Here is a 109,043-nt window from a genome sequence, read left to right as displayed (position 1 = left end):
GCGTCGCGGGCGTCGGCGTGCCGTCCTACTTTGTCGGCCTGCTGCTGATCATGGGCTTCTGCCTGCGGCTGAAGATCTTCCCCGTATCCGGTTACGGGCCGACCTTTTTCAACAATCTGTGGCATCTCTTCCTGCCGGCCCTGACGATCGGCATCGGGGTGACGCCGATCCTCGCGCGCAATCTGCGCGCGACCTTCATTCAGCAGATGGACAAGGATTACGCGATCGCCTGCCGCTCCAGGGGCCTGCCGGAAAGCTACATCTTTTCCCGGCATGTGTTCTGGAATTCCCTGTTGCCGACAGTCAATCTGCTGGGCGTCGTGGTCGCCTTCCTGATCGGCGGAACGGTCGTTGTCGAAAATGTCTTCAACATTCCAGGGCTCGGCAACCTGCTCATCCGCGGCGTTCTCACGCACGACCAGTTCGTCGTCCAGGCAGTGGCCCTGCTGCTTGCCGTAGGTGTCGTCATTTCGAATTTTGCCGTCGATGTCTTGACCGCCATTCTCGACCCAAGGGTGGAATTATGAGCGATGTGATGCAGGGCGGCGGCTCCTTGGCCATGGCGCGTATCCGGACGATGCCGGCAACCTTGATCATTGGCGGCGCCATCACCTTGGCCTGGATTGTCATGGCCATTTTGGCGCCGGTGCTGACCAGTTTCGACCCGATCAAGGTCGATGTGATGCAGGCGTTGAAACCACCTGGCGCCGAGCATTGGTTTGGCACCGACGCCATCGGCCGCGATGTCCTGGCGCGAACACTGTTTGCCGCACGCTACGATCTCGCCATGGCCTTCTTTGGCGTCGTTGGTCCGATCATCCTGGGGACCATCATCGGCCTTATCGCCGGCTATCTGGGTGGCCGGATCGATGCGGCGCTGATGCGCATCCTCGAGGTCACCGTATCATTTCCCTATTTCGTCCTCGTGATCGCCATCGTGGCCGTGCTTGGGCCCGGCCTCAAGAGCTACTTCATCTCGCTCACCTTGGTGAACTGGGTCAGCTATGCGCGACTTGTGCGGAGCCAGGCGCTGGTGCTGCGCGGCGTCGATTTCGTGCTGGCGGCACGTGGCATGGGTTTTGGGCATTTGCGCATCATGCTGTTCCACATCCTGCCGAATGCCATCGTCCCATCGATCGTCTTCGTCATGACCGATGCCGTGCTGGCCATCGTGCTCGGATCATCATTGGGTTTTCTCGGCCTCGGCGTACAACCGCCGACGCCCGAATGGGGCGCCATGATCGCGGACGGGCAGACGTATCTGACGACCGCATGGTGGATTGCGATCTTCCCAGGCATCGCCATCTGCCTTCTGGCGCTGGGCCTCTCGTTGACCGCTGATGGTCTCGCCCGCCTCCTGAACACGGAATCCTGAGATGAGCGACCTCGTCAGCGTCGAGAACCTCACCATCGACTTCGCCACCAATTTTGGCGACGTCCACGCCCTGCGCGGCGTCAGCTTTTCACTAAAAGCAGGAGAGGTCCTTGGGATCGTCGGTGAATCCGGATCGGGCAAGACGGTGGCCTGCAGAGCCATCCTCAAGCTGATTGCCGGCAACGCACTGGTAAAGTCGGGCCGGATCATGTTCGAGGGCAGCGATGTCCTCGCCATGAAGGATGCCGAACTGGGCCAGCTGCGTGGCGGGCAAGCGGCGATGATCTTCCAGAACCCGTCGACGCATCTTGATCCGATCATGACGGTCGGGCGTCAGGTGGGCGAAGCGATGGTGGTCCATCAGGGCATATCCTGGCGGCAGGCCAATGCGCGGGCGGTCGGACTGCTCGAAGACATGCACATCAAGGACGCGCCAAGGCGCGCGGGCGCCTATCCTCACGAGCTATCCGGTGGCATGCGTCAGCGGGTGATGATTGCGGCGGCCCTTGCCTGCGAACCGAAACTGCTGATTGCCGACGAACCCACGACGGCACTTGATGTGACGGTGCAAGCTCAGATACTCGACCTGCTCCGCGGCATCCGGCGTGAACGCAAGCTGTCGGTCATTCTGGTCTCTCACGACCTTGGCGTGATCGCGGAAATGTGCGACCGCGTCGTCGTCATGAAGGACGGCGCGGTGCTGGAAATCGGCTCGGTCGATCAGATCCTGCGTGACCCCGCCCATGAATACACGAAGCGCCTGATCGCTTCCCAACCCTCGCTGATGAAGCCGACCACGCATGCATGCCCCGTGGCGACGGAACCGCATCTCCTGGTGAAGAACCTGTGCGTGAACTTCTACCCAGGGCAGAGCCTTGCAGCCTGGGCGACACGCAAGCCGCCGCAGATCGTGCGCGCGGTCGACAATGTTTCGCTGGCATTGCGGCGCGGTGGGGCACTGGGGATCGTCGGCGAGTCCGGTTCCGGCAAGAGCACCATAGCCCGGGCCATTGCAGGCCTGGTGCAGCCGGAACAAGGAGAGATCGAGGTGGACGGCCAATCGCTCGATCGCGCGCTAAGGCAGCGCCGACCGGAGCAGGTTCGCAAACTGCAGATGGTGTTCCAGGACCCGTTCATGTCCCTCAACCCGGCGTTTACGGTTGCGCGAACTCTGGCCGAACCGCTGCGGCAACAGAACATCTGCCCGGAAAGAGACATCCCGGAGCGGATCCGCGAGCTGATGGAAAAAGTGGAATTGCCACGCCAGTTGCTGGACCGACGCACCACGCAGCTTTCCGGCGGCCAGCGGCAGCGCGTCGGCATCGCCAGAGCCCTGGCGCTGGAACCTGAGATATTGATCGCCGATGAAGTCACCTCCGCTCTGGACGTCACCATCCAGGCCCAGGTGCTCGGCCTCTTTGCGCGGCTGCGCCGCGAATTGTCGCTGACGCTGATCCTGATTTCCCATGATCTGGGCGTGGTGCGTTATCTCTGCGAGCACGTTGCGGTCATGCAGCACGGCAAGCTGGTTGAGTATGGCAATACGGAAGATGTCCTGGATCGTCCGCAGCAGGCCTATACTCAAGAGTTGATCGCCGCTATCCCGAAACTCTCGCGTCGAACGAGCAGCGGAATCCAACCAGGAGACACCCCGCTACTGGCCGCCGGAAGCAAATGCTGAGCCTTCGGGGCCGGGCTACTGTGCCGTCCAGCCGCCGTCCATCTGCAAGGTCGTGCCGGTGATCTGCCTGGCCGCGTCCGAACACAGGAACAGCGTCAACGCAGCAAGCTCATCGACGGTGACGAATTCCTTGGTCGGCTGGGCAGCGAGCAGCACATCGTGCTTGACCTGTTCCTCGGTCATGCCGCGCGCCTTCATGGTGTCGGGAATCTGCCTTTCGACCAGCGGGGTCCAGACATAGGGTGGGCGACGCCTATTTGGCGATCTCGAGCAGGGACGATACCAGAAGCTCTCGCTCGTCTTTCGACAGAACATCCGAATCGAAGAGGTTCATGCTGCGCAATCCCTCGATGGCGAGATAGCAGATCAACAGCGATTTGAGATCCGGCGTCTCACCTTTCAGCCGCTCGAAAAGCTGCCTCTTGAAGGTCTTTATCGGCATCATGAAATCGGGATCCTCGGCGATGGCCGAGAAAATCCAGGACGCCGACGGCTGCTTTTCCTCGCAATCATTGGCTGACAGCCTGATGTAGACAGCCAGGGGATTTTCGTCCTTGGCATTTGTGCGGGCGGCTTCCAGTGCGTGCTCGAACTCACGCAGATAGCCTTCGACCAAACCTTGCATCAATTTTGCCTTGGTCGGGAAATTGTAGAGGAGCCCTCCCTTCGACACGCCGGCACGGCTGGCTACGGCATCCAGCGACAGGCTGCCTGGTCCGGATTCCCGGGCAACATCAGCCGCCGCGGCGAGAATCTTCTCGCGCGAATTCGGTCTTTGGGCTCTCATGGGGCCTCCCATCGCAAGCTTAGGCCCAATTGACAAGACCGTCCAGACGGTACAGGAAGACCGCCATTATTTGAAATCGGGACCCGCAGTCGATATGTGTCCCGATATCCGCGTTTCGCGCCGGATTTCGACTGAGGGGACTTCCTTGTTCAAGCGCATACTCCGTATCTTTATCATTGTTCTGGTTCTGGCTCTGCTCGTCGTTGTGGTCGGCGGCATCGTCGGCTTCAACTTCCTGCGCGACAACGGCATAAAGCAGTACTTCGCATCGATGAAGCCGCCGGCGGCAACCGTTTCGACGACCATCGCCAAGCCTTCGGCCTGGACGCCAGGCGTCGAGGCGATCGGTACGGTCAGGGCTGTGCGTGGTGTCGACCTGACGGTCGAGACCACCGGGATCGTCAAGGACATCCTTTTCCATGCCAACCAGAAGGTGGCCGACAATGCGGTTCTGCTGCAGCTCGATGACGCCGTCGAGCGCGCCGATCTCGACGCACAGAAAGCGCAGGCCGCGCTCGACCAGACCTCGCTGGCCCGCGCCATTGAACTGACCAGGCGTGGCGTCGGCTCCGACTCGACGCTGGACACGGCGCGTGCGGCGGCCTCGGCCTCGGCATCTCAGGTCACCAAGCTGCAGGCCGTACTCGAACAGAAGCAGCTGACGGCGCCTTTCGGCGGCACGGTGGGCATTCCCAAAATCGATATCGGCCAGTATCTGGCGCCCGGCACCGCCGTGGTGACATTGCAGGACCTCGACACGATGCGGGTCGATTTCTCGGTTCCCGAACAGCAACTCGCCTTGCTCAAGATCGGCCAGACGATTCGATTGGGCCTTGGCGGTGAGGACAGGCCATTCGCAGGCGCCATTCGCGGCATCGACCCGAAGATCGACTCGTCCAGCCGGCTGGTGAACATCCGGGCGGAAGTCGCCAATCCCGATGGCAAGCTGACCCCCGGCCAGTTCGTGCAGGTGCGTGTCGAGCTGCCCGAAGAGCAGAACGTGCTGACCCTGCCGCAGACGGCGCTGACGACAAGCCTCTATGGCGACTACATCTTCGTGGTGCAGCCGGCCAAGCCTGCCGAGGCGGCCCCAGCCAAGCCAGAGGAAAAACCCGCCGCGCCGTCAGCCGACAAATCGGCGGAAGCCAAGCCTGCGGACACCAAGCCGGCCGATGCCATGAAGCCGGCGGCTGATGCAGCCAAGCCTGCCGCCGATGCGGCAAAACCAACCGACAAGGCTGCCGATCCGGCCAAGCCGGCGGCGGAAGGTGACAAGCCCGCGCTCGTGCTGTCGCAGGTGTTCGTCAAGCCCGGCCGCCGCAATCAAGGCATGGTCGAGATCGTCGAGGGGCTGAAGGCCGGCGACGAGGTCGTCACCGCCGGCCAGAACCGCCTCTTCAACGGCATGTCCGTCGTTGTGGACAACACCATCGACCCGACCAAATCGGCGAACAAGCAGGCCGAACAGCAATGAGCTTTTCAGATCTCTTCATTCGCCGGCCTGTTCTTTCGACGGTCCTTGCCTGCATGATCCTGCTCCTGGGTTTCCAGGGCATCTTCAACCTGTCGATCCGGCAGTATCCGAAGGTCGATGAAACCGCGATCACCATCACGACGGCCTATCCAGGCGCCAGCGCCGATCTGATCCAGGGCTTCATTTCCGCCCCGATTGCCCGCGCCGTCGCCTCGACCGAAAACATCGACTACGTCACCTCGTCCAGCCGCCCGTCCTCCAGCACCGTGACCGTGCAGATGAAGCTCGGCTCGAACCCCGACGTCGCGCTGACCGAAGTCCTGTCCAAGGTCCAGGGCGTGCGCGGCACCTTGCCGGACGCATCGAAGGACCCTGTCATCGTCAAGGGCACCGGCCAGCAGTTCGCGATGATGTACATCTCGATGCAGAACCCGAACATGACGAAGGAGCAGCTGACCGAGTATATCGAGCGCGTCATCAGGCCGCGCATGTCGACGGTCGAAGGCGTCGCCGACGTGCAGATCTTCGGCGCCCAGGAATACTCGATGCGCGTCTGGATCGATCCGGTCAAGCTTGCCGCGCGCGGCGTGACGGCCTCCGAACTGCTAACGGCGATCAACAATTCCAACTTCCTGTCGGCGCCCGGCAACACCCAGAACGAGTATGTCGTTTCCTCGATCACCGTGCGCTCGACATTGCAGACGCCGGAGGCATTCGCCGAGCTGCCGCTGCGCTCGACTGACGGCAATGTGGTGCGGTTGCGCGACGTGGCTCGCGTCGAACTCGCCGCCGAGAACACCGACACCCGGGTCTCGTTCAACGGCAAGCCCGGCACCTTCCTCGCCATCTTCCCGACGCCGGCGGCCAATCCGCTGACCACGGCGGCTGCGCTCACCAAGCTGGTGCCGCAGATTCAGGAGACGCTGCCGAAAGGCATGACGATCGAGGTCGTCTACGACGCGACCGGGCAGATCAGCGCTTCGATCGAAGAGGTGTTCAAGACCATCGCCGAGGCGGTTGCCATCGTCATCGTCGTCATCCTTCTGTTCCTTGGCTCCTTCCGGTCGGTGATGATGCCGATCATCACCATCCCGTTGTCGCTGATCGGCGTCTGTTTCCTTTTGTTTGCGGTGGGCTATTCGATCAACCTGCTGTCGCTGCTGGCCATGGTGCTGGCGATCGGCCTGGTCGTCGACGACGCCATCGTGGTGGTGGAGAACATCCATCGCCATATGGAAGAAGACCACATGTCGCCGATGCAGGCCGCGTTCAGCGGTATGCGCGAAATATCGTCGGCCATCATTGCCATGACCATGACACTGGCCGCCGTGTTCGCGCCGCTGGCCTTCACCGGGGGCCTGACCGGCGCATTGTTCCGTGAATTCGCAGTCACGCTCGCCGGCTCAGTGGTGCTGTCGGGCGTCATCGCCATCACCATCACCCCGATGATGTCGGCACGCCTCCTGAAGTCCGGCACGCCGGGCCGTTTCCAGCGCATTGTCGACGGCGCCTTCGCGCGCGTCGAGCATGTCTATGAACGCGCCGTCACCGGGTCGCTCAATTATCGCCCATTGACGCTGATCATCGTGCTTGCGCTTGTCGGCGTCACCGGCTTCATGTTCACCAAGACCTCGAGCGAACTGGCGCCGGAAGAGGACCAGGGCTTTCTGCTCTCGATTGTGACAGGGCCGCGTTATGCGACCTCCGATTACACCGAGACATATGTCAACCAGATCCTCGGCCTGGTGAAGGATATTCCCGAAACACGGGCGCAGTTCTCGGCCGTCGCCTTCGGCGGCACGACAAACAGCGCCTTCGTCGGCTATGCCTTCAAGGATTGGGCGGAACGCAAGCGCAATTCGAAGGAACTGCAGGCCGACATCACGGCCCGTATCGCCAAAGTGGCTGGCGTCGAGGCCTTCGTCTTCGCGCCGCCGACGCTGCCCGGCTCTGGTGGCGGCCTGCCCATTTCCATGGTGGTGCGATCGACCGGCGCTTCCTCGGAAGTGTACGAGGTGGCCGAGCAGATCAAGAACAAGGCGCAAGCCTCCGGCCGCTTCATCGTCGTGCAGAATTCGATGGCCTATGACGCACCAGAGGTGACGGTGACCATCGACCGTGATCGCGCCGCGGCGTTGAACCTGCCGATCGCAGATATCGGCCGCACGCTGACCTTGCTGGTCGGCGGCGCCGAAGTGGCGCAGTTCGACCGTGACTCCAACAGCTACGACATCATCCCGCAGGTGCCGCAGGAGTTTCGCGACAACCCCGATAAGCTCGGCGAATACTTCGTGCGCAGCGTGACGGGCGAGATGGTGCCGCTCTCGGCGGTGGTCAAGATTTCGAACAATGCGGCGCCGGCGGCAATCGAGCAGTTCAACCAACTGAATTCGTCGACGATTTCGGCGCTTCCGTTGCCCGGCGTCACGACTGGCGACGGGCTGAAGGCGCTGGAGGACATCGCCCAGGAGAGCCTGCCCGACACCTTCTTCATCGACTATTCCGGTCAATCGCGACAGGAAAAGGAACAGGGCAACACCATCCTGATCGCTTTCGCGGCCGCCGTTGTCGTCATCTATCTGGTGCTGGCGGCGCAGTTTGAAAGCTTCCGCGACCCGCTGATCATCATGATGGCGGTGCCGCTGTCGATCTTCGGCGCGATCGTGCCGCTCAATCTCGGCCTCGGCACGCTCAACATCTACACGCAGGTCGGCCTGATCACACTGATCGGTCTGATCACCAAGCACGGCATCCTGCTGGTCGAGTTCGCCAACCAGCAGCGTGAAAAGCATGGCATGCGGCGGCGCGACGCGATCATCGCCTCGGCCAAGGTGCGCCTGCGGCCGATCCTGATGACGACAGCGGCGATGGCCCTCGGGGTGGTGCCGCTGATTACGTCCAGCGGCGCTGGTGCCGCGGCCCGCTATTCGATGGGCCTGGTCATCTTCACCGGCATCCTGGTCGGAACCCTGTTCACGCTCTTCGTTGTGCCCATGTTCTACACCTTCATCGCCAGCAAGGACCTGCCTCATTTGGCGGAGAAGCCGGATCCCAAGCTGATGCCGGCACTGCCGAGCTAAGGCGGTCGAGGAATTCCCGCTCGGAAATGGGCAGGACAAATAGATGGAAGCAAAAGAAAAGAGGCCGGGAATTTCCGGCCTCTTTTCTTTTTGGCTGGGCTCGATACCCCGGTTCGAGCTTTGCTCGATACCGCCGGTTTGCGCTGTACTCAATACCCTGGTTCGAGCTGTGCTCGATACCGCAGCGTTTTCCGGCGGGAGCCTTGAACACGGCGCGGCAGCATGCTGACGCGCCGGTCACAGCCTGCTACTTGACGATGACGATGCTGGTGTTGGTCGCCCCGAAGCTTTCGACGAGCTGGTAGAAATCGGCGGCGTTGTCGGGGTGCAGCCGCACGCAGCCATGCGAAGCCGGCTGGCCGAGGCGCTTGATCGCATAGGTCGCGTGCACCGCATAGCCGCCGCTGAAGAAGACTGAGTGCGGCATCGGGGCGTTGTCGTATTTCTTCGAATACCACATCTCATGCATGCGGGTCGGCTTGAACGAGCCGGTCGGCGTCACATGGGCCCGGTCGCCGGTGGAGACTTTCCAGGCGAAGGTCGGCCGGCCGTCGACGGAGACTTCCATGATCTGCTGCGAAAGCGAAACGCGTGCCACGATCTTGTTGGCGGCGTGCGCCGCACCCGAGCCGGCGCCGAGCAGCAGTGCTGCACCAGTCAAGGCAGCGGCGGTGATGTTGATAAGCTTGGCGGAAATGGCGGTATGCATGATGAAGTCCCCTCTCTCTGCCGGTTGGCCGGCTCCAGTTCGATGGCCGCTTATCCCAACGTCATGTTTCGAGAAGATTTCGCAAAATGCTCGCTTCTGTTTCGAATCTGTTTCCACTGGTTAACAAATCTCCCTCTTATAGATGGGGGTGGACACGCTCGGCAGGCCCCGCCAGCAAAGACCAGCGGCGGGAACATGAGTATCCGCCTCCAAACGAAAGTGCGAATTGGCATCATTTGAAAGAACAGTCGTCGACATCGAAACCAACCTGCAACAAAGCGCGGCTCCAAGCGGCATGATCCGGATACGGGGTGCGAGCAAAGTTGACGCAACGAAAACAGCCGGAAACGAACATGGGAACGAAATCGAACGCGCTGTCCTGGCTTCTCAGGATCAGCATCGCGGCAACGGTCATCGGCGGCGTTGGCACGGTTGCCGGCACCCCGCTGACAAGCCTCGGCGCGATGACATCAGGCGAGATTTCGACGCTGCATGCCGCACTGTTTTTCGCCACGGTCTGGATTGTTTCCAGCCTGCGCATCGCCCGGCTAAAGGCCCTCTGGCGGGTCGGCCTTAGGCTGACGGGTTTGCGCGGCGCCTCCGGCAACTTGCTGCCGAGAGGACCGAAGGCCCGCGCCGCGACGGGGGGCTCCGTGGGCGGCGCGGGCACTTCGGGGGTATCCTGAAGAGACCCGCAACAGGTTCATTTTCGAAGAATTGGCATTTGGGGAACTGCGACGATGAAAACGAAATTCGCTGCTTCGGTGCTGTCCGCACTGCTTTACGCCCAGGGCCTGCTCGGCTTTGCCGGTCTTGCTACCGTGCTCCTCAGGGACCGCGCCCATGCAAGCGAACTCACCATGGGCAGTGACATGCCGGTGGGGCCATCGCTTCTGCTGGTACGCTGAGCGTCAAGAGCATCGGGCCCAGAGATGGAAAATCCGATGCCTGACAAAAGGGATTGCGCCAGTACCCGGCGATCAGTCGGCGAATTGCCGCGGCGGATCGAACCGGTAGCCGGCGCCACGTATTGTGGTGATGGTGTCGGTGTCGAGCTTGCGGCGCAGCCGCACGATGCGCGAATCGATCGAGCGATCGAAGGCGTCGGCGTTTTCGGCCGGTGCCGCGGCGATGATGTCGTCGCGCGTGAGCACCTTGCGCGGACTGGCCAGGAACAACCTGAGCAGCGCCACCTGGCCGGGCGAAAGCTGTTCCTCGGAGCCGGAACGATGCATGACCATGGCCGATCTCAGATCGACGGTCGCGTTCTCCAGCACGATCAGTTCCTGGGTGCCCCTGCCGCGGCGCGAAAGCAGGCCGCCTACACGAGCGGCCAGTTCACGGACATTGAGCGGACTCTCGACGACGTCGGCCGCACCAAGCTCCAGCGCCAGCACCTTGTCGACGAGATCCGCCGGCCGGCAGATCAAGATGAAATCCGGCCCGCCCTCGCCGCCTCCTGCTTGGTCGCCATAACGTCTGAGCAGATCCCGCCCCTCCGCCTGGCTGAGGCTGTCGCCGACGACGACGACGTCGATGCCCTTTCCCGACAGCAGCGATTCGGCCTCCCAGGGCTGACGTGCCTGATGCACGTCGTGGCCGCGCCGCTCGAGATGGTCGGCGAGTTCGGTCGCCACCACTTCGGCTACCGAAACGAGCGCAATAACGGATCGTGCGGCCATCTTTTCCAACCGTTCCCTGGCAACCCGGATATGAGTGCTGGACATGATGTTTATACCCAATCTACTTTCCACTGAAAGTGGGAGCGAAAGCATCGTGCGGGCAAGAATTGTCATAGTCGAGGATGAGCCCGACCTCAGGGACGCGGTCGCCGAATATCTTGGCGCATCCGGCTATGACGTGGCCACCGCTGAAAGTGCTGCCGCGGCGCGCAGCCTCGTTGAAACGCAATCGTTTCATCTCGCCATTCTCGACATTGCCATGCCCGGCGAGGACGGCCTCTCGCTCGGCCGCTGGCTGCGTTCGAAACTGCCGATCGGCATCATCTATGCCACCGCGGCCGGCACCGCGCTCGACCGTATCGTCGGGCTGGAACTCGGTGCCGACGACTACATCGTCAAGCCCTACGAATTGCGCGAAGTGCTGGCCAGGGTCCGCAGCGTGTTGCGCCGCGTTCCCCAGCCGAAGGAACTCCAGGACAAGAAAGCCGGGACGGATCGCCGTTCCGTTGCCTTCGGCCCCTTTCAGGCCGACCTTGACGGCAGGCTGGTCACCGGCGCCAATGGCGCGGTGATCGACATGGCCAAGAGTGAGTTCGACGTGCTGGAGATTTTCCTCACCCGCGCCAACCGGCTGCTGACCCGCGCCGCTATCTCCGAGGCGATCGGTTTCACCGAAGATCCGGAATCGTCGCGCGCCGTCGACATCCGCATCATGCGGCTGCGCAAAAAGATCGAGGCCGATCCCGCCAATCCGAAATTCCTGCGCACGGTACGCGGCGAGGGCTATATCTTCTCGCTGCCGACCGGCGACGGCAACTGAGCACCGGGCCAGAAGGATTCGGTTGCTCGCCAGCCGGAATTGGCACGACTCCGAATTGGCGCGACTCCGGAATGACAGCACAAGATGATCGCTGAAGCAGCAAGCACCGATATGCAAGGGTTCAGGCAGGGCGCGGCGATGGCGGCCGTGCGCGTCGTTCGCCGGCTGCGCGAGGCCGGCGACTGGCAGCGCGAGATGGACGGCATACTGGAAACGCTCTGCCGGGCCATGGATTGCCAGCGCGGCATCCTGTTTCGCTTGCGCGAACTGCCAGGCCAGGGCTTCGCCCAATCCGTCGCCGCCTATTGGATCGACCCTCTTTTCGGCGGCGAACTGGCGTCGCCAACCGTCATCATGCAATCGATCGTCAATTCCGACCCCCTGCTGGAGCGGCTTGCCGAGGACGAGAGGCAAGGCAAGATCTTCGCCGGCCATACGCGCGACCTCGAAGGTTTCCTGAGGACCGATTTCGAGAAGCAGAACATCAAGTCGTTCCTCTCGGTCTCGGTCTTCGCGCATGGCCATCTCTGGGGCACGCTGGCGGTCAATGACTGCGTCAGCGAGCGTGCATGGACCGACGAGGAAGAGGCGACGCTGCACATCATCGCGCTCGCTATCGGCGACGCTATCGAGCGCTCGCCCTCCGACGCCCATGCCAGCGAGGTCATTCGCCGGACTATGCTGCAGGCCTCGCTTGATGCCATCGTCGTCATCGACGAGACCGGCTCGATCATCGAATTCAATCCGGCCGCCGAGAAGATGTTCGGCTTCCAGCGCAGCGACATTCTCGGCAAGGATCTGCTCGATACGATCGTGCCGATCTACTACCGCAAGGGCTATGCTTCGGGGGCCGAATACATGTCCGGCCGCGGCGCGCCGATGGTCGGCCAAAGGCTCGAGACGGTGACCCAGAATGCTGCCGGCGAAGTGTTCCCGATCGAGCTGACGGCGACCGAGATGCGGGTCGCCGACCGCCGCCTGATCTTCGGCTCCATCCGCGACCTGCGCGACAAATTGCGTGCGGAGGAAGAAATCGGCCGGCAGCGCGAGAAGCTGCACCAGAACGAGAAGATGGCGGCGATGGGTTCGTTGCTGGCCGGCGTATCGCACGAGCTCAACAATCCCCTGGCAGTGGTTGTGGCGCAATCGACGCTGCTGCACGAATTCGCTTCCGATCCGCAGACCAAGGTGCGCGCCGAGAAGGTGCGCGCCGCGGCCGAGCGCTGCGGCCGCATCGTCAAGAGCTTCCTGTCGATGGTCCGCCTCCATCCCGCGGCACAGGCCGAGACCGACCTCAACCAGGTGATCCGGTCGGCACTCGAAGTGACCGCTTATGGCGCGCGCTCAAGCGGCATCGTCATCGACACCGATTTCGCCGCCGGCCCGCTGCTGGCCATGGCAGACGCCGACCATGTGACGCAGGTAGCGGCCAACTTCCTCATCAACAGCCAGCACGCCTTGGCTGGCATTGCCGGTGACCGGCTGATCAAGGTGCGGACGTTCCGCAGCGACCGCGGTCACCCCTGCTTCTCGGTCGAGGACAATGGGCCCGGCGTGCCGGAAGCGATCCGCGGCCGCATCTTCGAATCCTATTTCACCACCAAGCCGGTCGGCGTCGGCACCGGCATCGGCCTGTCGATCTCGAAATCGATCATCGAGCGGCACAATGGCAATGTCTGGTTCGAGGAAGTGCTCCCGAGAGGCGCGCGTTTCGTCGTCCAGCTGCCGGCCATCGTGGCCGGCCTCGCCACCGCCGGCGATAACCAGCCGCGATCAAGCGGCCTGCGCCATGCCTTGATCATCGATGACGAGCCGGATGTCGCCGGCTCGCTTTCCGACATTCTCGAACTGATGGGCATCAAGTCGCGGATCGTTCCTGTCTGGGAATCGGCCGCCGCCACGTTGAGCGGCCACATGCCGCCGGACATCGTCTTTTCGGACCTGCGCATGCCCGGCGTCAGCGGCATATCGATCTATCGCGAGCTGCTCGCCGAAAAGCCTGACCTGGCGCGGCGTTTCGTGCTGGTTACAGGCGACCTGATCGGTGCGAAAGCCGAAATCGAGGCCCTGCCGGCACAGCAGCGGCCGCAGATCCTGGAAAAGCCGTTCAGCACGCTGGATGTGCGCAGTGTTCTGTCCGCCATTGCCGAACAGGCGGCCTTTAAAGGATAAAAAAGAGGCCCCCGGGGGCGGGGGCCGAAGAAGAGCGCGCTGGAGGGAGCGCTCGGGGAGTCCAGAGCATGATCCCAAAACGGGAACGGTTTCGGATCAGGCTTCGACAAAATCAGAAAATATTCGGCGTGTCGGCCAACGGTGCGGCAGTGGCGATCATGCGGATGGCGCGGCTCTTGTGTGTTCCGGACTGTTCGGCGATTGCGCGCAGGCAGTCGATACTCTCGGCACCCCAGGTCTGGCCCTTGCAGGCGAAGTCGGTCACCGGTACCGGCAGACGCGCGGTCCTGGTCGTCGTCTGCGCGCCGTCGATGAGATTGGACGGCGGATTCAACGAAGCGAAGGCCGGCCCGATTGTCGGCGTGAACGCCATGCCGACGAAGGCGCAAGCAGCCAGCACCATGAACATCGCCATGGGGTGGTCGCTGGCCCGCTGGCGCAGCGCCAGTTTCGGACGGCGGTCATTGCGCTCTGGAGCCTGAAGGCGGCTCTCGCCGCGGATCGTCTGGATTTTCGCATGCATTGCCTTCCCCTTCGCTGAGTTTCTTTTGGCGGTGAAATGAACTTATCCGCACTTTGTAACGGCGATGAGGTGGCGAAGGACTGGCACTGTAACGAATTCGAAACAGCCTTTCGGGCGAAGTCGGGCAAAATCGGGCATGGCTTCGACGGCGCTCGGGCTTGAGGCGCAACCTGACCCGATCTTGCAAACAGTTTTTCGAAAAGACCAGGCTCAGCCCGGAGCTTGAAGCTCGGCAATGATCTTGTGCGCGGCGATACGCCCGGCAATGATGGCGCCCTCGACATACCCCGGAAACGACGGCGAGAGTTCTGAACAGGCGAAATACACCGGGGGTGCGCCGGCAAGGATCGTTCGCTCGGCATCTCTTGCTGTCACGTCGACAACAAGATCGCTGTACGCGCCGCCGCTCCAGCGATCTCCTACCCAGTCACGCAAACTGAAATCGATGACATCACCGGCATCCGGACCAAGGGCTGCCTCCAACCGGCCGGTCACCTCCGCACGCAGTTCCACCTCGCCGAGGTCACGCCAGCGCAGCGCGAGCGACCCGCCGACGAACACGACGAGCGCGGCATGCTCCGCATCCTTGCCGGCGTCGCAGGCAAACAGCCCCGGCGGATCGAGCCACATCACCATGCCGTTCAAATCCCGCCCGCGCCAAAACGGTTTGGCATAGCGCACCAAGATCTTGATAGCCGCGCCGCTTTTCCAGGCGCCGAGCGCCCGCCCCAGTCCAGCTGGCAAGGCGGGAGCAAAGGCGAGCTCCGTCACCGTCGCCGGGGGGACGGCAACCAGAACCGTGCGCGCCTCGATGGCACCCCCGGCCGAAACGACAAGAACACCTTGCGAACTATGCTCGATGCGCGTGACTGGCTCGCTGAGCCGCAACCTATCGCCAAGGTCGCGGGCCAGATCGTCGGCCAGTGAATGCATGGTTTCGCGCACAAAATATTGCAGCTCCGGCACCTCGTTGGTGACGCGTCGGTCATTGTCGATCAGATACCAGAGAGGAATCTGATCCAGCGCCATGCACCAGAGACCTTCGATCATCGAACGGAAGACGGCCCTGGCATCGGCCGAATCGCGCTGGCGGGCAAGCCAGTCGGCAACGGTCAGTCCGGCAATCGAGACGTCGTCCGGATCGACCCCGTTCATGCGCTCGCGGATTGCCATTGCCGCGTCATAGATCCGCTCTGCTCGTTGTACGGACATCGTCGGCTGGGTGATGAAATCGCCATCGACATAGGTTTCAACCAGCGTCCTGCCGCGCGCCTCGATCAGCGCCATCAATTCCGGCATGTCCTCGCACAGGAACTGGCCGCCACTATCGATCCGTTCGCCAAGTCCGTTCAGTCGGGACTCGACGCGTCCGCCGACCCGGTCGCGTGCTTCGAGCAGAATGAAATCGATGCCGGCCTTCTTCATCTCGAGCGCCGCCGACAGGCCTGTGAAACCCGCACCGACGATGACGACATCGGTTCGCTCGAATTCGCCGCCCTCATCCGTGGAGGTCTTCAGCATTGCCGGCTATCCACCCAATCGCATCCGGCTTCCACCGACGAAGTATGTCCTTGTCGACATATGCCGGCGGGCCGCACGCGCCATGCCGCAGGCTGTCTCTAACCTATCGTTTTCTCGAGCATATTGAGCCAGTTGCGATAGGCGATTTTTTCGATCAGTGCGCGGCCGAAACCGCGTGCCGCCAATGCATCGATCAGCTTCGGCAGGCCGGCGACATCCCCGATGACGGCCGGGATCATGGCGCCGTCGAAATCGGAGCCAAGACCAACGCCGTCCTCACCCAGCGCCTGCAGCAGCGAATCGATATGCCGCACCATGATGTCGAGGCTTGTGTCGGCATTCATGCGACCATCCTCGCGCAGGAAGCCGGTTGCGAAGTTCAGCCCGACCATGCCGCCGGTTTCGCGGATCGCGCCGAGCTGCCAGTCGGTCAAGTTGCGCGAATGGCCGCAGATCGCGTGCACGTTGGAATGGGTCGCGACCAGCGGCGCATCGCTGAGCGCCGCGACATCGCGAAAGCCCTTCTCGTTGAGATGCGAGAGGTCGATCATGATCTTCATCTGGTTGCAGGCCTTGACCAACGCCTTGCCGGCATCGGTCAGGCCGGGGCCGGTGTCGGGCGAGGACGGGAAGCGGAACGGCACGCCGTGGCCGAAGGCGTTCGGCCGGCTCCAGACGATGCCGAGCGAGCGCAAGCCGGCTTCATGCAGCACGTCGAGCATGGTGAGCTCGGGATCGATCGCCTCGACCCCTTCGATGTGGAACACCGCGGCGATCGAGCCTTGCGCCATGGCACCGCGCACATCGCCGGCGCTGCGGCAGACGGTGAGCGCTCCGGCCCGTTCCAGCCTGAACAGGATCGAGGCCATCGCGATGGTCGAGGTCAGCGCCTCATTGCGCGGAACCTCGGGCGGCAGCGGCTCGGCGGCACTCGGCGCCAGGGGCACGGCGCCGCGCCTGGATTTCTCGACAGGCGGCGGAAAGATGGCAAACATGCCGCCGGCGAAGCCGCCGGCTTTGGCACGCGGCAGGTCGATATGGCCGCCCGATTTCCCCTCTATGAACAGCTTTTCGACATCCGTGTCTTTCGACTGGTAGAGTCTGAGCAACGTATCGTTGTGGCCGTCGAAGACGGGAACGAGATCGGTTTCGGTCATAGGGGGATCATTCGGTTCGTTTGTCGGCAAGGGGCTGAGATATATCATATCGACTTAGGCAGGATGCGCTACCCGCACAAATGCCAAAGTCATCCCCGTGGGGATCGCAGCCGCTTTCCGCACCGTTTCCAAGCGACGAAACCCCTATTGCTTCAGCACGTCGGCCCATTCCTGATGGCGGCGAAACTGGGCGTTGGCGAACGGGCAGAGCGGGATGATCTTCTTACCCGCCGCACGCGCATCCTCGACGGCGCGGGTGACGAGGCGAAGCCCGGCACCCTGGCCGCGAAAGACGTCCGGCACCTCGGTGTGGTCGATGATGATCTGGTGCTCACCGATCTTGGTGAAGGTCATCTCGGCCTCGGCGCCATCGGGTCCACGCAGGACATAGCGGCCCTTGGAACCGCGATCCTCAAGTTCGATCTCAGGCAGTTGGTCAGGCATCGCTATGCTCCTTGGGCAGCATCGGCAAAGAACCGCCGTGCCGCCTCGATCTCGTTTGGCCGCACCTCGTGCCCGCCATCGTGCCATTCCACTGTGACATCGGCGCCGTCGGCACGCAAATATGCCTCGAGTCGCGTGGTCAGGTTCGGCGGGCAGATCGGGTCGCGCTTGCCGGCGGTCATCAGAATATGACGGCCGGCGAGACTGCCCTTCACCTGCGGCTCGAACGGGATCAGCGGATGCATCAACACCGACGCGCCGAACAGCGCTGGAACCGCGAACACCACCGAGGCCAGGACATTCGCGCCGTTGGAATAGCCGAGACCCAGCACGGCCGATGGCTTCGCTGCTTCGACATGGGCTTTGACGAAGCCCGCCATCCTGATCGTCGCCCGTGCCAGATCCTCCATGTCGTAGACGCCCTCGCCGGTGCGGCGAAAGAAGCGCGCGGCACCTTGTTCGGACACATCGCCGCGCGGCGAGATGATGGTTGCCTGGGGCGCGAGATCGCGCCCCAGCGACAGAAGCTGGTTCTCATCGCCTCCAGTGCCATGGAAGACGAACAGCAATGGACCACCCGGCGAACCGGGCATCAGCTTGTGGATGTAAGCGTCCTTGCTCATGACCTCAGCCTTCCAGTCTCTGCAGATGCTGTTCCAGATACGGCCGCAGGTGCTGGTGCTGCGACGGCAGCTTCAGCGCCTCGCCCAGATGAGCGGTGTCCTCATCCCTGTCGAAACCCGGCTCGTTGGTGGCGACTTCGAACAGCACGCCACCCGGTGTGCGGAAATAGATCGCCCAGAAGTAGTCGCGATCGATCACCGGCGTCACCCCATAACCGGTGTCCATCAACGCCTTGCGTACCTCGAGCTGCCTGGCGCGGTTCTCGACCGCGAAGGCGACGTGATGGACAGAGCCGGCACCGAGATCGGCGAAGGCCGTGCTCGGCAGCGATTCGATGTCGATGACTTCGGCGCCATTGCCGTTCTTCACCGCCAGCCGCCTGAGATTGCCGGACTTGTCGACTTCCTCATAGCCCATGAACTTCAGCAGCTCCTCGGTGGCGCCGCCATCCTTCAGCCTGAGCGATACCGAATGTAAACCGCGGATCGCCTGGTCGACCGGAACACCGCCTTTCGCCCAGGGCGCTCTGCCGTCACCCTTGCCCTCGACCAGCGCGAAGCCGTCACCATCCGGTCCGGCAAAAGCCAGGCGCTTCTCGCCGAAGGTCTCTTCGCGCGAGAGGCCGGTGACGCCCTCATCGGCAAAACGGCTTTCCCAATAGCCAAGCGTGCCTTCCGGCACCGAGTAGACGGTGGTTCCGACTTCCCCGACCCCATGCCGGCCCTTGCCTATATCGGGGAAAGGGAAATAGGTCATCACCGAACCCGGCGTGCCGGTCTCGTCACCGTAATAGAGGTGGTAGACGTCGGGCGCGTCGAAATTGACGGTCTTCTTGACCCGGCGCTGGCCGAGTTTCCTGGTGAAGAATTCGTTGTTCTGGCGGGCATCCCTGGCCATCGATGTGATGTGATGCAGGCCCTTGATCTGGTCGAGCATTGTCTTGCTCCTTCCTTGGTGCATGTGCGGCCCTCGCCGCTGTCCACGCCAATATGAGGACCAGAGCAGTTTAGGCAAAGGCGGCAAACACAGAATGGACTGTGTCGTAAAAGTGAACGATGGAACAAGGTTCGTTCACCAATTGGCCCGCAGAGTCGGGCTTGCGCCGTGGCCGGAATTCGGTTCCATGAACGGCGTTCGACATCCCGCGAAAAAGGTATCGTGAGTGACTGGAAAAGCCAGGCGGCCCAACATTCTCCTGATCACATGCGATCAGTGGCGTGGCGATTGTCTGTCCGCAGCCGGCCATCCGGTCGTGCAGACGCCCAATACCGACGCTTTGGCCGCGGAGGGTGTGCTGTTCAAGCGGCACTATGGCGGCGCGGCACCCTGTTCGCCCGCTCGCGCCTGCCTCTACACCGGCCTCTACCAGATGAACAACCGCGTCTGCCGCAACGGCACGCCGCTCGACGCGCGCCACGGCAACATCGCGCTCTCGGCTCGCGCCCTGGGCTATGATCCGACGCTGTTCGGCTACACCGACGTGTCGCTCGATCCGCGCCTGCTGGCGCCGGGCGATCCGCGGCTGCAAAGCTATGAAGGCGTGCTGCCGGGCTTTACGGTGCGCCAGTTGCTGCCCGAGCACCAGAAGCAATGGCTATCCTGGCTGGAGCTGCAAGGTGTCGATGCCAGCGCCGGGTCCCCCGACATCCACCGTCCGCTGGCCGACGGCGTGGCCGGGACCATCAGCAACGCGCCGCCCGTCTACTCCGGGCAACAAACGCCGGCGGCTTTCCTGACCGGCGAATTCACGCGTTGGCTTGGCGAACAGGAGGACGCCACGCCGTGGTTCGCGCATCTTTCCTTCATCAGCCCGCACCCGCCTTTCATTGTGCCGGAGCCCTACAACACGATGTACGATCCGGCTGACGGCCCGGCCTTCCGGCGCGCGGCAAGCTGGCACGAAGAGGCGGAAAACCATCCCTACCTTGCCTATGACCTCGGCCGGCAGAGACAGATAAAATTCCGCCCGGACGCCAGAGGCAAGGTGCACGACTGGAGCGAAGACGATTTTCGCCGCATCCGCGCGATCTATTACGGCATGATTTCCGAGGTCGATGCGCAACTCGGCCGCGTCTGGAAAGCGGTTAAGGCCGCAGGCGCGTGGGACGACACCATCATCGTTCTGACCTCGGACCATGCCGAGATGATGGGCGACCATTTCATGCTGGGCAAGGGCGGCTATTTCGACGGCAGCTACCACATTCCGCTGATCATTCGCGATCCGCGCCAAGGCAAGGCGACCGGCGGCAGTGTCGACAGCTTCACCGAAGCGGTCGACATTTTGCCGACGCTTCTCGACCTGCTCGGCGAAAAGCCCGCGCCGCATCTCGACGGCGCCTCGCTGAAGCCGTTCCTGGGCGGAGAAACCCCTGCGGCCTGGCGCGATGCCGCGCATTGGGAGTTTGACTTCCGCTCGATTGCCGCGGGCGAGGCCGAAAACCATCTCGGCATCGCCTCACGCCAATGCAACCTCACCGTTATCCGCACGGAACATTTCAAATATGTGCATTTCGGCGGCAATCTGCCGCCGCTGCTCTTTGATCTTAAAAGCGATCCGGGCGAGCTGGACAATCTCGCGGCCGACCCCGGCCATCTCACCGTGCGCCTGGAATTCGCCGAACGGCTGCTCGCCTGGCGGGCCGAACATCTCGACCAGTCATTGGCACTGGCCGAATTGACCCAGAACGGCCTCGTCGGCCATGCCGCTGGCCTGCAACCTGGCCACACATAAATAAAGCCCGCGCCGTTGCCAGCGCGGGCTCATTTGGCTGAACAGAATTACCTTACGATCATGCGCTGCTGATCGCGCTGCTCAGCATAGCTGCCCTTGTCATAGGCGGTTTGAGCCTCGAGCTGTTCCTTGGTGAAGGTCGTGTAGAGGTACTTGTTGCCGTCCTTGTCGGTCATGAATTTGAGATTATCCATACCAACCGCGACCTCCTTTTCACCGACGCCTAAGAAGCCGCCAACGTCGACGATCACCGCGTCCGTCTTGTTGTCAGGCGCAAGCACGACATCGCCGATTTCGCCAACCCTGGCGTCGTTTGCGCCGTAGACAGTCGTGCCCTTCAGGTCATCGGCACGAATCTCGCCGACCGGCATCTCGGTCAACGTCGACTTGTCGATGGCGGCAGTCTGTGTCTGGTCGGGAGCCGAGGCGTCAGGGGTGGTCGCTGCCGGAGCTTCGGCGGTCTTATCTGCCGGAGCGACAGCAGGAGCCGTCGTGTCGGACGGCACAGCAGCCGGAGCGGTGGCCGCAGGCTCGTTGGAAGCCGTCGTGGCCGGCGCCGGATCATAGGCCTTGCGGTCGAAATCGGGCTGCGCCTGCAGCTCTTCCTTGGTGGTCTGGGCCACCAGCCAGCGGTCGCCATTCTTCTCGGCCCACTGCGCCTTAGAGAAATCATAGGTGACATTCTTGGCGCCGAGGCCAAGGAAACCGCCCACGCCGATGACCAGGGACTCGGCCTTGCCTTCCTTGGTCAGCACGATGTCGTTGACGTCGCCGATATTCTGCGCGTCATCACCGGTTCCGTTATATACGTCTTCACCGATGATGTTGGTGGCAAGGTTACCGTCCGCGCGCTTTACCGGTTCCGCCGGAGCGGCGTTCATGTCGGCCGGCTTTTGTGCCGTATCCGTCGTAGCAGGTGCCGTAGGTGCGGTCGCGTCGGTCGATGCCGCAGGTGCGGGGGCCGGACTGTAGGGCTGGCTGTCGAATTCCGCCTGAGCGGTCAACTCGTCCTTGGTCGTCTGGGCTACCAGCCAGCGGTCACCATTCTTTTCGGCCCACTGCAGCTTGCCGTACTCGAAGGCGACGCTCTTGGCACCGACACCCAGAAAACCGCCAACGTCGATGACGACGGATTTCGCCTGCCCATCCTTGTCGAAGACGACGTCGCTGACATCGCCGATGTTCTCGGCATCATCGCCGGTGCCGTTGTAGACGGATTCACCGATGATGTTGGTGACGATGCTGCCCTCTGCGCGGACCGTCGCGGCGCCTGACTCCTGAACGGCTGGGCTCTGTGCCGGCGCCGCAGTCGTCGCGCTCTGCGCATATGCGCCCGTCGCGATCAGTGTTGCGAGTGCGGTCGTGGCTAAAAGATTGCGGATCATGATAGTCTCTCCTCGTGCCTGATCTCGTGCGCCGCGTCTTCGCCGGAAAGTCGGACGCGGCATCTACAGGTTCACAACGTTGTGACCAGTCTGTTGTTCCGACAAAACCGCGCCGTCCGGAAATCGAAATCACAGAAATGATCGAGCGGCTTAGAAGCCCCTTCGTGTCAAGGGAACCTTTCCGTCGCCGCCGCGTTTCCGCCATCGGCTGGGCGTGTCCCGGCCGCTTTTTGGCTGACATGATGGAGCGGGGTATGAAATTCGCAGCGGTGCTGAACCGGGATGGCGGCACTTTGCGCACCACCGACCTCGTCGCCTTCTCCGACAGGATGCATCAGACGCTGGAGACGGCAGGGCACTCGCTCAGCATCGAAATTGTCGCCGGCAAGGACGTGGTGGAAACGCTCGACAGCGCGGCTTCGCGTCGCTCTGTCGACGTCGTGCTGGCGGGTGGCGGCGATGGGACCATTTCCGCCGCGGCCGCGCGGCTGATGGGCACGAAGAAGGCGCTTGCCATATTGCCGGCCGGCACCATGAACCTGTTCGCGCGGGGGTTGGGCATTCCGCAGTCACTCGATGGAGCGCTGAAATCCTTCGCCGACGGCGAAATCATCGCGGTCGACGTGGCGACCGCCAATGGCCAACCTTTCATACATCAGTTCTCGATCGGCATGCATGCGAAGATGGTGCAACTGCGCCAGAAGATGGAGTTCGGTTCGCGGTTGGGAAAGATCCGCGCCTCGGCCAAAGCGGCTTGGGCGACGATCAACAATCCACCTGCGATGAATGTGACGCTCGGCATCGGCGAAGCCGAAATGGCGGCACGCATCACCGGCATCGGCATCACCAACAATTTGTTCGGCGAAGGCCATTTGCCTTACGCCGACAATCCGGCGGGCGGCGTGCTCGGTGTCTATGTCACGGTGGCGAAGCAGCGCGCCGAATTGGTCAAGTTTTTCTTCAACGTGGCGCGCGGCAAATGGCGCGACAACGAACATGTCGAAATCCACCAGACGAACAGAACGGTGCTGAAAATCCATTCGAGCAGCCGCAAGTTTCGCGCTGTGATGGACGGCGAATTGGTCAGGCTTGACCGTGAAACGGTAATCGAAATCCAGCCTGGCGCGCTGAATGTGCTGGTGCCGGCGAGCGCGGCCCAATCGAGAGCCGCCTGATGCGATGCGTTGCAACGAACAAACCGGCTTTAGCCAGCAGGAGCCTGCTCGGTGGTGCTGGGCGTGGGGACATGCTGTTCATCGCTGGTTGGCGCCTTGATCAACACACCATAAATCTCGGCAATGCCCCACGCAGCAAACACCAGAAGCAATGCGGCGATCAGGATTCGAAATCCATGCCAGCCCCATCGCCCCTGCCGCGCCTTGTTTTCTGGAATGATCTTGGCCATGCTCGATCCCTGTCTCATTCTGCACCAGCTGGCGCGCTCGGCAAATCATGGTCGGGTAACGGTTCCTCGCTAGGATGGTTCCGGAAAAGCGCGCTGGCCTTGCACCAGCGCAAGCAGGCGGCGGCGAAGACCGGGACGAGGCAAGTGGGGTGACTGGCAAGACGCAAACAGTGCCCGAGCTGCCGGCCGAAGTTGCGCGCGCAGTCAAGGATGTTGACCGGCTCGCCGTGCTGCACGGGTTGGAGATGCTGGATACGGCGGCCGATCCCGATTTCGACCGCGTCAGCAGCCTTGCCGCGGCGGTGATGCAGGTGCCGATGGCCCTGGTCACGCTCGTCGACCTCGAACGGCAGTGGTTCACATCCTGCTTCGGCCTGGACGAGGCCGAAACCGCGACCGACGTCTCCTTCTGCGCCCATGCGATTGCCGCCGGCGACGAACCGATGGTGGTGGTGGATGCAACGACGGATCCCCGTTTCAAGACCAACCCGCTGGTCACCGGAAAGCACCATGTCCGCTTCTATGCCGGCGCGCCGATGGTTGTGGCAGGTGCCCGCATCGGCACGCTGTGCGTGCTCGACCGCTCGCCGCATGGTTTTCCATCCCACGCCGAGCTCGACCAGCTGAAGTCGCTCGCCGGCCTCGCTGCCAGCCTGTTCACCCTCAAGGACGCAACCCGCAGCGGCGCGATCGCCGAGGCCGCACTGGTTCGCGAGGAAAAACGACGCGCCATCGCACTCGATGCGGCGTCGCTCGCCAGTTGGGCATGGGATATCCGCACCGATATCATCGAATGCGACACATTGATGTCGGAGCTGTTCAGCCTGCCGCGCTCCAACCGGCTGCGCGCACGTGACATCCTCACCGCCATCGATCCGCGTGACGTCTACCAGACCGAAACCCGCTTTCGCGACGCCCTGACCGGCAGCGACGACTATTTCGGCGAATACCGGGTGAAGGGCTTTCATCCGCCGCGCTGGCTCGCCACGCGCGGCCGTGTCATCGAGCGTGACGGCGACGGCAAGCCGACCTTGATCTTCGGCGTCAACTACGACATCTCCGAGCGCAAGCTCGGCGACGAACGGCAACGGCTGCTGCTGCGTGAGCTCAACCATCGCGTCAAGAACACTTTGGCAACCGTCCAGGCGCTGGCAACGCAGACCGTACGCCATGCCCGCCAGCCAAGCCAGTTCCTTGAGGCCTTCGGCGCCAGGCTTCAGGCCTTGGGCATCGCCCACAATCTGTTGTCGGACCGCGAGTGGCGTGGCATCGGCATCAGTGAACTCGTCCAGATCGAGGTCAAACCTTTCGAAACGGCCGAGCAGCCGCGCATGACGATCTCCGGCGACGACCTGCTGCTGTCGCCCGACCAGGCCGTCGGGCTTGGCCTGATCCTGCATGAACTCGCCAGCAACGCGCTGAAATATGGGTCGCTGTCGGTGCCGTCAGGCAGGGTCGACCTCGGCTGGAGGACGCAAGGCAGGAGGGATGCCCGGCGTCTTGTGCTGACCTGGCGCGAAAGCGGCGGCCCGCAAGTCGCTCCGCCGGATCGGCACGGCTTCGGCTCGATCCTCATTCGCCGCAGCCTGGCCAAGGTCATTTCCAGCGAAGTGACCCATGAATTCCGGCCGGAGGGCGTGTTTGCCGAAATCTCGATGCCGCTGGAAGAGTTGTCAAAGTGACCTCTCCCAACAGCTCTATCTCCGCTCGCTCTCATCCAGATCGTCGGATTTCACATTCTCGCGGTAGATGGCGTAGGCCGCGAGCGCCACGGCCGGCCCAAGAATGACGCCGAGACCGCCTTTTCCCTTGAGCAGGCTCGGCAGCACGGCGAGTGCGGCGGTGATGCCGATCGCCTTCATGTCGGCATTGCGGCGCTGCGCCCGGCGCCGGGCGCGTGAGCCTGCGGAGATCCGGTAGATCAGCAGGATAAGTCCGGCAAGCACCAGGAAACCGACGCCAAACCCCAGTGCCGCGGCAAGCGGCCCATAGCGCAGCGCCGTCCAGATATAGGCGGCCCCGACAAGAAAGCCGAGACCGCAAAGTGCGGCGGCCAGGGCGATCACATAGACGATTGCCGCCGTGCGCGCCCGGTGTATGGCGGCCACGGTTTCCCCCGAGGCGAGGCCCGAGATCAGGGTTGCCAACATTCCCATCCGGAGCGCGACTAGCGACGCGCGATGAGCGCGAAAAGGAAGCCTACGCCGGCGGCGATCGCCAGTGACGTCACCGGCTTTTCACGCACGCTTGCCATCATCTGCGCTTCGATGTCCTTGGCATTGCTGCGCAGGCTGTCAAAGGCTGCTTCGCCCTGCGCACGCAACTGCTCGACCCCTTCCGTGGCTGCGCGGCGCGCGGTGCCATAGCCATGCTCGCCGGTCTTGGCCAGTTGTTTGGTGAGCTTGTCGATGTCGGCCTTCAACTGCCTGATGTCGGCTTCCAGGTCCGCATTTGCACGGGCGTCGTTTGCGGTCTTTCCTGCGGCAGTGGCCATGGCTTAACTCCTTGTGATTGCTTGGTTTCAAACGCGCTGCGCGTCTCAAGGTTCCGGCATCGGGGACAAAGTAGCCGAAAACGCATCGGCGCGCACCCGGTCCGCCGGCTCCGGCAAAACACGCTTCCTCAGATTAATGGCCGGCGCGCTTCACCCAGCCCTTCCCAGCCGGCGAGCCGCTTGAGCCCTTCATTGTCGGAAACCACGCAGCCGCCGTCGCGCCAGACGATCAGCTTGCGATCCATCAGCTTGCGGATCGTCTTGTTGGTGTGAACCAGCGACAGGCCAAGCGTATCGGCGATGTGCTGTTGCGTGATCGGTATCTGGACGGATTGGTTGCCATTCAGTCCGACAACCTTGGCGCGGCTGCCGATGAAGGCGATGAGATAGGCAGCGCGCTCGATCGCACTGCGGCGCCCGAGGCTGAGCAGATTCTCGTCCAGCATCCGCTCTTCACGCGATGCGATCCAGGTGATGTCATAGGCCAGCCCGGGATGATTGCGGTACAGCTCATGCAGATATTCGCGCTCGAAAACACACAGCAGCATCGGCGACAGTGCCTCCACGGAATGCTGCATCTCGCCCATCACACTGCCTTGCAAGCCAATCAGATCACCGGGCATGAGATAGTTGAGGATCTGGCGGCGGCCGTCCAGCAACAGCTTGTAGCGAAACGCCCAGCCGGAGAGCACGGTGTAGAGATGGGCGCTATGGCTTCCCTCCACCAGCACCGTGCCACCCTTTTCGACTGCGAGTTCGCCCTTCTTGAATTTGCTGATGAAGGCCAGTTCCTGTTTTTCGAAATCGCGAAAAATCGGCAACGGCCGCAATGGGCAGTTCTCGCAAGGATATTGGCGGCTGGAGAAAGCGCTATTGTTCTGAACCGACATTTCGACCCCCCTTCGAAAGCCGCTCTTGGAGAGCGCGTTTCAACGCGTTGCAAGGATTGAGGTTCCGCCTGCTGGGCCACATGTCTTTTTTAAATGACAGCAAGCGAATTAGCGATCATGACTCCGGCGTTTCAAGGAGTCTTTGCCTGTGCCCACATTGCTTGACGGATTGCGGATTCTGGTCCTGGAGGACGAATTTCTGATCGCCATGGACGTCGAGCAGCTTTGCCGCGACCATGGCGCCGATGAGGTGGTGATCGCCCGTGACCTGACCGAGGTCGATGGCCGCGAGGTCGCCACGCGATTCGATGCAGCCATTGTCGACTTGATGCTGGGCGGCGCCTCAACCATCGATTTCGCCTCCGGGCTGCGCGCGGCAGGCATACCTTTCGTGTTTGCGTCGGGCTATTCGGATGTCGATGAAATCAAGGCATCGTTTCCGGGCGTCAGGCTGGTTGGCAAACCCTATTCGGGTGAAGACCTCGTGCAAGCAGTCGCCGCGGCCTGCGGACGCGCTTGAGACACGATCGCGGTCAGCTCGCCGGCGAGCTCGTTACCTGGGCCGAAATTGCGTCCGGACCATACTCGTCCTCGCCTGATATTTTCAGGATCTCCTGCAAGCGCGTACGGGCTCGGCTGACGCGGCTCTTGATCGTTCCCACCGCGCAACCGCAGATCTCGGCGGCCTCCTCGTAGGAGAAACCAGATGCGCCGATGAGGATGATGGCTTCGCGTTGGTCCTCCGGCAATTGCTCCAGGGCGCCGCGAAAATCCTTCAGGTCGAGTTGGCCGTGCTGGGCCGGATGAACGGCAAGCCTGGCCGTCATGATACCGTCGCTGTCCTGCACTTCGCGCCCGCGCTTGCGCATCTGCGAATAGAACTCGTTGCGCAGGATGGTGAAAAGCCAGGCCTTGAGATTGGTGCCGGGCTGGAAGCTCTCATGCTTGTCCCAGGCCTTGACGAGCGTTTCCTGGACGAGGTCGTCGGCTTTGTCGGCATTTTGCGTCAGCGACACGGCGAACGCGCGCAGACTTGGGATTGCCCCAAGCAGATCGGTCTTGAAGCCTTGTGAGACCGCGGCCATGCCTCAGTCCTTCTTCTGTGCGGGTTCAGCCCGTTCCAGCTGGCTAAGCAACTGGGAAAAGCGATCCGGCACATCGTCGGAGACCAGCGCGTCGTAATATTGTTTGAGTTTGCGTCCGATTTCGGAGTTCGGCCCAAGAGCATCACCAGAACCATTCCGGCGCCTGCTCTCGGCGCCAGCCAGAATATCTTTCGTCATATCCTTCATTTTGCCCTTGTATTCCCAGCGCTCAAACCGCTCTTATCATACTCAACACAACGCAAGCGGCGCCCTCGTCTGGTTGCCCATCCCGACCCCAAACGCCCCTCCCCGGTATTTGTTCCGTCGAGGCGGAACTTTTTCTAAAAATCCGCGTTATCGTCAGGGCTTGCAGTCAGCTACGCATTCACGTCATTCTGAGGGAGACGTCTTACCATGAGCTTATCCGCCACCATCGCACCACATCTGCCCTTCCTACGCCGCTTCTCGCGGGCTGTTTCCGGGTCGCAAGAGAGTGGTGATGCGCTGGTAGCCGCGATGCTCGAGGCCATCATCGCCGATATCGAGATATTTCCCGAAGCATCGAGCGACCGCATCGCGCTGTACAAGGTTTTCGCCAAGCTATTCACATCGGTCGCCATTCGCGTTCCACAGGAGCAGGCGCAATCGGCGTGGGAACAGCGCACCGCCGCCAATCTGAATGCGATCGCGCCGCGGCCCCGTCAGGCCTTCCTCCTCGTGGCTGTCGAAGGCTTCAGCGAGGACGAAGCGGCTGAGATCCTCGACGTCGGCGACCAGGAGTTTTCAGAGCTGCTTGCCCAGGCGAGCAACGAGATATCCCGTCAGGTGGCAACCGACGTTCTGATCATCGAGGATGAACCGCTGATCGCCATGGATATCGAAGAAATGGTAGAGAGCCTCGGGCACCGCGTCGTTGGAACGGCGCGCACCCATGCCGAGGCCGTGATGATGTTCGGCAAGACACGGCCGAAGATGGTTCTGGCCGACATCCAGCTTGCCGACGGCAGTTCCGGCATCGAGGCCGTGAACGAGATCCTGTCATCGACGTCGGTGCCGGTCATCTTCATCACCGCCTTCCCCGAGCGCCTGTTGACTGGCGAGCGGCCGGAACCAGCCTTCCTGGTCACCAAGCCGTTCAATCCCGACATGGTCAAGGCGCTGATCAGCCAGGCACTGTTTTTTGACCGGCAGGCGAAAGCAGCAGCATAGTCGCGAATTGAGGAGTGGAGGAATTGAGGAATTGAGGAATTGAAGGCGATAGCCTCGCTCGCCGATTTCTCCAGATCATCAAAATCGTCAATTCATCAATTCCTCAATTCTTCAATTCTTCACTTCGGGCCGCCTGATCCACGCATCGGGCGGTGAGGGCGAATTTCCTGCGCGTCCGGCTGCCGAACGAATTGCAAGCTCGGTCTTTTTCGGCAAAGGGTGGGAACAAACCGCAACCACCCACGTTTTTATCGCATCATTCGAAGGAGATGCATCATGCTTTACTGGGCGCTCGTATTTCTCGTCGTTGCGATCATCGCCGGCGCGCTTGGTTTCGGTGGCATCGCCGGTACATCTGCCGGCATAGCGCAGATATTGTTTTTCATCTTCCTCGCTTTCCTGGTCATTTCGCTTCTTGCGGGCCTGTTCAAACGGGCTTCGTAAGGACGGACGGCCGAACACTGGAAGCCGCACCCCTCAAACGGTTTCCAGCCACCGCCGGGCGGTGTCCTTCAAAGGACGCCGTCCGGCGGACCGTTTTTTGGCGGCGGGTTCGGGAAACCTCTTTGGAACCCATTCACCGGTGAGCCGTTCAGCCTGAATTGGGTGGACAGTTTGGCCGATGAGTTCCAGGACCGGAAACAGGAAGGACGACGTGCAAAGCGATGAAGTCATCGCCCTCCATCCTGCCGAAAGCGGCATGCAGCTCGGCCGCGCCCTTCTGCATGCGTTGCACAATGCCGGCATTTCCGTTCTCTACCAGGATCGCGAGATGAAAACCGTATGGGCGCGCAACATGCGTGCGCCCTGGGTTTCGGACACCGCCGACAGCATCGGTATTCTGCCGGAGGCGCAGGCCGACCGCATCGGCGCGGCCAAGCGCGACGTCATTGCATCCGGCAACCCCCAACGTCTCGAGATCAGCGTTCCCGTCGAGGATGGCAGCCGCTGGTTTGAGGTCTGGATCGATGCCGATCACGGCGACGGCGGCACGGTGCAAGGGGTCGTCACCACGATGGTCGAGACGACCGAGCAGAAGCGCCGTGAGCAGACCCTGACGACTCTGTTGCGGGAGGTGAGCCATCGCTCGAAAAACCTGCTGGCGATCATCCAGAGCATAGCCACCCAGACCGGTCGCTACTCCGACAGCATCGGCGATTTCCTGACACGTTTTCGCGGCCGGCTGCAATCGCTGGCTTCGTCCCAGGATCTCGTGACCTCTTCCAACTGGCGGGGCGCCGCACTTCGCGAACTCGTATCGGGCCAGGTGGGCCGCTACGGCGGTGATCCGGTTCGCAGCCTGCGGTTTCAGGGGGCAAACCCCTATCTCAATCCCAACGCTGCCCTGCATATCGGCCTTGCGATGCATGAACTCGCCGTCAATTCGGTGAGCTATGGCGCCCTGTCGCGGCCCGATGGATTCGTCAATGTTACAGCCAACCTGACCGCCGCCGACACGGGAACCTCCCTGTCGCTGATATGGGCCGAGGCAATCGGAGCCAGTGATGTCAGGCGTAGCGAGAAGCGCTTCGGCAGTGTCGCACTCGAACGGGTCGTGCCGGCGTCACTGAACGGAACGGCGACGCTCGAAATCGCGGCTGGCCGTCTCGAGTACCGCCTTGTCGTTCCGCACGGCAATTTCGAGACGGATTGAGCGACCCGAGCTTTCTTAACCAGCTGTTCACCATAAATGCAGATGCTGTTTTTCCCAGATACCGCTGGAACCTGTTGCATCACCGAACATTTCCGCAGCAGGATTTGCAGCATGGTGCGGGAGGAATGCCTTGACGGTTGTCGACATGAACAGACTGGAGCAGGCCGCCCGGATTTCCATGGGCGAGTTTGAGGACTCCGAGTCATCCGCGCCACCGCTGGCCCCTGTCCCCAACGGAGCCTTGCGCCTTGTTGCGTTGGCCTTGGTGGCGGTGATCATGGTGGTCGCCCTGTACCAGCTGGTCTATTGAGGCCAGCTCGTTTCGGCCGGCGACAGAATCAATTGTCGCCGTCTTAGTTACTGCCGGCCCAGCGAGCCAGGAACTTTGGCTGATGTAGACCGTTACTATGGCGAGAGGACTTTCCCGCCATGGAACATATCGCTGCATTGCTGCTGGTCATCGGTTGCTCGAACACGATGGCCGACTGCCGTGAACTCCAGGTGCCCGTCAGCATTTTCGCGACCGCCGAGCAATGTGTGGCCGAGCGCCCATTCGTCTTGGGCGACGTGCAAGGGCAGGCTGATCACATCGTCGCCAAATGTCTTGCCGTCGATCCGGTGCTTGAAGACGACTATGATCAGATCGTCTGGAACGTGCGCGCCGATGGTACGCTTGACGCTTCTTTGGCAATTTCCAGCCTGGTAATGGCGTCGAACGCGGCAGGCCCAGAAAAAGACTATCTTCACCAACAATAGATTGCAGCAGCAAAGGCCGTCATTTCATGCTAAATGGCAGCTGGAGCTTTACCAAGTGAGGACAAAAAGTGAGGAGTGACTCTATGCGGAAGATGATTATTGCCCTGGTTGCGGTGGTTGCCGTCAGCGGCTGCACCTCGACCGAACAGGACGTGGTTGGCGGCGGCTTGATCGGCGCCGGTGTCGGCGGCTTGGTCGGCGGCGGCAAGGGCGCGCTGATCGGCGCGGCCGTTGGCGCCGGTTCCGGCCTGCTGGTGCGCAATCTGCGCAACGGCTATTGCCAATATCGCGATCATCGCGGCCGGATCTACACGGCTCGCTGCAACTAATTCGGCGATAATCGAAACGTCGATCCGGAGGCTGGTCCGCTGGCCTTCGGATTTTTCATGTCCGGCGCTTGATCCTTTTCGGGAGAAGGTCGCGCTCAATTGGCGAGTGGAATTTTGATTTCCACGTTCAGCCCATTGGCCTGGTAGTCGCGCTTGATCGTACCGCGTAATTCGCGCGTCACGTTGAGATCGATCAGCTTGGTGCCGAAGCCGGTTTCGGCGGGAGCTTCGAGTTTCTTCTGCCCGTTTTCGCGCCAGTTGAGGGCCAGCGTCCTGTCGCGCCCACGCCCTTCCAGAGACCAATCCACTTTCAGTGCCCCCACGGAATTGCCGGCTTCGCCGTATTTCAGCGCATTCGTCGCCAGTTCGTGGAAGGTCAGGCCGAGCGCTTGCGTCGTGGTTTCGTCAAGCAGCACCTGCGGCCCTGACAGCAGCCCCTCGGGCAACTCCTTGCCGAACACCTGGCCGAGTTCGATGCGCAAGAGATCGCCAAGATCGGCCTTCTGCCAGCGAGAGCGCGTCAGCATGTCCTGGGACGCTGCCATCGCCTGCAGCCTGGCCGAGAAAGATGCGGAAAACTCGTTGACGTCGGTAGCCCGCGATGCCGTCTGGCGCGCGATCGCCAGCACCCTGGTGATCGAATTCTTGATGCGATGCTTCATCTCCTGCAGCATCAGGTCTTTTTCGATCAGGCTCTTTTCCGTGGTTTCGTGCAACCGCGACGCCGCCTCATAGGCCCGCTCCTGATATCGCGCCACCAGCGCGATGGCGCCCGCCAACAGCAGGCCGAATAGCCCCAGCATCACCGGAATGGCGCGCGACGACGGCTGCGAGAAGGCGCTTGTCGGCCGGAACAGGACAGTCCATGGCCGTCCGGCGACGATGATCTTTCGGGTGACCAGCAGCCTGTCGCCGAAAGTCGAAGCTGGCGGCGTCTCCGACCGGAACAGCAGATTGTCGCCGCTCACGGCACCATCGCCGTCATAGATTTCGGTGTTGACCGGCAGTAGCGGCGACCGGCTGAGCGCGGTCTGGAACAGATCGCGAGCCCGGAAGGCCGCATAGAGAAAACCTGATGTCGAGGATATCGAAGCATTGATGACGTCGGGAGCGGTTTCGACATTGAGCCGCACGAAAACGAAGAAGCCGGTGAACGTCTGCGAGGCGCCCGTGTCCTGGCCCAGCTGCACCAACCCGCTGGCGTGCTGCTGGTCGTCGGACATCGCCTTTTCGATCGCCACACGCCGCATCGGTTCGCTGAACATGTCGTAGCCGATGGCGGCTTGGTTGGATGGATCCAGCGGTTCGAACAGCACGATAGGGGTACGCCAGGGTTGCGTGGTATCCGGGTAGATTGGATGACTGACGCCATAATCGTGCAGCATATCGCGTTCGACCGTCGCCTCGTCGCCCGTCTTTGCCAGCCTGAGGAAACCGATGCCGCGCAAGCCGGCGAAATTCTTGTCGACATCGAGCGCGTTGAAGAACGCCTTGAACTCATTGCGAGAAATATCGCCATTGCGGGCGTCGAACAGGGCCTGCGTCGAGCGCAGCAGCGACAGATGCAGGTCGATGCGGCTCTCGATCCGGTTGAGCGCGTCGTCGGCAGTCGCCTCGAACTTGATGCGCGCGGCTTCCTGTGTGGCGAAATAGGCGAAACCTGCCATCACCATGCTGATTAGTGCGACGGCGATAAAGGCGATGATCGGGAAAAGCTTCTTCAACGGATCGTGCGGTCCCTGAGCGATATCGGACCTTTATGGGCAAGTCGCCGTGCCAACACAATGCCAAGGCCAAGCCATCCTTACGGCTGGCATATCACGTGTCCGGCAACCGCGAGCTGGCTTGATCTCAGGCCGCGATCTTCAGCGCGCCCGGTCCTGGAATGGCGCCCGGCGGGCATTTGCCAAGAATGATCATCCCCAGCACCTCGTCCTGGGTGACATCGGTGGTGCGGGCGGTGCCAACGACCTGGCCGTTCTTCATGACGCAGACCCGGTCGGCAAGCTCGAACACATCGTGGATGTCGTGGCTGATCAGGAAGATGCCGATGCCATCGGACTTGAGCTGCTTGACCAGTTCGCCGACCTGCGCCGTTTCCTGCGGACCAAGCGCCGCAGTCGGCTCGTCCATGATCAGGATGCGGGCGTTGAACAGGATCGCACGCGCGATCGCCACCGATTGCCGCTGGCCGCCCGACAGCTTGATCACCGGCTCCTTGAAGCGCTGGAAGCGGGGATTTAGCCGACCCATCACCTTGCGCGCCTCGGCCTCCATGGCAACGTCGTCGAGCGTACCCCAGGCGGTCATCAGCTCGCGGCCGAGGAACAGATTGGCGGCGGCGTCGACATTGTCGGCCAACGCCAGCGTCTGGTAGATCGTCTCGATGCCGTATTTCTTGGCGTCGCGTGGATTGGAGATCGATGCCTCCTCGCCGTTGACGAAGATCTGGCCCGAATCGCGCTTGTAGGCGCCGGACAGGATCTTGATCAATGTCGACTTGCCGGCGCCATTGTGGCCGAGCAGCGCCACGACCTCGCCGGGGAAAAGATCGATCGAGGCGTCGTCGACGGCGCGGATGCCGCCAAACGCGATCGAGATGTTCCTCATGTCGATCAGCGCGGTGGCTGCAGGAGCAGTCTTGTCATTCATGGCATGCCCTCCTAGACGCGCTTGCGATAGACGGTGTCGAGCCACACGGCGATGACCAGTACGGCCCCGACGACGATGCTCTGCAGCGGCGAGTCGACGCCGAGCAGCACCATGCCGGACTGCAGCGACTGCATCAGCAGCGCGCCCAGCATGGCGCCGATGATCGTTCCCGATCCGCCGGCAAGCGACGTGCCGCCGATCACGGCGGCTGCAATGACGAGCAGTTCGTCGAGCGTTCCAAGCACGTTGGTGGCCGAATTCTGCCGGGCCGAGGAGATCGCCGCGGCAATCGTGGCCAGCACGCCCATGATCATGAACACCTTCATGGTGATCCATCGCGTGTTGATGCCGGCGAGATTAGCCGCCTCGGGATTGCCGCCGATGGCGAACACATAGCGGCCGAAACGGGTGCGGTTGGTGATGAAGGTCATCACCAGCCCGACGGCGACAGCCATCAGCACCGGTATGGCGATACCGTGGGCGATGAACAGGCCGCCTTCGGGAACGGTGATGTTGTTGGCGGCCGCATATCTGTTCACGATGCCGATCGGCCAGGGGTAGGAGTTGGCGAGCCAGACCGCACCCATGATGGCGCCGCAGGTGACGACTCCAAGCAGCGCCTCGGCCCAGATCGGACGTAGCGGAAACCGGAAACGCTTGCGCTGCACCCGCCCGTTGAACAGCCCAAACACCACGGCGAGGCAGGCGACGATCCCAACGATCCAGCTCCAGGTCGCGCCGATCGATCCCGCCGGCCCACCGCCCATCAGCTGAAAAGTGGCGTTAAGCGGCGCCACGGTCTGGCCTGAAGTGACCCACCAGGCGGCACCGCGCCAGACCAGCAGGCCGCCCAGCGTCACGATAAAGGCGGGCACTTCGAGATAGGCGATGACGAAGCCTTGAAAAGCGCCGATCAACAGGCCGAGCGCCAGGCCGATGACCAGTGCCAGGACCCAGATCCACGGGTTGCCGAGTTCGAGCCCGACAAAGCGCACCAGGAAATGCACCTGGGCAAATCCCATCACCATGCCGATCAGGCCCTCGGCGGAACCGACCGACAGGTCGATGTTGCGCATGACGATGACCAGCACCATGCCGCAGGCCATGATGGCAACCGCGGACGTCTGCACCGACAGGTTCCACAGATTGCGCGGCGTGAGAAAGGTGCGGCTGTCGAAATCGAGCGGATTGACGCCAAGGCGCAGGCTGGAAATGACATGCAGCCCAATCCAGATGACCAGCAGCGCGCCGATCATGCCGAGCATGCGGGTGTCGATCTCGGTCGCCTTCAGGAACCGGGCGACGGCGCCGAGTTCCGACGCGCGCGCCGTATCGGTCTGCGGGTTTGACGTCGTATCGGTCATGGTTTCCTCCCACCGGCTGGCCGTCTGACGCGCATGCCGGAGCCCAGCCTAGAAGCTATCCGCATGATGCGGAAACAGAATTCTTTGAGAAAACGCCGCGGCTTTTGGGCCGCGGCGTTCAGATATTTCAAAGTGGTACGGATCAGTTGCAGGCCGCCACGGTGCCGGCGGCGACACCCGCGCAGACTTCGTCCTTCTTGATCCAGCCGGCGTCGATGACGACGTTGAGATTGTCCTTGGTGATGGCAACCGGGGTCAGGAACAGCGACTTGACGGTGTTGCCGCCCGGCGTCGTGAAGTCCTTGGCGCCGGCGATGTCGCTCGTCTTCTTGCCGTCGGCCAGTTGCGAGGCGATCTCGGCGGCATTCTTGCCGAGCTCCCGCGCGTCCTTCCACACCGACACGGTTTGCGTGCCGAGGGCGATGCGGTTCAGCGCGGCGTGGTCGCCGTCCTGACCCGAGACCGGCACGGTGCCGGCCAAGCCTTGAGCCGTCAGCGCCGCGACGACGCCACCGGCAGTGCCGTCATTGGCCGCGACCACCGCGTCGACCTTGTTGTCGTTGGCGGTCAGGAACTGCTCCATGTTCTTCTGGGCGTTGGCGGGCAGCCAGCCATCCGTGTAGGCTTCGCCGACATTCTTGATCTTGCCGCTGTCGATGGCTTCCTTGAGCACTTCCATCGAGCCCGAGAACAGGAAGTCGGCATTGGGATCGGCACCGGAGCCCTTGATGAAGACGTAGTTGCCTTCCGGCTTGACCTTGAACACTTCGCGGGCCTGCATGCGGCCGACTTCCTTGTTGTCGAAGGTCAGATAGAAGACGTCCTTGTTCTCGATCAGCCGGTCATAGCCGACGACCGGAATGCCTTCGTCCAGCGCCTTCTGCACGGCCGGGCCGATGGCCGAAGCGTCCTGCGCCAGGATGATCAGGGAATTAGCGCCCTGCGAGATCAGGCTTTCGACATCGGTAAGCTGCTTGCCGGGATTGGACTGCGCATCGGCGGAGATGTACTTGTCGCCAGCGGCCTCGATCGCCGTCTTCATGGCGGCTTCGTCGGTCTTCCAGCGTTCTTCCTGGAAGTTGGACCACGAAACGCCGACGACCTTGTCCTTCGCCTGCGCGACAGACGCGAGCGTCAGCGACATGGCGGCACCCGCCAGGATGGCGGCCGTGAATCTTTTCATATTATCCTCCCTGCGCCGCGTATGGCGCGACCAAACTGACCCGAGGGCCGGCACAGAGGCTCTATTTTTTCGAGCCTCGAAAAAATACTGGGCCAACGCCCGAACGCTGTCAACATCGATTCTGATGGATTTTGATGTCATTTCGAGTTTTTTTCGAGTCTCGGAATAAATAAATGACACGGCCTGCAGCTTCTGCCAGTATTTACCGGCGTCACCGACAGCGTTCCAGGGGCAGGAGGAACCGCGGCGACCGGGAGGATATGAAAGAACATGTCGGTCGGAATCCGCCACGACGATCTGCGCCGCCGCAACCGCGCCATGGTGATCGCGGCAGTGCGCCGCGCCGGACAGCCGTCGCGAACCGAGATCGCCGCGACCACAAGCCTCAGCCATTCGACCATCTCGGCGATTTCAGCGGACCTGATCGTCGAAGGCATCCTGACCGAAAGCAAGCCGAGCGAGGCCGGCTCACTCAAACGCGGCCGGCCGCAGGTCGGCCTCAGTCTCAATCCGGAAGCGGCCGCGGTAATGACCGTGGTGCTGTCGCTGAACTTCCTCTCCGTCGCCGTCATCGACTATGCCGGCCAGGTAATATCCGAGGAACAGCGCCGGCTGGACACGCTGACGATGTCGCGCGAGTCGCTGATCGGGGAATGCACGGCCATCGTGCGGCGCCGCCTGGCAGATCCCGACCTGGACGTGCGCAGCATCGCCCGCATCGCGCTGGCCATCCAGGGCATCACCGACACCCGTGCCCGCGCCATGCTGTGGTCGCCGATCACGCCGCACACCGACATCGCCTTCGCTGACATATTCGAAGACCAGTTCGGCATCCCTGCCATAATGGAGAACGACTGCAACATGATGGCGGTGGCGCTGCGCTGGCGCGACCCCGATCGTTACCGCGACGATTTCATCGCTATCCTTTTGTCGCACGGCATCGGCATGGGACTGGTGCTGAAGGGCGAATTGTTCACCGGCACCCATTCTTCGGGCGGCGAATTCGGCCACATGATCCATCGGCCGAACGGCGCGCTATGTCGCTGCGGACGGCGCGGCTGCGTCGAAGCCTATGCGGGCAATTACGCCATCTGGCGCAACGCCAGGCAGATGGGCGAGGATGCAGAACCCGTTGCCGATGTCAGCGACGCCGACATGCGCGCCCTGGCTGCCGCGGCCCGCGAAGGTGACGGACCCGAACGGGAAGCCTATCGCAAGGCCGGCGAAGCGCTCGGCTACGGCCTCGGCAGCCTGTTCGCGCTGATCGATCCGGCGCCGGTCGCCATGGTCGGTGTCAGCGCCGCCGCCTTCGACCTGATCGAGCCGGCATTGCGGCAAGCGATTGCCCAGACCGCCGGCGGCCAGCATTCCAAATCGATTTCCTTCGACACCGAGCCGAACGAACTGCCGCTGATCCGCGAGGGCTGCGCCATGCGGGCGCTGATCTTCGTCGATCAGGAGATTTTTGCGCCGGGCGTGCAGGCGAGATCCGGTTTCGGCGGCAAGAACGTGGCGTGAGTTCAAACGAGGGAGTTCAGTCCTCTCGGATGGCGTATCCGGCCCCACGGATCGTGCGGATGACATCAGGCATACGGCCATTGTTGACCGCCTTGCGCAGCCGGCCGACATGCACGTCGACCGTGCGCTCGTCGATGTAGATCGTCTCGCCCCAGACATTGTCGAGCAGCTGGCTGCGCGAGAACACGCGGCCTGGATGGCGCATCATGAATTCGAGCAGGCGGAATTCCGTCGGCCCAAGCCGGATCTCGCTCTTCTTGCGATAGACACGGTGCGACTCGCGATCGAGCACGATATCGCCGACCTTTAGCACGCTGGACAGCACTTCCGGCTTGGCCCGGCGCAGCAGCGCCTTGACCCTGGCCATGAACTCTGGCGTCGAGAAGGGCTTGACCAGATAGTCGTCGGCGCCGGTCGACAGGCCGCGCACGCGGTCGCTTTCCTCGCCTCGCGCGGTCAGCATGATGATCGGCAGCCGCTCGGTCTCGGGACGCATTCGCAGGCGCCGGCAGAGTTCGATGCCCGAAACCGCAGGCACCATCCAGTCGAGCACCAGAAGATCGGGAACGTTCTCCTGCAGCCGGATTTCGGCCTCATCGCCGCGCGTCACCACCTCGACCTGGTAACCTTCGGATTCAAGATTGTAGCGGAGCAGCACGCCTAGCGGCTCCTCATCCTCCACCACCATGATGCGTGGTGCGATCATCGGCTGGTCACCCCTGTTATGCCGCTGGCGCGGACATTGCCGTCTCGTCCTGCTTCGGACGATTGGCTGGCAGCTGCGTGCCGGTCAAAACATAGTAGGCATTTTCGGCGATGTTGGTCACGTGGTCGCCGATCCGCTCGAGGTTCTTGGCGCAAAACAACAGGTGCGTGCACGCCGTGATGTTGCGGGGATCTTCCATCATGTAGGTCAGCAGCTCGCGGAACACCGAGGTGTATTTGACGTCGATGCGTTCATCATTGTTTCTGAGCGTGGCAAGCGCTGCCGCGTCAGCGGCGGCATACTCGTCGACGACCCCCTGCACCTGGATCAGCACCAGCTGCGCCATCGCGTCGATCGAATGCGAAAGATCGTGCGGCGTGACGCTCAGCCCGACAGTGCCGACGCGCTTGGCGATGTTCTTGGCAAGGTCGCCGATGCGCTCGAGGTCGCCGGCCATGCGGATCGAACCGACCACCGCACGCAGATCGTTGGCCATTGGCTGGCGCTTGGCGATCAGCGTGATGGCGCGATCGTCCAGCTCGCGCTGGCGGGCATCCATGATGGCATCGTCGGAAACCACGCGCTGCGCCAGCGCATTGTCCGAATTGAGCAAAGCCTTGGTCGAGCCACTGACCATCGAGCGGGCGAGATCGCCCATGTCGCGGATCAGCTGGCTGATCTGCTCCAGATCCTCATCGAAAGATGCAACGGTATGTTCACCCATGATCTTCGTCCCTCATATGCCTGAGCTCAGCCGAACCGGCCGGTGATGTAGTCCTGGGTGCGTTTGTCGTCGGGGGTGGTGAACATCTTGTCGGTGGCGCCCTCCTCGACCAGATAGCCTAGATGGAACATCGCGGTGCGCTGCGACACGCGCGCTGCCTGCTGCATCGAATGGGTGACGATGACGATCGTATAGTTCTGGCGCAGTTCGTCGATCAGTTCCTCGACGCGAGCAGTGGCGATCGGATCGAGCGCCGAACACGGCTCGTCCATCAGGATCACCTCGGGCGACACGGCGATGGCGCGTGCAATGCACAGACGCTGCTGCTGGCCACCGGAAAGACCCGTGCCAGGTTCCTGCAAACGGTCCTTCACCTCGTTCCAGATTGCCGCCTTCTTCAGGCTCGACTCGACGATCTGATCCATGTCGGCCTTGCGCTTGGCCAATCCGTGGATGCGCGGGCCATAGGCGACGTTCTCGTAGATCGACTTGGGGAACGGATTGGGTTTCTGAAACACCATGCCGACGCGCGCCCTGAGTTCGACGACATCGATGTTCTTGTCGTAGATGTCTTCTTCGTCGAGCGTTATCTTGCCGGTTACCCGCGCGGAATCGATGGTGTCGTTCATGCGGTTGAGGCAACGCAGGAAGGTCGACTTGCCGCAGCCGGAGGGGCCGATCAGCGCCGTCACCTGATTCAGGCGGACGTCGAGATTGACATCGAACAGCGCCTGCTTCTCGCCATAGAACACGCCGACCTTGTCGCCGCGCATTTTGATCACTTCGTTCGACTTGGCGTTCATCTTATCGCCCACTGCGTTTTCAAGGGACTGTTCGGTCATGATGTTCATACCAAAATGCCTTTTTTCTACCAGCGCCGCTCGAACCGACGCCGAAGCACGATCGCGGTGATGTTCATGGCCATGAGGAAGACGAGCAGGATGATGATCGCGCCCGACATGCGCTCGACGAAGGCGCGTTCGGCCTCGTTCGCCCACATATAGATCTGCACCGGCAGCGCGGTGGCCGGATCGAAAGGCGTCGTCGGTGGATCGGCGACGAAGGCGACCATGCCGATTAGCAGCAGGGGCGCGGTTTCACCGAGCGCACGCGCTAGACCGATGATGGTGCCGGTGAGGATGCCGGGTGCGGCAAGCGGCAGGATGTGCTGGAACACCATCTGCATCTTGGAGGCGCCAAGACCGAGAGCCGCCGAGCGGATCGACGGCGGCACCGCGGCAAGTGCAGCGCGCGTCGCGATGATGATCGTCGGCAGCGTCATCAGTGTCAGCACCAGGCCGCCGACGAAAGCGGCGGAGCGCGGCATGCCCAGGAAATTGATGAACACCGCGAGGCCGAGCAAGCCGAAGACGATTGACGGCACCGCTGCCAGATTGTTGATGTTGACCTCGATAAGGTCGGTGAAACGGTTCTTCTTGGCGAACTCCTCCAGATAGATGGAGGCGGCGACGCCGATCGGTAGCGCCAGGAGCAACACGATTACCATCATATAAAACGAGCCGATGATCGCCACGCCCATGCCCGAGGTTTCCGGGCGGCTGGAGGCGCCGTAGGTGAACAGGCCGCTGTTGAAGTGCTCGGCCATCGCGCCCTCGGTCTTGAGCTTGTTCATCCAGGTGATCTGCTGGTCCGAGACCTTGCGTCGCGCTTCCTCGACACTGAGGTCGATCTGGCCCTTGAAAGCCGAGTCGAGATTGGCGGCGGCGAGGATGTTGACGTTGCGTGTCGTGCCGATCACGGACGGATCGGCGGCAACGATGTCGCGCAACTGGACGCGGGCGCCTTCCGACAGGAAGCCCTTGAGCTTCTGGATCATCGGCTTGTCATCAGGAGAGATGCCGAGCTTGGCCACAAGCGCGTTTTCGGCGAGCTTGGGATAATTTGCCTTGATCAGAACGCTCGGATCGGTTGCACGCTTGCCGGAAGGATCGATCACCTTCTCGTCGAACGAGATCGGCAGTGATACCGTCGTCTGCCAGAAGGCGGTGTAGCCTTTCGAGACGATGGTGATCAGCATGATTGCCAGGAACGCCAGGCCTACGGAAATCGCCACGACGCCATAGATGCGGAAACGGCGTTCGGCGGCGTAACGGGCCTTCAGGCCGATGTCGCGGCGCGGATGGGCCGCCGCCCTGACCATCGTATTCATGGAAATGTCGGTCATTCGTACTGCTCCCGATATTTGCGCACGATGTAGAGCGCGACGATGTTCATCACCAACGTCAGCGCGAACAGCGTCAGGCCGAGTGCGAAGGCGACCAGCGTCTGCGGCGAATTGAACTCGAGGTCGCCGGTGAGCTGGTTGACGATCTTGACGGTGATGGTCGTCATCGCCTCGAACGGGTTGATGGTGAGGTTGGCGGCGACGCCCGCCGCCAGCACGACAATCATCGTTTCGCCGATGGCGCGCGAGGCGGTCAGCAGGATGGCGCCGACGATGCCGGGTAGTGCAGCCGGCAGGATCACCCGCTTGATCGTCTCGGAGCGGGTCGCGCCGAGGCCAAGCGACCCGTCGCGCATGGCGCGCGGCACCGCGGTTATGATGTCGTCCGAAAGAGAGGACACCACCGGGATCAGCATGACGCCCATGACCAGGCCGGCGGTGAAGATGCTCTGGCCCTGGATGAAGGGCGAACCGCCGGTCAGCGCCGCGGACAGGTCGCGCAGGAACGGCCCAAGCGTGACGACGGCGAAGATGCCGTAGACGATGGTCGGTATGCCGGCCAGCAGTTCAAGCGCCGGCTTAACCACCGAGCGCACCTTGGGCGTTGCATACTCGGCCATGTAGACAGCCGACATCAGCCCGACCGGCACCGCAACCAGCAGCGCGACGGCGGCGATGTAGAGCGTGCCCGCAAGAAGCGGGATCAGGCCGAATTGGCCCTGGCTGCCGCCCGAACCGGCAGCGGCAAAACGCGGATCCCAGACGGTGCCGAAGAAGAAACTCATCGGCGAGACGCTTTCGAAGAAGGTGATCGTCTGGAACAGCATCGAAAGCACGATGCCGATGGTTGTCAGGATGGCGATGGTGGAGGCGGCAAGCAGCCCCCACAGCATCAGCCTCTCGACATTGTTGCGTGCCCTGGCGCGCGGCTCGATCTGCCTGAGCGCATAGAAGGCGCCGGCGATCGAGGAAACGAGAATGACAATGGCGCCGAACAGGCCGAGCCGGTCCTGGACCTTGTTCGCCTCGACGGCGATCGGGATCATGTAATCCTGCGTGTCGCTCGCCAGTGCCACACCCTTGGCGGCGAGCAGCGGCTGCAGCTCGGCAAAGCTGGCAGGCATTGCGGCCAGTGTGCCTGCATCGAGTTTGCGCAGGCCCCTGGCGAGGCTCTTTACCAGGCTGACATCCAGTGCCTCACTGGCAACCTTGCTGTCGACGGTGCGCTCGGGCAAGGCAGTGTGAATGTGTCGGTCAAGATAGACGGAAGACCCGACGGTCCAGACGGCAAGCAGCAAAAAAGCAGGCAGAACGGCGAGCAGGAAGGCCCACCAGCCATGATAGTGGGCGCGCGAATGCGGCTTGACCTTGCCATTGTCGTGGGCCGCGGCACGTTGCCGACCGATGAAAAAGGCAACCAGGCCGACGGCAACGACGATGGCCAGTACGAGCAAGGACGACATGGACCCACCCCAAGAGAAATTCTTACGCAGCCGCCATTGCGGCCTGCGATGAAACCGGGGCGCGGGATTTGGCCCGCACCCCGGTTCGGCAGCTGATTACATCGACTTTCCGGCGGCGAAAGCGTCACGCTGGGCCTGACGCTCGGCATCCGAAGCAGCAACGAGGCCGTATTCGGCGAGCGGGCTTTCCGGGCCAACCATCTGGTCGTCAAGGAAGAACTCGACATATTCCTTGAGGCCGGGAACGACGCCCAGATGCGCCTTCTTGACGTAGAAGAACAGCGGGCGCGAGACGGGATACTTGCCGCTGGCGATCGTCCCGGTCGAAGGCACGACGTCTTCCACGGTGGCGACCTTCAGCTTGTCGGCATTGTTCTCATAGAAGGCGAGGCCAAACACGCCGACGCCGGTCTTGTTGGAGTCGATGCGGGCGAGCGTCTCGGTATAGTCGCCATCGATGTCGACGGCCTTGCCGTCCTTGCGGATGGCGATGCAGGTTTTGCCGATTTCCTTGTCGTCGGCAATGCCGGCGGCCTTGAGAGCAGCCTTGTCACAGCCGGCATCGAGAAGCTTGGTCTCGAACACTTCGCGCGTGCCGTGCTTTTCGCCCGGAATATAGGCGGCGATGTCCCAGTCGGGCAGCTTCGGATTGACCTGGCTCCACTTGGTGTTCGGATTGTCGACGAGCTTGCCGTCGACGACCAGCTTGGCCGCGAGCGCCTTGTAGATGTCGGCGGGAACCAGCGCCCAATCCGGGCCCTTGATGTCGGTGGCGAAGACGATGCCGTCATAGCCGATCCGGACTTCCTGGACTTCCTTCACGCCGGCGTCGGCGCAGGACTTGAGTTCGTCCGCCTTGATCGGACGCGACGAATTGGCGATGTCGATCGTGTCTTCGCCGACGCCCTTGCAGAATTCCTTGATGCCCGCGCCGCTGCCGCCGGATTCGACGACCGGGGTCTTGAAGTTGGTGAATGTTTCGCCGAACTGCTCGGCGACGATCTTGGCATAAGGTAACACTGTCGATGATCCGGCGACCTGGATCTGGTCGCGCGCGGCGGCGAAGCCGGACGTCGCGGCGAGCGCAAGCGCAGCGGCCGACGCCGTATAGAGGAATTTCTTCATGTGGCCTGCTCCTGTTCGGAAGATGGTCTCTCGGCGCTCGTCAGTCGGCGCCCGCTGAGGCCAATAGCCTTCGATTATAACAGTCGCATGACAGTTTGATGTCACCCCGGTAACGCGTCATCGGGATGAGCAGAATGCCGCCTGGCCGGCACTCCCGACGCAGCCCCGCTTTGTCACCGGAATCAGGGACTTGCTCGATTCGGTCGAGGCTGGCCGGCGATTTGGGGATCAGCCGGCCTTTATGAAGAAAAGCCGGACGGGAGCGCGTTGCTCTCAGCCAGACGGTGTCGTGGCCGGGCCATCGCCGAAAACAGGTCCGTTGGGGTAGGTTGACGCTGTCTCATGCCGGCGGTCGCTGCTCCCGCCCGTAACTGGGAAGAGCGGAATTCGAATGTCGCTATTGTCTCGGCTGGATGCCGCCTTTCATATGGTGCGATCGCACCATAGTCTTGGCCGCTGACAGGGGCGCGAATCTTCGCCGTATTCCCGGTACTCGGGCAGAGCCGGCCTTACCCGGCGTTGCGCTGCGCCTGCCGGCTGGCGCCGACCCAGCGCTCGACCTTCTCGAGCAACGCCCGGGGACTGATCGGCTTGGGCAGATAGTCGTCCATGCCTGCCTCCAGGCAGCGCTCGCGGTCGCCCTTCAGCGCATGCGCGGTGACGCCGACGATCGGCACATGCGTGCCGGTTTCTTCCTCCAGCCGGCGAATGGCGGCGGTTGCTTCGAGACCGTTCATCTCCGGCATGGAGACATCCATCAGGATCATGCACGGGTTCAGCCGGCCGAAGGCGTCGAGCGCCTTGCGGCCATTGCCGACGATCTCGAAACCATAACCGGTCTCGCCGAGGATCTGGGTGAACACCATCTGGTTCACCTCATTGTCCTCGGCCACCAGGATATCCAGCCTGTCGCCGCCAGCCGCCACCGGTGGCCGGGGGCGAATCGAAGGCGGCTGCAGCAGCGCCCGCTGTTCGGACGGTGCCGAGGGCTGCGTCCGCATCACATAACCCGTAGCGACGTCGGCTGCGAGCGGCTGCGCGTCGCTGCCGCTCGTGTTGTGGCGATGCCGCTGGATGGTGGCGACCAGCGTTTCCAGCAGCACCGAAGAGCGCGCCGGCTTGATCAACTGGGCATCGATGCCGAGATCGCGATAGCTGGTGTTGGCGAGCGACTGGTCGACCGAGGTCAGCATGATGATCGGCGTGCCGGCAAGGCCGGCGGTGTTGCGCACGATCCGCGCCATTTCGGCGCCGCTCATTCCAGGCATCTGGTAATCGAGCACGACGCAGTCGACCGGGACGCCATAGGCGGCGGCGGCGATCAGCACCCTGAGGCCTTCTGCGCCACTTTCGGCAGCGCAGGAATCGAACGTCCACGACGTCATCTGCTCGGTCAGGATCGCCCTGTTGACGGCATTGTCGTCGACAATCAGCACACGCGCACCGGTCACGTCGATCGGCATGATGCGCTGTCCGTTCTGCTGTCCGGCCCTCGGCAGCGTCACCGAGAACCAGAAAGTCGAGCCCTTGCCTTCCGCACTTTCGACCCCGATATCGCCGCCCATCAGCTCGACGAGCCGCGAGGTGATGGCGAGGCCGAGACCGGTCCCCTCGTGTCGCCTCGTCGACGAGGTGTCGACCTGGCTGAATTTCTCGAACACCAGTTTCAGTTTTTCCTCGGGGATACCGATACCTGTATCGGTGACCGAGATCGTCAGCTTCGTTCCGGTTGGAGCCCTCTCGCCGGTGACGTCGACCAGCACATGGCCTTCATCGGTGAATTTCACCGCGTTGCCGAGCAGGTTGGTGACGATCTGTCTGATACGGCCGACATCGCCGACGAACAGGCTCTCGAGCCGAGGCTCGACACGAACGATCAGCTCGAGGTCCTTTTCCTTGGCACGTGTCGACACCAGCGTCGCCACATCCTCGATCGCCTCGGCCAGATTGAAGGGCGCCGGATCGAGCACCAACTGACCGGCATCGATCTTGGAGAAGTCCAGGATGTCGTTGATGATGGTGAGCAGCGCATTGCCCGATTTCACGATGATGTCGGTAAACGTCTTCTGCTTCGGGTCGAGGTCCGATTTGGCCAGCAGTTCGGCCATGCCGAGCACACCGTTCATCGGCGTACGGATCTCATGGCTCATATTGGCGAGGAATTCCGACTTGGCGCGGTCGGCGAGCACGGCGCGCTGACGCGCTTCGCGTAGTTCCGCCTCTCGCATCTTCAGCTCGGTGATGTCGGTGGTCGAGCCGATCAGATAGAGCGAGCCGTCGGAGGCGATCATCGCGCCCTTGCGGGCGAATTGATGCCTGACGCTGCCGTCGGCCAACGTCACCGTCTCTTCGACCTCCTGGGTTTCGCCGGTGCGCAGCACGGCGAGGTCGCCATTGACGAAAGCCTCGCCATCGGGCCCGAAAATCTCGATGTCGGTCTTGCCGATAGCCTCTTCCTTGCTGAAGCCCGTGAGATCGCACCAGCCCTTGTTGACATAGAACTGCCTGAGATCGGAGCGCTTGGCGTAGATCGATACCGGCACGTTGTCGATCAGGCTGCGGAACACCTCGTTCTCGCGCATGCTCTCTTCCAGCGCACGCTCGCGCGCCTTGACGTCGGTGATGTCGGTGCTCGAACCGACCAGATGCACCGACCCGTCCAGCGTCACCAGGCGGCTCTTGCGCGTCATCAACTGCCGAACCGTGCCGTCGCGATGGGTGACGGGTTCCTCGACCTCCCTGACGGCGCCCGTCACGGCGACTTGCGTGTCGTCATGGCTGTAGCCATCGGCGTCCTGCGCACCGAACAACTGCCGGTCGGTGCGGCCGATGACATCCTCCTTGGTCAAGCCGGTGATCGCGCACCAGGCCTTGTTGACGAATTCGATGCTCAGGTCCTGCGCCTTGATGAAGGCGGCCACCGGCAACTCGTCCATCACGTGCCGGAACAGGTCGATCTGGCGCATCGAATCGCGCAATGCCGCCTCGCGGCTCTTGATCTCGGAGATGTCAACGCGAACACCGATGAAGGTGCCATCATCGGTCCGCATGTCGTAGACCTGGTGCCAGCGGCCGTCGGGGTTATGACGCTCGTAGCAGGAATTGGGCAAGCGGTAGCGGGCGAGGATCGCATCCAGCCAGCGGTCATGGTCGCTGTCGTAGAGCTGGTCGACTTGTGGATCGCCGCTGTCGCGGAAATAGCCGTTCGCATGGCCCAGAACGAGTGCCTCGCGGAATGTGCAGCCGGGCTGCCATGCCGGCTTCAAGGCCGGCAGCGTATCCTGGATCTTGCGGTTGGCGAAAACGAACCTGTCGTCGCGATCGTAGATGATCACGGCGGCCGGCAAGGATTCCAGCACGCTGGCGAGATGCTTGCGCGCATCCTGCGCTTCCGTCTCGCGGCGCTTCATTTCGGAAATATCGAACAGGAAGCCGGCAACATAGTTGCGGCCGCTGGCCATGCCGACGCGGCTCTTCCTGACGATGCGCGATCGGCTGGCGCCATCGACCTCGAAATTCTCTTCCACTTCGTACGGCCGCCCGGTCGCAAGGACCTCACCTTCGCTCTGCTCGAAAAGCGCGACAGCGTTCGCTGGGAGGAAATCGCCGCCGGGCTTGCCGAGCATGGCTTGCGGCGTCTGGCCAAACAGAGCCGCGAACGCCTCGTTGACGAAGACAAAGCGCAGATGGTCGTCCTTGACGAAGATCGGATCCTTGACGGCGTTGATCACCGCCTCCGCCAGCCGCGCTTTCTCCAGCGCGTCGGCAAGTTCGGCCTCCCGGTTCTTCATGTCGGTGACGTCGACATAGGAGATCAGCCGCTTGCCGCCGGCCAGCGGCGCCATCGACGATATCAGCGTGCGGCCGTCATTGCGCGGGAACTGCCGCGCCGCGGCGATCCCGGCCCTGATTTCCGCCTCGCGCTCGGCGATATGCCGCTGCCATGATGCATCGTCGGCACCAAACGGATCGATGTCGCGGCTGGCGTCCATCAGATCGCGGAAGCTGCAGCCGATCTCGGCGCGCCGGGCGTCGATCTGCCAGAAATCATAGAAAGCACGGTTGATGATCTCGGTGCGCATATCGGCGTCGAGGACGAGGACACCGATCGGCATCTGGTCGACCATGGTGCGGAGACTGGCGAAGGTCTCGGCGATCTTGGCGTTCGCGCTTTTGATCTCCGCATCGCGTTGCTTGATCTCGGTGACCTCATAATAGGTCAACAGCCGCTTGCCGCCTGACAGCGCCGTCACCGAGAACATCATCGTCCTGCCGTTGGCATGGACAAATTCGCGCGGCGCGACGGATCCGGCGCGAATCTCCTCGAGACGAGTGGCAAGGTAGCGCTGCCATTGCCGTTCGTCGATGTCGCCATAGATGCCGCTGCGGCGGTTGAGCTCCATCAACAGGCTGAACGGAGCGCCGACGCCGACAGCGCCGTCCGGAATCCTCGAGAGGTCGCGATAGGCCTTGTTGACGATCAGCGTGTCGAGCCTGGCGTCGAGGAGCACGACGCCCATGTGCATGGCGTCCATCGTCCGCTCGAGGTCGGCCAGATGCTGGTCGGGCTCGCCGTCGGCCGATGGTTCCGGCCCCGGACCATTGAAGGCGCCGGCCAATGCCGTGACGTTGCGGCCGATTCCGCGATAGCCGGCAAATCTTCCTTCGTCGTCGAACTTCGGAAAGCCTGATGTCAAGACCCAGCGACAGTCGGCGCTGCCACCCTTGAGTTCGTAGACGAAGTCGCGAAAAGGCCGGTGCGCCTGCAGATCCTCCAAATGCGCGGCGCCACTACGATCGCCGTTCAGGACCTGATTGAGGAAGTCGAAGCGGAACCGGCCAAGCACGTTTGCCGGATCGATGCCGGTGGCTGCCTGGTAATTTTGCGAGAGCCAGGAGAAGCGCAGTTCGGCGTCGGTCTCCCAGACCCAGTCGGAACCGGCTTCGACGAGTTGGCGAAGCGCATCGTTCGAATCCATGCAAGAGGCGGACGATGATGCATCATCGCCTTGCGCTGTGGATCTGCGAGGCCCGCGCTTGCCGCGCGCGCCGATTGTTTCGTCCGCTTCCGCCATGCCGTTCCCACCCCGAAAACCAAGGCCGAACCCTCCTCCGCGGTTCGTCGGCGGAATGTGCCCGTGAAGCATTAAGGATCCGCTAACCTTAACGGTCGGTTAGACAGGATTGCGCGGCACGGTCTGCTTCATTCCGCCCGGTTGTCGGCGGGGTCGAACCCGCTATATAAGCAACGGCAGGGGTATTGCTGATGCTTGGACGGATTGTGCCTTTTTTCATGGGGCTAGCGCTGCTTTTCGGCGGCGGTTGCTCGCGCAGTTATGACGGCACGGTCGTCATCCCGAGGCCGCTCGATGTCCGGCGCTTCTGGGACCGGCCGCCACCGAATGTCGACTATGGGCAAGCCGAGGTCGAAAACGGCGCTTTTCCGGTGGCGCCGCAGCCGCCCCGGCGTTTTTCCGAGCGCAAGGTCAGCCATGCCGCACCGAAACGGCACCAGACGAGGTTGCCTGCGTCGGCGTCCCTATCGGCGCCGGCGAAGTCGCTGACCTGCAGGAACATCAGCGAGCCTGGCAAGAGAGCTCGCATGGTCTGCGATTAGATTGGAGCTTGGTCCTAAAAGCGGGGTTCGGTCAAACAAACACGATCCGCGGATAGCTCGGCGAACGGGCTTTCACAGGGAAGCAGCGCCTTTTTTCGGCTCCTTCGCTCCGAGCTTGTCGAGTGCAAGACGAACCTGGCGCAGATCTTCCTGCCAACCGTCATCGTCGTCCATTGGACCCTCCGAGGCAGCCCGCTGCAACCCACGCGCCTCGGATTCGATCTCGCGCAGTTCGGCGATTTTCTGTTCGGTGGTCAGCGAGTCGTCTTCGACGATCTCCAGCACCCGCATTTCCCTGAACGTAGCCATGGCGTTCCTCCCGGCTGATGTCGATCACAACGCCGTGAGCGCCCCTCTGTTCCAGACGGATCGCGCAGCCGCATAGCAGCAGGCACGCCGCCGCCGGTGATCGCAAATCGGGGAAGACCGGCGATCATTCGGCCGGGAAAAATGCCGGGCCGACCAAGCGCACCAGCCGCTCGCCGGCCTCGATCGAAAGGTGCTGGGCGGCACCTGGGGCTTCGGCATCGATCCCGGGGACGGCCGCAACCGTGCCGAGATCCGGCTTCGCCGTCGGCAACGGAATAATGGCGTTGCGCATGTTGGCGGGCGTCACGGTCCTGGCTCGCAGTTCGGTGACCCGCTGGTAGTAGCGCTTGACGTCGCATGCCTTGAAATTCGCATCATCGCGATATCTGAAGGCTGCCGGCAGCTCGGTATAGGGTTTGCGCGTGTCGAGCGCGGTCATCTGGTCGGTCTCGAGGCTGGCGTCGTTCAACGTGTAGAGGTCGACGCCGGGGTCATCGCAGATGTAACGGCATTGATCGACCGTCTCCTTCAGATCGCCGCTGGCGGCGAATTGCGACTTTGGCGCCGGGAAGAAATATCCGTCCGACAGACGCACGCAAAACAGCATCGCATTGCCGGCGAACGTGGTGCTCGCCGATTGGGTGCTGGGCGCGGCGCGCACAGGCCGTTGCTTTGCCGAAGTCGCACAGCCAAGCGCGACGAGGCGCGCCTGCAGGCCCGCTGTGTCGCGGCCCGAATTCCCAGCGGCAGCAATCCGGCGCTGCACATCCGAGCGGCTCCTTGCGAGATCGGCGCAAGCGTTGAAGAGACCACCAAGCGAACTCTTCGCCGTGCACTGGCGCTGTCTCTCGATAGTCTGGATGGCTGCAAGTTGCCGGCGAAACTGGGCAAGCTCCGGGCTCGCCCCGCCGCTGCGGCCAGCCGAAAGCAACTGGCTTCTGATCGCGCCGCAGCTGTCCGCGTAGGACGAAAGCGTACCGAACAACACTGCCGCCAGCGAAATAAATGCGATCACCATGGAGGGCCAGAAACGGATCATCGGGACAACTGGTCCTTTTTGCGGAGAACCTGGAATTTAGAGTCCATGACTTCAGCAAGATTCGGCTACATGAGTAATTCCTAATAATCTAACGAATTTCGACATGAATGACCTATTGTCTATTGTACTACGTCACCTCATGTAAATTCGATATTACATTTTTATTTCAAGATTGAGACGAACCTCGAAGGAAAGCGCAAGCCTGACCGTCGCCGAGGACCTGCAGCGCAACGGACCGAGATCAATGCGCCATTATCACCAGGGGTTCGAAACCTTTGTCGGGCCTTCCGCGTTGAAGGACCAAAGGGAGAACGCAGATGTCGATCCACTTCACCGTCTCCGACCTGACAAGAAACCTGTTTCACTCGCTGGGGCTGGACCAGCGCGCGCCAAGGCCACTCAATCCCGAGCAAAGCCTGTTGCTGGAATGCTATCTGGCCGGCCAGGTTCCTGAATCAGCCTGGAGCGACTACGTCTTCGAGACGCCCGATCTTGCCCGGCATGCCGAGGCCAGGCGCAGTCACCACTGAACCGGCAGCGGCGCCTATTTTGGAGAAGCGAATTGCAACGTAAACACGTTGCCAGCGACCCCTTGCGCCAGCTTCGCCGAGAAAGTCAGGGGCAGGCAATCCTGCAGGGCCGCTGTCGCGGCATCGACAAACGATTTCTTCGCTTTGGCATCACCATCCACTTTAATGGCCGTCGGCCTCGGCGGGCCGATCAGCGTGCCATCCCGCTTGAAGCTGAAGCTCAAGGTGACGCTGGCGGTCCCGGCGTCCGCCGGCGGTGTCCAGCATGCCTGGATCGCTGCCCCGACATCGTCCATCGTGTTGAGTTCGGCTGCACTCGAAGCATGGACAGCGGTTGCCAGCATCACGCCCGCAACCGCAATCCGTCTCGCAACGCTTTTCATCGCCAGCCCTCGTCTCATGCCTGACCGACAATCCATGCCGGACTGCCGAGATGGATGGTAGGGCCAACGCCGGCAATGACAATATCTCCCGACAAAAGTTGACGCCAAAAAAGCGACACTGGACGAGGCCTGCGTGCCAATTCGCACTTGGCGATGGCGTGCGAAAGCAAAAAGGCCGGCATTGCGCCGACCTTTCCTATCGCTACGACGTTCTGCGCCAGTACATCCGTGGTCGCGGGCCGAAAGCGAATTGCCTGCAGTAGACAGGGCTTTGGTTAACGTATCCTTAACCTCAGGCCTTGGCCTGCGACTTCACATGGGCGATGTAGCCGCGCACATCGCCGGCCGGCTCGCTATAGGCCTTGCCGAGCGTCTTCTCGATCGCCGCCACATAGTCCTTCGCCCACTTGGGCAAGGCATAGTCGACGACGGCTAGGAATTCGAGCGTCGCCGCCAGGCGGATATCGGCGATCGACGGGTTCTTGCCGCCGATGAACGGCTTGCCGTCCCTGAAGAAGCTGTGAAACACTTCGAGCGGCTCGGCGATCGCCGCCATCGCCGCCTTCTGGGCCTCCGACTTCCTGTCGGGGTGCGCGTCGCTGTGGCCGACCTCGCCGGCATATTGTGGGAAGCCGAGCGCCGGATAGGTGGCGCGTGCCACATAGGGGTAGAGCGTGCCGATCAGGTAGAACATGGCACTGTCGACCATCGCCCGCTTGGCCGGCGCCTTCGGATAGAATTTCTCCAGCCCGTGCTTGTTGGCGAGATACTGCATGATGGCGCAGCTTTCCCACAACACGCCTCTAGGGAGGCCCTTGTCCTCGATCATCGGTGTCAAATGGGCGGGATTTCGCGCCATGAACTCCGGCGAACGGGTGTGGCCCCAGGCATCGGTCTCGGCATTGTCGAAACCGGCCGCGCGCGCAAACACCCGCACGGTCATGTTGTTGACGCTGGGCTTCAGCATGCTGAGCTTCAACGCCGGCTTCTTGGCCGGCTTGGCCTTGGGCGCGGCTTTTGCCGTCGCCTTCACCGCAGGCTTGGCGGCCGCCTTGGCTTTTGGCTTTGCCGCAGCTTTCGCCGCGGATTTCCCGGCAGTCTTCGTCGCTGTCTTGGCCATCTTGTTCCTCCCTCTGGTCTGTTCAGTATGGGTTCTTCGGCGCCCGATCGTCCGACAAGGTGGCGCGGGAACGTTCGACGAGCGCCTGGATCGCATCGGCGAGATGCACTTCGGCGATGTTGTAGTCGCCGCGCGCGACCCGCAGCCTGTGCGCTTCCATCAGCACATCGGCGTGGGTGAAGCCCGCTGGCGGTTCGAAGCGGTAGGACGCCAGTTCGATCAGCAGGCCGAGCGGATCCTCGAAATAGATCGAATCCATGAAACCGCGATCCTTGACGCCGCTGTGCTTGATGCCGCGCTCGTCAAGACGGGAGACCGCCTGCAGGAAGGTGACGCGCGACACCGAAAAGGCGATGTGGTGGACACAGCCCGGATCGGTCGGCGTGCGCCGCTTCTCCGGTGTGCGGCTCTCGTCGGTGAAGATGGTGATCAGCCGGCCGTCGCCGGGATCGAAATAGAGATGGCTTTCCCTCGGCTTGTCGAGGTTGGGCTGTTCGAAGATGAACGGCATGCCGAGCACGCCTTCCCAGAAATCGATAGAGGTCTGGCGCCCGGCGCCGACCAGCGTGATGTGATGAACGCCCTGCGACTGCAGCTTCTGCATTGGCATTCCTCCCCCACGGCATCAACTGGCCGTCCGGGCAGCGCGGCGTTCTGCGCGCCGCCGGAGCCGAACCTCAGGATCCGTGACGTGATGCTAATGCAAACAGGGCCGCAGCGCCAGAAGCGACGAACGCGGCGACGCAACGGATAAGCCGGATGATTGAGAGTGCGCCGCCCTTCCGATGCCCGGACATCGGAAGGGCGTACACGCTACGCTTTTGGAGGCTGAGGGTCGACGATCCGGCCGACGGCCGACCGAATTGAGATACCGACTTACGAGCCGCTGCTGTTGACCGTAGTGCCGACGTTCGTGAAGATTCCGTTGAGCGAATTGCCCAGCGCCCCGGCGCCGGTGATGATCGCCAGCGCGATAAGAGCTGCGATCAAGCCATACTCGATCGCGGTCGCGCCCGACTCGTCCCAAGCGAAACGACAGGCTATTTTCTTCATGTCGACCTCCTACAGCTACTAAAGCGACAACTAATATATCGTCGTGAGTTGCGGGGGCGTTAAGGTTCTCGGTTTCGGGTCCGTTAACATTTGCCAGACGAATGAAATGAAGGCCAGTATCGAGGGTCGTCAACTTCAGAAACGAAATCGGCGGCATCCTGCGAATTTGTCGAAAAACTTGGTACGCCCAAGGGGAATCGAACCCCTGTTCCCGCCGTGAGAGGGCGGTGTCCTGACCGCTAGACGATGGGCGCGTTCAAGAACCGGCGATATAGGCTGAGCGCTGGGAAAAAGCAACTGGGGTTAGGCCGCTTTCCCTTGCCGAGGAAAAGCCGGCCGTGAGCCTATCGTTTCGGTTCGATCAGATCCCAGAGATTGCCGTACAGATCGGCGAAAACCGCCACCGTGCCGTAGGGCTCGAAGCGCGGTGCTTCGCGGAATTCGACGCCCTTCTCCAGCATCGCTGCGTGGTCGCGGGCAAAGTCGTCGGTTTCCAGGAACAGGAAGACACGGCCACCGGTCTGGTTGCCGATGCTCCGCCTTTGCGCCTCGTCGGACGCTTCCGCCAGAAGCAGCCTGGCGCCCTGCCCGTTGGCCGGCGCCACTGTGACCCAGCGCTTGCCGCCGCCGAGATCGACATTTTCGGCGAGCAGGAAGCCCAGCCGCTCGACATACCAGGCAATCGCCTCGTCATAATTGGCGACGACCAGGGCGACCGTGGCGATGCGGCGATGCTCGGCGAACCCGCTCATGCCTGAGGCTTGCTCATTGGCCTGCTGCCGTTCATCGTTGCGGCTCGGTCACGGTCACTTGTTGCGGATCGCAAAGCGGCCGATCAGGCGTCGCTCGGTGATGTCGTAGACGAAGATCGTGCGGCTGCCATCGGCAAGCTCGGCGTCGATCGAGACACGATTGCCGGACAGCGACTGGCTGACCACCGTGGCGCCGACCGGCAGCACGATGTCGCCGTTGACCGGTTCGCCGGCGGGTGTCTGGATATCGCCGGCCAGCGGCGGGTTCGCCGGCGGTGCATTGCGCGCTTTGTAGACAAGGGCGCCGATCACCACCATAAGGGCGAGGAACAGCAGGCCGAGATTGATCCCGACGAAGCGGACGAGTTTCCTGCGCACCTTTTCGACCTCGGGGTCGAGCGGCTTATCCTGGTCTTCTTCGGCGATCGGGCTGGCCATGGCAAAACAGTTCCGGAACGGTTTTTCAATGAGCGCTCATAGCGAAGAGGCCCCTGAATTGATAGAGGCGGAACCGACAGTGCTGGTGGCGGGCGCGGATGCGGCCGGCCTGCGCCTCGACCAGTGGCTGGCCGCAAGCCTTGGCCCGGACATGTCACGCAGCCGCGTGCAGATGCTGATCAGGCAGGGCGCGGTCTCGGTCGACGGCAAGCCCGTCGACGAGACCAAGCGCAAGATGGCGCCGGGCGAGAGCGTGTCGGTTACCATGCCGGAGCCGGAGCCGGCGGAGCCGCAGGGCGAGAACATCGCACTCGATGTACTCTATGAGGACGACGAACTGATCGTCATCAACAAGCCGGCCGGGCTTGTCGTGCACCCCGGAGCGGGCAACTGGACCGGCACGCTGGTCAATGCGCTGATCCATCATTGCGGCGCCAGCCTTTCAGGAATCGGGGGTGTGCGCCGGCCGGGCATCGTCCACCGCCTCGACAAGGAGACCAGCGGCGTCATGGTGGTCGCCAAGACCGACCGCGCCCACAAGTCACTGTCCGAGGCTTTCGCCGATCACGGCCTGACCGGCGACTTGGAGCGTGCCTATCTGGCGCTGGTCTGGGGCATACCGCAGAGGCCGACCGGAAGGGTCGACGCGCCGCTCGGCCGCGCCGCCGACCGCGTGCGCCGTGCCGTGGTGCCGGAAGGACGCGACGACGCCCGCCATGCGGTCACCCACTTCGCCGTGCAGGAGCGCTTCGGCGAGAGCCAACAGGAGTTCGCCACGGCCAGCCTGGTCGAATGCCGGCTGGAGACCGGCCGCACCCACCAGATCCGTGTCCACATGGCGCATATCGGCCACCCGGTGATCGGCGACCCCGATTACGGCCAAGCCTTCCGCACCAAGGCCAACCGGCTGCCCGAACCGCTGAAAAGCCAGGTCAAGGCATTTCCCCGGCAGGCTTTGCATGCCTGGCTCCTTGCATTTCGGCACCCCACTACCCATCTAACGATGAGGTTCGAGGCGCCGTTACCGAGGGACATGGAGGAACTCGTCGGCGGCTTCCGCAAGCTCTGAACCCGTCACCGACAAGCCATCAAAAAACCTGACTGACATTGTTCACTTCACCGTGACACACTGTTTCGTGTTGAACAAATGCCTGTCTTTTCTGGTTTTGTTCCTGTATAAGATCTGATGTCGCGGGCGAGCCTTTTGGTGCTCGCGTCACATGCCCGCCGCGTTTCGGGGGCATCACTCCAATAGAGAGGGGGCGCTATCATGGCCCAGTCACTACCCAGTATCGTTTCCGGCGAAGGCGGCCTCAGCCGCTACCTGGAAGAAATCCGCCGCTTTCCCATGCTGCAGCCGCAGGAAGAGTACATGCTCGCCAAGCGTTATGCGGAGCATGAAGACACCTCCGCTGCGCACAAGCTCGTCACCAGCCACCTCAGGCTCGTTGCCAAGATCGCCATGGGCTATCGCGGCTATGGCCTGCCGATCGGTGAAGTGATCTCGGAAGGCAATGTCGGCCTGATGCAGGCTGTCAAGAAATTCGAACCCGAGCGTGGCTTCCGCCTCGCGACCTATGCCATGTGGTGGATCAAGGCCTCGATCCAGGAGTACATCCTGCGCTCGTGGAGCCTGGTCAAGATGGGCACGACCGCCAACCAGAAGCGCCTGTTCTTCAACCTGCGCAAGGTGAAGGGCAAGATCCAGGCGCTCGACGACGGCGACTTGAAGCCCGACCAGATCACCGAGATCGCCACAAGGCTGAACGTTTCCGAAGCCGAAGTGGTGTCGATGAACCGCCGCCTGTCCGGCGACGCCTCGCTCAACGCCCCGATCCGGGCCAGCGAAGGCGAATCCGGCGAATGGCAGGACTGGCTGGTCGACGACCACGAAAGCCAGGAAGAGATGCTGATCGAGCAGGACGAGCTGGAAAACCGGCGCGGCATGCTGTCGGGCGCTCTTGCCGTGCTCAACGAGCGCGAGCGGCGCATCTTCGAGGCCCGTCGCCTCGCCGAAGAGCCGCTGACGCTGGAAGAGCTGTCGTCCGAGTTCGACATCAGCCGCGAGCGCGTGCGCCAGATCGAGGTGCGCGCCTTCGAGAAGGTGCAGGACGCGGTCAAGGCCGCCGCCAAGCGCCAGACCCAGGCGCTGCGCACGATTGAGGCGCAGCCGGCGGCGTAAGGTTAGCTAAGGCAACAAAAAATCAAGGCGGCGCCAGGAAACCTGGCGCCGCCTTTTTTGTGGCTGATTGGGAGTTGGCGAACGGGGGCGACAGCCAATCTCCCCCGCAAGGGTCGAGATTGGCAGCTTCACCAACGGCCCCTCAAAGCCCGTCCAGCGGAAACTTCAGGTACCGCCGGCCATTGGCTTCGGGTTCGGGCAACCTCCCGCCATTCATGTTGACCTGCAGCGCATGCAGGATCAGCCGCGGCATCGGCAGCGTCCTGTCGCGCGCCTCGCGCAGGGCGACGAACTCGGCCTCGCTGCAGGCGGCGGCAAGATGGATGTTGGTAGCCTTCTGTATGGCGACCGTGCTTTCCCACAAAGGTTCGCGGCCGCCGGCCTGATAGTCATGGCCGACGAACACCCGCGTCTCGTCCGGCAACGCCAATATGTCCTGGATCGAGCGCCAGAGCCGCGCGGCACTGCCGCCGGGAAAGTCCGTCCTCGCCGTGCCGCTGTCGGGCATGAACAGCGTGTCGTGGATGAAGGCGGCATCGCCGATCACATAGGTGATCGAGGCCAGCGTGTGTCCGGGCGAGAACAGCACCTTGACCGGAAGGGTACCCACTTGGAAGGTTTCGCCTTCTCTAAACAGCCTGTCCCACTGCGAACCGTCGGCGGGAAAATCCGGCCAGTTGTAGATCGCTTTCCACAGTTTCTGGACCTCGATGACCCTGTCGCCGATCGCCGTCGGCGCGCCGGTCTTCTCTCTCAAGTAATGCGCCGCCGAGAAATGGTCGGCATGCGGATGGGTGTCGAGGATCCATTCGACGCTCAGTCCCTGCTCGCTGACGAAGTCGAGCAGGACATCGGCATTCGTCGTTGTCGTAGCACCGGATTTCTCGTCGAAATCAAGGATCGGATCGATGATGGCGCATCGCTTCGTCGCCTGGTCGGCGACGACATACTGGATGGCGCCGGTCGGCTTGTCATAGAAGCCGCTGACCTGCGGCCTGGCCAAAGCTACGTCCAATTCCGGCTTCCCCAACTCTCGGTCGCCAGGAATGATTTTCTCTGACGACACCCGAGAGGAGCATGGTTGTCCGCTCGGGTGAGCCAGTCAAGTATCCTTTCGCTCGCGGCGACAGGAAAGCCAAAACTGTTCCGAGCGGTCAGGCCGACGGCTGCTTGGTCTTCCGCAGATACGGCAGGATGGTCTCATAAGCGCCGAAGCGTTTGATTGCATCCTCGTTGGAAACGGCCGCGGTGATGATCACGTCCTCGCCCTGCTTCCAGTTCGCCGGCGTCGCCACTTGATGCTTGGCGGTGAGCTGCATGGAATCGACCGCGCGCAGGATCTCATCGAAATTGCGCCCCGTGGTCATCGGGTAGGTCAGCACCAGTTTGATCTTCTTGTCCGGTCCGATGACGTAGACCGAGCGCACTGTGGCGTTGTCGGCGGGCGTGCGGCCCTCCGACGTCTCGCCGGCACCGCCCGGCAGCATGTCGTAGAGCTTGGCGACCTTGAGGTCCTTGTCGCCGATCAGCGGATAGTTCACCGAATGACCGGTCGCCGTCTTGATGTCGTCCTGCCACTTGCCGTGACTTTCGACCGGATCGACCGAAATGCCGATGATCTTGACGTTGCGCTTCTTGAACTCGCCTTCGAGCCCCGCCATCGTGCCAAGCTCGGTCGTGCAGACCGGCGTGAAATTCTTCGGGTGACTGAACAGGATCGCCCAACCGTCGCCGATCCAATCATGGAATTTGATCGTCCCTTGCGTGGTCTCGGCGGTAAAATCCGGCGCAATGTCGTTGATACGAAGGCTCATGGTACATCTCCCCTGTAAACGGAACCGTCGGCAGCGAGGAACGGCACACGGCAACCCACGCCGCCATCAAGCTGTCCCGCCCTGCATCGTTGCATCTTAGCGCAAAAATCGTGGCTGCAAGATAATATGAAACTCTTGTCGGCGGCAGGCGAGCATTTTTATGCTTTCGAATTCGCGGCGCGCGGATGAGAGCCTGGGGCTGGACAGGAAAGGTTCTGTCTCAGCTCTTGTTGACCGCCAGCGTCACAGTCAGGTCTTCCATGCGCTGTGCCAACGCGCCGAGCGCGTTGGTGAGCACGCTATCGCTCTTGTCGGCCTTGGTCAGAGCCTCGTCGCGGGTCTTGCGCAAGGTCAGCACTTCGCTTTCCATGCCCTTGACGCGTTTTTGCAACTCGGAGAGTTCATCCATCACCATAATGCCGGCCATCACGGTCAGCCGCTGATCGCCGATCTCGCCGAACGAGTCCTTCAGGTGTGAAACATAGCGGTCGAAGCGTTCGGCAAGGTCGATCAGATGCTCTTCCTGGCCCTCGTCGCAGGCCATGCGATACTGCTTGCCGTCGATTGAAACCGTGACCTGTGCCATCGGGCCAGCTCCTATCTGTCCAACACGGCGCGGATGGTTTCCATGGCGGTCACCAAACGTCGCGAGACTTCCTTGTTGGCATCTTCCAGCCGTTCGGCGCGCGCTTCGGAATTATCGAGTTCCTGCGCCAGCCGCGAGCGGTCGGCATTCATCCGCTGCACCTCGGCCTCGGCTTCGGAGTAGTCGCGTTCATGCTCGAGCTTGGCCGCGACGGCGTTTTCCAGCCCCTCGATGGCCTTGCCCAGCCTCGCGATGACTTCCTTGAGTGTGGCTTCCCCGGTCATGGCCTTCGTCCTGTGCCCTGCCCATCACCGAATCGTTCACGTTCAGAACGCGTTATCCCTGAAACATTAGGCACCGGGTGAAGGCAACGTCAACAAAGCTCTCGCGACTGTCCCCCGCTAACGCTAATGTAGGTCCGCCGCCGGCATCACAAGACCGGCAAATGTGCACCCGATTTGTTGACTAAAAGCCCGCGCCTGCTATGTGTCGCGCACCCTTTTCAAGGGCTCTCCCAAGCCCCCAAACCCCCACTTCTGGAGGAACCATGACGTCGCGTGAACAACATGACCGGATGGCCAATGCGATCCGCTTTCTCTCCATGGACGCCGTCGAGAAGGCAAATTCCGGCCATCCAGGCCTGCCCATGGGCTGCGCCGATATCGCCACGGTGCTGTTCACGCGCTTCCTGAAATATGATCCCAAGGCCCCGCACTGGGCCGACCGCGACCGTTTCATCCTGTCGGCCGGCCATGGCTCGATGCTGCTCTATTCGCTGCTGCATCTGACCGGCTACGAAGACATGACCCTCGACCAGATCAAGCACTTCCGTCAGTTGGGCTCGAAGACCGCCGGCCATCCCGAATACGGCCATGCCACCGGCATAGAGACGACGACCGGCCCGCTCGGCCAGGGTCTCGCCAATTCGGTCGGCTTCGCGCTCGGCGAGCGCATCATGAATGCCGCCTTCGGCAACGATCTCGTCGATCATTACACCTATGTGCTGGCCGGCGACGGCTGCCTGATGGAAGGTGTTTCCCAGGAAGCCATCGCGCTTGCCGGCCATCTCAAGCTCAACAAGCTGATCGTCTTCTGGGACAACAACGACATCTCGATCGACGGTCCGGTCTCGCTGTCCGACAACACCGATCAGGTGGCCCGCTTCCAGGCCTCCGGCTGGAATGCCAGCCACATCGACGGCACCGATCCCGAAGCGATCGCTTATGCCATCGAAGCCGCCCGCCATTCCGACAAGCCGACCATGATCGCCTGCAAGACGACCATCGGCTTCGGCGCGCCGACCAAGGCCGGCACCAACAAGGCGCACGGTTCGCCGCTCGGTGCCGACGAGATCGCCGGCGCTCGCAAGTTCTTCAACTGGGATTCGCCGCCCTTCGAGATTCCGGCCGACATCCTCGACGCCTGGCGCACCGCCGGCAAGGCCGGCGCCAAGGCGCGCACCGACTGGGAAGGCCGCTTGGCCAAGGCCGATGCCAAGCTGAAGGCCGAGTTCGAACGCCGCCTCAGCGGCAAGCTGCCGTCCAATTTCGACGCCATCATTGCCGATTACAAGAAGAAGCTGTCGGCCGACAAGCCGAAGGTCGCCACCCGCAAATCGTCCGAGATGGCGCTGGAAGTCATCAACGGCGCCGTGCCCGAGACCATCGGCGGCTCCGCCGACCTGACCGGCTCCAACAACACCAAGACCAGCCAAACCAAGAACATCACCTCGGACGACTATGGCCAGCGCTATATCCATTACGGCATCCGCGAGCACGGCATGGCGGCTGCGATCAACGGCCTGACGCTGCATGGCGGCCTCATCGCCTATGGCGGCACTTTCATGTGCTTCTCCGACTACGCCCGCCCGTCGATGCGGCTGGCATCGCTGATGGGCATCCGCTCGATCTTCGTCATGACCCATGATTCCATCGGTCTGGGCGAAGACGGCCCAACCCACCAGCCGGTCGAGCATCTGGCCGCATTGCGTGCCATTCCCAACCACAATGTCTTCCGCCCGGCCGACGCGGTCGAAACCGCCGAATGCTGGCAGATCGCCCTGGAGTCGGAAAAGACGCCGTCGACGTTGGCGCTGACCCGCCAGAACCTGCCGACGGTGCGTACCGAATTCTCGGCGAAGAACCTCAGTGGACAGGGTGCCTATGAGGTGGCTGCCGCCAGCGGCGAGGCAGCGGTGACGATCTTCGCCACCGGCTCCGAGGTCGAGATCGCGCTTGGCGCGCGCGACCTGCTGGAAAAGCACGGCCATCCGACCCGCGTCGTCTCGGTGCCCTGCTTCGAACTGTTCGACCAGCAGAGCGACGACTACCGCAAGAAAACGATCGGCAACGCGCCGATCAAGATGGCGATCGAGGCCGGCATACGCCAGGGTTGGGATCATCTGATCGGCTCCGACGGCATCTTCGTCGGCATGACAGGCTTCGGCGCCTCGGGCACGATCGAGCAACTCTATCCGCATTTCGGCATTACCGCCGAAGCCGCGGCCAAGGCGGCGGAAGCCCGCCTGCATACCAAGTAGGTTCAAGGTTCGGCGAAATCGCGAAAGGCGGACTCGCCGGGCTGGCCCAACTTAATCGATTTAAATCCACGCCACTGCGGCTGGATTCTTTCTGCTTCCACCGCTATGAAACTGCGGACCCCTCATCCGCCCTCCAACTCCCAGGGAGAGAATTATGACCGTCAGAGTTGCCATCAACGGATTTGGCCGCATCGGCCGCAACATCCTGCGCGCCATCCATGAATCCGGCCGCAAGGACATCGACGTCGTCGCCGTCAACGACCTCGGCCCGGTCGAGACCAATGCGCATCTGTTGCGCTACGACAGCGTGCACGGCCGCTTCCCGCATGAAGTTTCGGTTTCCGGCGATCAGATCACCGTCGGCAAGGAAACGTTCAAGGTCACCGCGATCAAGGATCCGACGCAGCTACCGTGGAAGGAACTCGGCATCGACATCGCGCTCGAATGCACCGGCATCTTCACCGCCCGTGACAAGGCAGCGGCACACCTGACCGCCGGCGCCAAGCGCGTCATCGTTTCGGCCCCTGCCGAAGGCGCCGACCTCACCGTCGTCTACGGCATCAACCACGACCAGTTGACCAAGGACCATATCGTCATCTCGAATGCCTCGTGCACCACCAACTGCCTGGCACCGCTGGCAGCCGTGCTGCATGAGACCGTTGGCATCGAAAAGGGCATGATGACGACGATCCATTCCTACACTGGCGACCAGCCGACGCTGGACACCATGCACAAGGATCTCTACCGCGCCCGCGCCGCTGCCCTGTCGCAGATCCCGACCTCGACGGGTGCCGCCAAGGCGATCGGGCTGGTGCTGCCCGACCTCAAGGGCAAGCTCGACGGCATCTCGATCCGCGTGCCGACCCCGAACGTCTCGGTCGTCGACTTCAAGTTCATCGCCAAGCGGTCGACCACGGTGCAGGAGATCAACGAAGCGGTGATCGCCGCTTCCAACGGCAAGCTGAAGGGCATTCTCGGCGTCACCCATCATCCGAACGTGTCGATCGACTTCAACCACGATCCGCGCTCCTCGATCATGGCGCTCGACCAGACCAAGGTGATGGACGGCAACTTCGTGTCGGTGCTGTCCTGGTACGACAATGAATGGGGTTTCTCCAACCGCATGGGCGACACATCGGTCGCCTTCGGCAAGACCATCGCCTGATCACAAAGCTTTCTTTTCGAGACTTGGAACGCCCGGCTTTGCCCGGGCGTTTTTCATGAGCGCAGCTTGCGCCTTTCCAAATTGTGTCCTGGACGCCAAAACATCCAAAAATCAGCGGCATAGGCCAAAAAGCCACCCTGCCGCCTTGCACTGGTCACGTCTTCGCCCCACTCTCTCGCAAAGCAGGAGACAGACGAATTTGAGGGGCTGATTTCAGGATGGAGCATGCGATCTATCTCGTCACGCTGGTCGGCACAGCGCTTGTCGTCGCCGCCGCGTTTTCGAGCCTGATCGCCTTCCGCTTCGGCGCTCCTCTTCTGCTCCTGTTTCTCTGCATTGGCCTCGCCACCGGCACCGACGGACTCGGCATCCAGTTCGACAACGCCCGCATCGCTTATTTTGCCGGCTCACTGGCGCTGGCCGTCATCCTGTTCGATTCCGGTTTCGGCACGCCGCTCAACGCCTTGCGGCAGGCTGCAGGCCCGGCTTTGTCGCTGGCGACCTTCGGCGTGCTTGTCACCACCGGCCTGTTCGGCGTCGCCGCCCATTATCTGCTCGATCTCACCTGGCTGGAATCCTTCCTGCTCGGGGCTGCCGTCGCCTCCACCGATGCGGCGGCCGTGTTCTTCCTGCTGCGCGCCGGCGAGATCAATCTGCGCGAACGCGTGCGCTCGACGCTCGAGGTGGAATCCGGCACCAACGACCCGATCGCCATCTTCCTGACCATCACGCTGGTCGAGATCATCGCCGCCCATGCCAACCCCGAAACCAATGTCCTGGTCACCAGCCTGTTCCTCGGCTTCCTCCTCAACATGGGCCTTGGCGCTGTCGTCGGCGTGCTCGGCGGCCTCGCCATCGTGCGCCTCGTCGACCGGCTCAATCTCGACCACGGCCTGCTGCCGATCTTCGTGCTGACCTTGTCGCTGATGGTGTTTGCAGCCGCCGGCGCCATTGGCGGCTCGGGCTTCCTGGCGGTCTATATCGCCGGCCTCATCTCGGGCAATTCCGATATCCGCGCCGTCACCATCCTCAAGCGCTTCCAGGACGGCATGTCATGGCTGGCACAGATCATCATGTTCCTCATCCTCGGCCTGTTCGCGACACCGTCGCAATTTCCGGCGATCATGGTGCCGGCGGTGCTGCTCGGCCTGTTCCTGATGTTCATCGCCCGCCCGATCGCGGTCTGGCTCTGCCTGATCCCGTTCCGTCTGCCGCGCCCCGAGGTCGCCTTCGTCTCCTGGGTCGGCCTGCGCGGCGCGGTGTCGATCCTGCTCGCCATCACCCCGCTGCTGGGCGGGCTGGAAAACGGCCGTGTCATCTTCAACACCGCCTTCATCATCGTACTCGTGTCGCTGGTCATCCAGGGCTGGACAGTCGGACCGCTGGCGCGTCGCCTCGGTCTGATCGTGCCGGCACGGCTCGGACCGCTGGACAAGGTCGAGCTGGAACTGCCGGGCTCGGCCCATCACGAGCTTCTTGCCTATCGCGTTGCACACGGCAGCCCGGTGGCGCGCGGCGAGCGCATCCCACGCTGGGCGCGACCCTCGCTGGTGTTGCGCGACGGCCGCTCGATGCGCTTCCAGGACATGGGCCGGCTCGCCGCCGGCGACCAGGTCTACATTTTCGTGCCGGACCGCTATCCGCGCCTGCTCGACAAGCTGTTCGCGAGCCGTGCAGTGGTCGATCCCGAGGATGCCGATTTCTTCGGTGCCTTCGCCGTCGACCCCGCGCGCTCCGCCGCTGAACTGGAAGCGGCCTATACGCCAGGCCTGACCGAAGCGGAGCAAAAGCTCACCGTTGGCGCGCTGGTCACGGCGCGGCTCGGCGGCCATGCCGAATACGCCGACCGCGTCCTGCTCGGCCCGATAGAACTGATCGTCCGCGACGTCGACGACAAGGGCAAGATCATAGGCCTCGGCCTGTCGTTCGAGCCGACCGCGCCGGTGGCGCGGGTGCCGGTCTTCCTCAGCGCCGGCGAAATCGGCGATCGTCTTTCCGCCTTCATCCGCAACTGGCGCAAGCCGACCGAGACGCAGGAGGCCGAGGCGCGGGCGGACGAAAAGCAGGCCCCGGAGCCAGCGCCGGAAAAGGCAGCAACCGAAAGCTGACAAACCCGCTATTGAGCGCTGCCATTCATCCGCCCCGCCGGTGCAAGATCGTGCCCACTTCAAAATTTCGGTTCGAGCGCGCCCTAAGCCTTGCATCGACACCGATGCGGGGTATGGTCCCCCGGTTTTTCGCGAAAGGAACCCCGCATGGCCGCCTTCAAGACACTCGACGATATCGGCAACATCAGCGGCAAGCGCGTGCTGGTGCGCGTCGACCTCAACGTGCCTGTCATTGAGGGCAAAGTCACCGACACCACCCGCATCGAACGCATCGCGCCGACCATCGCCGAGCTGTCAGGCAAGGGTGCCAAGGTCATCCTGCTCGCCCATTTCGGCCGACCCAAGGATGGTCCCTCGCCCGAATTCTCGCTGGAGCCTATCGCCAAGGCGACAGCTGATGTGCTTGGCCGTCCCGTCGGGTTTGCCTCCGACTGCGTCGGCGACACGGCCGGAAGCGCTGTCGCCGCCATGAACAAGGGCGACGTGCTGCTGCTCGAAAACACCCGCTTCTACAAGGCCGAGGAAAAGAATGACCCGGCCTTCACCGAAAAACTCGCCGCCAATGGCGATATCTTCGTCAACGACGCCTTCTCGGCCGCGCACCGCGCGCATTCTTCGACGGAGGGGCTGGCGCATCTGTTGCCGGCTTTTGCCGGCCGCACCATGCAGGCCGAGCTTGAGGCGCTGGAGAAGGGCCTGGGAAAACCGGTTCGTCCGGTCGTCGCCATTGTCGGCGGCGCCAAAGTCTCGACCAAGATCGATCTGTTGATGAACCTGGTGAAGAAGGTCGATGCCCTCGTCATCGGTGGCGGGATGGCCAACACCTTTCTTGCCGCGCGTGGCACCAATGTCGGCAAATCGCTGTGCGAGCATGATCTCGCCGCGACCGCCAAGCAGATCATGATCGAGGCGGCCGAGGCCGGCTGCGCCATCATCCTGCCGGTCGACGGCGTCGTCGCCAAGGAGTTCAAGGCGGGCGCGGAATGCGAGACCGTCGCCATATCGGACGTGCCGGCCGACGGCATGATCCTCGATGTCGGCGCCAAAACCGTGACGACCATCGGCGAATGGATCGACCGTGCCGCGACACTGGTCTGGAACGGCCCGCTCGGCGCCTTCGAGATCGCGCCCTTCGATCATGCGACGGTAGCGGCGGCCAAGCATGCGGCGGCGCGCACCAAGGAAGGCAAGTTGGTCTCGGTTGCCGGTGGCGGCGATACGGTGGCGGCGCTCAACCATGCCGGCGTCGCCGACGACTTCACCTATGTCTCGACCGCCGGCGGCGCTTTCCTGGAATGGATGGAAGGCAAGCCACTGCCCGGCGTCGACGTGTTGAAGCGCTGAGGCTCCGAGGCGAGGCGATCAACACTCGGAGAGCGAACAAGGCCGCCCGAGGCATTCAATCGATTCGAGCTTTCCGATGCCATTCCTTTGGCGGTAGACTTCCGTTAAGCGCGGAACAACCGTTTCAGGAGAAGCAACAATGAGCGAACGTCTCGAAGACATTGCCGCCGCAATCGTCGCCGACGGCAAGGGCCTGCTGGCGGCCGACGAAAGTTCAGGCACCATCAAGAAGCGCTTCGACGTCATTGGCGTCGAATCGACCGCCGACAGCCGCCGTGACTACCGCGAGATGATGTTCCGCACCAGGGAGGCGATGACCCGTTACATCTCCGGCGTCATCCTCTTTGACGAGACGATCCGCCAGAAGGCCGCCGACGGCACGCCGCTGGTCGACATCATCAAGGCGGCCGGCGCCATCCCCGGCATCAAGGTCGATGCCGGCGCCAAGCCGCTGGCCAGGTTTCCCGGCGACACCATCACCGAAGGCCTCGATGGCCTGCGCGAGCGCCTTGCCGATTACTACAAGCTGGGCGCCCGCTTCGCCAAATGGCGAGCGGTGATCGACATCGACCAGGCCAAGGGCGTGCCCTCGGCCAATTCGATCGGCTCGAACGCCCATGCACTTGCCCGCTATGCCGCCCTTTGCCAGGAGGCCGGCATCGTGCCGATCGTCGAGCCGGAAGTGCTGATGGACGGCGCCCACGACATCGATACCTGCTACGACGTCTCGAAGGCAACGCTGATCAAGCTTTATGACGAGCTCCATGCGGCTGGCGTCCTGCTGGAAGGCACCATCCTGAAGCCCAACATGGTGCTGGCCGGCAAGAAATCGGGCAAGGTGAGCAGCCCGGAAGAAGTCGCGGAAAAGACCATAAAGCTGTTTCGCGAGACCGTGCCGGCAGCGGTGCCGGGCATCGCCTTCCTCTCCGGTGGCCAGGAGGACGAGGAGGCGACCGCCAACCTCAACGCCATCAACGCCATCGGCCCGCACCCGTGGAAGCTGACCTTCTCCTACGGCCGCGCGCTGCAGGCCGCGCCGCAGAAAGCCTGGAGCGGCAAGGCCTCGAATGTCGCCGCCGGCCAGGCCGCCTTCACCCATCGCGCGCATATGAACCATCTGGCGGCGCTTGGAAAATGGAAGGCGAGCCTGGAACAGGCCGCCTGATCAAAATCCTTCCGTCTTGCCTTTGAACCCGGGCCGATGCGCCCGGGTTTTTGTTTGCCCGGACTTGGGGCAGAGCCTCTCCGTCCTTATTTCCTCTCCGGCGATGTCGGTTTGCGCCCATCCCGAACGTCCTTGGGATGACATTCAGGGAGAGGTTCATGCATCGCAACAAGATCGTTTCGCGCGAAGACTGGTTCCAGGCGCACAAGGCGCATCTGGCGCGCGAGAAGGAATTGACGCGGTTTCGCGAGCGGATCGCCGCTGAACGGCGTGAACTGCCCTGGCTGAAGATCCGGAAAGACTATGTCTTCGAGACCGAACAAGGGCCGAAGAGACTGACCGACCTGTTTGGCACCAACAGCCAGCTGATCGTCTATCACTTCATGTTCGGGCCGGGCTGCGTCAATCATTGCGAGGGCTGCTCATTCCTTGCAGACCATATCGACGGCGCCAATCAGCATCTGCGGCATCACGACGTGTCGCTGGTCGTGGTTTCGCGCGCTCCACTGGCGGAACTTCTGCCTTACAAGCAGCGCATGGGCTGGAAGTTCGACTGGGTGTCGTCCTATGCCTCGGATTTCAACTTCGACATGCAGGTCTCCTTCACCGACAAGCAGATCGCCGCCGGCGACACCACCTACAATTTCGAGACCCGTCCACGGACATCGAAGGAGCTTCCCGGCACCAGCGTTTTCTACCGGGACGAGAACCGCGACATCTTCCTCACCTTCATGTCGCGCGCCCGCGGCGGCGAGGCGCAGATCGGCGCCTACGACTATCTCGACATGACGCCGAAGGGCCGCAACGAGAACGGCCCCTATCACGGACTGATGGATTGGGTGCGGCTGCACGATGAATATCAGGGCAAGCAAGCGGGGCAGGCGAGTTGCTGCGATTGAAGAGCGTTCCCGCCGACCAAAACATGCGCTAAGGCTGCCGCTGATCGTTTAACGGTACTGCTATGCGCTTCCCGTCCCTACTCACCTGGCTCGCCTTCCCGGTCTATATCTGGCAAGGCCTCGGCGTGCGACGCCCGCACCACGCGCATGCTGCCGGCGCAAGGGCCGGTCATGCACGAAATATCAGGCAAGGCGCCTGATATCTCGCTTCTGGTGCTGGGCGATTCGTCCGCCGCGTCGGTCGGCATAGGCAATTCGGAACATGGGCTTGCCGCGCAACTCGCCGTGCTGATTTCACAAAGCACAGGCCGCACCGTGCGCTGGCGGGCGGCCGGCTTTAATTCGGCAACGTCGGGCCAGATACGCGACCATGTCCTGCCCAATCTGTCGGCCGAACCGTGGACGCATATCGTGTTGGCCATCGGCACCAACGACACCAAGAATTTTCACTCCGTGCCGCGCTTCAAGAAGGAGTTCGGCGGCCTGCTCTACGGCCTGCGCGCCAAATGGCCGGAAGCACGCGTGGTGTGGTCGCCGGTGCTGGAGTTCACGCGGGCTCCGGCCATGCCGCCGCTGCTCGGAAAAATCCTTGAGATTCGCGCCACCGACATGAACCGGATGGGCGAACGCCTTTGCCTGGAGCGCGGCGCGGTGCCGGCGCCGCGCCTGCCGATCACCAATCCGGAAGCCCGCTTTGCGTCGGACGGCTTTCACGCCTCGGAAGCAGGCTACCGGGCCTGGGCCGAGCATCTGGTTGGCCCGGTGCTTGGCAATTGAGCACCGACGACAAGTGCCGTCCTACGTCAAATGCCCGAGCACGGCCGCCAGGGAAATCGCGGCCATGGCGAGCAGTGCCAGTTTCCAGAAATCACCACGTCGCTTGAGGCCCGGCCAGCCAAGCGGCTTGATCAATTGAATGACCATGAAACCGACGATGACAAGGGCGAGAAATTTCGTCATGCCGCCTTTGACCAGCAACGCGCCCGGCTGTCAAAGCACGTCGTTCATTGCCTGAGAAAGAACGACGCCGCGATCCTGGGTCGGAACGCGGCGCCCGCCTGCCGGTGGCAAACGATCTACTTCAGCGGCTTGAGGCCGGCCTCGATCGAAGCGCGCTTCGGTTCGAGGAATGGCGGCAGGGCAAGACTTTCCCCCAGTGTTTCCAGCGGCTCGTCGGCGGTGAACCCCGGTCCATCGGTGGCGATCTCGAACAGGATGCCGTTCGGCTCGCGGAAATAGAGAGAACGGAAATAATAGCGCTCGACCTCGCCGCTCGACGGCAGCCGAAACTCGGCCAGCCGCGCCGTCCATTGATGCAGCGTCTCCTGGTCCGGCGCCCTGAAGGCGACATGGTGAACCGCACCCGCGCCTTGCCGTGCCGGCGCCAGTCCCGGCTGCACCAGGACATGCAGCTCCGCCGCCGGCCCGCCCTCGCCCATTTCGAAGACGTGAACCTCCCCCTCCGGCGAGGCATAGTCGCGCGCCTTGCGCATGTTCATCACCTTGGTCACCACCGCCTCGGTGTTGGTGATGTCGGGAACGCTGATGACGATCGGCCCGAGCCCGCGTATCTGGTGCTCGACCGGTACCGGGCTTTGCGCCCAGGGATGGCTGCCGCCCTTGCCGCCATCGCTGACCAGGCGCAGACGCTGGCCCTCGGGATCTTCGAAGTCCAGTGACGCATAACCGCCGATGTCGGCGATCTCTCCTGTTGCCAGGCCTTCGTCGGTCAAGTGTTGCTTCCACCAGGCAAGGCTCTCCCGGTTGCCGACCCTGAGGCTGGCCCGCACGATGCTGTGCGTGCCGCGCCGCTCGCGGCCGACCGGCCAGTCGAAGAAGGTAAGGTCGGTGCCCGGCGTCGCTTCGCCGTCGGCATAGAAGAGGTGGTAGGCCGAGGTGTCGTCCTGGTTTACGGTCTTCTTGACCAGCCGCAGACCCAGCACCTTGGTGTAGAAATGAAGATTGCCGGGCGCATTGGCGGTGATGGCGGTCAGATGGTGGATACCTGTCAGTTGCAAGCTCATGGTCGTCTCCCTGCTGTTGGGGAAAAATTTTCTCCCTTCATATCAGACCTGCGGTCACCTCGCTGAAGGCCGCGTATCCCGACAGTCCGTCGCCGGAAGCTGAACAGCGGCACCGAATACAACGCCGTCTCTATGAACAATCGGAAGTCGCAAACCTGCCTTGAGGCACCGGTCGATGCGGCGAGAAGCGATGCCTTGCCTGCGGCGCGCGCACTGTCCGGAACTATTGTTCGCCCCCTGCCATCCTCCTGACAGACTGCTGTCAGGAGGGGTATGCGATAGTGCCTCTACACAGAGAGAGGAGACTAGCCATGAACGGTTATACCATTCTGCGCGGCATGCAGCACTATGTCGGCAAGATCCGCACGATGCGCAACGAGATCCGCACCCAGCGGTTCATGAACTCGCTGCCGGCGGACATTCGTAAGGATATCGGCTGGCCGGACATGTATGCGGACCGTGGCCCTCGCGGCAATTGAAGCCAATTTTTCGACCCGGCGATTGGATGTCGGCGCGTCAACGCCCAGATAACAGGTCCGGTGCGCGAGGATGGGAGCGAGCTTATGCCCGAACAGAAGACGATCGGTTCCCTTTTCATCGAAGGTTTTGCCGACTGGGAGTATGGGCTGCTGGCGGCCTCGGCAGTCGAATGGTTCGGTGCCCGTGCCATGTCGCTGACACCGGATGGCAAGCAGGTGACCGGGATCAGCGGCTTTCGGCTGATCCCCGATCGCTCAACAGGCGCCAGCGAGAATGCCGATCTAGATGCCATTGCCGTCATTGGTTCCGACCAGTGGACGGGCAAGGCACCGCCTGATGTAGGCGACCTGCTTGCAGCCATTGCATCGCGCGGCGGTGTGGTCGGCGGTATCTGCGCCGGCACGCTGGCGCTGGCCCGAGCCGGCCTGTTCGAGAAGACCAGGCATACCAGCAATGGCCGCGACTGGATCAATGGTCATGAGGCCGGTTATGCCGGTGCCGAGAACTACCAGGATGTGCCGCATGCCGTAGCCGACGGCAAAATTGTTTCCGCGCCAGGTTCGGCACCAGGCACCTTCGCACTCGCCTTTCTGAAGACGCTCTACCCCGAAAGAGGCGGCGATCTCGCGCGGATGCGGACACTGTTTGCCAAGGAATATGCTGAAGGCTCCTGACAGTATGCTGTCAGGAGGGCCGTGCAATGGTGCCAGCTTCGGACACCGCGCATTGGCGTCAAAGGACGATCGATGAAGAGTTGGAACGACAGACTGAGCACACCAGGCATCAACGGCGTGAAGCCAACGCCGCGCACGATGGCCGATGTCGTCGAAGGCCAGCCTATGCTGGTGCCGACGGCGCGCCAGGTTGATGATTTCATCCGCTCGATTCCCGAAGGCATCGAGATGGATGTGCGTGCGCTACGGACAGCACTTGCCATCCAGCATGGCGCCGAAGTGACATGCCCGGTCACCATAGGCTATCATCTGCGCACTGTTGCCGAAGCCGCCAACCAGGACCTCCAGCGCGGCATGGCGCTGAGTGACGTGGCACCGTTCTGGCGCGTGCTCGATGCGAAAACACCGACGACGAAGAAACTGTCCTTCGGCGCGGAGTTCGTCGCCGCGCAGCGCAAGCGCGAAGGGCTGAAACCATGAGGCACGCCGCCCAAAAGTGTTCTGCGGTTTTGGGATAACGGCATGCGCGAAAACACGAGGCCGTGCCGTCCAAAAGTGGACATCAGTTTTGGGCGACATGCATAGAGACAACGCCGAGGGACCATACGATGCGCCGCGCCGACAGGCTCTTCCAGATCGTGCAGCATCTGCGCGGTGGCCGACTGGTCACCGCCCACAAGCTCGGCACGTGGCTCGAGGTTTCCGAGCGAACCATCTATCGCGACATTGCCGACTTGCAATCGACCGGGGTGCCGATCGACGGCGAGGCCGGCGTTGGCTACATGATGAGGGAGGGTTTCGACCTTCCGCCGCTGATGTTCACGCGTGACGAGATCGTCGCGCTGGTCGCCGGCGCCCGCATGGTGCGCGCCTTTGGCGGTGCCGCCATGGCGAGGGCCGCCGACGAGGCGCTGGTCAAGATCGGCGCCGTATTGCCCGATGCCGAGAAAGACCGCATCGCCCGCACCGAGATCCACACACCGATGTGGGTGGTCAGCGACGCCGCCCGCGAGGCGATCGACCTGATCGAGCGCGCGGTCGAAAAACGCCAGGTGCTGACCATCGACTATTCCGACGAGGCCGGCCGCGGCACCGCCCGCGATATCCGCCCGCTCGGTCTGTGGTTTTGGGGCAAGGTGTGGACGCTGGTCGCCTGGTGCGAGATGCGCGACGATTTTCGCGCCTTCCGCATCGATCGCATCGCCTCCGTGGTCATCGCCGGCCGCATCTTCAAGCCGGAGCGCGGCAAGCAGCTTGCCGACTTCTACCGCGCGGTGGAACGCAGCGAGGACTATGGCATGGCGCCGGATCGCGCTGCGCGCAGCTGAGTTGTTGACCCCATAAAAAAGCCCGCTCGAAGCGGGCTTTTTTTCTTGGAATATCAGACAATCTCACTCGTCGTCGTCATTGTCCGTGTTCTTCGACTTCAAGGCCGAGAGCTTGGCGAACACGGCGTTGGCGTCGAGTTCGGCATCCTCGTCCTTCGGCTTCTCGGGAGCCGGCACCAGCCGCTCGGTCAGGGCCGCCGGCAGCAGCGTGTCGCCGACCGGCTGCGCCTGTTCGCGGCCGCGCGAGGCGCGATTGACTTCCATGTCGAGGTCGATCTGCGATGCGAGGCCCAGCGTCACCGGGTCCATCGGCTGCAGATTGGCCGAATTCCAGTGCTTGCGCTCGCGTATCTGTTCGATCGTCGACTTGGTGGTGCCGACGAGACGCGAGATCTGCGCATCCTTGAGCTCGGGATGGTTGCGCACCAGCCACAGAATCGCGTTCGGCCGGTCCTGGCGCTTCGACAGCGGCGTGTAGCGCGGACCCTTGCGCTTGGATTCAGGCACCCGCACCTTGGGGTCCGAAAGCTTCAGGCGCTGGTTCGGATCCTTCTCGGCACGGGCGATCTCGTCGCGGGTCAGCTGTCCGGTCATGATCGGGTCCATGCCCTTGATGCCTTGCGCCGATTCACCGTCGGCGATTGCCTTGACCTCGAGCGGGTGCAGCCCGCAGAACTGCGCGATCTGCTCGAAGGAAAGTGCGGTGTTGTCGACCAGCCAGACAGCGGTCGCCTTGGGCATCAGCAGCGTATTGGCCATTTACAAATCCTTCTCGTTCGCCCGCGTTCCCGCGCGGGCGGTGGTTTAGAGCCACCAAAATGGGAAATTCGCGGTCTGTATAACCGCTCTCGGGTCGTTTCGCAACGTTTTTGGAAGCGGCCGGCGGACAACGCTCGCGCCATTGCAGTAGGCCGGGCCGAGTGTGCGCATGATCCAAATGCCATGCGGAGAGTTGAGGTCAACCGCGGAGCGCTGTCGAGCCATGCTCGGTACTACTGGCCAAAAAAGACAAAACCCGCCGGACTGGGTCCAGCGGGCTCGGAACCGGCGACGGCAAAACCGTCTGCTTCGGCTCTTGCTTCTACGGCATGGTCCGCTCCTTGGAGCAAACCATGCTCAAATCAGATGGCCTTGCGGGCGATCATTTCGATGTCAGCGCGGTTGATGCCGAGATCGCTGAGCTGACGTGCGTTGAGACGGTTCAGTTCGCGGACGGTCTCGGTGTACATACGCCAGTTACGGAAAGCGCGGATCGGGTTCATGGTAGTCCTCCAAATTGATGTTCGTTTCGATGGTGCTCAAATAGGCGTCATCGACGAGGACTTGAATGGCTGATTTTGCATAGCAATGATGCAAATGCTGCATTGCAGCATTAAGCTTCTGTTCATCTTGTAGGCAGCGAGGCGCTGACCTCGCTCGCTGTCAGCCGACGTCGAGCACGATCTTGCCGATGTGTTCGCCGTCCTCCATCCGCTCATGCGCCCGCCAGGCTTCGCTGAGCGGGAAGATCATGTCCATGACAGGAGCAACCTTGCGCGTGCCGAGCAACGGCCACACCTGCGCTTCCAGCGCCGCCCCGATCGCCGCCTTGAACTCGACGGTGCGCGGCCTCAGCGTCGACCCGGTGTGGGTAAGCCGCTTGACCATGATTTTCGAAAAATCCGCGCTTGCGACAGCGCCGGCCTGCACGGCGATCTGGACGATCCGACCCTCAACCGCAGCGGCCTCGTAGTTACGCCCCACATAGTCGCCGCCGACCATGTCGAGGATGACATTGGCGCCCTTGCCCCCCGTTGCCTCCTTGACCGCGGCGACGAAATCCTCCTCGCGATAGTTGATCGCCCGGTCTGCGCCGAGCTTCAGGCAGGCGTCGCATTTCTCCTTGCTGCCCGCAGTGGTGATGACATAGGCGCCAAAGGCCGAGGCAAGCTGGATTGCCGTCGTGCCGATGCCGGACGAGCCGCCATGGACGAGCAGCGTCTCGCCTTTCTTGAGGGCGCCACGCTCGAACACATTGTGCCAGACGGTGAAGTAATTCTCCGGCACCGCCGCGGCTTCGGTATGGGTGAAGCCGGCGGGCAACGGCAGCACGCTCCCGGCATGCACCTTGACATATTCGGCATAGCCGCCGCCGGGCGTCAGCGCGCAGACGCGGTCGCCAATGCGCCAGCGCGATATGTCGTCGCCAAGGGCCGCCACTTCGCCCGACGCCTCGAGGCCCGGCAGGTCCGACGCGCCGGGCGGCGGCGGATAGGCGCCCTTGCGCTGCTGGATATCGGGCCGGTTGACGCCGGCGGCATGCACCTTGATCAGGATCTCGCCGGGGCCGGGCTGCGGCACGTCGCGTGTTTCCGGCTTCAGGACCCGAGGGCCACCCGGCTCCGAGATCGCGATGGCCGTCATCCTTGCCGGAATTTTCTGTCCGCTCGCCATGAGATTTCCCGTCTTTCCTCGCCGTTATCCGATCGGCTGTTTGCATCGACGCCCCTGCCCTATGTATGCTGATTGCCAAATCAGGCAAATGGCCAATCTGGTCTTGGCGGAGGAGGAGCGACGATGGCGATCTTCGACGACGAACCCAAGAAGAAGGCACGCCCGCACGAGATCGGGCAGGACCTGTCACTGCTTTCCGTCAGCGACTTGACCGAGCGGATCGGCATACTGCGCGACGAAATTGCCCGCCTGGAAGCCGAACTCAAGGCCAAGGACACCACCAAATCCGCGGCCGAAGCACTGTTCCGCCGCGGATAGGCGCGCTGGCGCAAAGCCCGCCGCCGAAAAGCCCGAATGCGGCTGTCTTCAGACCCAGCGTCCCCGCCAAACCTGAGCCGGATCAAACAATGTTCGCAACCTACCGACCGATCCTCTCGCTGCTTCGCGGCACCGCTTTCCTGCTCGCGGCATCTGGATTGCATGGACTGCTCTTGCCCCTGCGCGGTCAACTGGAAGGTTTCTCGACCGCATCGCTCGGCCTGATGGGCACGGCATGGGCCGGCGGCTTCGTCACCGGCTGCTTCTTCGCACCGCGCATCGTGCGCCGCGCAGGCCACGTTCGCGCCTTTGGCGCCTTTGCCGCATCCGGCGCCATCGTGGCGCTACTGACCGGGCTGATCATCGACGAATATGTCTGGATCCTGCTGCGCGCCTTCACCGGCTTCACCATGGCCGGTGCCTTTATGGTCATCGAAAGCTGGCTGAACGAGAAGGCCACCAACGAGAACCGCGGCACCGTCTTCGGCCTCTACATGATGGTCACCTATGCCTCGATCATGGGCGGGCAGATGATCGTCGCCGGCGGCGACGTGAAGTCCGCGTCGCTGTTCATGATCACCGGCATCCTGTTTTGCCTCTCGCTCATTCCGACGGCGGTCTCGACCGCCTCGCACCCCAAGCCGCTGCAGGATGTCTCACTTGATGTCAGAGGCCTTTATGCCAATTCGCCGGTGTCGGCGGTCGCTTGCGTGTTGATCGGCATCGCCAACGGCGCCTGGGGCACGCTTGGCGCCGTCTATGGCGCCCGCATCGGCATTTCCACGGCCGAGATCGCCCTGATGATGAGCCTTGTGGTCGTTGCCGGTGCCGCCATGCAGCTTCCGGCCGGGCGTCTCTCCGACAAGACCGACCGCCGTTTCGTGCTGGCGGGGGCGGCTTTCGGCGGGGCTTTGTTCGCGCTCTTGATCTTTCTGTTCGAGCCGCGCTCCGGCGTCTTCGTCATCGTCTTCACTGCCGCCTATGGCGCCTTCGCCTACACGCTCTATTCGATTGCCGTGGCGCATGCCAACGACCACGCGCGCTCGGAGGATTTCGTCAAGGTATCTGGCGGGCTGTTGCTGCTCTACGGCTTCGGCACGATGATTGGACCCTTGCTCGCCGCCGCTTTGATGGGCTGGATGCGCCCGGAAGGTCTGTTCCTGGCGACCGCCTTGGCGCATCTCTGCCTGGCGGGCTACACGCTGCTGCGCATCAGCCGCCGCGCGCCGGTGCCGATCGGCGATCGTGATGCCTTCAAGACGCAGCCGGCCGACCGTTCGGTCACCCCGGAAGCATTGCGGCTCGATCCCAGAAGAAAAGCAGAAGCAGACGGTTGAGATTCGAAAGGCTTTGCCTCACTAATACAGGCATGATGTTTTCCGACGCCTTCATGGCGATTGCCGATCCCAATCGGCGCCATCTTCTGGAAGAACTTCGCCGCGGCCCGAAAACCGTCACCGAACTGGCCGCCGGCTTGCCGGTGTCGCGCCCGGCTGTTTCGCAGCATCTAAAAGTGCTGCTCGATGCCGGGCTGGTCCACGCCAAGCCGGAAGGAACAAGGCGCGTCTATACGGTAAGCGGCACTGGCTTCCTCAAACTCAACATCTGGCTCGATCAGTTCTGGGAAGCCTAACCCCGATCAACCGTTGTTGTAGGGGAAGAACTTGAAGTAGGGCTTCGCCTCCTCGATCACCCGGGCGAAGGCGGGGCGCTGCAGCAGGCAGTCGTGATAGCGCTTCACAGCCCGATACTCGTCGCCGAACGGCTCGACCTTGTTGGCATAGAACAGCGCCGGGGACGCCGCGCAATCGGCCATGGTGAAGGTGTCGCCCATCGCCCAGATCTTCGACTGCATGTCTTGTTCGATGATGGCATAGGAATTGCGAAGCTGGTCGCAGGCCTGCTCGACGCCGAACGGGTCAGTCTTGTCCTGCGGCCGCAACCGATCGCCGACGATCTTCTGCATCGGCTCCTGCACATAGAAATCATAGAAGCGGTCGGCTTGGCGAACGGCCAGCGCCAGGTCGATGTCGGCGGGAACGAGGTCGACTGGCCCCGGATAATGCGCGGCCAGATATTCGACAACGATGGTCGATTCCAGCACCGTGCGGTTGCGCGCATCGTCGCGCAGCGCCGGCATCTTGCCGGCCGGCGAAATCTTCAGGAAGGCCGCGCGCGACTGAGCATCGCCAAGATCGACGATGACAGGCGTGAACGGCGTGGCGTTCTCGTACAGCGCGATCAGCGGCTTCCAGCAGAAGGAGGCCAGCGGATGGAAATGAAGCGTCAGGGACATTTTTTGCTCGCCTGTTTCCTGGTTTATCGGTGGCCGGCGCCGGGCACGCTCGTCATAGGTTAAACACTGCGGCAAGCATTGCTCGTCAAGACCTGCTTTTGCCGCTTCAAGCGGCGTGGGCGACGATGCCGGCAACAATCATATCCCAGTCGTTTGGATGCAGCTCGTGGCCGCCACCTTCGATCCGGATGATTTTCGCGCCGGTGACCGCCTTGGCCAGCGCCTTGCCATGTTCGACCGGAAAGACCGGATCGGCCGTGCCGTGGATGACCAGCAGCGGCGACGCGATCTCGTGCAGGCGGCCTTTCCACGCGTCGCCGCCCCTGAGCATGAAATGGTTGGTGGCGCTCAGGAAGCCGCCGGAGCGGTCGTAGTCTTGCTCGACGAAGGCACGCATCCGGGCTTCGTCGAATGGGTGCGCGATGCTGGCGATCGCCCGCGCGTCCCTGACGATGAAATCGACCACCTGGCCACGGTCCGACCAATCGACTTTGACGCCCTCGGCCGAATGCTCGATATAGGCATCGCTCGTCTGCGGCAGGTGCGAAGTGTCGGTTCCCACGGGCGTGCTGCTGATGACGGTCAGCGATGCGACACGGGACGGGTGTTCCAACGCCACAAGCTGCGCGATCATGCCGCCCATCGACATGCCGACGAGATTCGCCTTGCCGATACCGTGGTCGTCGAGAACGCGCATTGCATCGTCGGCCATATCATCGAACGTGTAGGGCGGCTCTCCCGGCTTGTATTTGGTCGAACGGCCGGTATCGCGATTGTCGTAGCGGATCACGAACAGGCCGGCATCGGCCAGTTCCCGGCGAAACGCCTCCGGCCACCACAGCATCGAGGCCATCGCTCCCATGATCAGCAACAGCGGCGGGTTCGCCGGATCGCCAAAGGTTTCGGATATGATTTCGGGGCGTTCGGTCGTCGTCACGGTGCGGCCTCCTCTCCTGCAATACTGATTGCATTTTGCAATCGGTTGCACGATAATAAAACCGATACGATAATGCAACCGGTTTTGGAGAAACAATCTCATGAGTATGGATCGCCGGTCCGGGTGTCCGATCAACCTGTCGCTGGAAGTGTTCGGCGATCGCTGGAGCCTGATCATCCTTCGCGACATGATCTTCGGCGGCAGGCGTCATTTTCGCGAGCTGCTCAACGGATCGATGGAAGGCATCGCCTCCAACATCCTCGCCGACCGGCTGAAGCGGCTGATGGAACTGGGCATGCTGACCAAAGCCGACGACCCCTCGCACAAGCAGAAGGCGATCTACAGCCTGACCGAAATGGCGATCACGCTGGTGCCGATCCTGGCCCATCTCGGCGCCTGGGGCCGCGTCTGGCTGCCGGTCAGCGAAGAACTCTCGATCCGCGCCGAACTTCTGGAAAAGGGCGGACCGCCGATGTGGGACAAATTCATGGACGAGTTGCGCCATGAACATCTCGGCAAGCCGCTCGATACCGCGTCGGGTCCTTCTGTCCGCGCCACCTTGCAGGCCGCCTATGAAGCCCTGGTTGCCAGCAAGGCTCTCGCCGCCGACTCTGCCGCTTGACCAACTTATTTTCCCGTTTGGGGCCCGGCTCTGCTAGAAGAAGCGGAAAATCACAATTCACGGGATTGGATAAGGTCTTGGTTGAGAACTCTCGGGATGCTGCCCGCGCACGCGCCGACCTGCGCTTCAAGAAGCAGGAAGAGGCGGCAACCGTCCGCCAGAAGGCGATGGCCGAATACGTCGCCGAGAGCGACGCCCGCCAGGCCAAGACCAACAAGCTGCGGGCGCTGCGTCTCGCCAAGGAAGCCGAAGACCTCGCCAACGCGCCGGCGGAACCTGCCAAGAAGCCGGCCCGCGCCAAGAAAAAATAACCCGAAGCCGCACAGGCACCAACTCCTATCCGGGAGGCTGTGACGGTCGCTTCCATCCGACCTTTTCACGCGAAGCAATTTCAACCGAAACCGGGATGTTATCTCGCCCGTCGACGGTCGATGATCGACGCCTTTCAGACAGGAGACCGCCATGACCGCACTGCCGCTCGAAAAAGCCAGGCAAATCATCGATGCCGCCTTTGCCAAGGGCTCCGATCTCAAGCTTAAGCCGCTTGGCGTCTCGGTGCTCGACGCCGGCGGGCATCTGGTCGCCTTCCAGCGCCAGGACGGCGCCTCGTTCCTGCGCCCGCAAATGTCGGCCGGCAAGGCCTTTGGTGCGCTCGCCATCGGCATGGGCTCGCGCAAAGTCGAGGCTTTCGCCAAGGAGCGCCCGCACCTCGTCGCCGGCATCTCGGACGTCTCTGGCGGACGCGTGCTGCCGGTCGTCGGCGGCGTGCTGATCCGCGACAAGACTGGCGCTATCATCGGCGCCGTCGGCATTTCCGGCGACACCTCGGACAATGACGAAGCCGCGGCCATCGCCGGCATCGAGGCCGCCGGCTTCACCGCCGATCCGGGCTGAGCGTCGGGGAACTTCGTCATCCACGGGCGGAGCAGGAGCGAAGCTCCGTCGCGGAGACCCGAGGATCCATTCCGTAACATCAGCCGTAGAGTGCAGCGGAGCAGAATTCTGGACCGCTGAAACGCTCACGTGTCGCGGCATGGATCCTGGGGTCTGGGCCGCGTCGCTACGCTCCTTGCTACGCCCCAGGATGACGACGTTACGGGCGTTTCCGACAACTGTCAGCGCAAGCGCCCGTCAAACTTCCGCCTTCCGCGCTGGGGACCTAATTCAGATTGATGTCTCGGCTGGCCGATCGCATCGACACTGCGAATCCGGCCAGCACGTCGAACAGCGCGATGACCATCAGCGTGAAGAAGACGGAATGGGCCGCGCCCTTCACCAGCAGGAACTCGACCAGGAAGGCCACGAACACCAGCGTCGACAGAAGATGGTCCATGATCGAGGCGTTGGTCGTGCGCACCGACTTCGCCATTTCGAGGAACAGGAAGACCAGCCCGATCAGTATCATCAGGTCGCCCAGCGTCATCGAGAACACGCCGCCCGACATCATACTGAAGGAGAAGACCTCGCTCGCCCAAGGATCGTCACCACTGCCGAAAATTCCCAACAGTCCGAGGTTGTAGAGCACGAAAGGCACGATCAGCAGCGGAATGGCACCGAACATCTGGCGTCTCCATGTGGGGGCAATCCTTTGTAGAATGCGCCACAGGCACGCCGTCAAGATGTTTCGATGGCAGCGTTGAACACGGTCGAAGACCGCACGCAACAACCATGTCAGCCGGTTGCCGGCCGAAGGATTTGCAACGCCTGCGGTGCACGCCTCGAAATGCGCTGCCGGCCGGCTCAAACGCAAAAGGACCAGCCACCGGCCGGTCCTTATGGAAATTCAAACCTTTGAAAAAGCTGGTCTCAGCTTTCCTTGGGCGTCAACACCTGACGACCGCGATACATGCCGGTCTTCAAGTCGATGTGATGCGGACGGCGCATTTCGCCGGAATTCTTGTCCTCGACATAGGTCGGGGCCTTGAGGGCGTCGGCCGAGCGGCGCATGCCGCGCTTGGACGGAGAGGTTTTACGTTTCGGAACGGCCATGGATATGCTCCACTACATGGTCAAAAGCCCCGCCCGCCCTCGTGAAAGGGCCATGTCGGGGCCTAAATCTGAGAAAGTCGGGTGCCTATACACGCCCTGTGCCGTTTTGGCCAGCACTGGCGCGAATTTTTTTGGATCGGCTAGCGGAGACAACCGACATAGGCGCCGGAGCGGCCGGCGCGCCGCTCGATCAGATTGGCGAGCCGCCTCAAGCCAGGCCCGGGTTTGGCCGGATTGCGGGCGATCGGATTTGGCAAGGAAACCGCAAGCAAGGCGGCCTGCCGTCGCGACAGCTGTTTTGCCGAAACGCCGAAATGGTGCTGTGCCGCGGCCTCGATGCCGTAGATGCCCGGGCCCCACTCGGCGATGTTGAGGTAGATTTCCATGATGCGCCGTTTCGACATCACCGCATCGAAATAGACGGCCAGCGGCAATTCGACCACCTTGCGCACCGAGCCCAGCGGCCGCGACCACAGAAACAGGTTCTTTACCGTCTGCATGGTGATGGTCGAGGCACCGCGCGTCGCTTCGCCGGCCAACGCGTCGTCGACGACGCCTCTCAGCTCGCCGAGATCGACGCCACGATGAAAGCAGAACTGCCCATCCTCCGACATGATGACGGAATTGGCCAGCACCGGCGACACGTCGTCGATCGATACCCAGCGGCGGTCGTAACCGGAGAACGTCGCCAGGTCCTTCAACATCAGCGTCGAGACAGGATGCACGAAGAACGGCAGGTAGAGAAAGGTCAGCACGACCGGAATCAAAGCCAGCACCGCGGCCACGACGATGCCGCGCCGGACCCAGCGTTTGAGACCCCGGCGATTTACGCCTCGCGATCTCGTCGCCATGTCCAGCTTTTCGGTTTCATGATCGACGATCGGTTCCGCCAAGCCGCCCAACCCGTGCCAGAGAGCTCGTTTTGAAACGCGCTCCTGTGAGTCATGTGACGGTGTTTTCGAGAACCGGAGCGGAGCGTACATTAGAGTACGCAAGCACCGGAAGCGCAGAAAACGCCCTCAGATGACCGCAGGAGCAGAGTTTCCAAACGGGCTCATACTGCTCCGGCATAATGGCGCTTGCCTTCTTGCGCAACGTCTGAGTGTCGGCTACCGGTCCGGGCCATGACGAATGACGACCAAATGGCGTTCGAAATGGCGCTCATCCGACGCGCTGCCGCCGTCGAGGTGCTGCTGCGGCGGCTGCTCGACGACCGTGCGCTTTCGGGCGAGATCGCGCGGCCTGAGCGGCTGATGGCAGCCATGCGGCACGGCGTGCTGAACGGCGGCAAGCGCCTGCGCCCCTTCCTGGTCATGGAAAGTGCCGCCCTTTTTTCCGCCGATGGCGAGGCGGCACTGCGTGTCGCCGCCGCACTTGAATGCGTGCATTGCTATTCGCTGGTACACGACGATCTGCCCGCCATGGACGACGATGACCTGCGTCGTGGCCAGCCGACCGTGCACAGAGCCTTCGACGAGGCGACCGCCATTCTGGCTGGCGATGCCTTGCTGACGCTGGCCTTCGACATCATCGCCGGCGAGGCGACCGCCCTGCCGGCGGAGCGGCGGGCGGCCCTGGTGCTGGCGCTGGCCCGCGCCGCCGGACCCGGCGGCATGGTCGGCGGCCAGAAGCTCGACCTCGAAGCCGAACAGACGCCGCCGGACGAGGCCGGCATCATCCGGCTGCAGGCGATGAAGACCGGCGCTCTGATCCGTTTCGCCTGCGAGGCAGGTGCCCTCATCGCCGGCGCCCCGGCCGATGACCGCGAGCGGCTGGCCGAATTCGGCTCGGCGATCGGTCTTGCCTTCCAGCTTGCCGACGACCTGCTCGATTTGACCGCCGATGCCAGCCAGATGGGCAAGGCAACCGGCAAGGACGCCGCCGCCGGCAAGGCGACGCTGGTGGCCTTGCATGGTCCGAATTGGGCGCGCAGCCAGTTGCACGGCCTTGTCGCACAGGCGCATGCGCTGCTTGAGCCCTATGGCGACGATGCCCAATTGCTGAAAGAAGCGGCGACGTTCGTGGCGACCCGCACCAGTTGAGGTTGGCGCCAACCGAGATATCGAGCTGACTAAAGTTCGCTCATCCTCCGCCGGCCAATTCAGAAATAGAACTTGAGCGGAAGCCTGCCGAGGCAGAGGATCGACATCGCTTTGCCATCCGCACGGCACGCACGCGGTGCGGGTAGAGTTGGAGGGGTGCCATGTCGACCACCGACAAGCTGTTCAGCGGTTCCATTGCCGAGGTCTACGACCGGGCGATGGTGCCGCTGATCTTCGAGCCGTATGCACGGGATCTGGCAGAGCGGGTGTCGAAGCTCGGGCCGCAATCGGTGCTCGAAGTGGCGGCGGGCACCGGTGTGGTGACACGTGCGATGGCAGCAAAGTTGCCGGCGCAAGCCCGCATCGTGGTCACCGACCTCAACCAGCCCATGCTCGACCACGCACGCACGCGGATGGCGGACGATCCTCGGATCACCTGGCGGCAGGCCGACGCCCAGGCGCTGCCCTTCGAGGACGCAGAGTTCGACGCCGTGGTTTGCCAGTTTGGCGCGATGTTCTTCCCCGATCGGGTGGGCGCCTACGGCCAAGCGCGGCGGGTGATGCGGCCGGGCGGGCACTTCCTGTTCAACGTCTGGAGTGCCATCGAAGACAACGAGTTCGCCGAGGAAGTGACGCGGGCGCTCGGCCATTTTTTCCCGGCCGATCCGCCGCGCTTCATGGCGAGGACGCCGCACGGCTATCACGATGCGGACGTCATCCGCGCCGACCTTCATGCCGCCGACTTCGGTAACATCACCATAGAGCCGCTGGATGCCGTCAGCGCCGCTTCGTCGCCATATGAGGCGGCCACGGCCTATTGCCAGGGCACACCCCTGCGGGCTGAGATCGAGGCGCGCGGCGGCTCGCTGGAGGAGGCGACGCGATACGTGGCGAATGCCCTTGGGAAACGGTTCGGGGAAGGTCCGGTGCGTGGCCGCATCCGCGCCCTCGTCGTGGAAGCGGCCTAGGCGTGCTGTCCATCCGGCGGTTCGCATGGCCTGCCTGCCCGCACGAACGAAATTTTAATGTAAATGAAGCGTAATCCCGGCCATTAAAATGGTGCGTATGTGTTGGGGTTGCGCATGCCTGAATATTCGTCCTTCATCCGGTCGGTCCGGATCCGCTATATTTCAGGGTTGCTGATCTTCGCGCTGGCTTCCGCCGGCATCGTGATTGCGCTTGACCGCGTCAATTCCTTTCGCCGCGACATCGATGCGCTGAGCAGCAACCTCGTCATCTTCACCCGCGACCTGCGCAACGCGACCAGCTTCGCCGAGACCACCGGCACCGCCTGGCGGGCGGAGACACGCGATGCCCTGACCACATCGGCGCGCGGCCATTCGGAGCGCCTGACCGGCGAGATCGAGACGCTGACCGCCCAGCTTGCGGCGATCAAGCCACGGCTGTCGATCAAGACCGTCAACGAACTCCAGTCCGCTTCCGTCAACGGCGATCTGTTCTGGTCGCCGCGCGACATGGTGCGCAATTTCAACCTGATGTCGATGGCGCAAAAGGTCGACGAGTGGAGCTATCGCGAAATCCGCAACCAGAACGACCTGTTCGCCCAGCCGATGCTGGTCCGCGTCCGCACCGCCATGGATGATGAGCGCCACCTGGCCGATGCCTCAAGCGACAGGCTGCTGCTGTGGGCGAGCGGCATCCTGTTCGCGGCACTTGCCATCGTCGCCTTCTGGATCTTCCGCCCGATGGAAGTGGCAATCCGCCGCGCCTTTGCCGAATCCGCGGAATCCCTGTTCAAGGCCGAGGCCGCCGACCGCGCCAAATCCGAATTCCTGGCCAATATGAGCCACGAAATCCGCACGCCGATGAACGGTGTGCTCGGCATGGCCGAACTGCTGGCCAAGACCGATCTGACCCCGCGCCAGAAGACCTTCACCGACGTCATCGTCAAATCCGGCAACGCGCTGCTCACCATCATCAACGACATCCTCGATTTCTCCAAGATCAATGCCGGGCAACTCACTCTCGACCCTGCTCCCTTCCGCCTTTCCGAGGCGGTCGAGGATGTGGCGACGCTGGTCTCGGCGCGCGTCGCCGAAAAGAACCTTGAACTGATCGTGCGTGTCGACCCGCGCCTGCCGGCCCATGTCGTCGGCGACGCCGGCCGGTTCCGGCAGATCATCACCAACCTGCTCGGCAATGCCGTGAAGTTCACCGAAAAGGGTCATGTGCTGATCGATGTCGGCGGCGAAATCGTCAACGACGTGGTCCAACTCAAGATCCGCGTCGAGGACACCGGCATCGGCATACCGGCCGAGAAACTGCAGAACGTGTTCGAAAAATTCGCGCAGGTGGACGGCTCGTCCACCCGCCGTCATGAAGGCACGGGGCTTGGCTTGGCCATCGCCGCCCGCCTCGTCGACCTGATGGCAGGCAAGATCGGCGTCGAAAGCGAGATCGGCCGCGGCTCGGTGTTCTGGTTCGCGGTGCCGCTGCCCGCGCATCAGGCCGCGGCGCGCGACGAGATCGTGCCGGTCGACGTCACCGGCGCGCGCGTGCTGGTCATCGATGACAATCCGGTCAACCGCGAAATCCTGCTCGAGCAGCTCAGAAGCTGGAGCTTCGATTGCGCCGCCGCCGAAAGCGGCGCGGTTGGGCTGGCCTTCCTCGACCGCGCCTTTCAGTTGGGCGCCGCTGTCGACTGCATCATCCTCGACTACCAGATGCCGGGAATGAACGGCGCCGACGTCGCCAGAGCCATTGCTTCCGACAGGCGCCTGTCGGCCATCCCGATCGTTATCCTGACCTCGGTCGACCAGGTCGATTTCGGTAAGATGATCATCGACTTCGGCATTGCCGCGCATCTGACCAAACCGGCGCGCTCCGCGGTGCTGCTCGGCACCGTCATCTCGGTGATTCAGAAGGCCCGTTCGCAGGTCGGCAAGGCGCGGTTCGTCCGTGAACCGATTGTGCAGGCTTCCCTGGCAGCGCCGCCCGCCTTCACTGTCATCCGCGGCCCGGCAATGCCGGTCACGGCAGCGCCGGAATTGACAACCGCGCCGAACGGACCGATCGACATCCTCATTGCCGAGGACAATGACGTGAACCAGTTGGTCTTCGGCCAGATCCTCAATGGGTTGGGCTTGAGCTACCGCATCGCCGGCAATGGCCGCACGGCGGTCGAAATGTACCGGGCGCTGCGCCCCAAGCTGATCCTGATGGACGTTTCGATGCCCGAAATGAACGGCTATGAGGCGACCCGCGCCATCCGGGCGATGGAGGTCTCGACGGGCGCCCACATCCCGATCATCGGCGTCACCGCGCACGCGCTGAAGGGCGATCGCGACAAGTGCATCGAATCTGGCATGGACGACTATCTGCCGAAGCCCGTTTCGCCCGACCGCCTGGGCACCAAGATCGGCACATGGCTCAGCGAGACGGTGGTGGCCAAGACGGCGTAAAAGCCGGCCCTATTGGTCAGGCCGATCGGCGCAACCGGCCGATCGGGATGATTTCCGGCGAGGTCACGCCATAAGGCGTGCCCTGCCAGTCACCCAGCCACTGCTCGACCAACAGGCCAGCCTCGTCCAGCATCCGCGCAAGATCTTCCTTCTTGGGGAACGCGATCTTGGATTCGGCCCCAGAACAGGTCTACCGCCCGGAATGTCATAGAAGGTCGAGTAGGTGACGATGCCGGTAGCGGCATCGTGTCCGGCATCATACCAGGCTTTGACCGTGCCGAGGTCGGGATGCGTAACCGCCCGTTCGGAGCGCTGCGGCGTCCATTCCAGCCATTCCTCCTCGGCGGGATTTCGTGTGTCGAAAATGAAGAGCCCGCCAGGAGCGAGATGCTCAGTGATGGTGCCCAGCACCGCCATCTGATCCTCGCCTGTCAAGAAAACCTGGAACGCATGCCCGGTGAGCAGGACCAGATCGAAACGCCGCCCGAGCCGAACAGTACGCGCGTCAGCCTCGACCCAGTCGACCCTGTCGCCGCCGGCCCTGCGCCGCGCGACGTCGAGCATCGCCGATGCCGGGTCAACGCCAGTGACACTATGCCCATCGGCAAGTTCGGCAGCCAGTTGGCCAGTGCCACAGCCGAGATCGAGGACCGAGCCGCGATTTACGGCAAGACCGATACAGTATTCAAAATCGGCGCGGCCGCTTTGGTTCTCAATATCATAGAACTGGACGAAGTCAGGATCGCTGTAGATAGGGTCGGTCATAGTTCTCCGCCTATACTCCAAATTTCCAGCTGCGGCCCATCAATGCGTCAGGCCGCCGCGTCCAGGCGATAGCGACGCATCCAGTCGAGGCTTGTCGCGTCAGCGAGCTTTGCAACGCCGGGGCTTATATCTTCGGCGTCTGGTGCTCGGACATCCAAAACTTCACAGATGCCTAGCAACGTCGCCGCCGGATTGCTCGAAAGGCGCTCGTAGCCAACCCGAAGCGGGGTTATGCCTTGCTCAGCGAACCAAATGTTCCATGCCGCATCATAGGTCTCGAGTTCCGTGACCTCTCGTTTGATCCGCTCGAAATCATATTGGGGCTCTTTCGGCGGCGCGACCCTTTCGATCTCGGTGCCGTCGGGAGCGATATGCCAAAGACCGGTCTGCTCCGCCTTGATCAGGGAGACAGCCTGCGCGAGCTTGTTCTCCCGCGAGAGGTGTATGTAGAGGACGCGGCCAAAGGCCTTTTCAAGACGCGCTCTGTCGGACGGCAGTTTTGGAAAAATCCGGTCGAGGGTTGCCGAGAGTTCATCCAGATTTTCGCGCATTAAGCGAAGGCCGAAGAGGCCGGTCCCACCCTTGCCCGCAGCCATCGCCGCGTTGAGATAGGCGACATTGAAGTCGAGCTCACTCATCGTGTCGCGATCGGGCAGCTTCCACTCTTCAGCCCACTCCAGCACATCCTGCCGCCGATAGAATGAGTGCGGATCGCCAGTCGTCTTCGTGGATGCCAGAAGCTTGCACAGCAGCGTGCTTCCGGTCCTCGGCGTGCCGCAGATGATGTATCCATCGAACATGTTGAGACCCATGCTGCTCGTCAAAGACAGGGCCGCCGCCCAGTAAGGATGGCGGCCGCTATAGCTGAAATCTTTGCTGGATGCGACGTCACGGCTATCGCTTTTAAATGCCTCTCTCGGACAAACACCATGCCTGCAGCGGCCAAATTTACCGGTTGCGCACCACCACGCACGCCCCACCGACACTTTGCAATTTCTGGCAAATAACGTTGGCATCGGCGCGGCGGTCGACACCGATCCTGACCGCGTAGATGCCGCGCCGGCCGATCGGCGTGCGCACCCGGCTGACCACCGGATCATGCCCGTTGAGTAGAGCCGGGAACCGGCTCCTTACCCTGACCCACTGGTTGATCGCGGCGCTGCGGCGAAAATTGCCGGCCACCTGGATGCCCCATGGCTTTATGTTGATCGAAGCCATGGCCACCGTCCGCGACATGATCACCGGCAGTTTTCGGCAAGCGACGGCAAACTCCGTCTTTGCGTCGAGCGGCTCGACCTTTCCAGCATAGGCCCGGTCGGTGAACTTGTCGGCTGGTTCGCCCATGATGTCTAAGACATAGCTTTCGGTTTCCATCGGCAGGAAACCGCCGGAGCTGAGCCAGCGCGACACCCGGCTCTCGCCGGCATTGTAGGCGGCGGCCGCCAGGCCGAGATTGCCATAGCCGGTTTTCATTTCGGCGAGATATCTGGCCGAAGCCGGGATCGCCTGGTTGATGTCGAAGGAATTGGCAAGCCCGCGCATCTTGGCGGTGCCCGGCATGAACTGGGCAATGCCTTCGGCACCGACCGGACTGACGGCGTTGGGATCGAAACGGCTTTCCTTCCAGATCAGCCGGGCGAAGAAATCCCTGGACAGGCCGTTCTGGTCGGCATTCGCCTGGATCAGATTGCAGACCTTGTCGATCAGCCGCTGCTTGGCGGATTGCGGCGGATCGGCCTGCACAAGGGTCGACCAGGTCAGCCCGTACAGCAGGATCAGCGCTGCCCAAAGGAAACGCTGCATCGGTTCTACTCGGCCGCGGCCTTGCCGCGACCGAACCGTTGCTCGATATAGTCGGCGACCATTTTCTCGAAATCCGCGGCGATCGACGGCCCGCGCAGCGTCGCCGCCTTTTTGCCGTCGACGAAGACAGGCGCCGTCGGCATTTCGCCCGTGCCGGGCAGCGAAATGCCGATATCGGCATGCTTGGACTCGCCGGGGCCGTTGACGATGCAACCCATCACCGCGACCTTGAGGTTCTCGACGCCGGGGTATTTGTCGCGCCACACGGGCATGTTCTTCCTGAGATCGGCCTGGATGTTCTGGGCGAGTTCCTGGAACACGGTGGAGGTGGTGCGGCCGCAGCCGGGGCAAGCGGCAACAATCGGCACGAACTGTCTGAACCCCATGGTTTGCAGCAATTCCTGCGACACCTGCACCTCGCGCGTGCGGTCGCCGTTCGGCTCCGGTGTCAGCGAGATGCGGATGGTGTCGCCGATGCCTTGCTGGAGCAGGATGCCCATGGCGGCCGACGAAGCGACGATGCCCTTCGAGCCCATGCCGGCTTCGGTCAGGCCGAGATGCAGCGCGTGGTTGGAGCGGGTGGCGAGTTCGGTATAGACGGCTATCAGGTCCTGCACGCCGCTGACCTTGGCCGACAGGATGATTTTTTCGCGGCCAAGGCCGATCTCTTCCGCCATCTCGGCCGACAGGATCGCCGACTGCACGATCGCCTCGCGCATCACCTCCTGGGCCGTCAGCGGAAAACCCTTGTCCTGGTTGTCGTCCATCAGCCGGGTCAAAAGCTCCTGGTCGAGCGAGCCCCAGTTGACACCGATGCGCACCGGCTTGTCGTGCCTGATCGCCATCTCGACGATATCGGCGAACTGGCGGTCCTTCTTGTCCTTGAAGCCGACATTGCCCGGATTGATGCGGTATTTGGCCAGCGCCTCGGCGCAGGCCGGATGATCGGCCAAAAGCTTGTGGCCGATATAGTGGAAATCGCCGACCAGCGGCACGTTGATGCCGAGCCGCTGAAGCCGCTCATGAATGCGCGGCACGGCGGCGGCACTCTCGTCGCGATCGACGGTGATGCGCACGATCTCCGAGCCGGCCCGGTGCAGCGCTGCGACCTGCGCAACCGTCTGGTCGATATCGGCCGTATCGGTGTTGGTCATCGATTGGACGATAACGGGCGCACCGCCGCCGACGACCACGCCGCCGACATCGACGCTGACCGACGTGCGGCGGGGGAAAGGAGAGGAAAAATATCCGGTCATGCCGGCAGCCTTTTGTCTCTGGAGCATCTTGTGTCCTGCATGGACGCACAACGACGCCCCGGGCCGATGCGCTGAGGTCCGGGCATGAGGTGGAGGAGCAAAGATGGCTTGTCAATGGCGACAGGTCGCCATTGGCCGGAATCGCCCGCCGCCGGCGACCAGAAACAATCGATGATCTGGCGAAACGGGCGACGGTCGAAGCGGAGATTGAGCCGGGTGCAAGTCCAGCTTCGGCTGACAGACCGGTGCTGGAAAATCAAAACCCTCCACGCCGGCGGCGGGGCGCCGCCGGGAAAAGAGGCCGCGGATATTGGGCGGCTATGTCAGGAGGGCGTCAATGCGTGGTCGGTTTGCCTCTTAGTTTTTCAATCTCGTCCTTGAGTGCCAGCTTGCGTCGCTTGAGATTCACGATTTCGAGGTCGTCGACCGATGGATGATTCATCGCGTCATCGATTTCACGTTCGATGTCGCCGTGTTTCCGCTGCAACTCATCAAGATGGGATGCAAGAGACATGATTGGTTCTCCCTTTCATGGTTTTCCTCGATTGCAACCGTCACGGCGCGTCCACCGCAGGTTCGCTTCTGTGACGGCACAATGACACTGTGCCACCATCCGGCCGCGATGTCGAATGATCCGTGGTAGCATTCCACGACACCTTGAAATGTGATATGGGCTGCACGCCGGTGACAAAACACCCGGTCCCGCCCAATCAGGCCCAGTTTTGGGCGCCGCAGACGTGCAGACGGTAGAGAATGTCCGATCAGGAACAGGCCGATATTCGCCTAGAATTTTCCCGCCTGAAGCAGGAACACGCCGATTTCGATGCGGCCATCAACGCGATGATCGCCATGGCCTGCGATCCGCTGCAGATCCAGCGCATGAAGAAGAAGAAGCTGTTCCTGAAGGACCGGCTGATGGCGCTGGAAGACAAGATCATTCCCGACATCATTGCGTGAGTTGGCGTTCGCTCGCTCGCGCTACCCGGCGATCGAAAGCTTCGCGGCACGATCACGCAGCAGGCCGATAAGTTCGCCGGTCCGCCCCTCGGATGTATCGATGGGGACCACCAGGCACATCGTCGCCTCGACCTTGCCCGGCGCTGAAAACACCGGCGCGGCAAGGCACTTGGTATAGGCATCGACAAGGCCCGAAGTGACGCAATAGCCGGTGATCCGCGCTTTTGCGATGTCGGCGACGAAATCGTCGAGCCGCAGTTTGCGCCCGTCGGGCAGCACGAGATCGTCGTTTGACACCATGTCTTCGATCTCAGCCTTCTCCAGCCCAGCCAGAAGCAGCCGCCCCGAGGCCGTCCAGGGCAGCGGTATCTGCAAGCCGGTGGCGGAACTGATGCGGAACGGCCTGGTGCCGGGACTCGCATGGACGATCGTATAGCGGCCGCTCTGCAGCATGCACAGTTCGGAAGTCTCGCCGGTCTCGCGCGACAGATTGTCGACCTCCTGGCGCCCCCGCCTCAACAGGTCGTTGCCCCGCACATAGTCCATTCCGTAGAGATAGAGCTTCTTGCCGAAATACACGCGATTGCCGTCGCCTTCCATTTCCAGCAGTCCCGCATCGACCAGCGACCGCACCAGCGTATAGATCGTCGAACGGGGCGCGTTCACGCCCTTGGCAAGGTCGCCAATGCCGATCGCGCGCTGGGTCGTGTGAAGAAACTCCAGAATCTCGAGCACCCGGTTGAGCCCCTTTTCACGGGAGCCCGAAATCTTCTCGCCGGCTGAAAGTGCCGAGGCATTGCCATCTTGCATTGTTGATTCCCGGTGTTAGTATCTGTCCTGTACAGGATACACACGTCTCTTGTAAGAGACAATCGCTTCGACGTCACTGACGCGTGTATTGCCTGTGCAAGGGGAACACAAACGAAAGGAGGTCGCCGTGAACGACACATCCGGAAGACGTGATTTTCTGAAATTGGGAATGGCGGGACTGGCCACGGCCGGCGTCGTGGGTGCGGCGGTAGCCGTCGATGCCCAGAAGGCCGCTGCTCAGGCAGCACCCGACAGCCTGCTGCGCACCGTGCTCGATCGCGGCAAGCTGATCGTCGGCACCGGCAGCACCAACGCGCCGTGGCACTTCGAGAACGATGCCGGCGAACTCGTCGGCATGGACATCACCATGGGGCGCATTCTTGCCAAGGGCCTTTTCGATGATCCGACCAAGGTCGAGTTCGTGATGCAGGATCCGGCACAGCGCATCCCCAACGTCACCACCAACAAGGTCGACATCACCATTCAGTTCATGACGATGAGCGCCCAGCGCTCGCAGCTGGTCAACTTTTCCCGGCCTTACTACGTCGAGGGCGTCGCCCTGCTGAGCCTTCCGACCGCCGAGAACAAGACCTTCGACAAGTTGCTTGCCGGCGGCTCGGCGACACGCGTCTCCATCCTGCAGAATGTCGATGCCGAGGCGCAGGTGCATTCGGTGCTGCCCGAGTGCCAGGTCATGCAGATCGATACCCAGGCCAACGTGCTGCAGGCACTGGAATCGAAACGCGTCGACGCCGCTGCCGTCGATCTGTCCACGGTGCGCTGGCTCGCCTCGCGCAATCCGGACAGATATTTCGACGCCGGCAAGAGCTGGCTGAGCATGCTTTATGGCGCGGCACTCCGGCAAGGCGACCTTGACTGGCTGACCTTCGTCAACGCGACCTTCACCATCGCCATGTTCGGCCACGAAAACGCACTCTACGATGCCGCCTTCAAGGACTATTTCGGACAGGAGCCGCCGGCGCGCCATCCCGGCTTCCCGGCCATCTGATCTGCATCAGGTGGGAGGGCGTATCCAGCGCCCTTCCGCCTCCCTAGAGCAATTCCAGGAAGTGTGAAACGGTTTTTCGTCCGGAATTGCGTCAAACAAAGAGTTAGAGCGGGTCGCCGTTTCCGTGAAACGGTGAACTGCTCTAAGCCTGCGGCACTGAGGCGGACGCATGGGCTATGCCCTTAATTTCAACCTGATCTGGCGGCACTTCGACAAGCTGTGGGGCGGACTGCTGCTCAGTCTCGAACTCGCCGTCATATCGATCGCCATCGGCACCGTCATCGGTCTGGTTTTGGCGGTCTGGTACGTGTCTGCCGGACGCATCGTGCGCACCATCATCGCCGCCTACGTCGAATTCATCCGCAACGTGCCGCTGATCCTGCTCGTCTACCTCGTTTTCTACGGCCTGCCGACAGTGGTCGACATCGCCTACAGCGCGCCGACCTCGTTCGTCGTCACGCTGTCGCTCTATAGCGGCGCCTATCTGGTCGAGGTGTTTCGCTCCGGGCTCGAAGCCGTTCCGCGCGGACAGTTGGACGCCGGCAAGGCAATCGGCCTGACGCCCTGGCAAAGGCTGCTCAACGTGCGCCTGCCGACCATGCTGCGCATCACCTTGCCGGCATTGTCCAACACCTTCATATCGCTGTTCAAGGACACCTCCGTCGCCTCGGTCATTTCGGTGCCGGAGCTGACCTATGGCGCCCAGTGGATCAACTTCAACACCTTCCGCATCGTCGAGGTCTATCTCGTGGTCACGGCGATGTATCTGGTGACCGGCTACATCTTGCTTTTTGCGCTTCGGCTCGTCGAGCGCCGGTTCAGGGCGGCGCGCTGACATGCTGACCCAGATAGCCTATGCCTTGCCTTTCCTCGCCCAGGGCTTTGCCCTGACACTGTGGGTATCCCTGCTGGTCGTGGTGTTTTCGTTGATCGCCGGCGTGATCATGGGCGTCGGCCTAGTCTATGGCCCGGTGCCGTTGCAATGGGCCGTGCGCATCTTCAGCGACACCATCCGCGGCATCCCGATCCTGGTGCTCATCTTCTTTGTCTATTACGGACTGCCGGCCGTTGGGCTTCATCTGCCGTCGTTCTGGGCCGCAGTGCTGGCGCTGACCCTGTTCAAGACAGCTCAGGTCGTCGAATATTTCAGAGGTGCTGTCGGCTCCATTCCGAAAGGGCAGTCCGAGGCGGCGATGGCGATCGGACTCACCTTTCGCCAGCGGCTCGCCTACGTCATTTTCCCACAGGCGTTCAGGCGCTTCCTGCCGCCCTGGATTAACGGCGTCACCGATGCGGTCAAGGGCAGCGCGCTGGTATCGCTGCTCGGCATCACCGACCTGATGCAGGCCATCAACCAGGTCATCGGCCGCACCTATGAGGCCATGCCGCTCTATATCCTCGGCGCGCTCATCTACTTCGCGGTCAACTATGCCCTTTCGCTCGCCAGCCGTCGGCTCGAGCGGCGTTTCTCCTTCATCCGGGAATAGCAATGTCCACAAGTCCGAAAAACACCCCGGCCCTTCTCGACGTCCAGGACGTTTCCAAAGCCTTTGGGACCGTCCAGGTCCTGCGTTCGGTCAGCCTGCAGGTGGCGAAGGGCGAGGTGGTGACGGTCATCGGCCCCTCCGGCAGCGGCAAGACCACGCTGCTGCGTTGCGTCAACTTTCTCGAAAGCTATGACAGTGGTTCGATCCGCATCGACGGCAAGGAGGTCGGCTTTCGCGAAGCCGGAACCCGCCAGCGTCGCAGCGAACGCGATCTCGCCGCGATGCGCGCCGAGACCGGCATGGTGTTCCAGAGCTTCAACCTCTTTCCGCACCTGACAGCCGCCGGCAACATCATGCTTGGCCTCACCAAGGTGCGCGGCAAGAGCAACGCCGAAGCGCGCACCATCGCCGAACACTGGCTCGGCCGGGTCGGCCTCGCCCACAAGGCCGACAGCCTGCCCGCCGAACTGTCCGGCGGCCAGCAGCAGCGCGTCGGCATTGCCCGCGCCGTGGCCATGGGGCCGAAGATCCTGCTTCTCGACGAGATAACCTCCGCGCTCGACCCGGAACTGGTCGGCGAGGTGCTTGAGGTCGTGCGTAGCCTGGCCGAGGACGGCATGACGATGGTGATGGTCACGCACGAAATGGCCTTTGCCCGAGATGCCTCGAGCCGCATCATCTTCATGGCCGATGGCGGCGTCAGCGCGGCGGGTCCACCCGCCGAAATCCTGGCGGCCGACACCGACAATGAGCGCCTGCGCACCTTCCTGGCGCGCTTCCGCGCCTCGCATTTCTAGAACGGGACAGCGAACGCTGTCGCAAGGAGCCTTCTTTCATGACGCCTTATATCCGGCTCGCCGCGTTGGGCCTGACGCTGCCCGAGCCGCCGACACCGATCGCCAACTTCGTCACCCATGCCGAAAGCGGCCGGCTGATCTTCCTGTCCGGCCAGGGTCCGCTGCGCACCGACGGCACGCTGTTTACCGGCAAGGTGGGGGAGGATGTCACCGTCGAGCAGGCTTATGGCCATGCCCGCCTCACCGGCCTCAATCTGCTTGCCGTCATGCACGCAGCCACCGGCGACCTTGGCCGGATCGTGCGCGTCGTCAAGCTGCTCGGCTTCGTCAACGCCATACCGACCTTCAGCGACCACCCGAAAGTGGTCAATGGCTGTTCCGACCTGTTTGCCGATGTGTTCGACAATATCGGCGGCCATGCCCGCTCGGCGATCGGCGTCGGCTCCTTGCCTGGAAACATCACCGTTGAAATCGAGGCGGTTGTCGAGATCGCCGCCTGACCTTTAGAAGAATGGAATCCGAGAGATGAAAACCACTTCCACCGACGGCTCCAACACCACCATCCGCGAACGGCTCGGCCTTCGCCCGATCATCAATGTCTCCGGCACGATGACCGCGCTCGGCGCGTCGATCATCGTCCCCGAAGCGATCAGCGCCATGGCGGAAATGGCCTCGCAATGGGTGGAAATGGATGACCTGCAACGTGCCGCAAGCACGATCGTCGCGCGCCTGACCGGCGGCGAGGCCGGTTTCATCACTGCCTGCTGCGCCAGCGGCATCACCATGGCGATCGCCGGTGCGATGACGGGGACCAATCTGCTCGCCATTGAGCGGCTGCCTGATAACACGGAAGGCCTCAAGTCGGAGGTCATCGTCCAGCTCGGGCACATCGTCAACTATGGTGCGCCGATCGACCAGTCGGTCCGGCTGGCGGGCGCCAGGGTGGTGCCGGCCGGCACGGTCAGCGTGACGCAGGACTATCATGTGCGCGACGCGATCAACGACCGCACGGCGGCGGGCCTCTACGTCGTTGCGCACCACACCGTGCAGTATGGCATGCTGTCCCTGGAGGAATTCTGCGAGATCTGCCACGCCAGGGGCGTCCCTGTGATCGTGGATGCGGCTTCAGAGTATGATCTGCGCGGCTTCCTCGCGCGCGGCGCCGACATTGTCATCTACAGCGGACACAAATTCCTGAGTGGGCCGACCAGCGGCATCGTCACCGGGCGCAAGGATCTGGTTCGCACCGCCTATCTCCAGAACCGCGGCGTCGCCCGCGCCATGAAGGTCGGCAAGGAGAGCATCGCCGGCACCATGGCCGCACTGGAAGCCTGGGAAAAGCGCGACCATGCCGGCATCCGCCGCCGCGAAGACGCCGCGCTCAACCTGTGGAAGGAGACGTTGCAGGGCCTGCCGGGCATTGTCGCGCAGATCATTCCCGATCCGACCGCCAACCCTCTCGATCGGCTTCAGATATTTGTACTGCCCGAAAGCCGGTTCACGGCGGCCGGCCTCACCTCGGCATTGGCGACGGGCTCGCCGCCGATCATCGTGCGCAACCATGAGGTGGAGCGCGGCCATTTCTTCCTCGATCCCTGCAACCTCCATCCCGGCGAGGCTGAGATCGTCGCCGAACGGTTGCGCGCCGTATTGACCGCCAAGGACCGCCCGGCCGATGCGATGAAACTCGCCCGCAAGGATTCGTCCGGCGTCTTGCGCTGGCCAGATTGAACACCCGGCGAATCGCTACCTGAATGCGCCGGCCGTAACCAGCACGCGCCATCATGCGCCTATTGGCCTGACGGGCTCTCCAGGGCACCGGCCGGGAAACTGCCGGCTCCCTTTGCGCACCTTGGCGGGTCCAGCCTGGTGGCCGCTTCGTAGCCTCCCAAACAAACTTTACAAATATCTTTATTTATGTGAAGTCATGACGATTGAAGGATCGATCATGACAGCCACTCGTTTCGCCACGCGCCTGAATTCCTTTGCCTCGCGGCCGCAGGCTGAGTGGCCCGATCTTACTGGCAAGCCGTCGCTGCTGCAGATGGCGGCGCGCGCCGCCAAGGTCGAGGGGCTTACCGATCTCGATCTCAACTTTCCTGACCACGTCGGTGAAAAGCCCACGGAAATCGCCCTGAAACTGGGCGATCTAGGGCTCTCCATCAATGGCTTTGCCATGCGCTACTACTCCAACCCCGCCTTCAAGCTCGGCGCTTTCACCAATCCGGATCCGGCGGTGCGCCGCGAGGCCATCGACCTGACCAAGGCCGGCATCGATGCCGTGCGTGAGGCCGGCGCCAGCCTGATGACGCTGTGGCTCGGCCAGGATGGCTTCGACTACGCCTTCCAGGCCGACTATTCGACGCTTTGGCAACACGAAATTGATGGGATTCGTGAAGTTGCGGCACATGATCCCGACTGTCAGATCAGCCTTGAATACAAACCGAACGAACCCCGCTCCTACAGCCTGATGCCGGATGCGGCGACGACCTTGCTGGCGATCCGCGATGTCGGCCTGCCCAATCTCGGCGTCACGCTCGATTTCGCTCATGTGCTCTACGCCGACGAACAGCCGGCCTTTGCCGCAGCCCTGGTGGCGCGTCATAGCAAGCTGCTCGGCGTGCACCTGAACGACGGCTACGCCAAGCGCGACGACGGCCTGATGGTCGGCGCGGTGCACACGCTGCAGACCATCGAGCTGCTCAGGCAGATTCGCCGCGACGGTTACGCCGGCGCCATCTATTTCGACACGTTCCCCGATATGACCGGGCTCGATCCGGTGCGCGAGTGCGAAGTCAACATCGCCACCGTCAAGCGCATGCTGCGCGTCGTCGACCGGCTGGAGCAGGACAATCGCCTGTCCGCCGCCATGGACAGCCAGGATGCCGTTACGTCGCAGGCCATCATCCAGGAAATCATGCTCGGGCCGGATAGCTGAGGCATCCGCGCCATCGCCGTTTTTCAACCAGGGAGGAATACAATGAAACTTCTGCTTGCCACCGCTACCGCCGCACTGATGGCGCTCTCGATCGGCTCTGCCTTTTCCGCCGACCTCGCGCCGCTCAATTCCGACACGGAAAAGGACCGCATCGACTGGTCGCAGGTCGAGGCCAAGTTCGGCGCGTTCCCCAAGCTGCCCGAAGGCACCAAGGCAGGCGCGGTCTCCAAGACGCTGACCAATGAATACTGGCGCTCGCTGGGCGAGGGCTACACGGCATTCGGCGCCAAGGTCGGCGTTCCTGTCGTCTATCAGGCAGCGCAGAGCGAGGGCGACCAGCTCGGCCAGCTCACCATCGCCGAAGGCCTGGTGACGCAGGGCTACAACGTGCTGCTCGTCTCGCCGCAGACGGATGCCAATCTGCAGCCGATCATGGAGCAGGCAAAGGCCGCCAACGTGCCGGTGGTCAATGTCAATGACGCCGTCATCCCGCAGGCCGAGCATTATGTCGGCAATGTCCAACGCGACAATGGCGTGCGCGTCGCCAAATGGTTCGTCAAGAATCGTCCGAATGGCGGCAAGGTCGCCATCGTCGAAGGCCAGGCTGGCGTCTATGCCGCCGTGCAGCGCACCGATGGCTTCAAGTCGACCATCACCGAGGGAGGCAAGTTCGAGGTTGTCGCCAGCGTTCCCGGCAACTGGGACCGCCAGACCTCCTATGACGCGGCCACCAACATCCTGCAGCAGCATCCCGACCTGATCGGCTTCTATGCCAACAATGACGGCATGGCGCTCGGCATCGTCGAGGCTGTCAAGGCCGCCGGCCTGCAGGACAAGGTTGCGGTCTTCGGCACCGACGGCATTTCCGATGCCTATGCCTCCATACGGGCCGGCGAACTGACCGGCACGGTCGACAGTTTCCCCGTTCTGACCGGCGAAGTGGCGTTGGAAACAGCTCTGCGTCTCGTCGCGGGACAGAAGCTGCCGCGCGTCGTCGCCACGCCACAGGCGCTGATCACCAAGGACAATGCCGACCGCTATTCCGGCGCCGGCGCGCGCAAGGCGCTGCTCGAGGACGCGGCTGCGGGCCAGTAAGGCCAACCAACAGTGCCGGTCAGGGCAATTCGCTTCTGACCGGCACCATGGCCCGGAGATAGAACCCGATGTCACCCAGGCTGCAATTCAAGGGCATTTCCAAGCTGTTTCCGGCCGTACGGGCGCTCCACGAGGTGTCACTCTCGGTGGGGGCCGGTGAAATCCACGGCCTGCTCGGCGAAAACGGCGCCGGCAAGTCGACGCTGCTGCGCATCCTGTCTGGCGTCTACAGGCCGACAGCGGGAAGCGTCCTCATTGACGGCAAGCCGGTTACACTCGCCAACCCGGTTGCCGCGCGCGCTGCGGGCGTCGCCATGATCCATCAGGAATTGCAGCAGGTGCCGCGCCTCAGCGTCGCCCAGAACATGTTCCTCGGCCATCCGCTGACGCGCGGCGGCATCTTCGTCGCCAGCAGAGAGCAGGAGCGCCGCGCCGCCGAGGCTCTTGCAGCCATCGACCCTTCCATCGATCCAGCCGCCCCGCTCGGCACCCTGAAGGTGGCGCAGCGGCAGATTGTCGAGATTGCCAGGGCATTACTCGATCGCGCCCGCATCGTCGCCATGGACGAGCCGACATCGAGCCTGACGCCGAGCGAATTCGAACGGCTCGCGCAAGTCATTACAGGTTTGACGCGCGATGGCGTCGCCGTCGTCTATGTCTCGCACAAGCTGGATGAGGTGTTCGGCATCTGCCGGCGCGCCACCATCATGCGCGACGGCGTCGTCGTCGATTCCGTCGATCTGAAAGACCTGTCGGAGAAAGCGGTCGTGGCGATGATGGTCGGCCGCGAACTGGCGCAGGAACACCATAATTCCCATGCCACGAACAAGGTCATGCTGAGCGCGCGTGGCCTCTCCTCGGCGACGAAGGTGCGCAACGTGTCGTTCGATCTGCATCGCGGCGAGGTGCTGGGGATTGCCGGCCTGGTCGGTTCCGGCCGAACTGAACTTTTGCGGCTCCTGGCCGGCGCCGATCGCGCCACGGCCGGCACCATTGCAATCGACGGCAAGGCGGCGCGCTTCGCCGGCCCGCGCGATGCGATTGCCGCCGGCATCGGCCTGGTGCCGGAGGAGCGCAAGCGCGAAGGCATCGTGCCGCTGCGCTCGATCACCAGCAACATGGCGCTGGCCTCGATGAACGTATTCGCGCCGCGCGGCGTCATCGATCACACCAGGCTGAAACAGGTGGCGGTCGACAGGATGAGCCGCGTCAATCTGCGCCCGTTCCTGCTCGACCGGCCGATCCGCCTGTTCAGCGGCGGCAACCAGCAGAAGGCGATCATCGGCCGCTGGCTGGCCGCGGGAACGCGCATCCTCTTGTTCGACGAACCGACACGCGGCATCGATGTCGGCGCCAAGGCGGAGATCTATCATCTGATCGAGGAACTCGCCGCCGAGGGTCATGCCGTGATCGTCGTCTCCTCCGAACTCCCCGAAGTGATCCGGCTTGCCGACCGCGTGCTGGTCATGCGCGACGGCACGATCGCGGCCGAACTCCACAGAGACGATATCAGCGAACAGGCGATCGCGGCGCACGCCATCCCGCAAACGCAAACGCCGGCCGCGTAACAGGCAAGGCAGAGGTGACGGATATGTCGGATACCACTCTGGTGCGGCCACGCGCCGAATTCCTGCGCGGCGTTTCGATGCGCGACGCCGGCACGCTGATCGGCCTTGTCGTGATCCTGGCCGTATTCGGCGCGCTGGTGCCCGGCTTCTTCGCCGAGCGTAACCTGATCAACATCCTGCAGCAGTCGAGCATCAATGCCTGTCTCGCACTCGGCATGACGCTGGTCATCATCTCCGGCGGCATCGACCTGTCGGTCGGGCCGACGGCGGCACTCTCGGCCGTCATCTCGGCCTCTATGATGGTCGCCGGCGTGCCGTTTCCGCTGGCCATCGCCGCCGGCTTCGTCATTGGCCTTGCCTGCGGCCTCGTCAACGGCGTGCTCGTCGCCTATGTCGGGCTGCAGCCCTTCATCGTCACGTTGGGAACGCTCAGCACCTATCGGGCGCTGGCGCTGATCTACACCGGCGGCAATCCGGTCCTCGGCCTGCCCGCCGACTTTCGCGCCATCTTCAACGGATCGCTGTTTGGACTGCCTCTGGCGGTCATCATCGTCGCCTGCGTGGCTGTCGTCGCCTGGGTCGTTTTGAAGAAGACGCCCTTCGGCGAATATCTGCTTGCCGTCGGCGGCAACGAGGAAGCGGCCTACATCGCCGGCGTGCCGATTGCCCGCACCAAGATCGCCGCCTACATGATCTCAGGCCTGCTGGCGGCGCTTGCCGCGCAGATCCTGGTCGGCCGGCTCGGCGCCGCCGAGCCCATCCTCGGCAATCTCTGGGAACTCGACGCCATCGCGGCTGCCGCCATCGGCGGCGCCTCGCTGATGGGCGGCAAGGGCAGCATCGTCGGCACCATCCTGGGCGCCGTCATCCTCGGCGCCATGCGCAACGGTTTGACGCTGATGAACGTCCAGTCCTTCTATCAGCTTCTGGCAACTGGTCTTATAATCCTCGCCGCGATGCTTATCGATCGCGTGACGAGGGGGCGTGGATGACCTTGAGCGGGCTGGACCTGAAAGCGGTAGGACCGCGCATCCGCATGATGATGCCGCATCTCACCCCGTTGGAGGCGAAGGTGGTGGAAACCGTCTTCGGCCGGCGCGGCTTCGACGAGAGCATTCCGCTGAAACAGATCGCCGAAGAGTCCGGCGTGTCCGAGGCGATGGTGGTCAAGATCGCCAAGAAGCTGGGATTTTCCGGCTATCGCGACTTCCGCACCGCCGTCTATGAATACAGTCGCCTGCCGACCGCCGAGATGCACCAGGAACTGTCATCCGACGACAGTTCGGCCGAGATCGTGCAAAAAGTCTTTCGCACCTCCATCCAGGCGCTGGAGGAGACGCTGGCGATCCTCGACATCGAGGATTTCGACCGCGCCGCCGAGCTGCTCTTCCGTGCCAAGAACCGGGATTTTTATGGCGTCGGCGGCTCGGCGCAGATCGCCCGCGATGTCTCGCACAAGTTTCTGCGCATCGGCATCCGCGCATCCGTCTATGACGATTCGCATATGATGCTGATGTCGGCCTCGCTGCTCGGCGGCGACGACATCGCCGTCGGCTTCTCGCATTCGGGCAACACGTCGGCCGTCATCGACGCCATCCAGCTGGCCCGCAAGAACGGTGCCCGCACGCTGGCCATCACCAACTACGACAACTCGCCGCTGGCTGCGGTCGCCGACATCGTGCTGTGCTCGACCGCGCAGGGCTCGCCGCTGATGGGCGAGAACGCAGCGGCGCGCATTGCCCAGCTCAACATCCTCGACGCGCTGTTCGTGGCGGTGGCACAGCGCGACTACCAGGCGGCGGAGCGCAATCTCGGCCGCACCATGTCCGCGGTGACATCGAAACGAAAAGACCGGGGCTCATGACGACATCGCCGCTGGTCACCGTGTTCGGCAGCTTGCATTACGACATCATGGTCGACGCGCCCGACCGCCCGCGCAAGGGCGAGACGGTGACCGGCCATGCCTGGCACCCGAAATGCGGCGGCAAGGGCGGCAACCAGGCTGTCTCGGCGGCGCGGGCCGGCGTGCGCGCGGCGATGATCGGCGCCGTCGGCGACGATGATTTCGGGCGGGCGTTGCTGGCCAATCTCAATCGCGCAGTGGTCGACCACCGCTTCGTGCGGGTGGCCGCTGGCGCCGGCTCCGGCATGAGCGTGGCGATCTTCGACGCGGGCGGCGACTATGGCGCGGTGATCGTCTCGGGCAGCAATCTGACACTGGGCCATGCCGACATCGTCTCTGCTTCCGATGTGGTGGGACAGACGGCGGTGCTTTTGTTGCAGAACGAAGTGCCGGAAGCCGGCAACATTGCCGCCGCACGCGCCGTCAAAGCACGGGGCGGCCGCGTCGTGCTCAACGCGGCCCCCGCGCGCAAACTCTCCGACGAGTTGATCGCCCTGGTCGACATATTGGTGGTCAACGCCATCGAGGCTGAATTCCTGGCTGGCACAGCAGTGTTCGAGACGCTGGACGGGGCCGCGCAAGCCGCACGGCTGCTGGCCGATCTTTATCCGGTGGCGATTGTCACGGCGGGCGGCGAGGGCGTCGCCTGTTGCGATCGTAGCGGTGAGGCCTTTGCTCTGTCCGCCATCCCCGTCAAGGTCGCCAGCACGCATGGCGCCGGCGATGAATTCGTTGGCGCGCTGGCCGCGGGACTTGCCCGTGGGCAGACCATGCGGGCGGCCATCACCGCCGCCAACGCGGCTTCGGCCTTGCTGGTCTCGACGCCAGAGGCCGAGCGCGACGGCATCTGACCGGCTGGTTTCCGTCTTGCCAGACCGCCGCGGCCGCCGCCTATCCTTGCGGCCTCGCGCGAATTCCGCTAAGGCGCGCCTTTGTCGCCGGGGAACACGGACTTGGACGATCAACGCGCCGACGTCGCCATCATCATGGGCAGCCAGTCCGACTGGGCGACGATGCGTCATGCCGCCGAAACGCTGGAAGCACTCGGCATCCCGCACAAGCGGCTGATCATCTCCGCGCATCGCACGCCGGACCGGCTCTATGATTTCGCCAAGGGCGCCAAGGCAGCCGGTTATCAGGTGATCATCGCCGGCGCCGGCGGTGCGGCGCACCTGCCCGGCATGACGGCGGCGATGACGCCGCTGCCGGTGTTCGGTGTGCCGGTGGAATCGAAAGCGCTTTCCGGGCAGGATTCGCTGCTGTCCATTGTCCAGATGCCAGCCGGCATTCCCGTGGGCACGCTGGCCATCGGCAAGGCCGGCGCTGCCAACGCAGCCCTTCTGGCCGCTGCCGTGCTGGCCCTGAACGATGACAGCCTTGCCGTCCGTCTGGACGCCTGGCGCGCCGCGCAGACCGCCAAGGTCGCGACCGAACCGACGGATACGCCGTGAGCCTGCCCGCCGGATCGACCATCGGCATCATTGGCGGCGGCCAGCTCGGCCGCATGCTGGCTGTTGCCGCCGCCCGCCTCGGCTACCGCACCGTGGTGCTGGAGCCGCAAGCGGATTGCCCGGCCGCGCAGGTCGCCAACCGGCAAATAACAGCCGCCTATGACGACCCGGCCGCTCTTGCCGAACTGGCAGGCTCGAGTTCCGTCGTCACCTACGAGTTCGAGAACGTGCCGGTTGCAGCCGCCAGCGCGCTGGCCGTCAAGGTTCCGGTCTATCCGCCGGCGCGTGCGCTGGAAGTGGCGCAGGACCGGGTGGACGAAAAAACATTCCTCAACGGCATCGGCATTGCCACCGCCGATTTCCACGCCGTCGACAATGATGACCAGCTGATCGCGGCGCTGAAAGCATTCGACGGCAGCGGTGTCCTGAAGACCCGGCGCATGGGCTATGACGGCAAAGGCCAGCGCGTCTTCCGCAACATGGAAGCCGGCGGCTTCGCCGGCACATGCGACGCGATGGGCAATGTGCCTCTGATCCTGGAGGCCTTCGTGCCGTTCGAGCGCGAGATATCGGTGATCGCGGCGCGTGGGCTGGACGGTGCGGTTGTCGCCTACGATCCAGCCGAGAATATCCATCGCAACGGCATTCTCCACACATCGACCTTGCCGGCCGCCATTATGCCGGAGACGGCGGAAGCGGCCCGAACGGCCGCATCGAAGATCCTGTCGGCGCTGAACTATGTCGGCGTCATCGGCGTCGAGTTCTTCGTGCTGGCGGACGGCTCGCTGCTGGCCAACGAGATCGCGCCGCGCGTGCACAATTCCGGCCATTGGACGGAAGCCGCCTGTATCGTCTCGCAGTTCGAGCAGCATATCCGCGCCATCGCCGGCCTGCCGCTCGGCGCCCCGGACCGCCATTCCGACTGTGTGATGGAAAACCTGATCGGCGACGATGTGCTGCGCGTCCCGGAGCTGCTCGCCGAGCCCGATCTGATGCTGCATCTCTACGGCAAGGCCGAAGCGCGGCTCGGCCGCAAGATGGGACATTTCACTCGGATCAGCCGTCGCGCCTCATAGGGTTGCCTACTGCAAATCGTCGCTCTCGTCCTCGCCTGGTTTGACGCAACTCAAATCGCCTTCCTCGCAATTGGCCGCGGCAGCGAGCTGCTTGATGCGATCATTAGTCAATCTGGTCAGGCATTGCGATACTGCCATCGGATGGATCGAGCCGTCTTGACTGGCGGCGGTGGAATGCGCGCATTCGGCATCGCGAAAAGTGATCCAGGCGCGCTGCGCCACCTGCAGCAATCTCTTGCCGCCGGCGTCATCCGAGCTGGTGAGGTCCTGATAGGCCTTGTTGAGCTTGGCGTCGGCCGCCTGATAGTCTTCGCCGGCACAGATGTTCATCATCTGCTGGCTGTCGTCGCTGCGGTCGCATTCCTGCGCGCGAGCAACCGAAGCTGCCGCCAGCAGGACAAGGCAGGCGGACAGGAACATTCGGCGCATGGTTCTCTCCAAATCACTTCACGGCGACCGCATCATCCCAGCCGGCCCCAGGGCCGCGCAATGCCGCAAGGCCGACATGGCGGATAATTGATGACAGGGACAATTCACAGCCGCTATGGAGCACGCTTGCGGTTGACAGGGACAAGGCTCCTCGTTTATGAGCCTCCCACAGTTCAAAGGCGCGTCTTCTGGCGCGCCTTAAAATTTCGACCCGGACCGGGTCCACACCGACAGGCAAGACCATGAAGATCAAGAATTCGCTCAAGGCGCTGAAGGCGCGTCACCGCGACAACCAGTTGGTTCGCCGCAAGGGCCGCGTCTACATCATCAACAAGACCGCCCCGCGCTACAAGGCACGCCAGGGCTGAGTTTTCGGGCAGGAGGCTGTTGCCTCCCCCCATTTGATGCTTGTTGCCGCCTGCCGGCATTTTCACGCCAAATTCAGTTTGACGTTCCGTCGCCCGGGACTAGAGTCCGGCGATGCGGACTCTTTTTGCATTTGTGACATCTCTGCTTGTTTCCGGCGTCATTTATGGCCCGGCATGGGCGGACGATGCTGTCGCGCCGCCGGCCACTCAGGACGCGCCGCCCGCCGCAACGACGAAACAAGCCCGCCTCGACCAGCTGTTCAGCGATCTGAAACGCGAGCGCAACGAAAAGGCGGCCGAGCGCATCGCCGGCAACATCTGGAGCGAGTGGTCGCAATCCGGCAGCGCCTCGATCGACCTGATGATGCAGTGGTCGCAAAAAGCCGTCGAGGGCCAGAAGTTCGACGTCGCGCTCGATTTCCTCGACCAGGTGGTGACTTTGCAGCCGACTTATGCCGAAGGCTGGAACCGGCGTGCCACCGTCCATTTCATGATGAAGAACTACGGCAAGTCGATGTCCGACATCGACCATACGCTGCAGCTCGAGCCGCGCCACTTCGGCGCGCTGTCCGGCCTGGCGCAGATCATGGCGCTGACCGGCCACAAGCAATCGGCGCTCGAGGCCTGGCAAAAGGTGCTGGCCATCTATCCGATGATGCGCAGCGCCCAGGACCAGGTCGGCACGATTTCGGAGGAACTTGCCGGTGAAGGCATTTGATGTCCTGAAGGGAATACGAGAGTAAGGCAGTATGTAAGTGGTGCAGATTGCGCTGTGGAACATATCCCCTACTCCCCTACTCCCCTACTCCCCTACTC

116 protein-coding genes, 1 tRNA gene and 3 pseudogenes (1 of these 120 running past the window's edge) are annotated in these 109,043 nt (G+C 62.7%); 61 read left to right on the top strand and 59 right to left on the bottom strand.

From position 1 onward, the window contains the following. The 3 genes in view from AC0L24_RS23080 to AC0L24_RS23070 are tightly spaced (at most 1 nt apart) and all read left to right on the top strand, a layout consistent with a single transcriptional unit that may run on beyond the window. Positions 1 to 527: the 3' portion of an ABC transporter permease gene (locus AC0L24_RS23080; RefSeq protein ID WP_127267170.1), read on the top strand. It extends 412 nt beyond the left edge of the window; only the last 527 of its 939 coding nucleotides appear in the window; its start codon lies off the left edge, out of view; its stop codon occupies positions 525 to 527. Further along, entirely contained in the window at positions 524 to 1,375 is an 852-nt protein-coding gene (locus AC0L24_RS23075; RefSeq protein WP_245481860.1) for an ABC transporter permease, read from the top strand. Before AC0L24_RS23080 ends, AC0L24_RS23075 begins: the two co-directional genes overlap by 4 nt. 1 nt (position 1,376) lies before the next feature. Continuing rightward, positions 1,377 to 3,056 carry a dipeptide ABC transporter ATP-binding protein gene (locus tag AC0L24_RS23070; RefSeq protein ID WP_256745239.1) on the top strand — a complete coding sequence of 560 codons (1,680 nt, stop codon included), beginning with the start codon at positions 1,377 to 1,379 and terminating at the stop codon, positions 3,054 to 3,056. Between the two features lie 15 nt (positions 3,057 to 3,071). Here AC0L24_RS23070 and AC0L24_RS23065 read toward each other — a convergent pair. Together AC0L24_RS23065 and AC0L24_RS23060 are read right to left on the bottom strand one after the other, a co-directional pair. After that, a pseudogene (locus AC0L24_RS23065) lies at positions 3,072 to 3,302 on the bottom strand (SDR family oxidoreductase); the annotation flags it as partial. A gap of 7 nt (positions 3,303 to 3,309) precedes the next feature. Continuing rightward, the gene (locus AC0L24_RS23060) at positions 3,310 to 3,843 is read right to left on the bottom strand and encodes a TetR/AcrR family transcriptional regulator (protein WP_127809097.1); all 534 of its coding nucleotides are present in this window, start codon (positions 3,841 to 3,843) and stop codon (positions 3,310 to 3,312) included. A gap of 145 nt (positions 3,844 to 3,988) precedes the next feature. Between AC0L24_RS23060 and AC0L24_RS23055 the strand changes: the two genes are divergently transcribed. The 3 genes from AC0L24_RS23055 to AC0L24_RS23045 are packed head-to-tail and all read left to right on the top strand — an operon-like array spanning position 3,989 to position 8,626. Continuing rightward, on the top strand, positions 3,989 to 5,317 hold the full coding sequence (locus tag AC0L24_RS23055) for an efflux RND transporter periplasmic adaptor subunit (protein WP_127382765.1): 1,329 nt from the start codon (positions 3,989 to 3,991) through the stop codon (positions 5,315 to 5,317). Then, positions 5,314 to 8,397 (top strand): efflux RND transporter permease subunit, encoded by a 3,084-nt coding sequence (locus AC0L24_RS23050; protein WP_127395725.1) that lies wholly within the window; start codon positions 5,314 to 5,316, stop codon positions 8,395 to 8,397. Before AC0L24_RS23055 ends, AC0L24_RS23050 begins: the two co-directional genes overlap by 4 nt. A 43-nt stretch (positions 8,398 to 8,440) precedes the next feature. Beyond that, positions 8,441 to 8,626, top strand: coding sequence for a hypothetical protein (locus AC0L24_RS23045; protein ID WP_292135787.1), 186 nt, complete (start codon positions 8,441 to 8,443; stop codon positions 8,624 to 8,626). A gap of 18 nt (positions 8,627 to 8,644) precedes the next feature. Here AC0L24_RS23045 and AC0L24_RS23040 read toward each other — a convergent pair whose 3' ends face one another. Further along, a complete protein-coding gene (locus AC0L24_RS23040; protein WP_292699635.1) occupies positions 8,645 to 9,106 on the bottom strand; it encodes a L,D-transpeptidase in 462 nt (153 codons plus the stop codon). 353 nt (positions 9,107 to 9,459) lie between these two features. On the opposite strand from AC0L24_RS23040, the gene AC0L24_RS23035 reads away from it, so the two are divergent. Together AC0L24_RS23035 and AC0L24_RS23030 are read left to right on the top strand one after the other, a co-directional pair. Next, a complete protein-coding gene (locus tag AC0L24_RS23035) occupies positions 9,460 to 9,792 on the top strand; it encodes a hypothetical protein (protein WP_127330363.1) in 333 nt (110 codons plus the stop codon). 54 nt (positions 9,793 to 9,846) lie between these two features. Further along, positions 9,847 to 10,014: a hypothetical protein gene (locus AC0L24_RS23030; protein ID WP_081738724.1), complete on the top strand. Its 168-nt coding sequence runs from the start codon at positions 9,847 to 9,849 to the stop codon at positions 10,012 to 10,014. 72 nt (positions 10,015 to 10,086) lie between these two features. Here the strand turns inward: AC0L24_RS23030 and AC0L24_RS23025 are convergent, their stop codons facing one another. After that, positions 10,087 to 10,788, bottom strand: a complete 702-nt coding sequence (locus tag AC0L24_RS23025; protein ID WP_127395729.1) for a response regulator transcription factor — start codon at positions 10,786 to 10,788, stop codon at positions 10,087 to 10,089. Between the two features lie 46 nt (positions 10,789 to 10,834). On the opposite strand from AC0L24_RS23025, the gene AC0L24_RS23020 reads away from it, so the two are divergent. Both AC0L24_RS23020 and AC0L24_RS23015 read left to right on the top strand, forming a co-directional pair. Next, positions 10,835 to 11,608 carry a response regulator gene (locus AC0L24_RS23020; protein WP_174800345.1) on the top strand — a complete coding sequence of 258 codons (774 nt, stop codon included), beginning with the start codon at positions 10,835 to 10,837 and terminating at the stop codon, positions 11,606 to 11,608. An 84-nt stretch (positions 11,609 to 11,692) separates the two neighbouring features. Continuing rightward, a complete protein-coding gene (locus AC0L24_RS23015) occupies positions 11,693 to 13,780 on the top strand; it encodes an ATP-binding protein (RefSeq protein ID WP_164873775.1) in 2,088 nt (695 codons plus the stop codon). A gap of 112 nt (positions 13,781 to 13,892) precedes the next feature. Here AC0L24_RS23015 and AC0L24_RS23010 read toward each other — a convergent pair whose 3' ends face one another. The 6 genes from AC0L24_RS23010 to AC0L24_RS22985 form a co-directional block, all read right to left on the bottom strand. Then, positions 13,893 to 14,303, bottom strand: a complete 411-nt coding sequence (locus tag AC0L24_RS23010; RefSeq protein WP_127271289.1) for a hypothetical protein — start codon at positions 14,301 to 14,303, stop codon at positions 13,893 to 13,895. Positions 14,304 to 14,513: 210 nt separating this feature from the next. Next, a complete protein-coding gene (locus AC0L24_RS23005; RefSeq protein ID WP_473564167.1) occupies positions 14,514 to 15,824 on the bottom strand; it encodes a flavin monoamine oxidase family protein in 1,311 nt (436 codons plus the stop codon). A gap of 98 nt (positions 15,825 to 15,922) precedes the next feature. Next, complete coding sequence (locus AC0L24_RS23000) at positions 15,923 to 16,981, bottom strand: dipeptidase (protein WP_292334336.1); 1,059 nt, start codon at positions 16,979 to 16,981, stop codon at positions 15,923 to 15,925. Between the two features lie 144 nt (positions 16,982 to 17,125). After that, on the bottom strand, positions 17,126 to 17,425 hold the full coding sequence (locus AC0L24_RS22995) for a GNAT family N-acetyltransferase (RefSeq protein ID WP_127322535.1): 300 nt from the start codon (positions 17,423 to 17,425) through the stop codon (positions 17,126 to 17,128). Positions 17,426 to 17,427: 2 nt separating this feature from the next. Further along, on the bottom strand, positions 17,428 to 18,048 hold the full coding sequence (locus tag AC0L24_RS22990; RefSeq protein ID WP_292679675.1) for an alpha/beta hydrolase: 621 nt from the start codon (positions 18,046 to 18,048) through the stop codon (positions 17,428 to 17,430). A gap of 4 nt (positions 18,049 to 18,052) precedes the next feature. Next, complete coding sequence (locus AC0L24_RS22985) at positions 18,053 to 18,985, bottom strand: VOC family protein (RefSeq protein ID WP_473564166.1); 933 nt, start codon at positions 18,983 to 18,985, stop codon at positions 18,053 to 18,055. 226 nt (positions 18,986 to 19,211) lie between these two features. On the opposite strand from AC0L24_RS22985, the gene AC0L24_RS22980 reads away from it, so the two are divergent. After that, the gene (locus AC0L24_RS22980; RefSeq protein WP_473564165.1) at positions 19,212 to 20,780 is read left to right on the top strand and encodes an alkaline phosphatase family protein; all 1,569 of its coding nucleotides are present in this window, start codon (positions 19,212 to 19,214) and stop codon (positions 20,778 to 20,780) included. A 47-nt stretch (positions 20,781 to 20,827) separates the two neighbouring features. Here AC0L24_RS22980 and AC0L24_RS22975 read toward each other — a convergent pair whose 3' ends face one another. Further along, the gene (locus AC0L24_RS22975; protein WP_127809094.1) at positions 20,828 to 22,165 is read right to left on the bottom strand and encodes a PRC-barrel domain-containing protein; all 1,338 of its coding nucleotides are present in this window, start codon (positions 22,163 to 22,165) and stop codon (positions 20,828 to 20,830) included. 254 nt (positions 22,166 to 22,419) lie between these two features. Here AC0L24_RS22975 and AC0L24_RS22970 point away from each other — a divergent pair, with 254 nt between their 5' ends. Then, positions 22,420 to 23,340 (top strand): diacylglycerol/lipid kinase family protein, encoded by a 921-nt coding sequence (locus AC0L24_RS22970; RefSeq protein ID WP_127809093.1) that lies wholly within the window; start codon positions 22,420 to 22,422, stop codon positions 23,338 to 23,340. A gap of 29 nt (positions 23,341 to 23,369) precedes the next feature. Here the strand turns inward: AC0L24_RS22970 and AC0L24_RS22965 are convergent, their stop codons facing one another. Further along, positions 23,370 to 23,570 carry a hypothetical protein gene (locus tag AC0L24_RS22965; RefSeq protein WP_127269171.1) on the bottom strand — a complete coding sequence of 67 codons (201 nt, stop codon included), beginning with the start codon at positions 23,568 to 23,570 and terminating at the stop codon, positions 23,370 to 23,372. Positions 23,571 to 23,740: 170 nt separating this feature from the next. Between AC0L24_RS22965 and AC0L24_RS22960 the strand changes: the two genes are divergently transcribed. Beyond that, entirely contained in the window at positions 23,741 to 25,252 is a 1,512-nt protein-coding gene (locus tag AC0L24_RS22960) for a sensor histidine kinase (protein ID WP_164873940.1), read from the top strand. A gap of 15 nt (positions 25,253 to 25,267) precedes the next feature. On the opposite strand, the gene AC0L24_RS22955 is transcribed toward AC0L24_RS22960, so the two are convergent. From AC0L24_RS22955 to AC0L24_RS22945, 3 genes are all read right to left on the bottom strand, one after another. Next, positions 25,268 to 25,726, bottom strand: coding sequence for a hypothetical protein (locus AC0L24_RS22955; protein ID WP_127395721.1), 459 nt, complete (start codon positions 25,724 to 25,726; stop codon positions 25,268 to 25,270). An 11-nt stretch (positions 25,727 to 25,737) separates the two neighbouring features. Next, positions 25,738 to 26,064: an ElaB/YgaM/YqjD family protein gene (locus tag AC0L24_RS22950; RefSeq protein ID WP_023811001.1), complete on the bottom strand. Its 327-nt coding sequence runs from the start codon at positions 26,062 to 26,064 to the stop codon at positions 25,738 to 25,740. A 128-nt stretch (positions 26,065 to 26,192) separates the two neighbouring features. Next, the gene (locus tag AC0L24_RS22945; RefSeq protein ID WP_127269632.1) at positions 26,193 to 26,954 is read right to left on the bottom strand and encodes a Crp/Fnr family transcriptional regulator; all 762 of its coding nucleotides are present in this window, start codon (positions 26,952 to 26,954) and stop codon (positions 26,193 to 26,195) included. A 208-nt stretch (positions 26,955 to 27,162) separates the two neighbouring features. Between AC0L24_RS22945 and AC0L24_RS22940 the strand changes: the two genes are divergently transcribed. Further along, positions 27,163 to 27,474, top strand: a complete 312-nt coding sequence (locus AC0L24_RS22940) for a response regulator (protein ID WP_164748877.1) — start codon at positions 27,163 to 27,165, stop codon at positions 27,472 to 27,474. A gap of 13 nt (positions 27,475 to 27,487) precedes the next feature. Here the strand turns inward: AC0L24_RS22940 and AC0L24_RS22935 are convergent, their stop codons facing one another. Together AC0L24_RS22935 and AC0L24_RS22930 are read right to left on the bottom strand one after the other, a co-directional pair. Then, positions 27,488 to 28,039, bottom strand: a complete 552-nt coding sequence (locus tag AC0L24_RS22935; protein WP_013529285.1) for an RNA polymerase sigma factor — start codon at positions 28,037 to 28,039, stop codon at positions 27,488 to 27,490. A gap of 3 nt (positions 28,040 to 28,042) precedes the next feature. Further along, on the bottom strand, positions 28,043 to 28,246 hold the full coding sequence (locus tag AC0L24_RS22930; protein WP_127269630.1) for a NepR family anti-sigma factor: 204 nt from the start codon (positions 28,244 to 28,246) through the stop codon (positions 28,043 to 28,045). 207 nt (positions 28,247 to 28,453) lie between these two features. Between AC0L24_RS22930 and AC0L24_RS22925 the strand changes: the two genes are divergently transcribed. From AC0L24_RS22925 to AC0L24_RS22915, 3 genes are all read left to right on the top strand, one after another. Further along, positions 28,454 to 29,248, top strand: coding sequence for a response regulator (locus tag AC0L24_RS22925; RefSeq protein ID WP_023810997.1), 795 nt, complete (start codon positions 28,454 to 28,456; stop codon positions 29,246 to 29,248). 276 nt (positions 29,249 to 29,524) lie between these two features. Further along, positions 29,525 to 29,692, top strand: coding sequence for a DUF1328 domain-containing protein (locus tag AC0L24_RS22920; protein WP_013529282.1), 168 nt, complete (start codon positions 29,525 to 29,527; stop codon positions 29,690 to 29,692). Positions 29,693 to 29,870: 178 nt separating this feature from the next. After that, positions 29,871 to 30,902, top strand: a complete 1,032-nt coding sequence (locus AC0L24_RS22915; protein ID WP_164873774.1) for a sensor histidine kinase — start codon at positions 29,871 to 29,873, stop codon at positions 30,900 to 30,902. A gap of 27 nt (positions 30,903 to 30,929) precedes the next feature. Here AC0L24_RS22915 and AC0L24_RS22910 read toward each other — a convergent pair whose 3' ends face one another. Further along, a complete protein-coding gene (locus AC0L24_RS22910; RefSeq protein ID WP_164873773.1) occupies positions 30,930 to 31,181 on the bottom strand; it encodes a hypothetical protein in 252 nt (83 codons plus the stop codon). 150 nt (positions 31,182 to 31,331) lie between these two features. Here AC0L24_RS22910 and AC0L24_RS22905 point away from each other — a divergent pair, with 150 nt between their 5' ends. Continuing rightward, positions 31,332 to 31,658, top strand: coding sequence for a hypothetical protein (locus AC0L24_RS22905; protein WP_127267715.1), 327 nt, complete (start codon positions 31,332 to 31,334; stop codon positions 31,656 to 31,658). Positions 31,659 to 31,741: 83 nt separating this feature from the next. Beyond that, on the top strand, positions 31,742 to 31,987 hold the full coding sequence (locus AC0L24_RS22900) for a YMGG-like glycine zipper-containing protein (RefSeq protein ID WP_023810994.1): 246 nt from the start codon (positions 31,742 to 31,744) through the stop codon (positions 31,985 to 31,987). Positions 31,988 to 32,082: 95 nt separating this feature from the next. On the opposite strand, the gene AC0L24_RS22895 is transcribed toward AC0L24_RS22900, so the two are convergent. The 4 genes from AC0L24_RS22895 to xylF all read right to left on the bottom strand — a co-directional run bounded on the left by AC0L24_RS22895 (position 32,083) and on the right by xylF (position 37,186). Further along, positions 32,083 to 33,711 (bottom strand): CHASE domain-containing protein, encoded by a 1,629-nt coding sequence (locus tag AC0L24_RS22895; protein WP_127809090.1) that lies wholly within the window; start codon positions 33,709 to 33,711, stop codon positions 32,083 to 32,085. 127 nt (positions 33,712 to 33,838) lie between these two features. Beyond that, positions 33,839 to 34,639, bottom strand: a complete 801-nt coding sequence (locus AC0L24_RS22890; protein WP_127267717.1) for an ATP-binding cassette domain-containing protein — start codon at positions 34,637 to 34,639, stop codon at positions 33,839 to 33,841. An 11-nt stretch (positions 34,640 to 34,650) separates the two neighbouring features. Further along, complete coding sequence (locus tag AC0L24_RS22885) at positions 34,651 to 36,003, bottom strand: sugar ABC transporter permease (RefSeq protein ID WP_127809089.1); 1,353 nt, start codon at positions 36,001 to 36,003, stop codon at positions 34,651 to 34,653. 142 nt (positions 36,004 to 36,145) lie between these two features. Beyond that, the gene (gene xylF, locus AC0L24_RS22880) at positions 36,146 to 37,186 is read right to left on the bottom strand and encodes a D-xylose ABC transporter substrate-binding protein (protein ID WP_013529274.1); all 1,041 of its coding nucleotides are present in this window, start codon (positions 37,184 to 37,186) and stop codon (positions 36,146 to 36,148) included. Between the two features lie 270 nt (positions 37,187 to 37,456). On the opposite strand from xylF, the gene AC0L24_RS22875 reads away from it, so the two are divergent. Then, positions 37,457 to 38,704, top strand: coding sequence for an ROK family protein (locus AC0L24_RS22875; RefSeq protein ID WP_127809088.1), 1,248 nt, complete (start codon positions 37,457 to 37,459; stop codon positions 38,702 to 38,704). A gap of 16 nt (positions 38,705 to 38,720) precedes the next feature. On the opposite strand, the gene phoB is transcribed toward AC0L24_RS22875, so the two are convergent. From phoB to AC0L24_RS22840, 7 genes are all read right to left on the bottom strand, one after another. Next, positions 38,721 to 39,410, bottom strand: coding sequence for a phosphate regulon transcriptional regulator PhoB (gene phoB / locus AC0L24_RS22870; protein ID WP_010911896.1), 690 nt, complete (start codon positions 39,408 to 39,410; stop codon positions 38,721 to 38,723). 16 nt (positions 39,411 to 39,426) lie between these two features. After that, positions 39,427 to 40,134 carry a phosphate signaling complex protein PhoU gene (gene phoU, locus AC0L24_RS22865; RefSeq protein WP_127267720.1) on the bottom strand — a complete coding sequence of 236 codons (708 nt, stop codon included), beginning with the start codon at positions 40,132 to 40,134 and terminating at the stop codon, positions 39,427 to 39,429. 26 nt (positions 40,135 to 40,160) lie between these two features. After that, positions 40,161 to 40,985: a phosphate ABC transporter ATP-binding protein PstB gene (gene pstB / locus AC0L24_RS22860; RefSeq protein ID WP_127267721.1), complete on the bottom strand. Its 825-nt coding sequence runs from the start codon at positions 40,983 to 40,985 to the stop codon at positions 40,161 to 40,163. A 17-nt stretch (positions 40,986 to 41,002) separates the two neighbouring features. Next, complete coding sequence (gene pstA / locus AC0L24_RS22855) at positions 41,003 to 42,319, bottom strand: phosphate ABC transporter permease PstA (protein ID WP_127809087.1); 1,317 nt, start codon at positions 42,317 to 42,319, stop codon at positions 41,003 to 41,005. Then, positions 42,316 to 43,782 (bottom strand): phosphate ABC transporter permease subunit PstC, encoded by a 1,467-nt coding sequence (gene pstC, locus AC0L24_RS22850; RefSeq protein WP_127809086.1) that lies wholly within the window; start codon positions 43,780 to 43,782, stop codon positions 42,316 to 42,318. The genes pstA and pstC overlap by 4 nt, the downstream gene beginning before the upstream one ends. Before the next feature lie 96 nt (positions 43,783 to 43,878). Continuing rightward, the gene (locus tag AC0L24_RS22845; protein ID WP_473564163.1) at positions 43,879 to 44,907 is read right to left on the bottom strand and encodes a PstS family phosphate ABC transporter substrate-binding protein; all 1,029 of its coding nucleotides are present in this window, start codon (positions 44,905 to 44,907) and stop codon (positions 43,879 to 43,881) included. A 509-nt stretch (positions 44,908 to 45,416) separates the two neighbouring features. Further along, positions 45,417 to 49,982 carry a PAS domain-containing protein gene (locus AC0L24_RS22840; RefSeq protein WP_473564162.1) on the bottom strand — a complete coding sequence of 1,522 codons (4,566 nt, stop codon included), beginning with the start codon at positions 49,980 to 49,982 and terminating at the stop codon, positions 45,417 to 45,419. A 191-nt stretch (positions 49,983 to 50,173) separates the two neighbouring features. Between AC0L24_RS22840 and AC0L24_RS22835 the strand changes: the two genes are divergently transcribed. After that, on the top strand, positions 50,174 to 50,524 hold the full coding sequence (locus AC0L24_RS22835) for a hypothetical protein (protein ID WP_127809083.1): 351 nt from the start codon (positions 50,174 to 50,176) through the stop codon (positions 50,522 to 50,524). 72 nt (positions 50,525 to 50,596) lie between these two features. Here the strand turns inward: AC0L24_RS22835 and AC0L24_RS22830 are convergent, their stop codons facing one another. Both AC0L24_RS22830 and AC0L24_RS22825 read right to left on the bottom strand, forming a co-directional pair. Further along, positions 50,597 to 50,833, bottom strand: a complete 237-nt coding sequence (locus tag AC0L24_RS22830) for a hypothetical protein (protein ID WP_013529265.1) — start codon at positions 50,831 to 50,833, stop codon at positions 50,597 to 50,599. A 124-nt stretch (positions 50,834 to 50,957) separates the two neighbouring features. Further along, the gene (locus tag AC0L24_RS22825; RefSeq protein WP_127809082.1) at positions 50,958 to 51,872 is read right to left on the bottom strand and encodes a DUF2865 domain-containing protein; all 915 of its coding nucleotides are present in this window, start codon (positions 51,870 to 51,872) and stop codon (positions 50,958 to 50,960) included. A 317-nt stretch (positions 51,873 to 52,189) separates the two neighbouring features. On the opposite strand from AC0L24_RS22825, the gene AC0L24_RS22820 reads away from it, so the two are divergent. Beyond that, a complete protein-coding gene (locus AC0L24_RS22820; protein WP_023810978.1) occupies positions 52,190 to 52,402 on the top strand; it encodes a hypothetical protein in 213 nt (70 codons plus the stop codon). 14 nt (positions 52,403 to 52,416) lie between these two features. Here the strand turns inward: AC0L24_RS22820 and AC0L24_RS22815 are convergent, their stop codons facing one another. The 7 genes from AC0L24_RS22815 to AC0L24_RS22785 all read right to left on the bottom strand — a co-directional run bounded on the left by AC0L24_RS22815 (position 52,417) and on the right by AC0L24_RS22785 (position 56,148). Continuing rightward, positions 52,417 to 52,785 carry a hypothetical protein gene (locus AC0L24_RS22815; RefSeq protein ID WP_127809081.1) on the bottom strand — a complete coding sequence of 123 codons (369 nt, stop codon included), beginning with the start codon at positions 52,783 to 52,785 and terminating at the stop codon, positions 52,417 to 52,419. A gap of 292 nt (positions 52,786 to 53,077) precedes the next feature. Beyond that, entirely contained in the window at positions 53,078 to 53,905 is an 828-nt protein-coding gene (locus AC0L24_RS22810; RefSeq protein WP_127809080.1) for a glutathione S-transferase family protein, read from the bottom strand. Between the two features lie 22 nt (positions 53,906 to 53,927). Next, positions 53,928 to 54,509, bottom strand: coding sequence for a VOC family protein (locus tag AC0L24_RS22805; protein WP_127268028.1), 582 nt, complete (start codon positions 54,507 to 54,509; stop codon positions 53,928 to 53,930). Between the two features lie 272 nt (positions 54,510 to 54,781). Next, complete coding sequence (locus tag AC0L24_RS22800; protein WP_127320620.1) at positions 54,782 to 54,958, bottom strand: Flp family type IVb pilin; 177 nt, start codon at positions 54,956 to 54,958, stop codon at positions 54,782 to 54,784. Between the two features lie 179 nt (positions 54,959 to 55,137). Then, positions 55,138 to 55,212, bottom strand: a tRNA-Glu gene (locus AC0L24_RS22795). A 90-nt stretch (positions 55,213 to 55,302) separates the two neighbouring features. Then, positions 55,303 to 55,710 carry a VOC family protein gene (locus AC0L24_RS22790; protein WP_127809079.1) on the bottom strand — a complete coding sequence of 136 codons (408 nt, stop codon included), beginning with the start codon at positions 55,708 to 55,710 and terminating at the stop codon, positions 55,303 to 55,305. Between the two features lie 54 nt (positions 55,711 to 55,764). Next, the gene (locus AC0L24_RS22785; protein ID WP_127268031.1) at positions 55,765 to 56,148 is read right to left on the bottom strand and encodes a fimbrial protein; all 384 of its coding nucleotides are present in this window, start codon (positions 56,146 to 56,148) and stop codon (positions 55,765 to 55,767) included. A gap of 28 nt (positions 56,149 to 56,176) precedes the next feature. Here AC0L24_RS22785 and AC0L24_RS22780 point away from each other — a divergent pair, with 28 nt between their 5' ends. Continuing rightward, the gene (locus tag AC0L24_RS22780) at positions 56,177 to 57,217 is read left to right on the top strand and encodes an RluA family pseudouridine synthase (protein WP_127809078.1); all 1,041 of its coding nucleotides are present in this window, start codon (positions 56,177 to 56,179) and stop codon (positions 57,215 to 57,217) included. Positions 57,218 to 57,418: 201 nt separating this feature from the next. Continuing rightward, positions 57,419 to 58,330: an RNA polymerase sigma factor RpoH gene (gene rpoH / locus AC0L24_RS22775; RefSeq protein ID WP_127268033.1), complete on the top strand. Its 912-nt coding sequence runs from the start codon at positions 57,419 to 57,421 to the stop codon at positions 58,328 to 58,330. A gap of 142 nt (positions 58,331 to 58,472) precedes the next feature. Here the strand turns inward: rpoH and AC0L24_RS22770 are convergent, their stop codons facing one another. The 4 genes from AC0L24_RS22770 to AC0L24_RS22755 all read right to left on the bottom strand — a co-directional run bounded on the left by AC0L24_RS22770 (position 58,473) and on the right by AC0L24_RS22755 (position 61,014). After that, a complete protein-coding gene (locus AC0L24_RS22770; RefSeq protein ID WP_127809077.1) occupies positions 58,473 to 59,345 on the bottom strand; it encodes an MBL fold metallo-hydrolase in 873 nt (290 codons plus the stop codon). 139 nt (positions 59,346 to 59,484) lie between these two features. Then, complete coding sequence (locus tag AC0L24_RS22765) at positions 59,485 to 60,144, bottom strand: peroxiredoxin (protein ID WP_127260439.1); 660 nt, start codon at positions 60,142 to 60,144, stop codon at positions 59,485 to 59,487. A gap of 220 nt (positions 60,145 to 60,364) precedes the next feature. Beyond that, complete coding sequence (locus tag AC0L24_RS22760) at positions 60,365 to 60,730, bottom strand: cell division protein ZapA (protein WP_023810969.1); 366 nt, start codon at positions 60,728 to 60,730, stop codon at positions 60,365 to 60,367. Between the two features lie 11 nt (positions 60,731 to 60,741). Continuing rightward, entirely contained in the window at positions 60,742 to 61,014 is a 273-nt protein-coding gene (locus tag AC0L24_RS22755; RefSeq protein WP_013529251.1) for a DUF4164 domain-containing protein, read from the bottom strand. 263 nt (positions 61,015 to 61,277) lie between these two features. On the opposite strand from AC0L24_RS22755, the gene tkt reads away from it, so the two are divergent. The 7 genes and pseudogenes from tkt (at position 61,278) to AC0L24_RS22720 (ending at position 70,727) form a co-directional block, all read left to right on the top strand. Continuing rightward, positions 61,278 to 63,269, top strand: coding sequence for a transketolase (tkt, locus tag AC0L24_RS22750; protein WP_127809075.1), 1,992 nt, complete (start codon positions 61,278 to 61,280; stop codon positions 63,267 to 63,269). Positions 63,270 to 63,423: 154 nt separating this feature from the next. Then, positions 63,424 to 64,434: a type I glyceraldehyde-3-phosphate dehydrogenase gene (gene gap, locus AC0L24_RS22745; RefSeq protein WP_013529249.1), complete on the top strand. Its 1,011-nt coding sequence runs from the start codon at positions 63,424 to 63,426 to the stop codon at positions 64,432 to 64,434. Between the two features lie 218 nt (positions 64,435 to 64,652). Continuing rightward, complete coding sequence (locus AC0L24_RS22740; protein ID WP_127271761.1) at positions 64,653 to 66,542, top strand: potassium/proton antiporter; 1,890 nt, start codon at positions 64,653 to 64,655, stop codon at positions 66,540 to 66,542. A gap of 147 nt (positions 66,543 to 66,689) precedes the next feature. Continuing rightward, positions 66,690 to 67,886, top strand: coding sequence for a phosphoglycerate kinase (locus tag AC0L24_RS22735; protein WP_127809074.1), 1,197 nt, complete (start codon positions 66,690 to 66,692; stop codon positions 67,884 to 67,886). Positions 67,887 to 68,025: 139 nt separating this feature from the next. Beyond that, entirely contained in the window at positions 68,026 to 69,051 is a 1,026-nt protein-coding gene (locus tag AC0L24_RS22730; RefSeq protein WP_127396046.1) for a class I fructose-bisphosphate aldolase, read from the top strand. Positions 69,052 to 69,209: 158 nt separating this feature from the next. Then, positions 69,210 to 69,950 (top strand): DUF899 domain-containing protein, encoded by a 741-nt coding sequence (locus tag AC0L24_RS22725; RefSeq protein ID WP_127809073.1) that lies wholly within the window; start codon positions 69,210 to 69,212, stop codon positions 69,948 to 69,950. Positions 69,951 to 70,012: 62 nt separating this feature from the next. Continuing rightward, a pseudogene (locus AC0L24_RS22720) lies at positions 70,013 to 70,727 on the top strand (SGNH/GDSL hydrolase family protein). Positions 70,728 to 70,748: 21 nt separating this feature from the next. Here the strand turns inward: AC0L24_RS22720 and AC0L24_RS22715 are convergent. Together AC0L24_RS22715 and AC0L24_RS22710 are read right to left on the bottom strand one after the other, a co-directional pair. Further along, positions 70,749 to 70,910, bottom strand: coding sequence for a hypothetical protein (locus AC0L24_RS22715; RefSeq protein ID WP_023810961.1), 162 nt, complete (start codon positions 70,908 to 70,910; stop codon positions 70,749 to 70,751). 116 nt (positions 70,911 to 71,026) lie between these two features. After that, positions 71,027 to 71,974: a ring-cleaving dioxygenase gene (locus tag AC0L24_RS22710; RefSeq protein WP_127396049.1), complete on the bottom strand. Its 948-nt coding sequence runs from the start codon at positions 71,972 to 71,974 to the stop codon at positions 71,027 to 71,029. 311 nt (positions 71,975 to 72,285) lie between these two features. Between AC0L24_RS22710 and AC0L24_RS22705 the strand changes: the two genes are divergently transcribed. From AC0L24_RS22705 to AC0L24_RS22690, 4 genes are all read left to right on the top strand, one after another. Further along, positions 72,286 to 72,453: a hypothetical protein gene (locus AC0L24_RS22705; RefSeq protein ID WP_013529241.1), complete on the top strand. Its 168-nt coding sequence runs from the start codon at positions 72,286 to 72,288 to the stop codon at positions 72,451 to 72,453. A gap of 84 nt (positions 72,454 to 72,537) precedes the next feature. Further along, the gene (locus tag AC0L24_RS22700) at positions 72,538 to 73,128 is read left to right on the top strand and encodes a DJ-1/PfpI family protein (protein WP_127809072.1); all 591 of its coding nucleotides are present in this window, start codon (positions 72,538 to 72,540) and stop codon (positions 73,126 to 73,128) included. Between the two features lie 72 nt (positions 73,129 to 73,200). Continuing rightward, positions 73,201 to 73,608, top strand: coding sequence for a hypothetical protein (locus AC0L24_RS22695; RefSeq protein ID WP_127809071.1), 408 nt, complete (start codon positions 73,201 to 73,203; stop codon positions 73,606 to 73,608). 128 nt (positions 73,609 to 73,736) lie between these two features. Then, positions 73,737 to 74,456, top strand: coding sequence for a helix-turn-helix transcriptional regulator (locus AC0L24_RS22690; protein WP_127809070.1), 720 nt, complete (start codon positions 73,737 to 73,739; stop codon positions 74,454 to 74,456). A gap of 63 nt (positions 74,457 to 74,519) precedes the next feature. On the opposite strand, the gene AC0L24_RS22685 is transcribed toward AC0L24_RS22690, so the two are convergent. The 3 genes from AC0L24_RS22685 to AC0L24_RS22675 all read right to left on the bottom strand — a co-directional run bounded on the left by AC0L24_RS22685 (position 74,520) and on the right by AC0L24_RS22675 (position 76,889). Further along, positions 74,520 to 75,215, bottom strand: coding sequence for a DUF1013 domain-containing protein (locus AC0L24_RS22685; RefSeq protein ID WP_023810957.1), 696 nt, complete (start codon positions 75,213 to 75,215; stop codon positions 74,520 to 74,522). Positions 75,216 to 75,577: 362 nt separating this feature from the next. Next, on the bottom strand, positions 75,578 to 75,718 hold the full coding sequence (locus AC0L24_RS22680) for a DUF1127 domain-containing protein (protein WP_127396322.1): 141 nt from the start codon (positions 75,716 to 75,718) through the stop codon (positions 75,578 to 75,580). A gap of 160 nt (positions 75,719 to 75,878) precedes the next feature. Next, positions 75,879 to 76,889, bottom strand: a complete 1,011-nt coding sequence (locus AC0L24_RS22675; protein WP_127396323.1) for an NAD(P)H-quinone oxidoreductase — start codon at positions 76,887 to 76,889, stop codon at positions 75,879 to 75,881. A gap of 123 nt (positions 76,890 to 77,012) precedes the next feature. Here AC0L24_RS22675 and AC0L24_RS22670 point away from each other — a divergent pair, with 123 nt between their 5' ends. The 3 genes from AC0L24_RS22670 to AC0L24_RS22660 are packed head-to-tail and all read left to right on the top strand — an operon-like array spanning position 77,013 to position 78,840. Further along, positions 77,013 to 77,207, top strand: coding sequence for a DUF1192 domain-containing protein (locus AC0L24_RS22670; protein WP_023810953.1), 195 nt, complete (start codon positions 77,013 to 77,015; stop codon positions 77,205 to 77,207). Continuing rightward, a complete protein-coding gene (locus tag AC0L24_RS22665; RefSeq protein WP_348628944.1) occupies positions 77,174 to 78,544 on the top strand; it encodes an MFS transporter in 1,371 nt (456 codons plus the stop codon). Before AC0L24_RS22670 ends, AC0L24_RS22665 begins: the two co-directional genes overlap by 34 nt. A gap of 32 nt (positions 78,545 to 78,576) precedes the next feature. Further along, positions 78,577 to 78,840 carry an ArsR/SmtB family transcription factor gene (locus tag AC0L24_RS22660; protein WP_013529232.1) on the top strand — a complete coding sequence of 88 codons (264 nt, stop codon included), beginning with the start codon at positions 78,577 to 78,579 and terminating at the stop codon, positions 78,838 to 78,840. A gap of 6 nt (positions 78,841 to 78,846) precedes the next feature. Here AC0L24_RS22660 and AC0L24_RS22655 read toward each other — a convergent pair whose 3' ends face one another. Together AC0L24_RS22655 and AC0L24_RS22650 are read right to left on the bottom strand one after the other, a co-directional pair. Next, positions 78,847 to 79,503 (bottom strand): glutathione S-transferase family protein, encoded by a 657-nt coding sequence (locus AC0L24_RS22655; RefSeq protein ID WP_127396325.1) that lies wholly within the window; start codon positions 79,501 to 79,503, stop codon positions 78,847 to 78,849. A gap of 106 nt (positions 79,504 to 79,609) precedes the next feature. After that, on the bottom strand, positions 79,610 to 80,440 hold the full coding sequence (locus AC0L24_RS22650) for an alpha/beta fold hydrolase (protein WP_473564161.1): 831 nt from the start codon (positions 80,438 to 80,440) through the stop codon (positions 79,610 to 79,612). Between the two features lie 100 nt (positions 80,441 to 80,540). Here AC0L24_RS22650 and AC0L24_RS22645 point away from each other — a divergent pair, with 100 nt between their 5' ends. The 3 genes from AC0L24_RS22645 to AC0L24_RS22635 all read left to right on the top strand — a co-directional run bounded on the left by AC0L24_RS22645 (position 80,541) and on the right by AC0L24_RS22635 (position 81,956). Further along, the gene (locus tag AC0L24_RS22645) at positions 80,541 to 81,062 is read left to right on the top strand and encodes a winged helix-turn-helix transcriptional regulator (protein ID WP_127396327.1); all 522 of its coding nucleotides are present in this window, start codon (positions 80,541 to 80,543) and stop codon (positions 81,060 to 81,062) included. Between the two features lie 77 nt (positions 81,063 to 81,139). Continuing rightward, complete coding sequence (locus tag AC0L24_RS22640) at positions 81,140 to 81,373, top strand: hypothetical protein (RefSeq protein WP_027037125.1); 234 nt, start codon at positions 81,140 to 81,142, stop codon at positions 81,371 to 81,373. Positions 81,374 to 81,524: 151 nt separating this feature from the next. Continuing rightward, complete coding sequence (locus AC0L24_RS22635) at positions 81,525 to 81,956, top strand: GlcG/HbpS family heme-binding protein (protein ID WP_127396328.1); 432 nt, start codon at positions 81,525 to 81,527, stop codon at positions 81,954 to 81,956. A gap of 265 nt (positions 81,957 to 82,221) precedes the next feature. On the opposite strand, the gene AC0L24_RS22630 is transcribed toward AC0L24_RS22635, so the two are convergent. The 3 genes from AC0L24_RS22630 to AC0L24_RS22620 all read right to left on the bottom strand — a co-directional run bounded on the left by AC0L24_RS22630 (position 82,222) and on the right by AC0L24_RS22620 (position 83,953). Then, a complete protein-coding gene (locus AC0L24_RS22630) occupies positions 82,222 to 82,623 on the bottom strand; it encodes a hypothetical protein (RefSeq protein WP_023810946.1) in 402 nt (133 codons plus the stop codon). Positions 82,624 to 82,868: 245 nt separating this feature from the next. Then, positions 82,869 to 83,051: a 50S ribosomal protein L32 gene (gene rpmF / locus AC0L24_RS22625; protein ID WP_008834724.1), complete on the bottom strand. Its 183-nt coding sequence runs from the start codon at positions 83,049 to 83,051 to the stop codon at positions 82,869 to 82,871. A 140-nt stretch (positions 83,052 to 83,191) separates the two neighbouring features. Beyond that, entirely contained in the window at positions 83,192 to 83,953 is a 762-nt protein-coding gene (locus tag AC0L24_RS22620) for a transglycosylase domain-containing protein (protein WP_127271462.1), read from the bottom strand. A gap of 222 nt (positions 83,954 to 84,175) precedes the next feature. Between AC0L24_RS22620 and AC0L24_RS22615 the strand changes: the two genes are divergently transcribed. The 3 genes from AC0L24_RS22615 (at position 84,176) to AC0L24_RS22605 (ending at position 88,515) form a co-directional block, all read left to right on the top strand. Further along, positions 84,176 to 85,093, top strand: coding sequence for a polyprenyl synthetase family protein (locus AC0L24_RS22615; protein ID WP_127809067.1), 918 nt, complete (start codon positions 84,176 to 84,178; stop codon positions 85,091 to 85,093). A 161-nt stretch (positions 85,094 to 85,254) separates the two neighbouring features. After that, on the top strand, positions 85,255 to 86,061 hold the full coding sequence (locus AC0L24_RS22610; RefSeq protein WP_127397031.1) for a class I SAM-dependent methyltransferase: 807 nt from the start codon (positions 85,255 to 85,257) through the stop codon (positions 86,059 to 86,061). Positions 86,062 to 86,175: 114 nt separating this feature from the next. Beyond that, positions 86,176 to 88,515 (top strand): response regulator, encoded by a 2,340-nt coding sequence (locus tag AC0L24_RS22605; protein ID WP_127809066.1) that lies wholly within the window; start codon positions 86,176 to 86,178, stop codon positions 88,513 to 88,515. Between the two features lie 16 nt (positions 88,516 to 88,531). Here AC0L24_RS22605 and AC0L24_RS22600 read toward each other — a convergent pair. The 5 genes and pseudogenes from AC0L24_RS22600 to AC0L24_RS22580 all read right to left on the bottom strand — a co-directional run bounded on the left by AC0L24_RS22600 (position 88,532) and on the right by AC0L24_RS22580 (position 92,853). Beyond that, positions 88,532 to 89,280, bottom strand: a pseudogene (locus tag AC0L24_RS22600) (class I SAM-dependent methyltransferase). A 47-nt stretch (positions 89,281 to 89,327) separates the two neighbouring features. Then, the gene (locus AC0L24_RS22595) at positions 89,328 to 90,092 is read right to left on the bottom strand and encodes a Stf0 family sulfotransferase (RefSeq protein WP_127397034.1); all 765 of its coding nucleotides are present in this window, start codon (positions 90,090 to 90,092) and stop codon (positions 89,328 to 89,330) included. Positions 90,093 to 90,228: 136 nt separating this feature from the next. Continuing rightward, on the bottom strand, positions 90,229 to 91,083 hold the full coding sequence (locus tag AC0L24_RS22590) for a lytic transglycosylase domain-containing protein (protein WP_127809063.1): 855 nt from the start codon (positions 91,081 to 91,083) through the stop codon (positions 90,229 to 90,231). A gap of 5 nt (positions 91,084 to 91,088) precedes the next feature. Then, the gene (gene ispG / locus AC0L24_RS22585) at positions 91,089 to 92,339 is read right to left on the bottom strand and encodes a flavodoxin-dependent (E)-4-hydroxy-3-methylbut-2-enyl-diphosphate synthase (protein WP_164873938.1); all 1,251 of its coding nucleotides are present in this window, start codon (positions 92,337 to 92,339) and stop codon (positions 91,089 to 91,091) included. Between the two features lie 334 nt (positions 92,340 to 92,673). Beyond that, positions 92,674 to 92,853: a YdcH family protein gene (locus tag AC0L24_RS22580; RefSeq protein WP_013529217.1), complete on the bottom strand. Its 180-nt coding sequence runs from the start codon at positions 92,851 to 92,853 to the stop codon at positions 92,674 to 92,676. A 239-nt stretch (positions 92,854 to 93,092) separates the two neighbouring features. On the opposite strand from AC0L24_RS22580, the gene AC0L24_RS22575 reads away from it, so the two are divergent. After that, positions 93,093 to 93,296, top strand: coding sequence for a YdcH family protein (locus AC0L24_RS22575; protein ID WP_013529216.1), 204 nt, complete (start codon positions 93,093 to 93,095; stop codon positions 93,294 to 93,296). A gap of 21 nt (positions 93,297 to 93,317) precedes the next feature. Here the strand turns inward: AC0L24_RS22575 and AC0L24_RS22570 are convergent, their stop codons facing one another. Next, entirely contained in the window at positions 93,318 to 94,106 is a 789-nt protein-coding gene (locus tag AC0L24_RS22570) for an IclR family transcriptional regulator (RefSeq protein ID WP_127399021.1), read from the bottom strand. Positions 94,107 to 94,233: 127 nt separating this feature from the next. Here AC0L24_RS22570 and AC0L24_RS22565 point away from each other — a divergent pair, with 127 nt between their 5' ends. The 14 genes from AC0L24_RS22565 to AC0L24_RS22500 all read left to right on the top strand — a co-directional run bounded on the left by AC0L24_RS22565 (position 94,234) and on the right by AC0L24_RS22500 (position 107,430). Beyond that, entirely contained in the window at positions 94,234 to 95,115 is an 882-nt protein-coding gene (locus tag AC0L24_RS22565; RefSeq protein WP_127267516.1) for a transporter substrate-binding domain-containing protein, read from the top strand. Positions 95,116 to 95,284: 169 nt separating this feature from the next. Further along, positions 95,285 to 95,950, top strand: coding sequence for an amino acid ABC transporter permease (locus AC0L24_RS22560; RefSeq protein WP_023810937.1), 666 nt, complete (start codon positions 95,285 to 95,287; stop codon positions 95,948 to 95,950). Between the two features lies 1 nt (position 95,951). Next, positions 95,952 to 96,602: an amino acid ABC transporter permease gene (locus tag AC0L24_RS22555; RefSeq protein WP_023810936.1), complete on the top strand. Its 651-nt coding sequence runs from the start codon at positions 95,952 to 95,954 to the stop codon at positions 96,600 to 96,602. A 2-nt stretch (positions 96,603 to 96,604) separates the two neighbouring features. Further along, positions 96,605 to 97,399, top strand: a complete 795-nt coding sequence (locus tag AC0L24_RS22550; protein WP_127272345.1) for an amino acid ABC transporter ATP-binding protein — start codon at positions 96,605 to 96,607, stop codon at positions 97,397 to 97,399. Positions 97,400 to 97,437: 38 nt separating this feature from the next. Next, on the top strand, positions 97,438 to 97,899 hold the full coding sequence (locus AC0L24_RS22545; protein WP_127382404.1) for a RidA family protein: 462 nt from the start codon (positions 97,438 to 97,440) through the stop codon (positions 97,897 to 97,899). A gap of 25 nt (positions 97,900 to 97,924) precedes the next feature. Further along, positions 97,925 to 99,130 carry an aminotransferase class V-fold PLP-dependent enzyme gene (locus AC0L24_RS22540; RefSeq protein ID WP_292140733.1) on the top strand — a complete coding sequence of 402 codons (1,206 nt, stop codon included), beginning with the start codon at positions 97,925 to 97,927 and terminating at the stop codon, positions 99,128 to 99,130. A gap of 217 nt (positions 99,131 to 99,347) precedes the next feature. After that, on the top strand, positions 99,348 to 100,337 hold the full coding sequence (locus tag AC0L24_RS22535; protein ID WP_127809061.1) for a TIM barrel protein: 990 nt from the start codon (positions 99,348 to 99,350) through the stop codon (positions 100,335 to 100,337). A gap of 42 nt (positions 100,338 to 100,379) precedes the next feature. Continuing rightward, entirely contained in the window at positions 100,380 to 101,432 is a 1,053-nt protein-coding gene (locus AC0L24_RS22530) for a sugar ABC transporter substrate-binding protein (RefSeq protein ID WP_127269388.1), read from the top strand. A gap of 68 nt (positions 101,433 to 101,500) precedes the next feature. Beyond that, positions 101,501 to 103,000 carry a sugar ABC transporter ATP-binding protein gene (locus AC0L24_RS22525; protein WP_127809060.1) on the top strand — a complete coding sequence of 500 codons (1,500 nt, stop codon included), beginning with the start codon at positions 101,501 to 101,503 and terminating at the stop codon, positions 102,998 to 103,000. Between the two features lie 23 nt (positions 103,001 to 103,023). After that, the gene (locus AC0L24_RS22520; protein WP_127809059.1) at positions 103,024 to 103,992 is read left to right on the top strand and encodes an ABC transporter permease; all 969 of its coding nucleotides are present in this window, start codon (positions 103,024 to 103,026) and stop codon (positions 103,990 to 103,992) included. Beyond that, on the top strand, positions 103,989 to 104,864 hold the full coding sequence (locus AC0L24_RS22515) for a MurR/RpiR family transcriptional regulator (RefSeq protein ID WP_013529211.1): 876 nt from the start codon (positions 103,989 to 103,991) through the stop codon (positions 104,862 to 104,864). Before AC0L24_RS22520 ends, AC0L24_RS22515 begins: the two co-directional genes overlap by 4 nt. Further along, positions 104,861 to 105,754 (top strand): ribokinase, encoded by an 894-nt coding sequence (locus AC0L24_RS22510; protein ID WP_127809058.1) that lies wholly within the window; start codon positions 104,861 to 104,863, stop codon positions 105,752 to 105,754. The genes AC0L24_RS22515 and AC0L24_RS22510 overlap by 4 nt, the downstream gene beginning before the upstream one ends. Before the next feature lie 102 nt (positions 105,755 to 105,856). Then, positions 105,857 to 106,354: a 5-(carboxyamino)imidazole ribonucleotide mutase gene (purE, locus tag AC0L24_RS22505; protein WP_127296872.1), complete on the top strand. Its 498-nt coding sequence runs from the start codon at positions 105,857 to 105,859 to the stop codon at positions 106,352 to 106,354. Next, entirely contained in the window at positions 106,351 to 107,430 is a 1,080-nt protein-coding gene (locus AC0L24_RS22500; protein ID WP_127809057.1) for a 5-(carboxyamino)imidazole ribonucleotide synthase, read from the top strand. Before purE ends, AC0L24_RS22500 begins: the two co-directional genes overlap by 4 nt. A gap of 6 nt (positions 107,431 to 107,436) precedes the next feature. Here the strand turns inward: AC0L24_RS22500 and AC0L24_RS22495 are convergent, their stop codons facing one another. After that, complete coding sequence (locus AC0L24_RS22495) at positions 107,437 to 107,859, bottom strand: lysozyme inhibitor LprI family protein (protein WP_127397018.1); 423 nt, start codon at positions 107,857 to 107,859, stop codon at positions 107,437 to 107,439. Between the two features lie 242 nt (positions 107,860 to 108,101). Between AC0L24_RS22495 and ykgO the strand changes: the two genes are divergently transcribed. After that, positions 108,102 to 108,227 carry a type B 50S ribosomal protein L36 gene (ykgO, locus tag AC0L24_RS22490; RefSeq protein ID WP_006327841.1) on the top strand — a complete coding sequence of 42 codons (126 nt, stop codon included), beginning with the start codon at positions 108,102 to 108,104 and terminating at the stop codon, positions 108,225 to 108,227. 112 nt (positions 108,228 to 108,339) lie between these two features. Further along, on the top strand, positions 108,340 to 108,945 hold the full coding sequence (locus AC0L24_RS22485) for a tetratricopeptide repeat protein (protein ID WP_127809056.1): 606 nt from the start codon (positions 108,340 to 108,342) through the stop codon (positions 108,943 to 108,945). The last annotated feature ends 98 nt before the right edge of the window (positions 108,946 to 109,043 follow it).

It is taken from the genome of Mesorhizobium sp. WSM4809, assembly GCF_055811655.1.
This window is presented reverse-complemented; position numbering and strand designations above follow the sequence as displayed.

Excerpts from the sequence above, each read along its gene's own strand:
- AC0L24_RS22990 (WP_292679675.1), bottom strand. The coding sequence starts at position 18,048 with ATGAGCAAGGACGCTTACATCCACAAGCTGATGCCCGGTTCGCCGGGT.
- AC0L24_RS22550 (WP_127272345.1), top strand. The coding sequence starts at position 96,605 with ATGTCCACAAGTCCGAAAAACACCCCGGCCCTTCTCGACGTCCAGGAC.
- AC0L24_RS22695 (WP_127809071.1), top strand. The coding sequence starts at position 73,201 with ATGAAGAGTTGGAACGACAGACTGAGCACACCAGGCATCAACGGCGTG.
- AC0L24_RS23070 (WP_256745239.1), top strand. The coding sequence starts at position 1,377 with ATGAGCGACCTCGTCAGCGTCGAGAACCTCACCATCGACTTCGCCACC.
- AC0L24_RS22790 (WP_127809079.1), bottom strand. The coding sequence starts at position 55,710 with ATGAGCGGGTTCGCCGAGCATCGCCGCATCGCCACGGTCGCCCTGGTC.
- AC0L24_RS22560 (WP_023810937.1), top strand. The coding sequence starts at position 95,285 with ATGGGCTATGCCCTTAATTTCAACCTGATCTGGCGGCACTTCGACAAG.
- AC0L24_RS22685 (WP_023810957.1), bottom strand. The coding sequence starts at position 75,215 with ATGGCCAATACGCTGCTGATGCCCAAGGCGACCGCTGTCTGGCTGGTC.
- AC0L24_RS22965 (WP_127269171.1), bottom strand. The coding sequence starts at position 23,570 with ATGGCCAAGATCATTCCAGAAAACAAGGCGCGGCAGGGGCGATGGGGC.
- AC0L24_RS23030 (WP_081738724.1), top strand. The coding sequence starts at position 9,847 with ATGAAAACGAAATTCGCTGCTTCGGTGCTGTCCGCACTGCTTTACGCC.
- AC0L24_RS22570 (WP_127399021.1), bottom strand. The coding sequence starts at position 94,106 with ATGCAAGATGGCAATGCCTCGGCACTTTCAGCCGGCGAGAAGATTTCG.
- AC0L24_RS22995 (WP_127322535.1), bottom strand. The coding sequence starts at position 17,425 with ATGCCTGACCAACTGCCTGAGATCGAACTTGAGGATCGCGGTTCCAAG.
- AC0L24_RS22690 (WP_127809070.1), top strand. The coding sequence starts at position 73,737 with ATGCGCCGCGCCGACAGGCTCTTCCAGATCGTGCAGCATCTGCGCGGT.
- AC0L24_RS22680 (WP_127396322.1), bottom strand. The coding sequence starts at position 75,718 with ATGAACCCGATCCGCGCTTTCCGTAACTGGCGTATGTACACCGAGACC.
- AC0L24_RS22930 (WP_127269630.1), bottom strand. The coding sequence starts at position 28,246 with ATGAAGGATATGACGAAAGATATTCTGGCTGGCGCCGAGAGCAGGCGC.
- AC0L24_RS22740 (WP_127271761.1), top strand. The coding sequence starts at position 64,653 with ATGGAGCATGCGATCTATCTCGTCACGCTGGTCGGCACAGCGCTTGTC.
- AC0L24_RS22540 (WP_292140733.1), top strand. The coding sequence starts at position 97,925 with ATGAAAACCACTTCCACCGACGGCTCCAACACCACCATCCGCGAACGG.
- AC0L24_RS23000 (WP_292334336.1), bottom strand. The coding sequence starts at position 16,981 with ATGACCGAAACCGATCTCGTTCCCGTCTTCGACGGCCACAACGATACG.
- AC0L24_RS22900 (WP_023810994.1), top strand. The coding sequence starts at position 31,742 with ATGCGGAAGATGATTATTGCCCTGGTTGCGGTGGTTGCCGTCAGCGGC.
- AC0L24_RS22910 (WP_164873773.1), bottom strand. The coding sequence starts at position 31,181 with ATGATCACCGCCACCAAGGCCAACGCAACAAGGCGCAAGGCTCCGTTG.
- AC0L24_RS23025 (WP_127395729.1), bottom strand. The coding sequence starts at position 10,788 with ATGGCCGCACGATCCGTTATTGCGCTCGTTTCGGTAGCCGAAGTGGTG.
- AC0L24_RS22530 (WP_127269388.1), top strand. The coding sequence starts at position 100,380 with ATGAAACTTCTGCTTGCCACCGCTACCGCCGCACTGATGGCGCTCTCG.
- AC0L24_RS22780 (WP_127809078.1), top strand. The coding sequence starts at position 56,177 with ATGAGCGCTCATAGCGAAGAGGCCCCTGAATTGATAGAGGCGGAACCG.
- AC0L24_RS22785 (WP_127268031.1), bottom strand. The coding sequence starts at position 56,148 with ATGGCCAGCCCGATCGCCGAAGAAGACCAGGATAAGCCGCTCGACCCC.
- AC0L24_RS22510 (WP_127809058.1), top strand. The coding sequence starts at position 104,861 with ATGACGACATCGCCGCTGGTCACCGTGTTCGGCAGCTTGCATTACGAC.
- AC0L24_RS22575 (WP_013529216.1), top strand. The coding sequence starts at position 93,093 with ATGTCCGATCAGGAACAGGCCGATATTCGCCTAGAATTTTCCCGCCTG.
- AC0L24_RS22735 (WP_127809074.1), top strand. The coding sequence starts at position 66,690 with ATGGCCGCCTTCAAGACACTCGACGATATCGGCAACATCAGCGGCAAG.
- AC0L24_RS22810 (WP_127809080.1), bottom strand. The coding sequence starts at position 53,905 with ATGGCCAAGACAGCGACGAAGACTGCCGGGAAATCCGCGGCGAAAGCT.
- AC0L24_RS22535 (WP_127809061.1), top strand. The coding sequence starts at position 99,348 with ATGACAGCCACTCGTTTCGCCACGCGCCTGAATTCCTTTGCCTCGCGG.
- AC0L24_RS22580 (WP_013529217.1), bottom strand. The coding sequence starts at position 92,853 with ATGTCTCTTGCATCCCATCTTGATGAGTTGCAGCGGAAACACGGCGAC.
- AC0L24_RS22645 (WP_127396327.1), top strand. The coding sequence starts at position 80,541 with ATGAGTATGGATCGCCGGTCCGGGTGTCCGATCAACCTGTCGCTGGAA.
- AC0L24_RS22670 (WP_023810953.1), top strand. The coding sequence starts at position 77,013 with ATGGCGATCTTCGACGACGAACCCAAGAAGAAGGCACGCCCGCACGAG.
- AC0L24_RS22970 (WP_127809093.1), top strand. The coding sequence starts at position 22,420 with ATGAAATTCGCAGCGGTGCTGAACCGGGATGGCGGCACTTTGCGCACC.
- AC0L24_RS22955 (WP_127395721.1), bottom strand. The coding sequence starts at position 25,726 with ATGGGAATGTTGGCAACCCTGATCTCGGGCCTCGCCTCGGGGGAAACC.
- AC0L24_RS22700 (WP_127809072.1), top strand. The coding sequence starts at position 72,538 with ATGCCCGAACAGAAGACGATCGGTTCCCTTTTCATCGAAGGTTTTGCC.
- AC0L24_RS22675 (WP_127396323.1), bottom strand. The coding sequence starts at position 76,889 with ATGGCGAGCGGACAGAAAATTCCGGCAAGGATGACGGCCATCGCGATC.
- tkt (WP_127809075.1), top strand. The coding sequence starts at position 61,278 with ATGACGTCGCGTGAACAACATGACCGGATGGCCAATGCGATCCGCTTT.
- AC0L24_RS22610 (WP_127397031.1), top strand. The coding sequence starts at position 85,255 with ATGTCGACCACCGACAAGCTGTTCAGCGGTTCCATTGCCGAGGTCTAC.
- AC0L24_RS22635 (WP_127396328.1), top strand. The coding sequence starts at position 81,525 with ATGACCGCACTGCCGCTCGAAAAAGCCAGGCAAATCATCGATGCCGCC.
- AC0L24_RS22655 (WP_127396325.1), bottom strand. The coding sequence starts at position 79,503 with ATGTCCCTGACGCTTCATTTCCATCCGCTGGCCTCCTTCTGCTGGAAG.
- AC0L24_RS23010 (WP_127271289.1), bottom strand. The coding sequence starts at position 14,303 with ATGCATGCGAAAATCCAGACGATCCGCGGCGAGAGCCGCCTTCAGGCT.
- AC0L24_RS22820 (WP_023810978.1), top strand. The coding sequence starts at position 52,190 with ATGTCGATCCACTTCACCGTCTCCGACCTGACAAGAAACCTGTTTCAC.
- AC0L24_RS23020 (WP_174800345.1), top strand. The coding sequence starts at position 10,835 with ATGTTTATACCCAATCTACTTTCCACTGAAAGTGGGAGCGAAAGCATC.
- AC0L24_RS22905 (WP_127267715.1), top strand. The coding sequence starts at position 31,332 with ATGGAACATATCGCTGCATTGCTGCTGGTCATCGGTTGCTCGAACACG.
- pstB (WP_127267721.1), bottom strand. The coding sequence starts at position 40,985 with ATGAACATCATGACCGAACAGTCCCTTGAAAACGCAGTGGGCGATAAG.
- AC0L24_RS23015 (WP_164873775.1), top strand. The coding sequence starts at position 11,693 with ATGATCGCTGAAGCAGCAAGCACCGATATGCAAGGGTTCAGGCAGGGC.
- AC0L24_RS22715 (WP_023810961.1), bottom strand. The coding sequence starts at position 70,910 with ATGACGAAATTTCTCGCCCTTGTCATCGTCGGTTTCATGGTCATTCAA.
- AC0L24_RS22875 (WP_127809088.1), top strand. The coding sequence starts at position 37,457 with ATGTCGGTCGGAATCCGCCACGACGATCTGCGCCGCCGCAACCGCGCC.
- rpoH (WP_127268033.1), top strand. The coding sequence starts at position 57,419 with ATGGCCCAGTCACTACCCAGTATCGTTTCCGGCGAAGGCGGCCTCAGC.
- AC0L24_RS22985 (WP_473564166.1), bottom strand. The coding sequence starts at position 18,985 with ATGCTCGACCAGATCAAGGGCCTGCATCACATCACATCGATGGCCAGG.
- AC0L24_RS22660 (WP_013529232.1), top strand. The coding sequence starts at position 78,577 with ATGATGTTTTCCGACGCCTTCATGGCGATTGCCGATCCCAATCGGCGC.
- AC0L24_RS22815 (WP_127809081.1), bottom strand. The coding sequence starts at position 52,785 with ATGAAAAGCGTTGCGAGACGGATTGCGGTTGCGGGCGTGATGCTGGCA.
- AC0L24_RS22590 (WP_127809063.1), bottom strand. The coding sequence starts at position 91,083 with ATGCAGCGTTTCCTTTGGGCAGCGCTGATCCTGCTGTACGGGCTGACC.
- AC0L24_RS23035 (WP_127330363.1), top strand. The coding sequence starts at position 9,460 with ATGGGAACGAAATCGAACGCGCTGTCCTGGCTTCTCAGGATCAGCATC.
- AC0L24_RS23045 (WP_292135787.1), top strand. The coding sequence starts at position 8,441 with ATGGAAGCAAAAGAAAAGAGGCCGGGAATTTCCGGCCTCTTTTCTTTT.
- AC0L24_RS22885 (WP_127809089.1), bottom strand. The coding sequence starts at position 36,003 with ATGACCGATACGACGTCAAACCCGCAGACCGATACGGCGCGCGCGTCG.
- pstC (WP_127809086.1), bottom strand. The coding sequence starts at position 43,782 with ATGTCGTCCTTGCTCGTACTGGCCATCGTCGTTGCCGTCGGCCTGGTT.
- AC0L24_RS22800 (WP_127320620.1), bottom strand. The coding sequence starts at position 54,958 with ATGAAGAAAATAGCCTGTCGTTTCGCTTGGGACGAGTCGGGCGCGACC.
- AC0L24_RS22925 (WP_023810997.1), top strand. The coding sequence starts at position 28,454 with ATGAGCTTATCCGCCACCATCGCACCACATCTGCCCTTCCTACGCCGC.
- AC0L24_RS22920 (WP_013529282.1), top strand. The coding sequence starts at position 29,525 with ATGCTTTACTGGGCGCTCGTATTTCTCGTCGTTGCGATCATCGCCGGC.
- phoU (WP_127267720.1), bottom strand. The coding sequence starts at position 40,134 with ATGGGTGAACATACCGTTGCATCTTTCGATGAGGATCTGGAGCAGATC.
- AC0L24_RS22545 (WP_127382404.1), top strand. The coding sequence starts at position 97,438 with ATGACGCCTTATATCCGGCTCGCCGCGTTGGGCCTGACGCTGCCCGAG.
- pstA (WP_127809087.1), bottom strand. The coding sequence starts at position 42,319 with ATGACCGACATTTCCATGAATACGATGGTCAGGGCGGCGGCCCATCCG.
- AC0L24_RS22705 (WP_013529241.1), top strand. The coding sequence starts at position 72,286 with ATGAACGGTTATACCATTCTGCGCGGCATGCAGCACTATGTCGGCAAG.
- phoB (WP_010911896.1), bottom strand. The coding sequence starts at position 39,410 with ATGATCGCACCACGCATCATGGTGGTGGAGGATGAGGAGCCGCTAGGC.
- AC0L24_RS22835 (WP_127809083.1), top strand. The coding sequence starts at position 50,174 with ATGCTTGGACGGATTGTGCCTTTTTTCATGGGGCTAGCGCTGCTTTTC.
- xylF (WP_013529274.1), bottom strand. The coding sequence starts at position 37,186 with ATGAAAAGATTCACGGCCGCCATCCTGGCGGGTGCCGCCATGTCGCTG.
- AC0L24_RS22760 (WP_023810969.1), bottom strand. The coding sequence starts at position 60,730 with ATGGCACAGGTCACGGTTTCAATCGACGGCAAGCAGTATCGCATGGCC.
- AC0L24_RS23040 (WP_292699635.1), bottom strand. The coding sequence starts at position 9,106 with ATGCATACCGCCATTTCCGCCAAGCTTATCAACATCACCGCCGCTGCC.
- AC0L24_RS22520 (WP_127809059.1), top strand. The coding sequence starts at position 103,024 with ATGTCGGATACCACTCTGGTGCGGCCACGCGCCGAATTCCTGCGCGGC.
- gap (WP_013529249.1), top strand. The coding sequence starts at position 63,424 with ATGACCGTCAGAGTTGCCATCAACGGATTTGGCCGCATCGGCCGCAAC.
- AC0L24_RS22555 (WP_023810936.1), top strand. The coding sequence starts at position 95,952 with ATGCTGACCCAGATAGCCTATGCCTTGCCTTTCCTCGCCCAGGGCTTT.
- AC0L24_RS22765 (WP_127260439.1), bottom strand. The coding sequence starts at position 60,144 with ATGAGCCTTCGTATCAACGACATTGCGCCGGATTTTACCGCCGAGACC.
- ykgO (WP_006327841.1), top strand. The coding sequence starts at position 108,102 with ATGAAGATCAAGAATTCGCTCAAGGCGCTGAAGGCGCGTCACCGCGAC.
- AC0L24_RS22935 (WP_013529285.1), bottom strand. The coding sequence starts at position 28,039 with ATGGCCGCGGTCTCACAAGGCTTCAAGACCGATCTGCTTGGGGCAATC.
- ispG (WP_164873938.1), bottom strand. The coding sequence starts at position 92,339 with ATGACCGGATATTTTTCCTCTCCTTTCCCCCGCCGCACGTCGGTCAGC.
- AC0L24_RS22755 (WP_013529251.1), bottom strand. The coding sequence starts at position 61,014 with ATGACCGGGGAAGCCACACTCAAGGAAGTCATCGCGAGGCTGGGCAAG.
- AC0L24_RS22890 (WP_127267717.1), bottom strand. The coding sequence starts at position 34,639 with ATGAATGACAAGACTGCTCCTGCAGCCACCGCGCTGATCGACATGAGG.
- AC0L24_RS22525 (WP_127809060.1), top strand. The coding sequence starts at position 101,501 with ATGTCACCCAGGCTGCAATTCAAGGGCATTTCCAAGCTGTTTCCGGCC.
- rpmF (WP_008834724.1), bottom strand. The coding sequence starts at position 83,051 with ATGGCCGTTCCGAAACGTAAAACCTCTCCGTCCAAGCGCGGCATGCGC.
- AC0L24_RS23075 (WP_245481860.1), top strand. The coding sequence starts at position 524 with ATGAGCGATGTGATGCAGGGCGGCGGCTCCTTGGCCATGGCGCGTATC.
- AC0L24_RS22495 (WP_127397018.1), bottom strand. The coding sequence starts at position 107,859 with ATGCGCCGAATGTTCCTGTCCGCCTGCCTTGTCCTGCTGGCGGCAGCT.
- AC0L24_RS22605 (WP_127809066.1), top strand. The coding sequence starts at position 86,176 with ATGCCTGAATATTCGTCCTTCATCCGGTCGGTCCGGATCCGCTATATT.
- AC0L24_RS22840 (WP_473564162.1), bottom strand. The coding sequence starts at position 49,982 with ATGGCGGAAGCGGACGAAACAATCGGCGCGCGCGGCAAGCGCGGGCCT.
- AC0L24_RS22805 (WP_127268028.1), bottom strand. The coding sequence starts at position 54,509 with ATGCAGAAGCTGCAGTCGCAGGGCGTTCATCACATCACGCTGGTCGGC.
- AC0L24_RS22940 (WP_164748877.1), top strand. The coding sequence starts at position 27,163 with ATGGACGTCGAGCAGCTTTGCCGCGACCATGGCGCCGATGAGGTGGTG.
- AC0L24_RS22515 (WP_013529211.1), top strand. The coding sequence starts at position 103,989 with ATGACCTTGAGCGGGCTGGACCTGAAAGCGGTAGGACCGCGCATCCGC.
- AC0L24_RS22615 (WP_127809067.1), top strand. The coding sequence starts at position 84,176 with ATGACGAATGACGACCAAATGGCGTTCGAAATGGCGCTCATCCGACGC.
- AC0L24_RS22730 (WP_127396046.1), top strand. The coding sequence starts at position 68,026 with ATGAGCGAACGTCTCGAAGACATTGCCGCCGCAATCGTCGCCGACGGC.
- AC0L24_RS22485 (WP_127809056.1), top strand. The coding sequence starts at position 108,340 with ATGCGGACTCTTTTTGCATTTGTGACATCTCTGCTTGTTTCCGGCGTC.
- AC0L24_RS23050 (WP_127395725.1), top strand. The coding sequence starts at position 5,314 with ATGAGCTTTTCAGATCTCTTCATTCGCCGGCCTGTTCTTTCGACGGTC.
- AC0L24_RS22915 (WP_164873774.1), top strand. The coding sequence starts at position 29,871 with ATGAGTTCCAGGACCGGAAACAGGAAGGACGACGTGCAAAGCGATGAA.
- AC0L24_RS22830 (WP_013529265.1), bottom strand. The coding sequence starts at position 50,833 with ATGGCTACGTTCAGGGAAATGCGGGTGCTGGAGATCGTCGAAGACGAC.
- AC0L24_RS22725 (WP_127809073.1), top strand. The coding sequence starts at position 69,210 with ATGCATCGCAACAAGATCGTTTCGCGCGAAGACTGGTTCCAGGCGCAC.
- AC0L24_RS23005 (WP_473564167.1), bottom strand. The coding sequence starts at position 15,824 with ATGCTGAAGACCTCCACGGATGAGGGCGGCGAATTCGAGCGAACCGAT.
- AC0L24_RS22945 (WP_127269632.1), bottom strand. The coding sequence starts at position 26,954 with ATGTCGGTTCAGAACAATAGCGCTTTCTCCAGCCGCCAATATCCTTGC.
- AC0L24_RS22950 (WP_023811001.1), bottom strand. The coding sequence starts at position 26,064 with ATGGCCACTGCCGCAGGAAAGACCGCAAACGACGCCCGTGCAAATGCG.
- AC0L24_RS22630 (WP_023810946.1), bottom strand. The coding sequence starts at position 82,623 with ATGTTCGGTGCCATTCCGCTGCTGATCGTGCCTTTCGTGCTCTACAAC.
- AC0L24_RS22845 (WP_473564163.1), bottom strand. The coding sequence starts at position 44,907 with ATGAAGAAATTCCTCTATACGGCGTCGGCCGCTGCGCTTGCGCTCGCC.
- AC0L24_RS22975 (WP_127809094.1), bottom strand. The coding sequence starts at position 22,165 with ATGATCCGCAATCTTTTAGCCACGACCGCACTCGCAACACTGATCGCG.
- AC0L24_RS22595 (WP_127397034.1), bottom strand. The coding sequence starts at position 90,092 with ATGGGTCTCAACATGTTCGATGGATACATCATCTGCGGCACGCCGAGG.
- AC0L24_RS22710 (WP_127396049.1), bottom strand. The coding sequence starts at position 71,974 with ATGAGCTTGCAACTGACAGGTATCCACCATCTGACCGCCATCACCGCC.
- AC0L24_RS23060 (WP_127809097.1), bottom strand. The coding sequence starts at position 3,843 with ATGAGAGCCCAAAGACCGAATTCGCGCGAGAAGATTCTCGCCGCGGCG.
- AC0L24_RS22825 (WP_127809082.1), bottom strand. The coding sequence starts at position 51,872 with ATGATCCGTTTCTGGCCCTCCATGGTGATCGCATTTATTTCGCTGGCG.